Here is a 115,343-nt window from a genome sequence, read left to right as displayed (position 1 = left end):
CATTAAGACCCATATTGGTTGTAGGGTTACTGTTCAGATATACCTTTACAGGATTCCCACGACCTAAACTGGTATTTGATGGATTTGTAGATTGAGAATTTAGACTAGTTACCATTAAATTATGATTATGAGCCGGAATTTCTGAATCGATTAAAGTAACTGTTTCAGTACCTGAAGATTCCCCTAAATCGTGTAATGATAATCCCGGGCCCTGACCAGGATGCATAGGTGTTCTGCCTTGTAAATCTGGTAGGGCAAAATTCGATCTACCGTCACCACCATACGTTGTGCCTAACAACGAAAAAAGAGCTGTGTTTTGAGAAAGAGGCAAAAGTTGCCCATTACAAAATGCCCAGCCTTTGGGAGGAAAGTTAAATGGGAAAATGCGTATTTCAGCTACAAATGGATCCATAATGTTTTATTTTTTTCGTATATAAATTAATGAACGATATAGTAGTTATGTTTGAGATGGAAATATTCCAAATAATGAAATAATAAAATCCACGCACAAATAAGGTTGAAAATTAGTATGCGGCTGACTGCCTCCATCAGGAGTTATTACAGCATTATTTAATGCTATTGTAGGTGTTGCTGCCGAATATATTTTATTTCCTGTAGCAGTGTTGCTCAAATAAGCTTCAGAAGGATTTGCAGTACTCGCCAAATCAGTTGTTGCTAATAAAGAATGTGAATGAGAAGGTATTTGATTTATGGTAAGAGTTACATCTTCGACACCTCCAGTTTCGCCTATACTGTAATTAGTACCATCATAACTGGCAGTACCATTATGAATGGGTACACGACCACGTAAATCTGGTAATGAAAAAGTACTTTCTCCGTCACCACCATAAGTAGTTCCAATTAATTGAAATAATGTTTCATACTCTGAAATAGGGAGTAATTGTCCTTCACAAAACATCCATCCGGCAGGAGCAAAATTTCCTGCAAACATTCTAATTTCACCAACGTAAGGTTGCGCCATGGTTTAACTTTTTAACGTTATAAATTAATTTTGAGAAGGAAAAATTCCTTGTAATGCAATGCAAAAATTCAGAACTAAATACGGTTGCATATTTAAATGAGGCTGACTACCGCCAATATTACTAACAGATGCAGGATTCATAGCAACTAAGTTTTGACCCGAACCATTATAAACCTGGTTTGGAGCAGTTTCCGCCAATACAACTCCTGTCGCTGGAATATTAGTACTCACGGCTTCTGTTGTACCTTTAAGAAAGTGTTTATGTGTGGGCAATTCATTAATAGATACAGTATGCGATTTTTCTCCTGCTTTCTCTCCCAATGTATGACCATTTCCAAAATGAATAGGAGCTCTTCCTCGTAAATCCGGCAGTGCAAAATTTACTCTTCCATCGCCGCCAAAAGTAGTTCCTAACAATGAAAATAAAGCCTGGTTTTGATTGATAGGTAATAATTGTCCATTGCACATTGCCCATCCTTTAGGAGCAAAGTTAAAGGACATTATTCGTGTTTCTGATAAAAAAGGTTCTGCCATGATGAGACTATTTTATTATTTTATTCTTTTGAAATTGACCTGTTAAACTAAAACAGAATTAGTAATTAAGCTATGCTTAGAAAGCAATTCTTTTTTATAAACTATAGTATTTCCTTCCTTTATAATAATCAATATTGAAGTATTTTGAGATAGTGTAGTTTTTAAAAATACACTGCCTTTTTTAGTAGTGAAACCATAAGGTTCTAATTGTTGTACAGGAGCAGGAAATAAATAATGAGATAAATTGACATTATTATTATGCATTTTTAATTCATTCATTGCTAATGTTATAGCTTCTATGTCAAATCCGGATAATGATTTTAAAGATTTCCATTCTCCATTTGAATCTTTCCCAAAGCATAACAAAACATCATCTAGTTTTCCTATATTATCTACATGGAGATGCATTGGAAACATTTTCAGGTTATTATCATCAGAACTATAACAAACATTTCCTGAAGGTTTATATCCGTTTTTTTCCCAGCTTACAATTGATTTATTATAACAATCTAACAATGATTGATCTGACAATAGAGAATCTGAAATAGTTGATTTTGAAAATTTGGATAGAATATTCTCTTCTTCATTATGTGAATACAAAAAATCCGGGAAAGAATTTTGTGCTAAGAGAGAACTACAAAAAAGAGTTGTTGCACCAACAAATCCAATGTTTTTGATAAAATTTCTACGGTTTAAATCAGCCATAATCATTGCTTTTAGTGAAGAATTACATCAAAAGTAGTTAAAATATTAACAAGTTTTAAAAAAAGCATAAATTTTTGTTAAATTGTACAATAATGTTTACAATCTTGCGTTTTCTCTTGCTTTTTTTAAGAAAATTTATATAAAAAGCGAACAATATAAAATCTGATATTTTTTAAACGAGATAAAAAGTAGAATTGTAATTTAAGAACCCTAAAAAATATTTTTATATAAAAAGAAAACCCCAAATTACATTTGTAATTTGGGGTTTATAATAAGGATATAAATACTTATTTAGTTTCTTCCTCTTCTTTTTTAGCAGGGGCAGGTTGATCGTCTTTAGCAGCGTTTTTAAATTCCTTAATTCCGCTTCCTAAACCTTTCATTAATTCTGGAATTTTTTTACCACCAAAAAGTAATATTACTATACCTACTATAACAAGGATTTCTGTAAGACCTAATCTTCCCATGATTGTATATTTAATGCCGAAGCAAATTGATTTTTATTTTCACCGCAAAGGTATATAGAATATACGTACAACAAGACTTTTTGGATTAAAATATTTGTTTACGACTACGTTAAATATTTTATAAAATGATTCAAATACTGTTTTTGCTCATTTTTCTCTGATATCAGCAATACTATTAATTACTATATTTGCTCGTAGAAATAAGCAAATGACTAAGAAAAAGAAAAGAAATTTTAGAAAAAAATTATTCATCAAAAACCGATTGGTAATTTTGAATGAAGATACTTTTGAAGAGATTTTTTCATTTAGGCTTACTTTAATGAATGTATTTGTAACGTTTACTTTAGGGGGAATATTTCTGATTTTAGTGACCACTTTTATTATCGCTTTTACTCCTTTACGCGAGTTTATTCCAGGTTACTCTTCTTCGCAATTGAAAAAAAATGCAACAGAGTTAGCTATAAAATCAGATTCTTTAGAAACAGCACTGAAAAAAAACGAAGCTTATATAAAAGGAATTCAGAAAGTTTTAAAGGGCGAATTAGAATATGCCAAATTCAACAAAGATTCTATTATAGCTGAAGCCAATGCACCTTCTGATATTAATATGAAAGCCTCTGAAGAAGAAATGAAACTTAGGGGAGAAGTAGACAAAATAGAAAAAGAATCAGGTGAAAGTAAAGCAAGTAAAAACAAAAGTGACAAGAAATAATACCACTAACAATGTCAATTAAGTCTTTAGCGGCAAAAATATTTGCCCGAAAAATATACAATCAAACACTTGCCTGGGCGAATAAACCTGTTGAAACTCAATTGGAAGTTTTTAAGAATTTGATTCAGAACGCAAAAGAAACTCAATTTGGTAAAGATCATCATTTTGAAAGTATAAAAACATTCGGAGATTTTCAGAAAAATGTTCCTGTTAGGGATTATGAAGATTTAAAATCCTATATAGAAAAAGTTAAGTTAGGAGAAGAGAATATTCTTTGGAAAGGAAAACCGCTTTATTTTGCGAAAACTTCAGGAACAACTTCCGGAGCAAAATATATTCCGTTAACCAAAGAATCAATGCCAACGCATGTTAATGCAGCGCGTAATGCGATCTTTCATTATATTCATGAAACCGGAAATGCCGACTTTGTAAATGGTAAAATGATTTTTTTACAGGGAAGCCCAATCCTGACGGAAAAACACGGAATAAAATTTGGAAGACTTTCTGGTATTGTAGCACATTTTGTTCCTAAATATCTCCAAAAAAACAGAATGCCATCTTGGGAAACTAATTGTATTGAAGATTGGGATACCAAAGTTAATGCTATTGTTGGTGAAACAATCAACGAAAATATGTCTGTGATTTCAGGAATTCCATCCTGGGTACAAATGTATTTTGAGCGTTTACAGGAAAAAAGCGGCGGAAAAAAGATCAGCGAGATATTCAAAAACTTTAATTTATTCATTTACGGAGGTGTGAATTACGAACCGTATCGCGCCAAGTTTGAACAAATGATTGGTAAAAAAGTAGACAGTATTGAGCTTTTTCCGGCTTCTGAAGGTTTTTTTGCATATCAGGATTCCCAAAAAGAAAAAGGAATGCTTTTGTTGTTGAATTCAGGTATTTTTTACGAGTTCATTAAAACCGATGATTTTTTTAACGAAAATCCAAAAAGACTAACCATTGGAGAAGTAGAAACCGGAGTAAATTATGCTTTGATTGTTTCTACCAATGCCGGACTTTGGAGCTATAATATTGGTGATACAGTCCAGTTTACATCTTTATTCCCACATCGTGTCATTGTTTCGGGGCGTATCAAACATTATATTTCAGCTTTTGGAGAACACGTAATAGCCAATGAAGTCGAAAATGCAATGAAAGAAGCAACAACAGAAACTCATATTGTAATAAATGAATTTACTGTTGCTCCACAAATTACGCCAGTAGACGGATTACCTTATCATGAATGGTTTATTGAGTTTGAAAAAGAACCGGACAACATAGATACTTTTGCAGAAGCAATAGACAATTCGATGCGAAAACAGAATATTTATTATGACGACTTAATTACCGGAAATGTGTTAAGAAAAGTGGTTATAACCAAAGTTTCAAAAAATGGGTTTCAGGAATATATGAAATCACAAGGAAAATTAGGCGGACAAAATAAAATTCCAAGACTTTCAAATAACAGAGATATTGCAGATAATTTGAAATAAAGAAATGAGCTTTACTTATGAAGTATAAATATCATTTAAGGCCGGGATATAAATCTCAAAACCTGTTAATCGAGATATTTAATGGTGCTGAAAATGAAGATTTTTTCTCTGATTTTTTTAATACAATAATAGAAATAAATCCAAAATTTGAAAAAGTAAATGAGCTTTGGATGAATGATGAATATCTGTTTGAAATTACCTCAGACATTGGTTCTTTTTCTATTTCGAAAGACATTTGGGATTTAGTATTTATAATGTCAGAAGATCATCAGGAATGTATTAGTAAAATAAATTTATTATTGCTGAAAAATCAAAAATTCCAAAAAATAGAAGTCAACTTTGAGGATTATAAATGAAATTAAGGTTATTTTTTAAGAAGGCAGAGCGTCTTTGTAAAGTTTTCAAATATTAATTCCTAATTTCGTTTTACAAAAAAACATATAATACATCTTCTTTAACAGAAGATTTTAAAATAAAATAGCATGAAAGAAACCAAACATATATCAAGATCGAGAGCGCAGGAATCATCTGCGGCAATCGAAAAAATGTACATTACAATGCGCCATTTATTCAACCGTGGTTTTTATAAACCAATGGGAGTTTCAGGCGATAGTTTACGTGAATCATTATTAGCATTACGTCCGGAAATTTACGGAAATATAGGCGAAGAAAAAGTAGAACTCAACGGACTTTTGTACGTTATAGAGCGTTTACCAATAGGAATCGAGCAATGCCGATTCATTAATTTAACTTCAGATGAAGGATATTCTAAGTCACATTTTCAGGCTATTGTTCCTCCAAAAAGAAGAAGAAACTGTTATAGAATCGATGAGGAACAAATGAATGTTGAAATCACTCGTGGGCGATCAGACATTTATGATATCCTGACACATTTGACTTTTATTTTTATAGAATCACATAAAATTAAAAACCGCGTTTTATTAGACGATGGGGGCGAAGTTTCTCGTGATTGGATGAAATTGGAGCAAGCCGTAATGCAGACTAAAAAATTGCCTTTGATCGAAAAAGAAAAAGCAATTTCGCATGTTGCCAATATCTTAGGACGAACTTTTGAAGAAGTTCTGGATATTTATGAAGCATTTGGATCTGAAGATGCTCCGGATCGTTTTCTACATGTAATTTATTGGTTAGGAAAACTCGCAATCGAAGAAGTTGTAGACAATAACAAACGTACAATAACTTTTAGCCCTGTTTTAAGAGAGCGTTTAGGACATCATATTCATGGTGAAATTTGGGCAACCAACATCAAGGAAGTTTTAAAGACAAATAATCTTTTAAAACGTCCAATTCACGTTATAAGCGCCAATATGCATAGCGTAATGAATTCTATTTTCGCAACACCATTGTTGAAAACAAAATTCAAAGAAAAATCAGATTTCTACATCTATGAAGAGTTAAGTAAATCCGGTGCTAAAGAAATTAGAAGCCAGGTTGAAGAATTAGCTTTAAAAAACGGAATGATTTCATTGCCGGATACATCAGGAACCAACATCGATGTTCAGATTTTTGATACGGCCAAGATTGACTGGGCAAAAACCGGATTTCCAAAGGCAAAAGTTGAAGAAACAGCACCAGTTATTATCGTAATGGACTATGCTTTTGGTGAGCAGGCTTATGAAACTATTGATGAACTATTGAAACCCTATAAAAAAGAAACGTTACTAAATGTAAAATCAGTTTCGATAATGGGAAAAGCAGGAATTCTGGAAGGCGGAAAAGGAGATATCATGATCCCAACGGCACATATAAACGAAGGAACAGCCGATAATTATTTCTTCGAAAATGAATTAACAGGTGCTATGTTTGAAGGAAACGACATCGCTGTTTTTGAAGGAGCAATGGTTACCGTTTTAGGAACATCATTACAAAACAGAGATTTGTTGAAATTTTTCCACGAATCAACCTGGGGAGTAATTGGTCTGGAGATGGAAGGTTCTTATTACCAAAAAGCGATTCAGTCCGCATCAAAAATTAGAAAAAGTGTGCCACACGATATTAAAGTTCGTTATGCTTATTATGCATCAGATAATCCACTGGAAACAGGAAGTACACTGGCTTCAGGCGGATTAGGAACAACCGGAGTAAAACCAACCTATTTGATTACTATTAAAATTTTAGAACAAATTTTCAACGTAAAATAAAAATATTTGGTGGGCTTAAATGGAGTTCAGCATAGAAAGTAAAATTGATTTTTTAGAAAAATCAGTTCTAATGGTCAGGAGATAGAGATTTTTTAATCAATATATTTGACACATATAAAAAAATAATGAAAAGAATACTTATTACAGGAGCTGCAGGATTTTTAGGATCACATTTATGCGATCGTTTTATCAAAGAAGGATATTATGTTATTGGTATGGATAATTTGATAACAGGTGATCTTAAAAACATTGAGCATTTATTCAAATTAGAGCATTTTGAGTTTTATCATCATGATATCACCAAATTTGTTCATGTTCCTGGTGATTTAGATTATATATTACATTTTGCTTCGCCTGCAAGTCCGATAGATTACTTAAAAATTCCAATTCAGACACTAAAAGTTGGATCTTTGGGAACACATAATTTATTAGGATTAGCAAGAGTTAAAAAAGCCAGAATTTTGATTGCTTCGACATCTGAAGTATATGGAGATCCATTAGTTCATCCGCAAACCGAAGAATATTATGGAAACGTAAACACAATTGGTCCGCGTGGTGTTTATGACGAGGCAAAACGTTTTCAGGAATCCATCACAATGGCATATCATACTTTTCATGGTGTAGAAACCAGAATCGTTCGTATTTTTAATACTTACGGACCAAGAATGCGTTTGAATGACGGACGTGTAATTCCGGCATTTATTGGTCAGGCTTTACGCGGAGAAGATTTAACCATTTTTGGAGACGGAATGCAAACCCGTTCTTTCTGTTATGTTGATGATCAGGTAGAAGGTATTTTCAGACTATTACATTCAGATTATGTATATCCGGTAAATATTGGAAATCCTGACGAAATCACCATTAAAGATTTTGCAGAAGAAATCATTAAATTAACAGGAACGAATCAAAAGGTAGTCTATCATCCTTTACCGGTAAATGATCCTTTACAACGCCAGCCAGACACTACAAAAGCAAAAGAACTCTTGGGGTGGGAGGCAAAAGTAAGCCGTTCTGAAGGAATGAAAATTACCTACGATTATTTCAGATCACTTTCTAAAGAAGAATTATCGAAAGAAGAGCATAAAGATTTTTCTAGTTACATCAAATAAAAAAACGGGCAAATATTCAATTAGATATTTGCCCGTTTTCTTTTTATAGAATTGCTAAAACGCATTATTTTCAATTAGTTCCTTCATTTGCGCATCCAGATTAAAATGAGTTTTTGCATGAAGAAAAATATTTTTTTTCATCTTTTGAATTTCATCTTTTCCTAATTCAGAAATCTGATTTAAGGTGGTATTTAGTTGTTTGAAATTTTCTACCAGAACAACCCAGCCCAAATTATTTTCTTCAACGATATTTTCGCCTTCGCCTCCTCCAAAATAAAAAACAGGAAAACCTAAAGCAGTATATTCGAATATTTTTGAAGGCACAGAACCATAGATTCTCGTTTTAAGCGGAACCAATGCAATATCTAAATTCTTCAAGGTTTCATGCAAAACATTGCGTTCTAGCATTCCGTGAAAGATTATCTTTTTAGTCGGATTTTGGTTGAGGTAATTTACAATTTGAGTTTTCTCAGCGCCATCTCCAAAAATATGCAATTCAACATTTAAATCCTCTAAATTCAATTGCTGAATAAGTTCAAAAACTCCTTGTGCAACGCCTAATAATCCGGCATAAAACAATTTAATTGATTCTGTAGAAGTTTCTTTTTCTTCTAGAAAATCTTCAACAAAATGATTCGGATAGTTACGATACAAGAAGCATTTTTTCTCAGGAAAAATTGAATGAATATGTTTTATGATTTCGTTTGATTGTCCAAAAATATGAGTTGCTTTTTTATAAATAAAACGTTCAATAAAAAGTAGGATTTTATGCGAAATACTATTTTTCTTTAATACTTCGAGCTCAATGGCAGCCGTTGGCCAAAGATCCGATACATTAAGAATAATGGTTTTACGTTTCAGCCAAAGCACAAAAACCGAAATAAAAGAAAGCAATAGTGGTGGCGATTGTACAATAACTTTTTTAGGTGTTTTAGCAAACAATAAATAGAAAAATAAAGTGGTCGAGAATGACAATGTCGAAACAATTCGTTTGAAGATATTCGAACTATTGCTGGGATAAATCCAAAGGCGTTTTAGCGTGATATTTTGAACTTTTTCAGTAACCGAAAACTTTCTCTTGTACTCTGGAAATAATTCTCCTTTTGGATAATTTGGAAGTGGAGAAATCACCGAAACCTCATATCCATTTTGATCTAATTTCAAGGCCAGTTGCTCAATTCTATTGGCAGCAGCGCCTTTTTCAGGCGGGTAATAGTTTGAGATAATTAAAATATTGTTCATTATTTTTTATCCAATAAAATTGAAATAACTCTTACTCAAAAGCAACCATAATTTACAACAGTTTGTTCTGCTTGAGAACCACTTTTAACTTCGAGATTTATATTTGGTTTCGGAATATTTAATTCTTCAAAGAAAGTATCACTTAGGTTTTTATCATAATGCTGACCTGTATTAACCAATCGAAATGAAACATCAAAACCTTCATTTTGTTTGCTTTTTATAGCATTAATAATGGGCGCTATTTTTATAAAATTGGGTCTTGCGCCAGCGATTAAAGTGATTTTCAGTTGAGTGGATTCTTTTTAAAAACATTCTCTTGGCAAAAGTAAAGTTTAAATTGGAATCTGAATCGATTGAAATAATTTCTTCAAAGTTTAAAAGAATTTTAAAGTGTATCAAAACTTATCTTGTAAGAATTGGAAGTCATAATTCGTGATTTCCAACTATATTAATATTCAAACAGAAACTTGAAAAAACTTGAGGTAACAATTTTTGACCTTTGAAAATCAAAGAATTATTTTTTATAACCAATTTTTACTCTTTCACTTTCATTTTCTTTTTTCTCAGTTAACTCATCAAGATATGAGAAAACCAATTCTATATTTTTGTCATGATTTTCTAACTTCTTTTGAATCTGAAGTATATCCACTTTAATTTCTGTTGTATCCAAAAGCATTTGCCTCACTTTCGTAAAAATACGCATGATTTGGATATTGGTTTGAATTGCTTTATCGCTTTTTAAGATACTAGATAGCATTAAAATACCATGTTCAGTGAAAGCAAATGGCAATTTTCTACTTCCTCCCCAACTTGAAGTCGCAAATTGCGACCTCAAGTTTTCAAACTCTTTTTTAGTTAGTTGAAACATAAAATCTATAGGAAAACGCGATAAATTCCGTTTCACTTGTTCATTTAATCTTTTAGTTTCAACATCATAAAGAAATGCCAAATCGCTATCCAACATCACTTTTTGACCGAGAATAAAATATATTTTATTTGAAATAGTTTCTTCAGAAAGTAAAGATTGATCTTGCATAAGGTTTTAATTTAAAAAAAAACAATATAAGATTTTATCTATATTAAATATAAGATTTAAACTGTTTTAATTTTCCTCTATTACTTCTTTCTAAAACTGATTTTCGGATAAAACTAAAGTTTAAATTGGGTTCTAAATACAAAGAAATTGCCTTTTCTATTTTTTGAATCTGAATGCTATCTAATTTAAAATCACTAATATATTCAATTTCAAAAGTATCTAATTGAATTTGTTTGATGATAAATTCTTTTACATTTCCGTCATCTTCAATTATGCTTTTGGTCACATAATAAAAGGTCAATCCAGGTGATTTTTTTCCACTTGGGAGAATTGCAATATCATTTGTTCGTCCAATTAGTTTTTTTAATATTGGTTTTTGTGGTGTACTATTTTCATCTAAAATTCCAATATCACCAATTTCATATCGAATAAATGGATTTGCTTTGTTAAATAAAGAAGTAATCACAATTTTTCCTTCCGTTCCATGTGGAACAGTATTATTGTTTTCATCTAAAATTTCGACAAAGAGCGTTTCTGTATTTACCTGCCATTCACCCTGGGGATTTTCAAAAGCAATTAAATCCAGCTCTGATGCACCATACTCGCTGATAATTGGAATTCCAAATTGCTTTTCTAAAAGTTTTTTATCCGATTCAAAAAGCATTTCCGAAGTAACAAAACAAGCTTTTAAGGTTGGGCAAATTTCATTTAAGACAATATTTTTATGTTCTAAATATTTGGCGAATAAAACGATAGAACTTGTATATCCGTTAATGTAATCGAATTTTTTAGTTTTGAATTTTTTTAAAAATTTCTCCAAAACATCATCTGATAAATCAAACACCGGGAATCGAACCCGGCGACTCAAAAAATCTTTAAAACGCTCTTTGTGATATCCAATAAAATCCATTGGAATACCATAAAAACGAGCCTGATACGAATGGTTAAAGTCAATTTCGAACCATCCAAAACGCATGATATTTGAAGCCCAGGTTAAAGCATGGGAATATTTATCTTTAGCAAAAACAAAAGGAGTTCCGCTGGATCCGGATGTTTTGTTGAGGTAAATGTTTTTTCTGGAATAGCCTTTTGAAATCCTTTCTTCAAGAGGTTTTTGTAAATTTTGTTTGTTTAAAACCGGTAAATCTTCCCATTTTAAATTCGTTTTATTTCCAACCAATTCTTTGTAGAAAGAATTATTTTTGAGATGAAAATCAACAATTTCTTCTTTTTTATTTTGAAGAAAAAGAGAGTATTCTTCTTCAGACAAATTCACAATTTTATCCAATTCAGCTTTCGCTTTCTTTATCGGAAAACCATTTAATTGAAGCGAAAGATCAAAAAGAGAAATCATTTAGGGATAAATTTTCACCAAAAATAATATTATCAAATTACTAACACAGAAGAATCAACAACTTTTTAAGATTTAATTATTTTTTACGTACAAAAGCAATTATTTTTGCACCACAACTAAATACAACTACACATGACAATTTTACTATTGGGATCAGGCGGAAGAGAGCATGCTTTTGCTTGGAAAATGATTCAGAGTCCGCTTTGCGAAAAACTTTTTGTTGCACCAGGAAATGCAGGAACAGCTGCAATTGCTGAAAATGTAGCAATAGCTCCAACAGATTTTGAAGTAATAAAAACATTAGTGCTTAAAGAAAATATAAGTTTAGTAGTCGTAGGACCAGAAGATCCTTTGGTAAAAGGTATTTATGATTATTTTAAAAATGACGAGAGTCTACAGCATATTCCGGTTATTGGACCTTCAAAATTAGGAGCCCAATTAGAAGGAAGTAAAGAATTTGCCAAAGAGTTCCTGATGAAGCATAACATCCCAACAGCTGCTTACGACAGTTTTACTGCCGAAACAGTTGAAAAAGGATGTGCATTTCTTGAAACATTACAGCCACCTTATGTTTTAAAAGCAGATGGTTTAGCTGCCGGAAAAGGAGTTTTGATTATTCAGGATCTGGAAGAAGCAAAAACCGAATTGAGAAACATGCTGGTTCATGAAAAATTTGGAGCTGCGAGTTCAAAAGTAGTTATCGAAGAGTTCCTTGACGGAATCGAATTAAGCTGTTTTGTTTTAACTGATGGTAAAAGCTATAAAATCCTGCCAACAGCAAAAGATTACAAACGTATTGGTGAAGGCGATACAGGATTAAATACAGGCGGAATGGGAGCAGTTTCTCCAGTTCCTTACGTAGATGCTGTTTTGATGGAAAAAATCGAAACACGTATCGTAAAACCAACAATAGAAGGTTTCCAGAAAGACGGAATTGAATATAAAGGATTTGTATTTATTGGTTTGATCAATGTAAAAAATGAACCAATTGTTATCGAATACAATGTGAGAATGGGAGATCCGGAAACTGAAGTTGTGGTTCCAAGACTAAAATCTGATTTGGTTGAATTATTTCTTTCAGTTGCCAATCAAAAATTAGAGGATTTTACTTTAGAGGTTGATCCAAGAAGTGCTACTACAATTATGGTAGTTTCTGGCGGGTATCCCGAAGATTTCGAAAAAGGAAAAAATATTACAGGTTTAGAAAATATTACAGATTCTATTGTTTTTCATGCAGGAACAAAATTAGATGGCGATAATGTCGTTAGTAATGGAGGACGTGTATTAACTGTAACTTCTTATGGAGACGATTTTCAACAGGCCATAAAAAAATCTTACCAAAACATAGATAAACTAAATTTTGATAAGATGTATTTTAGAAAAGATATTGGCTTCGACTTACTTTAAAAAAGAGTGAGCTGTAGTATCTTGATTTTCAGTTCCGGCGTCATCAAAAATGCGTAATTGTTTAATCCAATAAACGATTGCGCATGCGCAGATGATCATAAAAATCCAGTTAATAGTATTCGCACCAAACCAGGTAACTAATTCCAAACGACGTAAAAAATCAAGTGGAGCAAATAAAATGTTAACGAATAAGTATTGTATTCCTTCAAAAAAAGCTGTCATAATTTATAAAATTATATGTTATTTATTGTTTTTAACGCATTGAAGACAAAATTCAATAGAGAATCTTTTTTCAACTTGTTGGTTTTCCTTTTTAAACAAGTATTATATTTACAATCACAAAAGTATAAAATATCCTTATGATAACAAGTGTTTTTAAAAAATCTACGCCATTAAATTATTCCCTGGTCGTAATTTTGATACTGGTTTTCTTTTTTATTTTTCAAATTAAAGATCCATCATGGGTGAGTTCTTATTTTTTGGCGTTCCAAAAAGTAAGTCTATTACTGTTTATTTTGGCCTCTTTTTTCCTGATTAATTTTATTGTAAAAAAGAACGGACTCAGTAAAGACAACGGTTACGCGATATTATTTTACCTATTGTTTATATTGTTTTTCCCCACAATATTTAATAATTCGAATGTAATATATGCCAACTTTTTTATCTTGTTGGCACTTCGAAGATTAATTTCGCTACAATCCTTAAAAGCATCAAAAGAAAAAATATTTGACGCTTCTTTTTGGATTTTGATAGCTTCTTTATTTCAATTTTGGTGTATTCTTTTCCTGATATTGGTTTTTATATCGATTGTTTTTCATGTTTCGAGAGATTACAGAAACTGGGTTTTACCTTTTATAGCACTTGTAGCAGTATCAATACTTTTTTTATTAATATCATTAATCTTCCATATTGATATTATAGATTTTTTCCAGCAACGTGCTGTAATTGATTTTAATATCGATTATTTCAAAAATAATTACGAGAACGGAGCACTTTCAATTTATGTTGCTGTAGCTTTATTTTTTGTGGTTTCAATGTTGAGTACTTTGTCAAATAGACCTCAAATTGTGCATTCTTCATACAAAAAAATCGTAGCCTGCTTTTTTATTGCGGCTTTTGTTTACATTGTTTCGCCAGATAAGAGCAACGATTTATTATTATTTAGTATTGCCCCTTTAACCGTTATGGCTACAGGTCATGTCGAATACATGCAGCAAAAACTGAATAACGAAATTGTTTTCTATGTCTTGATTTTGTGTAGTTTATTTACGTTTTTCTCTCAACTATAATTTACTTCCGTAAGCAAGATCACCTGCATCACCAAGACCCGGAACAATGTAGTTTTTCTCATTTAATTTCTCGTCTCTTGAAGCTACCCATAAATGGCAGTTTTCAGGAAGATTTTTCTCCAGATAAGCAATTCCTTCCGGAGCAGCGATAACGACTACAATATGAATTTCTTTTGGAGTAGCGTTCTGAATTAATTTTTCGTGAACAGCAACGATAGACTGACCGGTTGCCAACATGGGGTCAAGTAATAAAACAGTTTTGTTATTAATGTTTGAAACTGCTTGATATTCAACTCTAATTTCAAACTCATCATCATTATTTGGATGATATCTGCAGGCAGAAACAAAGCTGTTCTCAGCATGGTCAAAGTAATTCAAAAAACCATTATGAAGCGGTAATCCGGCTCTTAAAATAGAACATAAAACCAAGTCACTTTCGATTTCGGTTGTTTTTTTAATGCCAAGTGGAGTTTGAATTTCAACATTTTTGTAAGCCAGGTCTTTACTTAGCTCATAAGCCATAATTTCGCCAATCCGTTCTATATTTCTTCTAAAACGCATACTGTCGTTTTGAACATTTACGTTTCTGATTTGACCTAAAAAATGATTTAATACGCTATTATTCTCTGATATATAATGAATTTTCATAATGAATTTTTAATGTAACCGTTTGTTTATGATGTATAAACGAAAAAATAATTGTTTTTTTCGCACCATAAAAGTATAAAAAGTATCTTTGTGTCTCTAACAAATTAAAGACATGTTTTCAAAATTAGCATATTCGGTTTTCGAACAAAGCATCAAAGATTATCATCAATTTGATAATGTTGACCAACCTATAAACAATCCTTATCCTAAGGATAAATTCGAACATTTGTTATATCTAAAAAACTGGATTGACACTGTTCAATGGCATTTTGAAGATATTATTCGTGATCCGCAAATTGATCCGATAGCGGCTCTTACTTTAAAAAGAAGAATCGATGCATCAAATCAGGAACGTACTGATATGGTAGAATATATCGATAGTTATTTTTTACAAAAATACAGCGATGTAAAAGTAAAAGATGGTGCAAAAATCAATTCAGAAAGTCCGGCCTGGGCTTTTGACAGATTATCAATTCTGGCTTTAAAAATTTATCACATGCAGGAAGAAGCTACTCGTGCAGAAGCTTCACAAGAACACAGGGATAAATGTCAGGAAAAATTAAATGTACTTTTAGAACAAAGAAGTGATTTATCGACTGCAATAGACGATTTACTTACTGATATTGAAAATGGAGATAAATTCATGAAAGTGTACAAACAAATGAAAATGTACAATGATGATGAATTGAATCCTGTTTTATACCAAAACAAAAAATAATTGGCAGAATTGTCCAATAAAATTAAGCATATAGCCGTCATGAGACTATCCGCAATGGGAGATGTCGCCATGACGGTTCCTGTTTTACGCGCTTTTGTAAAACAGTATCCGGAGGTGAAAATCACGGTAATTTCACGTCCGTTTTTCAGGCCATTTTTTGACGGAATTCCCAATCTTAACTTTTTTGTTTTTGATGAAAAAGAACGTCACAAAGGTTTTTCCGGACTTATACGTTTATTCAGAGATGTAAAAAAGCTCAAAATTGATGCTTTTGCGGATCTTCACAACGTTTTAAGGTCTAAAATTGTGGGTTTGCTTTTCGCTTTAAGCGGAAAAAAAAGAGCTACAGTTGACAAAGGAAGAGAAGGTAAAAAAGAATTGACAAGACCCGAAAACAAAGTTTTCAAACAATTGCCTACCATGTTCGAAAGACATGCAAAAGTGTTTGAAGAACTTGGTTTTTCTTTAGATTTATCCAATCCTGAATTTCCTGAAAAGGCAAATTTAAGTTCAGAAATTCTTGGTATTATTGGTAATCAGAACCAAAAATTAATCGGAATTGCACCATTTGCACAATACGATTCTAAAGTTTATCCTCTTGATTTAATGCAGGAAGTAATTGCAAAATTGGCGGAAAATAAAAATCAGACGATTTTACTTTTTGGCGGAGGAAAGAAGGAAATCGAAATTTTAGACTCACTTGCGCAACCATTTGAAAATGTAATTAACATGGCCGGAAAAATTAAATTCCAGCAGGAATTACAATTAATCAGCAATCTTGATGTTATGCTTTCTATGGATTCCGGAAATGCACATATTGCAGCAATGCTGGGCGTAAAAGTAATTACCCTTTGGGGTGCGACACATCCTTACGCAGGATTTTTGCCGTTTAACCAGAAGATGGAAAATAGTTTAACTTCAGACCGAAATCAATATCCAAAATTACCAACATCGGTTTATGGAAACAAAATTGTCGAAGGATATGAAGATGCCATGAGAACAATTTTGCCAGAAGATGTTGTTTATAAGGTAAATACCAATACCTAACAATACCAAAAATGGAGAAAAAGTAAGATCTTTGTCAGAGTTTTAAACTTTGACAAAGATCTTACTTTTAATTTTAAAGCTATTTTTTATAAGCTTAGAAAAAGATATCCTAATACTTTCTTTTTGTTTTTGTCAACAACAACTTCAACAAACTGATTTTCTTTTTCTGTAGCTAGTAAAATGTATTCTCTATCCTCAGCTGAATTTCGGTAAACTTTATGTACCAATTCAGATTCTTTAATTTTTTTAGATAAAATTTTAGCCGCTTTTAATTCGCTTACATATGGCCAAATATTAAAAAAACTATCAGAGATTGATACTTCTTTAATTTCCTTAGCAGTTGAAGAATTATACTCTTCTTTTGAAAGGAGTTTGGGAGCTTTTCTGTTTTTTCCTGCTTTAATTATAAAATAGCCACAGATTAGTGCAGTTATTACAAAAAGTAGTATAAAAGTTAGACGGAGGTAGTGATGCATTTCCATGATATTTAATGTTTTAAACGTGTTAACAATTAAATGCAGCTTTACAAAATGTGTCTTTAAAAGATAAAGATCTATCAGTCTTGAGCATACTACTAATTTAGTAAAATTTAAGGACATTTTTTAAAAAATACTCAAAAAAATAAATAGATTTTCGATATTTTTTTAAATCAAAAATTCTATTAGAAAAATATCATAGAGGAGAAAGATAAGCGCAAAAAAAAATCCAAATTTCAACGTTAAAATTGAAATTTGGAATTTTATATTTTGAGAGTTTAACAATTAAACATCGTCATAATCAACATAAATAGTATCTGATGTAGGATGTGCCTGACATGTTAAAATTAAGCCATCAGCGATTTCTCTGTCTGTTAAAATTGAATTTTTAGTCATTTCTGCACTTCCGGAAGTTACACGAGCCAGACAGCTGCTGCAAATTCCGCCCTGACAAGAATATGGAGCGTCAATTCCTTGTTTTAGAGCTGCATCTAAGATAGTTTGCTTTTGAGACATTTCGAATGAAACTTCGTCATCATCTACTAAAACAGTAATTTTTGTATGTCCTTCTAATGAAGTATTAATTTTATTTTCCTGAGATGAAGACGTAAAAAGCTCAAACTTAATGGCTGATTCTTTTACATTTTTCTCTTTTAAAATAGAAGAAACAGTATTGATCATTTCTTCTGGTCCACACAAGAAAAATTTATCAAACTGTAATTCTTTGTGTTTGTTGTTTAAAACAAAATTTACAGCTGATTTTTCGATTCTGCCAAACAAAGCATTTTCGGCTTTAGCCTGACTAAAAACATAATGCACGAAAAAACGGCCTACATATTTTAGTTGTAAATCATGTAATTCCTGGTAAAAAATAGTTTCTTCAGGAGTTCTGTTTCCATAAACCAGCACAAATGAACTTTTTGGTTCACTTTTCAAAACCGATTTTATAATAGAAAGCACAGGAGTAATTCCGCTTCCGGCAACAAAAGCCGCATAGTTTTTTTGTCTTTCAGCATCCGGTTCAAAAGTAAATTTTCCTTCCGGATGACCTACTTCAAGAACATCACCGGCTTTAAGTTTTGTATTTGCAAATTGAGAAAACAAACCATTTTTGACTGCTTTTACTGCAATTCGTAATTCACCGCTTTCAGGTGCGGAACAAATAGAATAAGCACGACGAATTTCTTGATTATCAAGTGTTAATTTTAAATTTATGTATTGTCCTGCAATAAATTTATAGTCTTGTTTTAGTTCTTCCGGAACATTAAAAAGTACAGAAACTGCATCGGTAGTTTCGCGTTTTACCTCTTTAATTATAAGTTTTAAAAATGAAGGCATGATTGTATATTTTATGCAAAAGTAGCAAACGGAGATTAAATGAGAGGCACGAAAATATTATTTTTAACTTTTTTTGTAACGTTTTCTTACATTTGATCACTTACTACAAAACTCAAAACAAAATAACCATGATTAAAAAGTTTATTTATCTTGAATGGAAGGCCTTTATCAGATCTGCATCATTTGGTACAAATGTGGCAATGAAAATTTTAATTGGTTTTTTGATGGTTTATTTTTCGGTACTTTTTATCGGAATGGGTGTAGGATCATTTTATGTATTAAAGAAAATGAACCTTGAACCATTAACAACTATCAATAAATTTTTAATTTATTATTTTCTAACAGACCTTGTTATTCGTTTATTAATGCAGGCGATACCAGTATTAAATATTAAGCCCTTATTGGTTTTACCTTTCAAAAAACCAACGATTGTTCATTTTTCATTAGGCAAAACTGCTTTGTCATTTTTTAACTGGGTTCATGCTCTTTTCTTTGTTCCTTTTTCTATTGTGCTAGTTCTGGAAGGTTATGATATTACAGGAGTTATTTTCTGGTTTTTGGCAGCTTTTTCTATAGTATATATCAATAATTTTTTAAATATTATTTTAAGCAATATAGACAAATTGTTTGCTCTTTTTATTGTATTAATTCTTGTTTTAGCCGGAGCACAATACTATAAAGTATTTGATATTACAACTTTTACAACCCCATGTTTTCAGGAATTTTATGAAACAAAAGGAATGTTTTTAATTCCTGTTTTAGTATTAATCGGATTGTATCAGTTTACATACAAGTATTTCAAAAGCAATTTGTTTTTAGATGCCGGACTTTCTAAGAAAGAAGATATTGCGACAACAGAAAACCTTTCCTGGTTAAATCAGTTTGGAACATTAGGAACTTTTTTGAAGAATGATATTAAACTGATTAAAAGAAACAAAAGATCAAAAACGACTTTGGTCATGAGCTTTTTCTTTTTGTTTTACGGACTGATCTTTTTTGGAAATTCACATCAGCCGGAAGTGATGTATATTTTTGCCGGAATATTTGTTTCAGGAGGGTTTTTGTTTGTCTTTGGTCAGTTTGTACCAAGTTGGGATAGTTCTTATTATCAATTAATGATGACACAAAATATTCCATATCGCGGATATATTACGTCAAAATGGTGGCTGATTGTTATTGCAACTCTTATTTCGACCATAATTGCTTCATTCTATCTTTTTTATGGATGGGAAATTTATTTAACCATTGTTGTAGGTGCAATTTATAATATTGGAGTTAATTCTCACCTGGTTCTTTTAGGAGGAGCTTTTACAAAAACACCAATAGATTTAAGTTCAGCAGGCGGAGCTTTTGGTGATAAAAAAGCATTTAATGTAAATGCTATGCTCCTAACCTTACCAAAAATATTATTACCATTAGGGCTTTATGCTATTGGTCTTTATTTAGGAAATAAAACGATAGGACTTGCACTTGTTGCCGGAGCCGGAGTTTTAGGATTTATCTTTAAAGATATGGTGTTTTCATTGATCGAAAAAAGATATAAAATCGAGAAATACAGCACAATAAGCGCTTATAAACAGAAAAAATAAAGAGTAAAATGTGTCAATGAAATCATGAACTTCAATTGGCATAATCTAAAAAACAATAATCTAAAAAAACCGACAATTATCATGATACAAGTAAATCAACTTTCAAAAAAATATAACGGAACAACAGTTTTAAACATTAATAATCTTGAAATTCCAAAAGGACAAAGTTTTGGACTAGTGGGGAATAACGGAGCAGGAAAAACGACTTTTTTCAGTTTATTACTAGATTTGATTCAGCCTTCGACAGGAAATATCATAAACCATAATATTCAGATAAATACAAGCGAAAACTGGAAATCTTTTACAGGATCTTTCTTAGATGAAAGTTTTTTGATTGGATATCTGACTCCGGAAGAATATTTTTATTTTATTGGCGATTTACGTCATCAGAACAAAGCAGATATTGATGTCTTGCTGGCACAACATGAAGAGTTTTTTAATGGAGAAATCCTGAACAATAAAAAATACCTGAGAGATTTATCTAAAGGAAATCAGAAGAAAGTGGGGATAATAGCAACACTTATTGGAAATCCGGAAGTAGTTATTTTAGATGAACCTTTTGCTAATTTAGATCCAACAACAGTAAGCAGATTAAAAAAAATAATTAAAGATCTTGCAGAAAATCCAAATGTTACTGTATTGGTTTCCAGTCATGATTTGCAGCATACAGTAGAGGTTTGTGATCGAATTGTAGCGCTTAATAAAGGCGAAGTGGTAAAAGATATTCAAACATCAAAAGAAACCTTACAAGAACTCGAATCGTTTTTTGCAGTATAAATTTCTATATTTCAAAAAGAAGCGTATTTTTACAAGTCATTATACTAAAAATCCTTTTTAGAAGTTAATTGATTTAAACTCTTTTCTATTGAAAAAGAATACTCTTAAATATAGTTTTTTTCTTGTTTTTTTATTCCTTTTGATAGCTTGCTCTACCAAGAATAATACTTTTATAAACAGGAATTCCCATGCTTTAAGTACCAAGTACAATATTTTGTACAATGGCGGAATTGGCCTGGAGAAAGGTTTAAAATCTATTCAGGCCAATAATCAGGATAATTTCTGGAAAATGCTGCCTATAGAAAAAATGCAATTCGATGAAAATTTTTCTCAGGGTGAAAAAGCAAAAAATCCTGATTTTGAAAAAGCAGAAACAAAAGCTACAAAAGCCATTCAAAAGCACTCCATGAATATTGGCGGACGAGAGCGAAATTCACAAATCGATGAAGCTTATTTAATGCTTGGAAAAGCAAGATATTATGATCAGCGTTTTATTCCGGCACTCGAAGCATTCAATTATATTTTATATAAATATCCAAACAGCAGTAATATTTATACCGCAAAAATCTGGCGTGAAAAAACCAATATGCGTTTAGGAAATGATGCAATTGCGTTAAAAAACATTAAGCTGTTATTAAAAAATACAGATTTAAAAAAGCAGACTTTTTCAGATGCCAACGCTTTACTGGCAGAAGCATTCTTAAATATTGAAGAAAAAGACAGTGCTATTACAAAACTTAAAATTGCCGAAAAATTTAGCAGAATAAACGAAGACAAAGCAAGATATCGTTTTATTTTGGGGCAAATGTATCAGGAAGCCGGAAAAAAAGACAGCGCCAATTATTTCTATGATGGTGTAATCGACATGAACCGAAAAGCCGATAGAAAATACATGATGCATGCTTATGCTAAAAAAGCACAGATGTTTGATTACGAAAATGGTAATCAGGAGTTGTTTTTAGAAATGTATAATAAATTAGTTGCTGATCGCGAAAACCGACCTTATTATGACGTTTTGTTTTATGAAATGGGAGTGTTTTTTGACAAAACAAATCAGCAGGAAGATGCGTTTATTTTCTATAATAAATCATTGTCAAGAAAATCCAAAGATCCTTATTTAGTTGCATCAGCCTATAGAAATATAGGAAACATGTATTTTAAAAATACAAATTATACAATGGCGGCCAAATATTATGACAGTACATTGGTAAAATTAGATCCTAAAACAAGAGAATTTGCTTTTATTCAAAAAAACAGAAAAAATTTAGATAACGTAATTAAATACGAAGCAGTAGCAAAACGCAATGACAGTATAATTAAGGTATATGGATTACCGCCCGCTGATAGAAAAAGTTATTTCGAAGATTACATTGCTGAGCTTAAAAAGAAAGATGAAGCAAAACGTCTTTTAGAAGAAAAGCAAAAAGAAAGATTAGCCAATATAGATCGTAATACCAATGCGAATAGCGGACCAACAGCAGTTAATCCCAATGCAATTGGAAAAAGCGATCCGGGTGTAGGAGCATTTAATCCGCCATCAGGAAATGAAACGACCAGTACCTTTTACTTTTATAATCCAACAACAGTTGCATACGGAAAACTTCAGTTTAAAAAAATGTGGGGTAACAGAACTGTAGCTGGTAACTGGAGACTTGCCGGAATAAAATCGGCTAATAATGCTGCAATGATTAATGACAGTATAATTAATAGTAAGGATGCGGCCAATGCATTAAAAGATTCTGTGGTTATTGAAAAATACACAACAGCTTTTTACGAAAAACAACTTCCTACCACACAAACTGCAATGGACAGTATTGGTAAAGAGCGTAATTTTGCGTACTATCAATTAGGACTTATTTATAAAGAGAAATTTAAGGAATACGATCTGGCAAGTAATAAACTGGAACAGCTTTTAAAAAACAAACCCGAAGAAAAGCTGATTTTGCCATCTATGTATAATTTGTATAAAATTTATCAGATAACAAATCCGGCCAGAGCCGAAAGAATAAAGTCTGACATTACAGCTAATTATCCAACTTCGAGATACGCACAAATTTTAAACAATACCAATTCAGAAGATCTCGCCTCTCCGGATAAAGAATATCAAAAATGGTATAAGTTATATCAGGAAGAACAGTTTGATACCGTTTTAGATAATATTGATAATCTGATCAATCAATATTCAGGAGATGAGATTGTTTCTAAATACGAATTACTAAAAGCAAATACTTTAGGGAAAGTAAATGGTTTGGCAGCATATAAAAAAGCATTAGAAACAGTTGCCGATAATTATCCAAACAGTGACGAAGGTAAAAATGCCAGAGAGATTTTAGAAAATCAAATTCCGGGTCTTGAAAAACTTGATTTTACATCAGTTGACAGCAAAAACTGGAAAATTTTATATGTAGTTCCTAATAACGATTCTAAAACGCGTAAAAAAATTGAAGAAGCAATTAGAGTGTTTTTATTAGTTGAAAATTATGAGAGATTAACAACTTCATTTGATAAATACAACAGAACAGAAAGTTTTGTAGTTGTTCATGGTTTAAAATCAGAGGCGTATGCCAGAGATATTTCGGGAGTTTTTAGAGATGACAAAAAATATAAAATATCAGATCCGGCAATTATCATATCAAGTGATAATTACAAATTGATTCAAATTAAAAAGAATCTCGAAACCTACTTAGCCCCAAAAACCCCATAATCATGTTTGATAAAGTCAAAAAAAACGGAACAGAACTTTTAGGAAAAACAAATAGAATAGTCGAAGGAACCTCCATAATAGGAGATATTGTATCTAAAGCCGATTTTAGATTAGATGGCGAATTAATTGGTAACTTTACTTCGCAAGGAAAATTAGTTATAGGAGCATCAGGAGTTGTAAAAGGCGAGATTGTTTGTAACAATGCTGATATTGAAGGAGAATTTCAAGGTAAAATTAAAGTTTTGGAGATTCTTAATATTAAAGCTTCCGCGCAAATTCATGGAGAAGTTGCTGTTGGAAAACTGTCTATTGAACCAGGAGCCGATTTTACAGCTACCTGTACCATGCTAACTCATACTAAAGAAGTTACTCTAAAAGATGGAAAAGGAACCGAATAAAAATCAAAGAAATAAATGGATAGCACTCATTAACATTCCCATTCAAATGGGTGCTATTATTTTCTTATTTTCCTATTTAGGAAGCTGGTTAGACGAAAATCATCCCAGTCCAAAAGTCTATTATAATAAAATCCTTGTGATGGTTGGTGTTGCCATCGCATTGTATAATGTAATTCGTCAGGTTAACGAAATCAACAAAACAAAGTAATTTATCTTTATAAAATAGCTTTGAATAAATGTTGCATCTTTGCATAAAAAATATTCAAATGTTTTTAAAAAATTACAAAACCATTTACCACCTATTTTTACTTGCACTAATATCCTATATAATTCATAAAGGTATTTTTTTGATTTTTGAAATTCAGGATCAGAATTTTCATTATACTATAGAATCGTTGTATTTGATTTTTTTTGCATTTGCAACCGTGCTTTTCATGATATTACTGAGGTTTAAAACAACTCACTTTGATAATATAGGAATGCTTTTTATGGGCGGAACTTTTATTCAAATGGTATTTTTGTACTTTGTTTTGAGACCTATTTTGGTAGATAAGTTTCAGAACATGGCGATTGAAAAAATGAATTTTTTTATAACATTTATTTTGTTTTTGTTATTTGAGACGCTTTTAACTATCCGATTATTAAATGAAAAGCGTTAAAATAGCAATTCTGTAAAACAAGGTTCAAAAATAATTTTTCATATCCTTTTGAATATTAATAAAAAATGTACCTTTGCACCAAATTTTAGAAACGTAAAAAAACAAGATTTTTAACAGATATGGTGATTTCAAACAAACCACTCAGATTTATCCTTGTAGCTTTAGTAGCTTGTCTTCCAATAATAAGCTTTGCTAATTCAGAAAAAGACGCCGCACACAATCAAACTGAAGCAACTCATGAAGCTGCTGCTGCAGAAGGTCATCATGCAGAGCCAACTGACATAAAATCTAAAATTAAGACTTTTATTGGTCACCACGTTTTAGATTCTCATGATTTTACTTTTACTCAGGATGATGAGACAGGAAAGTATTATGGTTTCCCATTGCCAGTTATTATCTGGGATAATGGTTTGCAGATTTTTTCTTCATCAAAATTCAATCACGGTCATGCCGTAGCTGAATCAAATGGAAATTATTATGCAATCAATCATCATGATGGTAAAATTTACAAAACAGATGCCAGCGGAAAAATCGATGAAGACGAAAAAACAGGACATCCTACAAATGTTCGTCCATTAGACTTTTCAATTACAAAAACAGTACTTTCTATTTTTGTTGCTGCTTTATTAATGTTTTGGTTGTTTACAAGTTTAGCTAAATCGTATGCTAAAAATGGAGGAATTGCTTCCGGAGCCGGAAGATTTTTCGAACCTCTTGTAGTTTTCATCCGTGACGAAGTCGCTATTCCAAACATTGGAGAGAAGCATTATAAAAAATATATGAGTTATTTATTGACAATCTTTTTCTTTGTATTGTTTTTAAATATTTTCGGATTAACTCCGCTAGGGATTAATGCTACAGGTAATTTAACAATTACATTCTCTTTAGCAATCCTTACCTTCTTAATTACAAATCTTACTGCTAATAAAAATTACTGGGGTCACATTTTTTGGATGCCTGGTGTTCCAAAACCAATGAGAATTATTTTGGCGCCAATTGAATTGTTAGGAGTTTTCATTAAGCCATTTTCATTAATGATTCGTTTGTACGCAAATATTTTTGCAGGTCACATCGTATTAATGAGTATTATCGGATTAATGTTTATCTTTAAGAGCTGGATTGGAAGCACTCTGTCTTTCGGATTATCATTTGCACTTTCTATACTAGAGATTTTAGTAGCATTTTTACAAGCCTATATTTTTACAATGCTGTCTGCACTTTATTTTGGTTCAGCAGTAGAAGAGCACCACCACGAAGAGGAGGGGCATCACTAAGTCGAAAGTTAAATGTCAAAAGTCTGAAAGCAATAATAATGACTTTAAGACTGTACAACTTTAGACTCATAAAAAAGAATGTTTAATTTTTAATATATACATAATATGAACGGTTTAAATTTCATTGGAGCAGGATTAATCGTAATCGGAGCTGCTTTAGGTATTGGTAGAATTGGTGGTTCAGCAATGGACGCTATTGCTCGTCAACCAGAAGCTTCAGGAAAAATCCAAACAGCTATGCTTATCGCTGCTGCACTTATTGAAGGTATTGGTTTCGCTGCATTATTCGCTGCTTAATTAAAACACAAAAAACAATAGTTGCAACGGTTGGTTGTAACTATTGTTTTAAAAATAAAACATTAAAATAAAATTGCTCTCTGCGGTAATTTAAAAAGATATAATTTAAAATTTATAATTCTATATAATGGAAAAGTTAATAAATCAGTTCGAGTTCGGTTTGTTCTTTTGGCAAGTATTAATATTTGTTGGATTAATTTTCTTGTTGAAAAAATTTGCTTGGAAACCTATTCTTGATGCAGTAAATGATAGAGAGCAAGGAATTAAAGATGCGTTACTTTCTGCAGAAAATGCAAGACAGGAAATGCAAAATTTACAAGCTGATAATCAAAGAATTTTGAACGAGGCTCGTGCAGAACGTGATGCTATGCTAAAAGAAGCTCGTGAGATGAAAGAGAAAATGATTGCTGATTCTAAAAACGAAGCACAGGCACAAGGTCAAAAAATGATCGAGCAGGCTAAAGCGGCTATCGAAAGTGAAAAAAATGCTGCTATGGCTGAATTGAAATCACAAGTTTCAACTTTATCATTAAGCATTGCTGAAAAATTATTGAAAGAAGAATTATCTAACAAAGAAGCTCAAACTAAATTAGTAGAGAAAATGTTAGGTGACGTAAAGCTAAACTAAGATTATGGCAAGTACAAGAGCAGCAATTCGTTATGCAAAAGCAATTCTGGACTTGGCAAACTCTAGAGGTGTTGCCGAAGTTGTCAATAACGATATGAAGTCGATTGCCTCTGCGATTCAGACTAATGAAGAATTGAGTGCCTTTATTCAAAACCCAACTACAAGAGTTGAAGTGAAAGAAAGTGCTCTTTTAGAAGTTTTTACAAATGTAAATGGTATTACTAAAGGTTTATTCCATTTATTATTTGAAAACAAAAGATTTGAAATTCTGGAAGCAATTGCTGTAGAATATAGTAATGTTTTTGATCAGAGCAACGGAATCGAAGTAGCAAAAGTTACAACGGCAGTTTCAATGGATGCAGCTTTAGAAGCTAAAGTTTTAGCTAAAATTGCAACATTATCAGATAAAAAAATTACAATAGAAAATATAGTAGATCCATCAATCATTGGAGGATTTATTTTAAGAATTGGTGACAAGCAATATAATGCTTCAGTTGCAAACAGATTACAAGTATTAAAAAGAGAGTTAAGTAATTAGTTTTATTACACATAAAAGTGTCTAAATTATAAATTAAGATGGCGGAAATCAAACCTGCTGAAATTTCAGCAATATTAAGAAAGCAAGTAGAAGGTTTTGAATCTGGTGCTACGCTAGAGGAAGTAGGAACAGTACTTCAAGTTGGAGACGGTATTGCTCGTATTTACGGGCTATCTAATGTACAATATGGTGAGTTAGTTGAATTTGAAAACGGACTTGAAGCTATTGTATTGAACCTTGAAGAAGACAACGTTGGTGTGGTACTTTTAGGACCATCAACTGGTATCAAAGAAGGATCAACAGCAAAAAGAACACAACGTATTGCTTCTCTTAAAGTAGGTGAGCAAATGGTAGGACGTGTAGTAAACACTCTTGGTTTTCCAATTGATGGAAAAGGACCAATTGGTGGAGACTTATACGAAATGCCATTAGAAAGAAAAGCACCTGGTGTTATCTTCCGTCAGCCAGTTACTGAGCCATTACAAACAGGAGTAAAAGCAGTAGATGCTATGATCCCGGTTGGTCGTGGACAACGTGAGCTTGTTATTGGTGACCGTCAAACAGGTAAATCAACTGTTTGTATCGATACAATCTTAAATCAAAAAGAATTTTACGATGCAGGAAAACCTGTATTCTGTATATATGTTGCAATTGGACAAAAAGCTTCAACTGTAGCAGGAATCGCAAAAATGTTAGAAGAAAAAGGAGCAATGGCTTATACAGTTATCGTTGCTGCTAATGCTTCTGATCCGGCTCCAATGCAAGTTTACGCTCCATTCGCTGGTGCTGCAATTGGAGAGTATTTTAGAGATTCAGGTCGTCCGGCACTTATTGTGTATGATGATTTATCTAAACAAGCTGTTGCTTACCGTGAGGTTTCTCTTTTATTAAGAAGACCACCGGGACGTGAGGCTTACCCTGGAGACGTTTTCTACTTACACTCTCGTTTATTAGAGCGTGCTTGTAAAGTAATTGCTGATGACGGAATTGCTAAAAATATGAACGATTTACCAGATTCTATCAAGTCTATCGTAAAAGGTGGTGGTTCATTAACTGCATTGCCAATTATCGAAACTCAGGCTGGTGACGTTTCTGCATATATCCCAACAAACGTAATTTCGATTACAGATGGTCAGATTTTCCTTGATGGAGATTTGTTCAACTCTGGAGTTCGTCCAGCAATCAACGTAGGTATTTCTGTATCTCGTGTTGGAGGTAATGCTCAGATTAAATCAATGAAAAAAGTTTCGGGAACTTTAAAATTAGACCAGGCTCAATTCCGTGAATTAGAAGCTTTCGCTAAATTTGGTTCTGATTTGGATTCAGTTACTTTAAACGTAATTGAAAAAGGAAAAAGAAACGTTGAAATCTTAAAACAAGGTTTAAATGATCCTTATCCTGTAGAAAATCAGGTAGCTATTATTTACGCTGGTTCTAAAAACTTATTAAGAAACGTTCCTGTAAATAAAGTAAAAGAATTTGAAGCTGATTTCTTAGCTTACTTAAACAGTAAACATAAAGATACGCTTAACGCGTTAAAAGCTGGTAAATTAGATGACAACATTACTGACGTTATCGAAAAAGCAGCAAAAGAAATTTCAGCAAAATATATCTAATTAGATAATTCGTTAATTAGATAATTAGAAAATATCTCAGGAAACTTTCTAATTATCTAATTTTCAAATTGTCACATTTTTTAATCGACAAATGGCAAATTTAAAGGAAATCCGTAATAGAATTACTTCCGTTTCATCGACGATGCAAATTACATCGGCAATGAAAATGGTTTCTGCAGCAAAGCTTAAGAAAGCACAAGATGCAATCACTGCGATGCGCCCTTATGCCGAGAAATTAACGGAATTGTTGCAAAATCTTTCTGCTACACTAGATGGTGAAGTTGGAGGAGATTACACAACACAACGTGAAGTAAAAAAAGTATTGCTTGTAGCTATAACTTCAAACAGAGGTTTATGTGGTGCATTCAATTCTAATATTATTAAAGAGGTTAAAAACCGTTCTGCTTTTTATGCTGGAAAACAAGTTGATGTTTTTCCTATTGGTAAAAAAGGAAACGACGTTTTAAGTAAATCTTATAAAGTTCACGGTCATCATAATGCAATTTTTGATCATTTAACTTTTGAAAATGTTGCAGGGATTGCTGATAATTTGACTGAAAAATTCTTATCAGGAGAATATGACAGAATCGAATTGATCTACAATCAGTTTAAAAATGCAGCGACACAAATCGTTCAGACAGAACAATTTTTGCCGTTAGCTCCACTTAAATCTGATGTACCGGTAACAGCTGGAGATTATATTTTCGAACCTTCAAAAGAAGAAATCGTGTTGACTTTGATTCCTAAATCATTAAAAACACAATTATATAAAGGTATTCGTGATTCATTTGCTTCAGAACATGGGGCACGTATGACAGCAATGCACAAAGCAACTGACAACGCAACTGAATTAAGAAACCAATTAAAATTAACTTACAATAAAGCACGTCAGGCTGCTATTACAAACGAAATCCTTGAAATCGTTGGTGGAGCAGAAGCTTTGAACGGATAGTTTATTTAAGAATAAAGCAAAAGAGCCGACAAGTAATTGTCGGCTCTTTTTTTATAGTAGTTTTAGTTTTTTGAAATTAAACTTATAAAATGGTGATTCTCAATTTACCCAAAAACTGAGAATCAGGACCATTTTATAAAATTATTGCACAGATTTATCACCTCTGTAGTGCTTTGTCTTTTATGGGAACAAACTAGCTTTATTAGTCCCAATGCTCTGTTTTTTTAAGGGTTACATTTCAGCAGAATCAATCCCTGTGCTTTGTCTTTTATGGGAACAAACAAGCTTTATCAGTCCCGGTGCTTTGCTTTTTTAAGGGTTGTATTTTAGCTTTCCTCATTCCCTTTGATACAAAGTTAATAGAGAAGTACTTAGAATTATTTACACAATTTTTGTTCTTTATTATAGATTTCACACCTATAGGGTTTGAGAATTATATAATTGACAACAAAGAAAAATTGAGTATTTTTGAACGCTATATTCTTTACACAATGAAATTGAAAATACAAGAGCTTACGACTACAGAAGAAATGCTGGCACAAATAGAAACAATGAGATTTCTTTATCCAAAACTTTCTGTCGAAAAATATGAAGAATTTCTCTCTCAAATGGTTCCACACAATTATATTCAGATTGGGGTTTTTGAGAATGAAGTTTGTTTAGGTATTACAGGTTGCTGGTCATCTACTAAATTATGGACTGGAAAATATCTGGAGATAGATAATTTTGTTGTAAATCCTGAACATCGCTCTAAAGGAATTGGTAAATTACTAACAGATTATATAGAGCAAAAAGCAATTGATTTAGATTGCAGCAGTATTGTTTTGGATGCTTTTACAGGAAATTTTGCGGCACATCGTTTTTACTACAACCAGGGTTACGGACCAAAAGGTTTTCATTTTGTCAAAATATTAGATGAAAATAAATTGACACAATAAATTAAGTCACGTTTTTTTTTATTGAACCTGTAAAATCAATAATAAACCAAAGAATTGGTTATTTTTGTTCTATAAACTTTATTACACATATATTTTGGGATTATATAAAAATCTATTCAAACAAACCGCTATTTATGGACTAGCAACAGTTCTGCCAAGAATGCTAAGTTTTTTATTAGTTAGATTATATACCGGTATTTTGCCAACTGCAGAATATGGTGAGGTTTCGATTGTTTTGTCCTGGATGGTTTTCTTTAACGTAGTGCTGTCTTATGGTATGGAAACAGCATTTTTTAGATTCTATAGTGCCGAAGATGATAAGAAAAATGTAATCGCAACTTCTACAATTTCGATATTCTGGTCGTCAATTATTTTCTTATTTGCAGCTTTAATTTTTAGAAACACATTAGCAAGCCTTGCCGAAGTTGATGTACAATATATTACCTATACCGTTTGGATTCTGGTTTTAGATGCATTGGTTTTAATACCATTCTCTAAATTAAGAGCCAATCAAAGACCAATGGTGTATGCCGCAATAAAAATTGGAAATGTCGTAATCAATTTATTGCTTAACATATTCTTTTTAATGTATCTGCCAAAACTGGCAGCTTCACATCCTAATTCAGTTTGGGATAATTTATATGTAGAAAATTTTCAAATCGCTTATATCTTCATTGCAAACCTACTGGCGAGTTTAGCAACATTTATAGTGCTTTCGCCAAACTATCTTTCATTAGGAAGAAAATTTGATCCGGTACTTTGGAAAAAAATGATGAAATATGGTTTGCCTATTTTAGTTGCCGGACTGGCATTTGCAGTTAACGAACATTTTGATAAAATTCTATTAGGTTATTTGTTGCCTGAAAATCTTGCAAAATCTGAAGTTGGAGCATATTCAGCCTGTTACAAATTAGGTTTATTTATGGTTTTGTTCGCAACAGCCTTCAGATTAGGAATAGAACCATTCTTTTTCAGCCATGCTAAAAATGAAAATGCGCCTCAAACATATGCTACAATCACCAAGTATTTTGTGATTTTAGGATCTTTAATTTTATTGGGAGTAATAGTGTTTGCAGATGTTTTAAAATATCTTTTGCTTGATAATAAATCGTATTGGGAAGCAATGAAAGTTGTACCATTAATTATTTTGGCAAACTTCTTTTTAGGAATCTACAATAACTTATCGGTTTGGTATAAACTAACAGATAAAACAAAAATTGGAGCATATATCTCAATTGTTGGAGCTATTGTAACACTGCTTTTAAACTATTTTTTAATTCCAACATACAGTTATTACGGTTCAGCCATTGCCACTATTTCTGCTTACGGAAGTATGATGTTGATTTCGTATGTTTTGGGAAATAAATATTATCCAATTCCTTATGATATGAATAAAATTGGAGCCTATCTTGGCATTTCAATTGTATTTTCGGCTATTTCATTTTATGGATTTAGAGAAAATTACTTCGTTGGAGTGCCGTTATTCTTAGCATTCATTTATTTTGTTTATCATAACGAAAAATCTACTATCAAAGGAATGATGAAAAAATAGTGATATTCAAACTATTAGTCCATCTTCTTTATTAATCTTTTACAATTAAAAATGAAAATACAAATTATCAATAAATCACAGCACGCTTTACCAAACTACGAAACAATTGCTTCGGCTGGAATGGATTTACGTGCCAATTTAACAGAATCGATTACTTTAAAACCATTAGAAAGAACCATCGTAAAAACAGGTCTTTTTATTGAATTGCCAATAGGTTATGAAGCACAAGTTAGGCCAAGAAGCGGATTAGCAGCAAAAAAAGGAGTAACGGTTTTAAATTCTCCGGGAACAGTCGATGCTGATTACAGAGGTGAAATAGGGGTAATTTTAGTAAATTTATCAAATGAAGAATTCGTAATCGAAAATGGAGAACGAATTGCACAATTAATTATTGCCAAACACGAAAGAGCCGAATGGATCGAAGTTGAAGAACTTTCAGAAACTTCAAGAGGTGAAGGCGGTTTTGGAAGTACAGGAGTAAAATAGTTCTGTACTTTTCGATTTTAAAATGAAAAAAGTAGCATTCTTTGCAAAACACCTTTGCAAACTTTGCGGTTTAAAAAAAGAAACCAACTCAAGAAGATGTAAAAATCTTCCCAAGAAAATAAATAAAAAATGAAAATAATAGTTCCAATGGCAGGTCGCGGATCAAGACTTCGCCCTCATACTTTAACTGTTCCAAAACCATTAATTCCAGTTGCGGGGAAATCAATTGTACATCGTTTAGTCGAAGATATTGCTAAAATATTAAAAGAACCAATTGAAGAAGTGGCTTTTATTCTTGGAGATGAAGCTTTTTTTGGAGCTGATTTAGTGGCTAGTCTTCAGGATTTAGCAAAAAGTTTAGGAGCAAAAGCGTCAATTTACCGTCAGGATTTACCATTAGGAACAGGTCACGCGATTATGTGTGCAAAAGAATCTTTATCTGGTCCTGCAGTAATTGCTTATGCAGATACATTGATCAGAGCAGATTTTGAATTAGACCCTGCTGCCGATGCTGTAATTTGGGTAAAACAAGTAGAACAGCCGGAAGCATTTGGAGTAGTAAAATTAAATGCCAATAACGAAATTATAGAACTGGTTGAAAAACCAAAAGAATTCGTGAGCGATTTAGCCGTTATCGGAATCTATTATTTTAAAGAAGTTGGAGATCTGAAAAAAGAACTTCAGGGAGTTTTGGATAATAACATCCAGAACGGAGGTGAATATCAGATTAATGACGGAATCAAAGCGATGATGGCTAACGGTAAAGTTTTTAAAACCGGTAGTGTTGATGAATGGATGGATTGCGGAAACAAAGATGTTACGGTTGAAACCAATTCAAGAATGTTAGGATTTTTGCATAATGATGGAGAGCATTTAGTAGATTATGATGTAGTATTAGAAAATTCAACCATTATTCCGCCGTGTTATATTGGTGAAAATGTAGTGTTGAAAAATGCAACAGTAGGACCAAATGTTTCAATAGGAAAAGGATGTCATGTTATTGACAGTTCGATAAAAAACAGTTTAGTGCAAACGTATTCTCAAATAAAAAATGCTAACTTAGACAATGCAATGATTGGAAATCACGTTGTTTATGATGGAAAATTTACCAGCATCAGCATTGGAGATTATTCAGTTTTAGAATAAGGTATAAGCTTAAACAGATTCGTTTTTGGTTACAAATTAAATTTTAGAGATAATGCAAAAAGGAGTTATAATCATTTTATTTTTCGTTTTGTTTGGTAATCCGGTTTCGGTTATGGCTCAGACAGAACCGGAAGATATTGCTATGGCAAAAGATGAATATCAGGACTCTTTTTACGAATCTTTAAAACAAAAAGGAATTGAGAATTATGATAAAGCCATTGCATCATTAGAAAAGTGTATTAAACTAAAGCCTAATGATGCAGTAGCTTATTTTGAATTGGGAAAAAATTATTTGTCTTTAAAAGAATATCAAAATGCACAGAATTCTTTTGAAAAAGCAACTCAGTTAGATCCAAAAAACAAATGGTACTGGTTAGGAATTTATGATGTAAGTTATGAAACCAAAAACTATTCTTTGGCCATTGAAACAATTCAGAAAATAATCGCTTTTGATGAAGAATATAAAGACGATCTGATTTCGTTGTATATGATTACCAATCAATTTGATAAAGCGCTTGTAACGATCAATGAAATGAACGATAAATTCGGAAAATCGGAAGATCGTAACCGTTATAAACAGCAGATTTTATCTCAGGGAAAATATCAAAATGCAGAAATTACGAATTTGATTGATCAGATTAAAAAAAATCCAAAAGAAGAATCGAATTATGTAAACCTGATTTTTCTGTATTCAAAAACAGAAGAAACAGACAAAGCTCTCGATGTAGCAAAACAATTAGCCAAAGAAATTCCAACTTCAGAGTGGGCACAGGTAAGTTTGTTTAAAGTATATCTGGATGCAAACCAGGCAGACAAAGCAATTAAATCGATGAATGTGATTTTGTCAAGTTCTAAAATCGATTCAAAAATAAAACATCGTACCCTTAATGAGTTCTTGATTTATGTGAATAAAAATCCGCAATATGCACCGGATTTAGAAAAAGCAATTGCTTATTTTGATAATGATAAAGAAGTGGATGTAGCAAAAGAAATTGGAAAATTTTATCATAGTAAAAATCAATTTGAGAACGCTATTAAGTATTATGAAAAAGATTTAAAAACAAACTCAGATACAGATCGCGAAACCAATTTACTTTTACTGGAAGCTTATGCTCAGGCCAAACAATTTGAGCCCATGACAAAAAGAGCCATGAATATGATCGAAGTTTACCCTAGTCAGCCACAGTTTTATTACTATGCAGGACTAGGAAACAACCAACTAAAACAATTTAAGAACGCAAAAACCGTTTTAGAAATGGGACTCGATTATGTAGTAGAGGATAAAACGCTTGAAGCAAATTTTAATATTCAGCTGGGAGAGGCTTATAATGGTTTGGGAGATGCTAAGAAAAAAGAGGAATACTTTTTGAAGGCAAATGAATTATTAAAGAAAAAAAAGTAAGTTTAGATGAAAAAATATATAGCAATAGTATTAATATCGGTTTTTGTAATTTCTTGTAAATCAAAAGCAGTAGCGGTACAAAACAGTAACGAAATCAAAGAAATTTCGCCAAAAGAAGAAAAGAAGGTAATAGAGAATCATTACAATAACAAATTAGACTTTTCTACTTTATACATAAAAGCCAGCGCAAGATATGTTGACGAAAAACAAAGTCAGAATGTTACCGCAGAAATTAAGATCGAAAAAGACAAACAAATTTTAGTAAGCGTTCGTTTTTTAGGAATTACCATGGCAAAAGCTTTAATCACACCAACAGCGGTAAGCTATTATGAAAAAATAAACAGCACTTATTACGATGGTGATTTTACAACTTTAAGCAAATGGTTGGGGACGGAATTAGACTATAGTAAAGTTCAGAATTTGCTAGTAGGTGAGGCATTAGACGATTTACGAAAAGGAAAATACACACAGACAATCGTAGAAAATCTTTTCCGCTTAGAAGATGAAAAAGAGACAACGATCAAAAAAACATTCTTTTTAGACCCTGAAAAATATTTGGTTCAAAAAGAAGAGATTTCACAACCAACAGAAAACAGAATGTTAGAAATTGTATATTCTGACAGTAAAGTTTTTAATCAGGGGACACTTCCAACAGGAATTGAAATCAATGCAATTCAGCCTAAAGGAAAAACCAATATTAATTTAAATTACAATACAATTTCATTTAATGAAGAACTTTCTTTCCCTTATAGTGTGCCAAGTGGTTATAAGAAAGTTATAATTAAGTAAATTTGCAAAAATAAAATATAAACATGCCAAAATTTCTCCTAAGCCTAATTTTAATCTGTGCCACTACTTTTGTATGGGCGCAAGATTCGCAACAAGAAAAACTTGAACAGCGTAAAGCACAAATTCAGCAGGAAATTAGAGATAACGAAAAAATGTTGCAGTCTGTAAAGAAAAAAGAAAAATCAGCAGTGAATGTTTTCTTAATTCAGGCAAACAAAATTAAACTAAAGGAGAAGTTAATCAATACAACAGCAAAACAAGAAAAGCTTTTAAGTAATGATATGTATATTAACCAGGTTCAGGTTAATAAACTTAAAAAAGAGTTGGCTGTGTTAAAAGCAGACTACTCAAAAATGATTTTGAAATCATACAAAAGCAGATCTGAGCAAAGTAGAGCTATGTTTATTTTATCTTCAGAAAGTTTTTTACAAGCGTATAAAAGAGCGCAATATCTAAAACAATATACCAATTACAGAAAAAATCAAGGTTTAGAAATTCAGTCTAAAACATCACAGTTGGTTGATTATAATGCAAAATTGGATGGGCAGAGACAGGTAAAGAAAAAAATTATTGCTGAAAATGAAAAAGAAAAGAAAAGCTTAGAAACGGAAAAGCAAGAGCAGCAAAAATTAGTTAACTCAATCAAAAAAGATAAAAACAAAATTATTGCCGATACTAAAGCCAAGCAACAGGAAGCTAAAAGAATTGACAGGCAAATTGATCGTTTAATTCGTGAAGCAATTGCCGAAGCCAATAGAAAAGCAGCATTAGAGCGTGCAAAAGAAAATCCCGGATCTACAGCTTCTACAGCGCCGGTTTCATCTTCAAAAATTGCTTTAACACCAGAAGGGAAAATATTAGCGGCTGATTTTAAAGCAAACAGAGGAAAATTGCCATGGCCGGTAGAAAAAGGATTTGTTTCGCTGGGTTATGGAGATCAGCCACATCCGGTTTATCCATCATTAACCGTTCATAATTCAGGAGTCGAAATTACGACAGAACAAGGAGCTACTGCACGAGCAGTATTTGAAGGAGTAGTATCAACAGTAATGGCTACAACTCCGGTAACAAAAGCAGTTATGATCCAGCATGGAGATTACTTTACCGTTTATCAAAATTTAAGTTCAGTATCTGTTGAAAAAGGTGATAAAGTAAACATCAAGCAAAGTATTGGAAAAGTAAGAACAAGTGGTGATACAGGAAAAACAATCATTAAGTTCCTAATACTTCAAAACACAACAAATATGAATCCGGAAGGATGGTTACAAAATAGATAATAGAAAAACGGGAGCTAATTTAGCTCCCGTTTTTTGTTGAATATAATTAATCATATTGTTCCAGAAAATATTTTACAACATCTGTAGTTGTCACAATACCTTTCAATTCTCCATTATCTACTACTGGCAGAGCGTGAAATTCTTCGGCTACAAATATTTCAGCCAGGTCTCTCACAATCGTATCAGATGATACTGTTTTAGGTTTTGAAGTCATCACCTGAGGGATTGTCAGCATATCCAGAATCGCTTCGTCAGCGCCTTCCTGACCTTCAAACAACGCTCCAAAAGTCAAGCGGTTGATGTCTGATCGGCTTATAATACCAATAACCTCTTTGCCTTTAGTAATAGGAATGTGTCGAATGGTATTCTTTTTTAGCATTTCGACTACCTTTCTTAAATCATCATTTTCGTTAGCCGTTATAACACTTTTGGTCATAATGTGACTGATTGGTTCTCTCTTTTTCATAATAAATGTGCTGTTATATTTCTATCAAATATGTAGAATAATTCTGATAAATAATATGATTTTTATCATGATTCAGAAAAGATACAGAATAAAAAAAAACAGCTCATTTTAGCAAAAAAGAACCAAAATTTGAACAAAAACAAAGGATAAGGCAAAAATCATTCTATTGTTCATTTGAAATTGCATCGATTGAAATTTAAAAATAGTATTTTTGCACTATGGAAACAAATAGACAGAAAAAAATAGGCGGTGTCATTCAGAAAGATCTGGTTGATATTTTGCAAGGTGAAGTGCGAAAAAACGGAATTACAAATTTGGTAATTTCAGTATCCAAAGTTAGTGTTACTACAGACTTATCTGTGGCAACAGTTTATTTAAGCATTTTTCCTCAGGATAAAGCCAAAGAAACTTTAGAAGGAATTAAATCAAATACAACTTTAATTAAGCACGACTTATCACAACGTGTACGCTTGCAGTTGCGTAGAGTACCAAACCTGGTATTTTTTATCGATGACTCTTTAGATTATATCGAAAAAATCGACAATGCATTAGCAGGAAAAGAAAATCCAATTGAAAACCGTGATCTTTTAGAAAAAAGAAGAAAATCATAAATTGAATTTCCCCCTTTACATAGCCAAACGTTATATTTTTAGCAAAAGTAAAAACAATGCTATCAATATTATCAATCGCATTGCCAGCATGGGAATCATTGTTGGTACAATGGCTTTGTTTGTGGTTTTATCCGTTTTTAGCGGATTAAAAGTTTTTAGCCTTTCGTTTACAAACGAAATCGATCCCGATTTAAAACTCACCAGTACATACGGAAAATCATTTTTGATCTCTCCCGAGCAGGAAAATCAAATTAAGAATATTGCTGGTGTAGCTTCTTACACAAAAATTATTGAAGAGCGTGTTTTGTTTTTGTTTAAAGACAAACAACAGGTGACTTACTTAAAAGGTGTCGATAAAAATTATGTTGTTGTTAACGATATCAAGAAAAAACTGTTTAACGGACAATGGTTAAAACCAGATACTTATCAGGTTGTTGTTGGTTACGGAATTGCACAGAACTTCTCTATGGGAATTCTTGATTTTGAAAACGCACTGCAAGTATTTGCTCCTAAACCGGGAAAAGGTGCAATCGAGAATCCGGATGAAGCCTTTAACAAAACAGACGTTTTACCAGTTGGAATTTATTCAATAAGCGAAGATTTAGATTCGAAATATATTTTTGCTGATTTAGGTTTAGTACAGGAATTATTAATGTACAAGCACAATCAGGTTTCAGGAATGGAATTTAAACTGAAAGAAAATGCAGATGAGAATGCTGTAAAAGCAAAGCTTAATACTATTTTCAATAATAAGATTTTATTAAAGAACAGAGCACAGCTTAATGAGTCATTATATAAAATGCTCAATACCGAGAATATTGTGGTTTACCTTATCTTTACTTTGGTCATTATCGTAGCACTTTTTAATTTAGTTGGTGCTTTGATTATGATGATATTGGAAAAGAAGGGAAACTTAAAAACCCTTTTTAATCTTGGAACAGAAATTAATAGCTTAAGAAAAATATTTTTGCTTCAGGGAACTTTACTCAGTGTTTTTGGAGGCTTAATTGGTATTTTTCTGGGTATTATTTTAGTATTGCTACAACAACAGTACTCCCTTATAATGATCACGCCAACTTTGGCATATCCCGTAGTTTTCACTTTAGAAAACGTAATTATAGTTATGGGAACTATCGTTTCACTTGGTTTTGTGGCATCTTTAATTGCCAGTAGCAGAGTAAGTAAAAAGTTATTGGACTAAATATCAGTTCATAAAAAATATACTTATATTTACCGTCTTAAAAAACTACAGCATATGATTGTTTCTGCCTAATCCTAATTTTATTTTTTTAAATAATTAGGATACTTACGTTTATTTTTTTTAGTTCAGGTGTTTGAATCTGAACTCATTTTATCATTTATCCTAATACATCATGACAGAAACAAACATAAAGAAAAGTTTATTTTCTAAAATTTTTACCACTTTAAAACAGGCTTTAAAAGGCGATGAATCTTTTGATTACACCGCTGGAAGTATCAAAAAAGCAGTTATTTTATTAGCCATTCCAATGGTTTTAGAAATGATGATGGAATCTGTTTTTGCCCTTGTCGATTTATATTTTGTAGGACATTTAGAGCATAGCAGTTTTGCCATTCAAACCGTTGGCTTAACAGAATCTGTACTTACAATTATATATTCAGTAGGTATTGGGATGAGTATGGCGGCTACAGCAGTTGTAGCACGACGTATTGGCGAAAAAGACCCTGTTGCTGCCGCAAAAGCAGGAATGCAGGCCATTATTGTAGCATTTGTAATTAATAGTATCATTAGCATTTTGGGAGTTATGTATGCCAGAGACATCCTAATTCTAATGGGTGCATCTGAAGCCGCTGCAGAACATGGCTATATTTTTACTCAAATTATGATTGGCGGAAGTTTATGTATCATGTTTTTGTTTTTAATAAACGGAATATTTCGCGGAGCAGGAAATGCAGCAATTGCCATGAAAAGTTTATGGCTGGCGAATATTTGTAATATCATTTTGTGCCCTGTTTTAATCAATGGTTTTGGACCAGTTCCGGCTTTTGGATTAACAGGCGCCGCAATTGCAACTACTTTAGGAAGAAGTATTGGAGTTCTATATCAATTGTATCATTTATTCTTTGGAAACGGAACTTTAAAAATCAAAATTCCATATTTCATACCGGATTTTCATCAGATAAAAGCATTGGTCAAAATTGCTGCTCCTGGTGTTTTACAATTTGTTATTGCATCCTGCAGCTGGATTTTTCTGGCACAATTAGTAGCTACAACAGGTGGTGATCATGGTTCTGCGGGTTATCAGACAGCATTGAGAATAATGATGTTTTTTATTCTTCCGGCCTGGGGCCTGAGTAATGCTGCTGCAACTTTGGTAGGACAAAATTTAGGAGCCAAACAAATTGACCGTGCCGAAAAATCAGTTTATACCACAGCGAGATACAATGTTATTTTTATGGCTACCATTATGGTTGTCACATTATGTTTTGGACAATATATTATTTCGTTTTTTACGAACGATGAATTAGTAAAAACAATAGCTGTCGAAGCGCTTCAAATTATGAGCATCGGATTTATTTTTTACGGAATAGGAATGGTTTTGATTAATACGTTCAACGGAGCAGGAGATACCTGGACACCAACCGGAATTAACTTTTTTGGTTTTTGGCTGTTCCAGATTCCGCTGGCTTATGTATTGGCGAAGCATTTTAATATGGGACCAAAAGGAGTTTTTATTGCGATTCCAATTGCTGAAACAGCTATAACATTAGCCGGGATTTTCTTTTACAAAAGAGGAAAATGGAAACGTATTCAAGTATAAGTAATACTAAAAAAGACCTTCAAATTTGAAGGTCTTTTTATTTTTAGTTCTTTTATCAAAATTTAAAACTTTGACAAAGATTATATTTTAAACAAATTCATATCCTGCATAAACCTGTTCGATTTCTTTCATAACAGCGAATAAATCTTCTGGATCATCAGTGGTAACCAGTTTTTGTTTGTATTCTTTAAAAGAATGAATGCCTTTGAAGTAATTGGTATAATGACGGCGCATTTCTACAATTCCCAATCGCTCGCCTTTCCATTCCATCGACCATTTCAAATGGTTTCTGGCAGCTTCTACACGATCAATAACCGTTGGAGCAGGTAAGTGTTCACCTGTTTTAAAATAGTGTTTAATTTCATTAAAAATCCACGGATAACCAATGGCAGCACGGCCAATCATAATGCCGTCAATACCGTATTCATTTTTGTATTTTAATGCTTTTTCCGGATTGTCAATATCACCATTTCCAAAAATAGGCATTGTAATTCTTGGGTTGTTTTTTACGCGTGCAATATGCGACCAGTCAGAGTGGCCTTTGTACATTTGTGCACGTGTTCTGGCGTGAATAGTCAAAGCCTGAACCCCAATATCCTGAAGTCTTTCAGCAACTTCATCAATATTGATTGAACTTTCATCCCAGCCCAAACGTGTTTTTACCGTTACCGGTAAATCGGTACTGCGAATAACCGCTTTTGTTAAACGCACCATCAAATCTACATCTTTCAAAACTCCCGCTCCGGCACCTTTACAAACCACTTTTTTTACCGGACATCCAAAATTAATATCCACTAAATCCGGTTTTACCGTAGAAACAATTTTAGACGAAAGTGCCATTGCCTCTTCATCACCACCAAAAATCTGAATCCCTACAGGACGCTCGTAATCAAAAATATCCAGCTTCATTCGACTTTTGATAGCATCACGAATCAATCCTTCCGATGAAATAAATTCAGAATACATCATGTCAGCGCCATGCGTTTTGCATAATCTGCGAAACGGCGGATCGCTCACATCTTCCATCGGTGCGAGTAATAAAGGAAATTCGGGTAATTCTATGTTGCCAATCTTGACCATCTTCAATATTTTGTGCAAAATTACAACATTTAGTTCAATTTGTACCAAATTGAGGTTCAAAGGTTCAGAGTAACAAAGGCGCAAAGGTTTTTTATGTTAGGAAATGGTTTTTATTGTAAGTAAAAATAGATAACAATTACATTAGAGCTATAGGATTTATCCTAAAATTATATATATTTGATTAATAACATATAACACCAAATACCAATTAAACCCTATGAAAAATCTAAGATTATTTATGATTTCATTTGTTGCTTTAACAATATTTTCATGCTCACAAGAAAACATAAAACAAAATGATGAAACTGCAGTTGCTAAAAGCTCCGGAATTACTAAAAAAACAGCAACAGAGGATTGTGGTACTCCTAAAGAATTTGTATTACCAGCTGATAATCTATATAACTGCCATGGACTTTCGTTTATTTTAAGTGAAAAGGTTGCGGAAACAAAACAGAGGATAGAAGATCCTGTTACTACTTTATATGAACTTTATTTTAAAAGTGAGATCTTTAAAGAAGATAACAGCAGTAATGCAACAAAAGTATTGTACTGGAATGATTACGATGATTATTTAGCAAATAATTTTAGAGCTGTTGATCATTCTGCTATGATTATTGGAAATGATATTGTTTATTCAAAAGAAGGTTCGAATCCATTATATAAAAATTGTATTCAACATTGTTACTTAACAGATATAACCGGAAAGGAACATTATTTAAAAAAATATTCTTTAAATCTTGATTTAAATCCATACGAAATTAATCCAGTTAGAAAAGTGCCATTTACAGTTTCTGTTGCTCATGATGCGTCCGCACTATTGGACGTTCAATATGATTGGGTTTCAGAGACAGCAGATTATAATTATGTACAAATAACCAAAACAGGAGGAAGCTGTAGTATTAAATTTAATGGGAATGCGCCTAAAAAGTTGTATACATTTACTTTGAAAGCAAAACATCAAAGAGGTAAAATTAATAATGTTTCATTTGAAAAAGATCTTACAAAAACATTTACAATTGATTTAAAAGGAAACCCTGATCCTACAGCTAGTTTTACAGGATCAAATTATGTAACACAATCTTCAATGGGATCCTGGACTGCTACGGCTTCCGGAGGAACAGCTCCGTATCAATATTACTGGTGGATAAAACGTCAACAGGATCCAGATTCGTTTTACCTTCAAATAGCCACGGGTTCTCCAATATATTTATTTACGAGAACATCAGTAAAATCAACCTACTACACGATGTACTTAAGAGTTGTGGATGCCAATGGTCAGTCATTCTCAACACAGCCACAGGTAATACAATCTACAGGACCATTAGAACTGTTTGATCTTTAAAAATATTAATATACGGAAAAGCCTAGTCAAAACTAGGCTTTTTTTATTTAGTTTATATGACCTTTGTCCCTTTGAAACTTTGCCACTTTGTATCTTTTTACGAAACTCTATAATCAAAAAAGCGTATAGGTTTTCTACTCATCGGATTAAAAACTAACGGATTTAAAGTTTCTTTTGAAGCAAATTCAATCTTTGGTGTTACTCTTAATTTAGCTCTGAAATGATCTTTGATTTCCTGTAAAAATTCAGCGGATTGATTTTTTACAGCGATTTTAATCACGATTTCGTCAGTTCCTAAATCGTTGGTCGAAATTTCAATAATATGATTTTCGATATTATCAAAACCACTTAAAACATCATTCATCGCTGGCGGATAAAGTGTTGTACCTTTGTATTTAATCATTTGTTTTTTGCGACCCACAACAGGACCAACGCGCAGTGTATTTCTGCCACAGGCGCAAGGACTATTATGTAACTGAACAATATCGCCGGTTTTAAAACGCAACAAAGGCATAGCTTCAATTCCTAAAGTCGTAAAAGTTAATTCGCCAACTTCGCCATCTTTTACAGGAATATTATTTTCGTCCAGAACTTCTACAATGATCAATTCAGGATGATGATGACCGCCAACTCCGTGTTCACATTCTGTAAAAGCAGTACTCATTTCTGTAGAAGCATAAGTTGAGAACAACTTAATATTCCATTTTTCAGTAATTTTATTGGATAGGATATTCATCGAAAAATCCTGATTTCGAAGTGATTCTCCAATACAAATTGCTCCTTTTATACTTGAATTGTTGTAATCAATTCCATGTGCTTCGGCATATTCAATTAACTTTAATAAAAACGAAGGAACCGTAATTAAATGAGTGGGTTTGTATTTTAAAATCGAATCCCATTGCAGTTCCGGAATTCCGGCTCCCACACGAATAACACCTACTTTTAGTTTTCGCAATCCCAGAAAATAAGCCAGGCCAGCCATAAATTTCCTGTCAATAGTAGTCATCAATTGTACCACATCACCTTCTGCAATTCCGGCACAGGCAAACGAAATAGCTTCATTATATGCCAGACGATCCAGATCAGAATCGGTTAAACCAAAAGTTACCGGATCGCCCAAAGTACCAGAAGTAGAAGCGTAATCGATGATTTTATTTTGCGGAACACATAAAAAATCATCGTTGTATTCTTGTAAATCTTCTTTGGTTGTTACAGGTAAATATTGTAAATCTTCAAGGGTTTTAATTTTCGAAATATCAATATTTTGTCCTGCAAAAAGTCGTTTGTAAAAAGGAGAATACTGACTGATATAGTGTAAGAGTTCCGTTAATTTCTGCTCTTGAAAATTTTTAATTTGTTCTAAAGAATCTTTTTCTATTAATGGAATCATTGTAACTTTCTTTTGATTTTTTTTAAATATTTTTCAATTGCTGTTTTATCAGGAACTGTTGTAATTTCTTTGGTTAAAGCTTTTTCAAAATTAGCCTGAGAAAGCCTGTATTCTTTTTTTTGATAAAAGTACAACCCTGCTTTGTAATACACAACCCAATAATCAGGGTTTAAAGATTGGTAATTCGAGATGAATTCATCACTAATCGTTTCTTTACTTTTTAGATACAAATCTATTTTATGATCTTCGATTCTAAATTGTTTGTAGTTTTTATAGGTAGTGGTTTCCAGAAAAGGATCTTTGGCAATATTTAAATTTTCCTGCTGGAAGGAACGAATCGATTTAGTTCTCATTTCGTTAAAAACCGAATCCAGATTATAACAAACAAATTCACCTAACTGATACGGATTTGCCGAAACCCAAACGAGTTTCTCTTTTGGTTTAAAGATAACTCCATGATGTGCCATCAATTGGTTCAGCGCTTTTTCGTTGCCATAACCCAGCGCCATATTTTGTAAACCATCTTTATTTCGTAGAATTTCGGAGGCTACTTTAGGATTGATTTTAGGATTTTCAGCAAAAAGTTCCTGCATTCTGTCAAAACGATATTTAGAATGACTATTGGCAATTTGAGATTGATTTCGTTCTTCATTTTTAAAAGCATCACTCTGAAAATGATTAGAACAAATTAACTGATCGCTGTTTGGAACTTCGTAAACATCCATTTTTTTTGGAGAAACTTCAATCAAAATTGCTTTGTTATCAACGGCACTTCCAACCATTATAGATTCAGAAACAAAAACAGCTCTTTTTTTAGCAATCGCAATTGCTTCTTCAATATTCCCGGCATGTTGTAATATTTCGCGGGTGAGAATCGAAATAGGTGTTTTGGCAATCAGCGGAATTTTAGACTTTCCGGCATTAATGGTAACCGTTAAACCTTTTTCATTCATTCCGGAAACTGCTCCAATCATTCCGGGCCAGGTTACCATCATAAACTTGTTGCCGTCTTTTGGATTTATAAACGCCACGATTTTATTTTCCGCGAAAGCGTCGTTTACATAAAAGTCAAAATTACGTCCGAGGATTAAATTTCCATCTTCCGATTTTTCTCCCCAGGCGGCAAAAGAAGAGCAGCCAACTAAAGCCAGATCCTGCAAAGCATGACCAATATCATGAGCTCCGTGCAAATACAAACTACGCTGATATTGTGGTGCAATATTATCAAAATCGTGCGAAGTGTATTGCGAAACACCATAAATCTCCGTTTGATATTCTTCTGGAACATTCAAATATAATTTTCGATTGTACCATTTTAGAAATTGTCTAAGGATTTTTTGCTGAAACTCAGACGGAATAATATCTTTTATTTTAGAGAAAAAAATATGTTCCTGATTTTTTAAAAGAGAATCTGAAAGCGCTCCGGTATTAAGTCCAATTTCTAAAGGATCACCTTCGACATATAATTCCCAAAGACCTTGTTTGTTTTTTAGAAGTGAATTTTTTCCGGATATAAAAACACTATCAGATTGTTTGACCACGATAGGTTTTGTTGCATTAAAACTTGCAATTTCAGGTTGATGACGTATAGATTTTGATGTTCCGCATGATGCCAACATCAATAAAAAACCGATAAAGAAAAAATATGTAATTCGGTTTTTCATAACTTTTTTATTCAGATGCCTGATTAATTTTGGTTACTAAATATTCTTTTCCAACAATCTCAGAACAGGTTACAACCGCACCAATCGTTACGCCCAAAACGCCGTGCATGTTGATGCTTTGCCCGGTGAGATATAAATTATCTAATTTGGTTTTTGAAGGAATAAGGGTTTTCATAGGATTGTTTGAATCCTTAACATAACCATACATATTGCCATTGTCACCGCCAATATAATCACGATAGGAAAGTGGTGTCGAAGTATGTATAGATTGAATGCAATCTCTGATTCCCGGAAATTTTATTTCAATTTCTTTTAGAAACTTTTCTGCCTTTCGAAATTTAAATTCTTCATAACTTTCTCCACGGTCATTTTCTTCGGCAGTTGTATTAAAGGTGTTCATCCATGGAGTGACATCATCATATTTCATGTAAGTGATAAACGTCATGCCTTCTGCCCATTCTTCCTGTTTTTTTGAAGCATTCATCGATGCCATAAAAGCCTTTGGCCAGGAATCTTCATCATAATCATGAGAAGTCCAGACTTCGCTGCTTTTCTTAAAATGATAATGATTATGATTGATGTATTTAAATGTTTCCGGTTTAAAAACGATGTATAAACTAAATGCCGAAATAACGCCTTCAAGACTTTGAACCCGACTATAAAATGCTTTTCTGAAGTGTTCTTCGCCAACCATTTTCAGGGTTGTTTTGGGTTCTATATTTGAAATAAAATAAGTGCCAGAAACCTGAGTTCCGTCTTTCATTTCTACCGAAGTTACTTTTTTGTCTTCGACATTAAAACGGATAACTTCTTTGTATTTGTAAAATTCACCACCGTATTTTTTGAGTTGTTTTAAAAGCTGCTTGGTGATTTGACTTCCGCCATTAATACAACGCCACGAACTCTGAATATAGGAGTTTACAGAAAGGGCATGAACATAAAAAGGCGATTTATCTGCAATTCCGGCATACAAAAAATTAGAACCGGCCAAAACAGCTTTCAGTTTTTCATTTTGTGTACATTCGTCAATAGTTTGTTTGGCATTAAGAGCCAAAATCTCATTATCATATTTTCCTTCCCATTCTAAATTATAAAGTGGAAAAGATTCACAAATTGTTTTTATCCTTTTGCAATATTCTTCAATATGTGCTTTTTCTTCAGGGAAAAAACGGACTAACTGATGGGCAAAATTTTCATAACCCTGAGCATGTGGATATTCGTTTTCATCATCATCAAAAGAGATAATATCAAAACCATTTTCATCTAATTTTTTCAGATTTAGATGATCCATAATGCCTAAATATTTAAAATATTTATACAGGTTTTGTCCCTCGTCCAAACCGCCGATGTAGTGAATCCCGGTATCAAAAATGGTTCTGTCCCGCACAAAAGTTTGCAGATTTCCGCCGTATTGATTGTTTTTTTCGAGCACACAAACGCTATAACCTTCTTTGGCGAGAATGATTGCCGAGACCAATCCGCCCAGTCCGCTGCCAACAATTACTATATCGTATTGCTCTTTCATGCTAATTTTTCTTTAATACGATTATAGAATTTTCATCCAGAACACATTCGAAACCAAAGTTGATCAGAACGCTTTTTAAAGCCGGACAATTAACCAGGATAACCGAAGAAGTAACAGATATAATTTTTTGAAGCTGATCTTTATAATTTTCATCCGAAATTAAAACAGCATCGTATTGATTTTCGAAAGCTGGTTCAGGCTGATCTAAATAGTATATTTTTCTTTTTCTAACAATATAATTGGTCTTTGAAACCGCTAGTTTTTCTTCGTCAAAATTGTATGAAGCTACTTTTCGTTGCGGTTCCTGCAAAGTCAATAACACATCTAACTGACCGTAATCATTGGCTAAATGCAGTATTTTGGCTTTCGCCGAAAGCTGATGGTTTAAATGATAATAGGTTTCCAGATTATTTTTTAAATCTTTTTTGACACTATCCGTAATTTCATTTTCCTTATAATCATAACTGTGCAGAACCATTTTTTTGAAATAATCCGGTCCTTCTAATTCCTGACGAATCTTACGGTATTCTTCCTTGAAAAAGGCACTCATTTGTTTTGTTCTTTCGGCATAATTTTTTCCGAAAGAAAGATTATCAGGCGCAATTCTTTCTAAAATCGAAAGTGTTAGATAACTGTGATGAATAACAAAATCACCTTTAGGAATTGCTTCTGAAGCGCCATGAATTACTACAGGAACAATATCCAGATTAAATTCTTCTGCCAAATAAAAAGCACCTTTATGAAAACGTTTAATCTGATTGCTTTCTGAACGTGTTCCTTCCGGAAAAATCATTAGCGAATAACCTTCTTTTACTTTTTGACGTAAATGTTCAACTCCGCCTTCAATTCCTTCAGAAACAGGATAAAAACCTGCTTTTCTAACCGTACCGCCAAAAATAGGAGAGTTGTAAACCCAGTCGCTCACCAAAAAGATAATTTTTGGACTCAGCATTCCCATAGCCAGAATATCAATAAATGACGAATGATTGGCAATGATAATCGCCGGTTTTTCGAACGTTTCGTTGTATTTATTAATGACTTTTTTATGGATAAACGGATTAGAGTACAATACCGATTTCATGAATTTTGAAATGAAATAACGAAATCTTCTCATTTTTGTTTTTTCATTTATTGGAAGAATCGGCATGATTGTAATGCAGAAAAGTGACATTAAGATTCCGCCAAGTCCGTAATAGGTAAACGAGATGACACCGTGAATAAAAGTACGCAGTACAAAAGGCGGATTTCCTTTTTTGGAACGATTCGAGATAAATATTTTAAACAGAATTGGATAAAAAATAAACGTAATAATAAGTGCTGCAAAAACCCCAATTAAAGAAACAGATGAAATAGATCGCAATGCAGGATGACTTGCAAAAATCATAGCGCCAATTCCCAATATAGTTGTGATAACAGCCAGGATTATCGAAGTTCTGTAAATAGCGATTTCGTTCTTGCCCGAAGTATATTCTTTTTGAAGTGCACTGGTCATGAAAATACTAAAATCGACACCGTGACCAAAAATCAATGTACAGACAATCATACTGAAAATGTTCATCTGAATACCAAAGATTCCCATGATTCCGGCAGTAACAATTCCCGTTAAAGCAATTGGAATACAACTTACAATAACCAATTCGACTCTTCGGAAAAAGAAGAATAAGATTAGAATTACTGCAATGAAAGAATAGTTTACAAGTGAATTAAAATCAGTTTTTAAAGTACTAAAAAACGTTTCGTTCATTTGCTGACGATCAATGGCTATCAGGTTGTCTTTGGCGGAAGCCGATTTTACAAAAGCATCTCTTTGTTCTGGTGTAACTTTTACTAAAGTCGAAATCGTGAAAAAGCCATTTTTTTCGGTTACGAATTCTTTCAATTGCAAAGCCTGAATCCTGAGATAATCGTTTGCAGAAACAGGTTTGAAAGTAGAATTTAAATGATCAAAAAAAGCAGAATAGGTTGTAGGCTTAAATCCTAATTTTGAGCCTTCGGAAATTAATTCTGATTGTAAAAGCTGTTTTTTATGGGTATCCCAAAACGAATTCCATTTGTTGATTTTTTCTTTTTGTGCTTCCTGAGAAAGCATAATGCCACCAACGGAACTAAAGTTTAATATTTTATTGGCTTGTTTTGCTGTTGTTAAATCAGTAAAAAGTTTGCTGTTGTGCTGCAAAACCTCTTCCATACTTTTTCCGTACGAAGCAACATAAATAGTTTTCGAAGTTAAGCTGGTACTTTCTTCCAGATCTTTTTCGGCAGCTTTAATTTCTTTTGGAACAAAATTCAATTGCGACAAATCATTATTAAAACCAACATTGTTATATGTAAAACAGCAAACAATTGTAATGATAACGCAAAAACCAATCAGCAGTTTATTGTTATGAAAAGAGAAATGAGCCAGTTTATCGATAGCATTTTTCTTATGTTCAAAATTATCTTCTTTCGGTTTATATAAATGCGGCACGATCAGGAGCGAGAAAATTCCGGTTGCCATAACAATTACAGCAGCAAAAATTCCCAGGTCATTCAATGCATCAGATTTTACAAAAAGCAAACATAAAAAAGCAACGGCCGTAGTAGAGCTGCTCATGATAACAGGCATTGTAATGTCTTTATACAACGTTTTTATATCGCTATTGTGTTTGTGGTGCGTAAGAATGTGTATGGCGTAATCGATTGTGATTCCCAGAAGAATAGAGCCAATTCCGAGTGAAATAGCGGAAATTTGTTCTTTGACAAAATATAAAAAGGCCACAGCGAAAAAAGCACCAAAAACAGTAGGAAGAAAGATGATTAACGGAATGAGTATTTTTCGATAGAATAATATCAAAATCAACATGAGCGTAATCATAGCGATTGTTGTCGTTAAGATAATATCGCTTTTGATTTGACTGGCATTGGCAACAGCAATCAAGGCCGAACCAAAATAACTAATTGAAGTTTTATTTTTGAATTTTTGATTTAAATGCTCCTGAATCGATTTTAGCTTTTCAACAAAAATGGTATTCTTTTCTGTTTCGCTTGATGAAATATCAGAAGTGATAAAAAGCAATAATTTCTTTTTGTCTTTGGTCATCACAAAACCATTACTAAGCGTAAAGTCGTCACCAATATTTAATTGTTGTAATTTTTTTAAGGCTATAAAAGAAATTCCAAGCGGATCCTGTAAAATAAAATCTTTGGTAATAAACCCGGATGGAGAAATTATCGATTTGTAGTTTCCCTGAACGGTTGCTGCAATACTGTCTTTTTGGAGTTTGTTTTGAATTGCAGCATAATCTTTATCTTCAAGAAAAAGAGGCAGATTATGATAAACAAAATCAATGGTTTCCTGAATGTTTCCTTCGTCGATTTTCCCCTGGATTCCGGTTATATAAGGTTTACAGGATTTAGAAACACTGTCTGAAAAGGCTGTTGCCATTTCTTTCAAATCGTCTTCATTTCCGTTTTTATCCAGTTTGAAAATAACAGTAGTTTTATCGGCAAAATTAAGTTGTTTGAGGACTTTTGCCGTAACATCAGATTTGTCATTTGTTGGGATAAGTTTGGTAATATCCTCTTCAAATTTAAGTTGAGAAGCAAAAAAGCCAAAAGCCAAAAGCATCAAAATGGCCAAAACAACCGATAAAGCTTTTCGTCGGTTTACAAACAAATGAATGGCGTAGAAATAGTGATGCATTATTTTTTTATTTTATTTTTAGTCACAGATTAAAAGGATTAAATTGATTCTAATCTGTGTTGGTTCGCCACGAATTTTACAAATTAACACAAATCAATTCGCGAAATTTGTGGCGAAAAAAAATTGTTTAATTCTTTTAATCTGTGGTAAAACATTTTATAATTACTGTAATTTTTTCTTCTGGCTAAAAGCGGTTAAAAGTAAATAACTTAACAGACCAACTGATAGTGCTAAAACGGATGCTAAAATAAGACTTCCGACGATATATTGTGTAGCATTTTTTTGAATATCATCAAGGGTAACAGAACTATCTAAAATTAGGGGCGCATCATTGGATACAAAAAAGCTTCCCATTTTTAGAGAACCGTAGATAACAAAAGGGATAAAAGGCGGAAAACTCACATTTGAAGCCAGATAAGCAATGACTTTATTGAGCCTGAATAAGGCGGCAAAAGTAAAAAGCAAAACAGTTTGAAATCCCCAAAAAGGTGAGATTCCAATAAAAATACCCAATGCAATTGCAGCTGATTTTTTAAAATTAGAGTCTGAACTTTCTAAAATATCTTCAAGAAAGAATTTTTTAAAGCCTTTTTTTTTTGCTCTTCTAAAAAAATCACGCGGTTTGATATACAACAAAGCGTTGATGACCAAAACGGTATTTAAAATACTGATTCGGGTAAAATCCTTGAAAGGACGAAAATGCGAAACACGTTCTGCGGGATCATACAAAATCTGAATTGGAATATTTTTTACCACAATTCCTTTCCAGGCAGATCGTACAATAACTTCGATTTCAAACTCAAATTTATTGGTATAAAATTGTTTGGGAATCAATCGTAACGGATATGATCTAAAACCGGACTGTGTATCTTCGAGTACAATTCCGGTTTCAAACTTAAACCAGAAATTCGAAAATTTGTTTCCAAAACTACTTTTCTTTGGCACATTTTCCTGTGTCATGTTTCGGCTTCCAATCAATAAAGAATTGGGTTCGTTTTGAATTTCCTGAATAAAATTTGGAATATCAGAAGCAAAATGCTGTCCATCAGAATCGATCGTGATGGCATATTCAAAATTCATTTCGATTGCTTTTCTAAAACCATTTCGGAGCGCTCTTCCTTTTCCTAAATTCTTAGGATGGTGAATTTGAGTAAGCTCCGAATATTGTTTTAAAATTTCGTTGGTTGTATCTGTCGAACCATCGTTTACGATAATGACATTTTGAGTGAAATCTAAAATAGAATCCAACACTTTTTTCAATGTTTTGTGGTTATTGTAAGTGGGAACAATAACGCAAAAAGAAGTTGAATTAAACAAATCCTGCTTTGATAAAATAGGTTTCATGGAATGTTTTTCGTGGGCTTACTTCACAAACTGCCTCTCTTTTTCAGAGAAACTTTTTGATTGTAAGACAAAGTCTTTTAGATATTCTTTCAAAGGCGCAGTTTGCTCTGCATAATGCGTTGTGATGAATTTTTTATCTTCTTTAATATTTTTTTTATAACCTGTAATTCCGGGAACATCTTCCTGAATACTCAAACGAATCATTCTGATTTCGATGTTGTTAGGATCGCTTTTTAGAGTAGCTTCCAGGAGTTTTGCACCTTCTTTAAAACGTGAAATTTTACTTCCAATCAGACTTTCAAATTTAGAATCAACCAAAATCGAAGCCGCTTTGTAAGCCACTAAAATTTTTTCATCGTTGTTTGAAATTCCGGAAAGTTTCTCTGTAAATTCTTTAGCATTTGCTTCAGATTTTGCAACATCAGGATAGATTTTTCGGATAGAGGCCAAATCGGGTGTGTTGGCAAAGTTTATCCATAATAGTAATGATAATAGTAATTTCATAGTTATAGTTTTTTATACACGTTACTTAATTTTAAAGCAACGGTGTCGTTAAAATATGTGGTGTTTTTCACCTTTACCAAATCATCTTCTGTGGTTGTAACGTCAAGCTCCAGACGCAATTCCGGATTTATTTCCGGATTTATTAATGCCATAAATTTTACATTAGTCAGAGTTTGTATCATTAACGAACTTTTTGTGATAGATTCTGTAAGTTCTTTAATAATCTGAATCATGCAAACGCCCGGCATAATTGGGTTTCCTGGGAAATGACCGTTAAAAACCTCATGTTTGGCATTAACTAATATACGAATATTATATTTAGCATCTCCTGTTTTTTCTTCAGAAAGTACTTTGTAAAAGTCTTTTAAAACCATAATTTATTTTTTTCCAAATGTATATGTTGCACCAAATTGAAACACCAGGTTATTGCTGTCGCTGCTTTCATCATAATAATTTGTAAAAGCATTAGTAAATCCTTTTTTTACTCTTGCTTCAAATGCAATACCGTTTTTCAGGCTGTATCCTAATCCTGCAATTATCCCTAAATCAATATCATCCCCTTTATTAAAACTGTGTTCTTTTGTTTTAGGATTTACTTTAATATCGTCAGCAATCAGGATATCAGCAAAAGGACCGGCTAATGCGTAAAAGCTTTCTGTAAAATTAAACTTATTTATAGTAAGTGCTGAAATATATTGTAATGAAGCATCTACTGTTCCGCTATCATAAGTAGTAATATATGAGTTTGTTGCCGGATTATAAGTACTCGTAGTTCCCATATTTGCTGTACCTTTTCCTCCTTGTCTTGAATATGTTAATTCAGGCTGTAATGTATAAACCCTGCCAAGTTTTAGGGCTCCGAAAGCACCGATATAAAAGTCTGTTTTACTATCCAAATCAGTTGCTGTTAGTTTAGATATATTAACTCCGGCCTGAATTCCGGGTCTAAAGGTTACCTGAGACTGAATTTTTGTAAATGCAAAAAAGACAAATGTAACAATTGCTAAATTTTTAATATTCATGTTTTATTTTACGTTAAAAGAATAAGAAACGCCTATTTGAAAATTGATATTCGTATTGTAATCACCAAAAAGGTAATGACCATTAGTATCGTTATGATAGTAATCGCTGTCGAGAACATCTAAGAAACCTTTTTTAAATCGCGCTTCAAAAGCAAAACCAGATGGCATACGATAACCAAGACCTACGTTAAAAGCTAAATCATTATAAGTTTTTCTACGCACTAAATTATCATTTAAAAGAACATCTAAAGAAGGCCCGAACATTACCTGAAATCCTTGTCCGAATGTAAATTTGTTGATAAGAGAAAGAGATAAATAATCCAGCTTTAAATCCAGATGTTCTACTCTTTCAGTATTCGTATTAGGATCTGTAAAATTTCTTGCGACATTATTAGATCCTTGTTTGGTATAAGTTATTTCAGGCTGAAGTGCATATTTTTTCGTTAGATTGATTTCTCCAAAACCACCAAAATAAAAATCAGGCCTGTAATTAGCATGCATTTCTGAAATAGTCGATAAAGATAATCCTCCTCTCAAACCCGGTTTAAAATTTACCTGAGCCTGAAGATTTGCAAGGACGAAAAAAACAAATAGAACAAGGGTTGATTTTTTAGTATGCATTATTTTGTTTTAAAAGTGTAACTAATACCAATTTGAAAAACCTGATTTAAGATAAGATCATTATAGTAATAATCATTATTGTTGTTATTATAGTTAATTCCATCGTATCCATAAATATCAATTACACCTTGTTTATAACGTGCCTCAAAAGTCAAACCATTTGGGAGTGTATATCCTAGTCCGCCAACAATAGCGAAGTCAACTCCAACCGGATCTGTACCAAATTTGTCAAAATTATCATCTGTTTTAAAGTCAACAGATGGTCCGGCTAATACATGAAAACCACTTCCTTTAAAATGAAACTTCCCTACAGCTCCAAGTGTAATATAGTTTATTTCAGCTTTTTTATTTCTGGGATAAGAATTTACATTTTCAAAATCCAGATAAGATAAACGAACATCAGAACCTTGTCTTGAATAATTTAATTCTGGCTGTAGTGTAAAATATTTATTGAATTTTATAGCGACTAAAGCACCAACATAAAAATCAGATTTCGCACTGGTATTTCCTGGCATATTGGTTAAATCAGATATGTTTAAGCCTCCGCGAAATCCCGGACTAACTTTTACTTGTGCTTTTAATGATGTGATTCCAATAAATAAAACAAGGGCAATTACGGTTATTTTTTTCATCTTGGGATTAGTTTAATTTTATGGTTAGTTTAAATTTTATTCTGATTTAAAATAATTTAACTCAATTTTCAACTTAATATTCTGATGGAGGATTTCAATCTTCTCGGCAAAAATATTGTTTTCTGAACTAAATGTCAGTGTAAATTTTTCTTTTGTTTTAGAAGAATGAACGACTTTTTCTAATCTGTTATCTTTTTTGGAGACAAAAAGATAGTTATCTCTTTTTCCGTCTTTAGATTTATAGATATTATAGGTTTCATCTTCAAACTGCTCCTGAATCAGATAATCTTTTTTAAGTAGTAAACGAAAATCCTCTTTTAAGGTATTGATCAGGATTTTTCGGTCTAACTCAGATACAATCGAGTTGACTTTGAAACTGTTATCAGAAATTTCAAAATCCATTAATTTGTTACCAAACTCAGTAGTAAAAACAATGCGATGTATGGTATCGTTTATTTTTTTGGCAATGAAAATTCCACTCAGTTCATTTCCGTAAACCGTTATGTTTGTTTTATAAACATAGTCTGTTTTTGAATCTGAAAAATAGGAAACTTCATAAGACGTTTTGTCTAATTTTTTTGGAGTATAATTTTTTGTGACTGAGCCACAAGAAACCAGAACAATTGCCAGAATGCAATTAATTAGTAAAAACTGAATCGTCGATTTTTGCATTGATCACTTTATTTTTAAGTACAATTCGGGTATAATCTTCAGAGGATTCTAATAATTTTACCTGAACGACTGTTGCTTCGTCTTTATCAAAAGTCAGTTCAATCTGCTTGATGTATTTTTTTAATGTTGCATCTTTTGGGATAAACTTTGCCAGGTTCTGACCTTTTAATTTAAAGTACGAAATTGTAAATTCTTTATCATCAAACATATTTCCGCTTACGCTTCCCACAATTAATTTGTTGATTCGTGCAAAGATTTTACTATTGCCAATATCAACGGCACTTTTTTTACCTTCGTCGTTAATCAGGATTTTCCCGTTTTTAAAAACAATACTGTAGTTGTATGGTTTTTTATATTGCCATTGCAGAAGAGCAGGTTCTTTAAAAATCATTTTTCCTGAAGTTTCAATATCTTTCGACAAAAAGTCTAAATGTTTGTACTGAACAAAATCTGTACTTAACGTTTTGATTTTTTTTGAGACTACATTTACATCTTGCTTAAAAGCTGCAATTTCTGCATCGGTCATTTTTTGTTCCTGAGCAGATAAATTGAAACCAGAGATGATTAAAAATAAAAATAGATATATTTTAGTTTGCATAAGCTTTAAGATTCAAAAGTTCTTCGGTCGAAATTATTTTATAATTATTTTGTTGCAAAAATTGCAAAAACTGTTCCAGTACTAAAACAGAATGTGTTGCAGTGTCATGCAAAAGTACAATTCCGCCGGGAGAAACACGTTTTATAATTCGATTGAAAATTAATTCCTGATTTTTTGTTCCTCCGTCAAGCGATCGAATGTTCCAGCCAATTACGTTATGACCGGTTACTTTTAATGCTCTTCGAATCGATGGAGTTGTAACTCCGTAAGGCGGACGAAAGAAATTTATTTTTTTTGAGGTATATTTTTCGAGAAGTATATCTGTTTTCTGAATTTCCCCGATTATGGTTGCGGCATTATAAAAATCAAAAAATTTCGAATGACTGTAGGAATGATTTCCGACCAAATGTCCTTTGGCAATAATTTGTTTTATAATTTCAGGATGCCTTTCAATGTTTTTGCCAATGCAAAAAAAAGTAGCGCTGGCATTGTATTTTTTTAGAAGTTTCAAAACCTCTAAAGTAAATTCACTTGGTCCGTCATCAAAAGTAAGGGCAATTTTTTTTTCTGTTTCTAACGGATTATTGCAGAAAGCTTTTATATGATAATTGGATGAAATTCTTGAAGAACCAAAAGCATTTATTCCCAGCCAAATTAAAACAATTGCGATAAACCATACCCGGTTAATTGCTGTATAGAGATTCAAAAGAAGCAGTAAAAGCAATAGAAAGATAAAGAATAACGAAATGTTTTTATGCGTTATCATTTTGAAAGTAACGTAAAACTATGATTTTTTCCGTTTAACTGATTGTACAATAAAATGGTTTTGTAAGCTGGTTTTTCAACCGAATTTACTTTTATAATTTCTGGTATTTCCTGAGTTTTTAAAATTTTAGCTGCCATCCAGAAAGCAAAAGCCGAAGCAGTATCATATTCGCCGCTTAAGTGTTTGTAATATAAAACAGGAGTTTCTGCAAAAGTTTTTTCAGTAAGGTTTCTGTAATAATTTTCAAAATCGGCATTTCCATCAAAACCTAAAACCAAAGCATCAATGGCTGAAATATCTAAGTGATTTGACTTTAAAAAAGACGCAATTTCTGCTTCAATTTCGTTTTCTTCCAGTGTATTTACAATTGCAATATCCAGCAGTTCAGCATAAGTGTTGTCTTTTTTTTCATTTTCTAAAACAAAAAAACTGGCACCTTCACCGTAAACGGCTCCGCTGGTTGTAGAGTTTAAAACATCATAAGGCGCGGTATTGTCTGCTTTGATACGTCCGTTTAATTTGAAAAGAGCAGTTGTATAATCGCCATTTTCATCTACTCCGCCCACTAAAACAGATTGTACTTCATCTTCTTCAATTTGCATTTTAGCATCTAAAAGAGCCGATTCAAAAGAAACCGCACCATTTACATACGTAAAATTATAACCTTTGCATTGTTGTAACAAAGCGATTTGTGCGCCAACTGTATTATGGGTTGACTGAATAAATGAAGTTGGAGTTAAAAATTCTTCATTATTATCCAGAATGCTTTTCAGGAATTTTTCAGAATCTTCAATACAGCCTAATCCCGTTCCGGTGATAATAGCATCAACCTTTTCTACGTTTGCATCTTTCATTGCCAGGGCAGAGGCAACGATTCCGTTTTTTACACCTTTTGCCATTCGTCTGCTTGCGGCAGGTGAAATATATTCTTTGTAAACTGGCGGGATAATCGCCAATACGTTTTCATCATGATTGACAATGGCTTCTTCTAAAAAAACAGTATCAAATGTTCTTTGAGTAGAAATACAACCTACACCATTAATATATGCCTTCTTCATTTTAGCTTTTTGAAAATATAAGGGTTGAACAATTTCCGCCAAAACCAAAAGAATTGGATAAAACGTGTTCGATATTTTTGTTTTTTGCAGCTATTTGTGGTTGCAAATCAAATTCTTCCATTGGATTTTCGAAATTCAGATTTGGATAAACAACATTATTCTGGATGGCCAAAACACTGTAAACGGCTTCAATTGCTGCTGCTGCTGCCAAAGTGTGTCCGGTAAAAGGTTTGGTCGAACTAAAATCAGGAACTTTTTCGTCCTGATAAATTCTCAACAATGCTCGTCCTTCAGATAAATCATTGTTTGGAGTCGCAGTTCCGTGTACGTTGATATAATCAATTTCGGAAGGTTTTAAACCCGAAACTTCAAAAGCTTTTTTCATCGCTAAATAAGCACCATCACCATTTTCTGAAGAAGCGGTTTGATGAAAAGCATCGTTTGCATTTCCGTAACCGGAAACGCGGGCCAGAACTTTTTTATTTTGTTTTGCCACGATTTCATCTGATTCTAAAACCAAATATGCCGCAGCTTCACCCAGGTTTAATCCTTTGCGTTCATTGTCAAACGGTTTGTTGAAATCGTCTGATAAAATCATTAACGTTTTAAATCCGTTAATGGTAAATTTTGCCAAACCATCGGCTCCGCCAACAATTACACGATCTAGTTTTCCGCTCTTGATTAATCTTGCACCCAACATAATCGAGTTTGCTGCCGATGAACAAGCGGTACTAATGGTAGTAACGATTCCTTTTAAACCCAATTCCTCGGCAATTTTCTCTGCAACATCGCCACCATCATGACAGGTAATATATTTTACCAATTCAGGATGTTTGAAATAATCATAATAATGTCTTTCGGTCATATCCATTCCGCCTACACTTGTAGCCGAAATAAGTCCTGTTCTGAATTCGTTTATCGATGTAATTCCGGCATTTTCAACAGCTTGTTTTGCTGCCAGAGTACCGATCATTGCTGTTCTCGAAAAGTTATTTTCGTCAGTAAGGTTCAATTCGCGAATCAATTCGTCATTGGTCTTTTTAATTTCACCAACTTTAATAACATCCGCATGAACTGTCGAAATATTTGTGATACGGGAAATACCGATTTTATTTTCGATTAATGAATTATAATTTTCTTCGACTGAATTTCCAATCGAAGAGATAATTCCCATTCCCGTTATTGCAACACCTTTCATTAATAGACTTCTTAGATTGTTAGACTTCTTAGATTTTTAGATTGTTGGATTTTTAGACAATTCTTTTTAGTTCAAAAAAGTTTTAAAAAACTATTTTGAAATTTGATTTTTGAATATTCTTATCTAAGAAATCTAAAAATCTAAGAAGTCTAAGATCTAAAATCTATTTAGTTCTGTTAGCGCTAATGTAAGCGGCCATAGTTTCGATTGATTGGAAAATGGTTTTTCCTTCTTTCGGATCTACTAATTTAATTCCATAATCTTTATCTAAAATCACGATCAATTCAAGTGCATCAATGGAGTCTAAACCTAAACCATCTCCAAACAAAGGATCGTTATCGGCAATATCTTCAACTGCGATATCTTCAAGGTTTAAAGTCGTAATGATTTTGTTTTTTAATTCTTCTTTTAATGCTTCCATGATTATTTATTATATAATGTATTGATATTTTCGTTTGTATAGTTTTGGTTTTCCTTTTTACTAATCGTGCAAAGAAAAGCTTTATAATTGTCATTAAAAAATTCTACCCAGCCACAAAGAACAATGTCTGCTTTATTCGTATTCAGAAGAATATCTGAATAATTCGACATAAATTCCGTGTTAAAGGCATCAAATATAAAGAAAGAATTTTCACTTTTTAGCTGATGACGTATACTTATTTCGCCCAGACAAATATTTGGTAAAGTATATACAAAAACTGCCGGGCTCGGAAAGTAGTTTTCTTTGTCTGAAATCGATTCCTGATATTTTACATCGGTATCTAAACTTGATGATTTATTGGCCAAAACCAAAGCGATATTATTTTCCTGCCCAGAAGAAGTTATCGGGCTCAAAAGTAGTTCTGATCCTAAAAAAGCCAGTTTGCTCAAAGCATCCATTTTGAAAAATTTTGGATATTGGATTTCAAAATTGCGATACGCTTGTTTCGAGAAATCTGCAAAATCGGTTGGTTCGATTTTGAATACCGAAGTTCCGTTCAAAACAATTTCGTTGTTTTGAATGATGATGTAGGATTGTATGTAGGTTTTGTTTTGAGTCATTTTGTTTTTAAGAACATAATTTTTTAATGTCCGCCTTTAAAAATAATTGTGAAAACAGAACAGGAAAATTTGTTTTAGGACCATTCTTGATCATTGTTATATAAATTTCATTCTTCTCTAAAATAAATATCCTACTTGATTGGTATAAATTATTAATAGCAAAGGTGTCAGATTTGTTATAAATTATTAAATCTTTTGAATTTACAGCTTTTCGAAATTCTAATTTTTTGCAATAGTCATTAATGATAGCTCTATTTTTTTCAACGTCATATTTGCTTATAATTTTCGTAAGATACTTTTCAGTTGCTTTTCGATAAGCTGCATAAGCAAAGAAGAGGCTTCCAAAAAATAGCAGATAATATTCAGTTCCAGTTTTAGAATGATCTCGATATGGATCGTAATAAACTAAAAAAGGACAAATAATTCCAAAGACAAAAAATAAATAGAGCATTATTGTATTAAATTTTTCACCCCAGCTTTCAGTATAAACTAATTTACTTTTTTCTATACTTTTTTCAATATCTAAGTTTCTTAAACTTCTCATTTCATCTTTTCAAAAACCACAGCCGTATTACAACCTCCAAATCCAGAAGCCGTTTTCAAAAAATAATCAATATTCTTTTCTTCATTTTTCTCAATCACATTTATACCTTCACTCACACCCATTTCATCAAAACCTTTCGATTCAAAAAGTGTATTTTGATTTACTGATTCAATCGCAATTACCGTTTCTAATAATCCGGAAGCACCTAATGTATGACCGTAAAATCCTTTTAAACTATTTATCGGAACATTTTGTAAACCTAAACGGTTTAGGGCAATCGCTTCCATTTCGTCATTAAATGGGGTTGCGGTTCCGTGGGCTGAAATATAATCGATTTTGTTAACTCCAATCTGAGCTTCTTTCAAAGCATTTTGAATACTTCTAAACAAACCTTCGCCTGTTCTTGACGGACCTGAAATATGATTGGCATCGTTGATCGAACTGTCTCCAATTACTTTTATTTTAGCGTTTTTGGCTTCCGCCGAAACTAAAACTGCAGCAGTTGCTTCGCCTAAACTTACTCCGGTTCTGTTTTTAGAATACGGTTTACAAGGCAGATCACTCATGGCCTGAAAGGAGTTGAAACCAGATAAAATAAATTCTGAAACTTCATCTCCGGCGATAACAAATACATTATCATATAACTCAGACTGAATCATTCTTTTTGCAACCGAAACAGCTAAAATTCCTGAAACACAAGCATTAGAAACAACGATGGGTTGTGTTTTAAATCTGAAAAAGTTGGCAACATTTTGAGCTAAAACATCTAAATGTGCATTATTAAAACTTTCTTCTGAATGCTCTTTTAAAGCCGTAACATTTCCTTTTGTGGTAGAAAGGATAAAAGCCGTTTTTGAATTTAACCCGATTCCTGAATTTTTGATAATAGGCTCTAAAGCCAAAATCATCATTTTCTCTAAGCGGGAATATTTTGTTTCAGTGCTGATTTTTGAGAACGCACTGTTTATTTTTTCGTCATTAATTACTGATCCATAAAAGGGAACGGGCATCAAAGAAATGTCATTATGCAGTTGAATACCCGAATCGCCACGAAGAATAGCACTGACATTCGATTCGACATCAAAACCTAAAGGGGTGATACAATTGGTTTGCGTAATGTATATTTCTTTTAACATTTTATGATTTTATTCCAGCGTGTTTTTTATGACACGCAGATTTTACAGATTTAAGCGGATTAACACCGATTTTTATTTCATAAAAATTAGTATAATTCGTGTTTGTCTTTTATTTCAACAACCCTACTTTTCGTTTCCATTCTTCGTAGAAAGGAGGGTTGGTCAACATTAAATTTCCTTCTTTATCTAAAAATACCTGAACAGTTTCTCCTGTGCAGGCAACTTCGCCTTTATCATCTAAAATTCTAAAACGATAAATCATTTTAGCAGCAGGTGTATCTATAACAGTGGTTTCTATAGTTACAACATCGCCATAACGTAAAGACAATTTATGTTCACATTTAGATTTTACAATTGGGGTTGTGTAGCCGGTTTTGGCAATATCTAAATAAGTAAGTCCGTGTTCACGTCCAAACGCTTCTCTTCCGTCTTCAAAGTAGGTAATATAATTGCCGTGCCAAACGATTCCAAGCGGATCAGTTTCGTTAAACCGAATTCTGATTTCATGTGTTACGGTGAGAGAAGTGGCTTCGTTATACTGTTCTTTTCTTTTTGTCATAAAATAAGGCAATGGATGTTGTAATAATAAAGAACAAAAATAACAAACTTATTCTTGGGATGATTTCGACAAAAGAAACGTTGCGTAATAATACATCGTAAAAAGCTTCTAATCCCCAGTTCATTGGCGATGATTTGGCGATATACTGCATGATGGTTGGCATTGCAAAAACGGGAACCCAAACACCTCCAACAGCTGCGAGAATAAGTACACTTGTAGCACCAAACGGAGCCGATTGTTCTTGTGTACTTGCTACGGTCCCTAATAAAATTCCGAAACCAATCGCAGCAAAACCTGAAAACAAGGCTACAATACTCATTAAAAATAAATGTCCGTTAATGTTTAAAGACGGTAAACCAATATGTGGAAATAAAAATACTGCCACAGCAACCATCATATAAAACTGAATCATACAAATAACAGAATAGGTAATGGTTTTACCAATAATGACAATTAAATTAGAAGACGGATTGGTTAACAATCGAACAAATGTTCCTTGCGATTTTTCTTTTACAATATTAATAGACAACGGAATTACAATAAAAAATATGGCAAAAAGTGTCCAGGCAGGAACGTTATGCTGAACAGAATTTGGACGTACTTCTTTGTTGTTTATTTTCGGGATTATTTCTTTGAACGTAATAAAACTTTTTTGTTCAAATTCGATGTTTCCTTCTCCTAACTGATTTTGAAAAGTGGTATAAATTGATTTGGTTTCGATTTGCGAAATCATCTTATCAATCGAACTCATTACTGCATTTTTAAAACTCATCTGAACCGCAGGGTCAAAGTATAATTTTACTTCTTTTTCTTTGATTACTTTTGGTTTTTCGGCTTGCGCTGTACTATCAGTTTCTATTAAACCCATTTTGCTCACAATGTTTTGTACATTCTGATCAATTTTGGTTTGTAAATCGGCACTTAGATTTTTTGGGATTATAATCGCCAACTGAAATTTTCCTTTGTAAACAGCTTCTTTGGCAACTTCTTCTGTAAGTGGCTGATTGTCGATTTGGGTTACAACACTAAATAAATTGCTTTTTTCGAGATTGTCAAAAACGGTTTTAGAAACCGAACCTTTATCATTATCGACCAATAAAATCTGAATTTTATTATCGCTAACGGTTTTAAAAGTGCTGTCCTGTATTAAAGTTACCGTGATTACAAGAACCAACGGCATAATAAACAAAATGATTAATCCGCCTAAATCCCGTTTAAGCAGAAGAAATTCCTTTACGAATGACATCCAGATTTTATAACTCATCTCTAAAGTCTTTACCGGTTAATGAAATAAAAACGTCTTCAAGATTTTGTGCTTTTTCTGTAGCAGCAATCAAACTTGATGGTGTTCCCTGCGCATAAATTTTGCCTCGGTCTAAAATGGCAATATTGGTGCAGAAATCTTCGGCTTCACCCAGATGATGTGAGGTATAAATAATCGTAGTTCCGTTTTTATTCAGGAGTTTTAAATAATCCATAATGGCATTTTTGGACTGAACATCAACACCTACGGTTGGCTCATCTAAAAATAAAACTTTAGGATTGTGCAGTATTCCGGCAATCAGATTGACTCTTCGTTTCATTCCGCCCGAAAAAGTTTCGATACGCTTGTCTGCAAATTTTAATAAGCCTAAAAGATCTAAAGTTTCGATTACTTTATCTTTTAAATACGAACCTTTCAAGCCATACATACTTCCAAAATAATGTAGATTTTCTCTGGCTGTAAGTGTAGGGTATAAAGCATATTCCTGAGGAACAACGCCTATAATTTTTTTGATTTTTGAGGAATGACTGGTATAGTTCAGGTCATCAATTGTAAAATGCCCTGAGGTTGGTTTTACCAATCCGCAAAGCATGGAAATTAAAGTGGTTTTTCCGGCACCATTTGGACCCAGTAAACCAAAAACCTGACCTTGATTAATCTCCAGCGAAACGTTGTTCAAAGAATACATGTCTGCATTTTTGTACTTTTTCGAAAGGGATTCTATTTTTATAATGGGTTTCAAAATATATTAGCTTATCGCTTTTTTTAGTTTTTTGAAAAAGATTTCTTCTCTGTTAGCAATACTCAAAAGTTCATCGGCAATGACATTGTAAGCATCTTCTTTGGCGCTTCGGTTTTTATAGATTCGGGAAGCTTCAACTGCAAAATCACGCCATGAATCTCCAATCTGAGTCATTTCTTTCGAAAGCGTTTTTAGCTCTTCATTATTTAAAATAACCGAAGCTTCTTGTAAAAATGCAGCATAAATAAAACGAAAACCACCGCCTCCGGTTCCAATCTCTTCCTGCATACGTACCATTTGTGCCAAATAATGATTGGCTTTTTTAGTACCATGTTTTATAGGCCATTTTCGGATTTGCTTAGAAACAAATTTAATTCCGCGAACACCTACGATTGGCACTGGCGCTAACATATCACGGCAGGTATTTTTGATTCCTTTAATGATCGCACTTTTTAAATCAACGTCATTAGGGATCTGAATTGGATAATACATTTGTCCTCTTGGAGCAAAAGCCCCTTTAGCAAAACGTACTTTATCTAATTCGGCGTGTGTTAAAGTAGTAACGGTTTCCATAACAGGATCGCTCACTAAATAATCGGTTTCGGTTTTTCCGTAAACGACCAGATTGTGCGCATTAAAATGAAAGCGATATTCATCCGGAAAATAACTCAAATGATATACTCCAACTTGTAATCCGGTTGGAATATTATTTTTTAAATTTTCGTCTAAAGCTTTGTTTGCATTGGTTGTAGAAGAAAATTTTTGTCTTTTTATTTTTAGATTCAGGCGGTTAGCAAGTTTATTAAAAATTTGCCCCGGCAAAGTTCTGTAACTAATCGCAGGTGCGTAATTGACTTTTAGAAAAGGTAAATACACAAAGAAAAGCCCGGAACCAATACCAAAAACCATAGGTTCGCTAATATTGAGTCCGCTATTTTTTAGCAAATTCGAGGCTACTCCGTTTTCGCAATGTGCGGCCTGATGATGTGTAAAATTAGTTTGCATTACGCTGTTTTAATATTTTTTAATTCGGCTATTGAAATTTCAAAAGCGTCGGCATATTTTTTTAAGGTCGAATCACTTAATTTGGCAAAAACGGTTGGTTTAAAATGTCTTTTTACGCGCCATTTCCACATTCCAACATAACTGGATAAAATAGTAAGATCCATTTTGCTTACTTCCATATAATAACAAATCGGACTTACTTCTCCTATTTCAACCTGCATTTTTGCGTGAGCAATTCGTTCGTTTATTTCGTCTATAGAATTAGAGAGTGCGATGGCTTTGGGTTCCCAGCCTGTACTTAAAGTGGTAGTGTAATCTCCGTTTTCATCGGTTGCATACAGAAGCTCTTTAACGTTGTTTTTTGTTAAGTTGCTTTTATCCTGTGGTACATTTTCTTTTTCCATATTATTAATTTATTAGAAACATACAGATTAAAACTATACATAAACTAATGATTAAAAATCCAAGATTCGCGAAAGCCTGGTTTCGGTGTTTCTTTACAAATAAATAAATCGTTTCGATCAGTAATCCCAAATAAAACATCTGAGTTATCAAAAACAGTACAATAAACAATCCTAAACCGCTATCGACATGTTTGTGTCCGCTTGCATCACAATACTTATGAGGGTCATTGGTAAAACACCAAAATAAAAAAAACATTCCCAGTAAAAGAACCAGAATTCCGATTCGGATTACAAGATGTGAAATGATTTTTTTTGTATTACTCAACCGAAACTGTTTTTTGAATGAACAAATTAATTTCGCATTCTAAAAGTAGCTGGTCTCCCAGTACACTTTCACAATTCATTGTACATAAGGTATAATCGTCGCCGGTAAATTTTGAAACCAAAGTTGCTTTGGTAATAATAGTATCGCCTACTTTTGGAAGCGAATGTATTTTCAGATTTTTTAAGGCGCTGATAAAACCAAGTACATTAACATTTTCATTTTCTGTTCCGTCTTCTTCAAAAAAATACTTTTTGCCTACAATAGACGAACAGGTTTGGGCTGTGTTTTCGATTAAGCCCGCTTCGATAAAAATATTGTTGTCGACAAAAATATTGTCTTCCTGTATTAAGAATATCGTTTCTACAAAATTGGCATCTATTTCCAAAATTAAATCTACCATGAGCATTGGCGCTCGGTGCGGCAGATAGTTTTGTATGTCAACTCCGGTTTTCATTCTTATTATTATTTATTTAGCTAAAACGGTTTTCATTTGTCCGTTAGCAATTTCTTCGTTATTCAAATGAGTTACAATATCTACCAAAGTGATTCCGGCAAATTCCTGCAAAATCGTGATAGTCGATTGAATCGTATCGTTGATTTTAGGTAACTTCTTAATTTCAATTTCTTTTATCGAACCTATATAACCTGTTGGAGCTGTTTCGTTTTTCAGGAAAAACTGATATCCTGTGTGCAAAGCGACTGATTGTGCCATATGTTCGATCAGACCTGCTTCTAAAAAAGTATCATTATCGAAAAAGATGTTATCGCTTTTAATTTTTAAACCGGAAACTAATGTGGTTTCAGAAAACGAATACATTTTATCTACCATCACAAAAGGAAACTTTTGAGGTAATAAATTCTCGACATCTTGTTTTTCTAAAAGCAAAAGCGTTTCCATTAGCAAACAGTTAAATAAGCATAAGCAAATGAGAATCGGCCACTTTCAGGAACGGATAAAAGAATATGATCTCCTTTTTTTAGATTTCCTGAATTCATCAATTCTTCGAGAGCTAAATAAATAGAGGCAGAACCTACATTTCCTACTCTTGAAAGGTTCATAAACCATTTTTCGTCAGCCATTCCGATTCCTTTTTCGCTTAATCCTTTTTTTAGTCCTTCAACAAAAAAGTTTGAAGAAACGTGAGGGATAAAATAATCGACATGATCTGAAGTAATTTTATTTTTCTCCATGGCTTCTTTCATACTTTCAGCTCCTTTAGAAAGTATAAATTCATCCAGTAATTTTACGTCTTGTTTGATGGCAAAAACAGATTCGTTTAACCATTGTTCCGGTGCGTAATCACTCCAGCCTTTGATTTCGCCATTTTCTAATTTATCACCGCCGGCATACATACAGGTTTCTAATTCGTAAGCATACGAAAAAGCTTCCATCCACTCGATTTTTAGAGAAACAGGGCCTTTTGGTTCATTTTCTAATAAAAAAGCTCCGGCACCATCTGATAACATCCAGCGTAAGAAATCTTTTTTGAATGCAATAATTGGTTGTTCTTCAAGGCTTTTTAGATTTGCTGCTTCATGATTATACATTTGTGCATTAAGCCAGGTCGAAACTTTTTCTGATCCTGTACAAATGGCATTTTTTGAATTTCCTGATTTTACTGAAAGGAAACCAAATTTTAGCGAATTCATTCCGGCACAGCAAACTCCGGTTGATGAATTTAATTCTACAGATTTATTTTTTAATAAACCGTGCACCATAGCAGCGTGCGACGGCAGGAAAATATCAGGCGTTGAGGTTCCGCATGAAAGTACTTCTAAATCCTGTGCGGTAAAATTCTCGTCAAACAATTGCTCGACAGCATTTCGGGTTAACTCGGCATTGCTATGCGTGCTTTTTCCGGCTTTATCTACGGCGTAATAACGACTTGTAATTTTATTGTTGCGCAAAATAATGCGTCTTGCTTTAGAAGCAGCATCATTGATGAGGCCCAGGTAGGCTTCCATTTCTTCGTTAGAAACAGCTTTATTTGGCAAATACTTTGCGGCTTTGGTAATATACACTTCAAACATAATCTAATTTCGTCTTCTAAACTCCTTGATAATATTGAGTTTCTTTTTTTATGGTTTTTAACTTAAAAGGGTAGGTAATAAGGTGCAATATATACACTATTGGTGAGATTAACCATATTGCAAGGAATAAATAAACATTAAATACTTTAAGTAACTGTTTTCGGTTTTTTTGATGTGTATAAATCAAGTTTGACCATTTGTTAAAAATCTTATTCGCAGTTTTGTCTACAGTAACTAAATACGGACTGATTTTAACTGCACCAATAGCCAGTAATTTTGGTTGTAATTCCTGTAATTTGTTCTCATTTAGTCCTGAAACAATAACTTCTCCAAATTTTTCTGATTCCTGAATGTCTTTGTCAGAAACTCCCGGTAACGGAAAAATGCCCAGATATTTTTTCTTTACTCCTGAAAACATCCATTCTACAATTGTAATTACGCTGATTAAATTTCCAACGCGATCTACCAGAGCTACATTTCCTACCAATTGTGCATTGGCTTCTTTTAGCAAGGTTTTGATTTTTTCCTGTGCCATAATCCACATGTTTCGGGAACCACTTATGGTAACAACTGGTGTGTTGTTAAGTAGTTTTTTGGCATCATCACTTTTTAAAAATGAGTTGACTGGAATTGATGGCGATAAATACCAAACCTGATAATGGAATAAAATCAAATCAAATTTTGTATTTAAAATTTCTTCTGAAACAGGCTTTAATCCTGTTGGAATTTGAAGAAAAGATTCGGGAAAAGCATCAAAGAAAGAAGCTTTATCCCAAGGAAAAGGAAAAGGTTTTTCTAATTGTATTTCGTGAAAAGCTACATTTATCTCATCTGAATTCAGGAAGGGTTTTGCAATATTTCGTGCAATTTCTTCCAATTGTCCAGATTGGGAATAATATATAACAAGAACATTTTTCATTTTGGTTTGTGACTTTGGTGGTTGCGCAAAAATAAGTAAATTTATTTAAACGAATTTTCTTGTTTAAAGATTCATAATAAAAGAATGAACGAATTGGTTTTTTGTCAGTAAAAGCATGAATTTCAACAAGAATTATACATTTTATTCGATAAATTAAATAAAAAGACAACCAAGAAGACCTTTTTTGTAATATAATTTGTATAATTCAGAACAACGTTTTCGTCACGAAGCGAATGTTATGCTTTAAAATGGTTCCAAAAATCAAAATAATTAAACCATTGCAACGGATATTTTTGCAAAATACTTTCAACACTTTGCACATATTCTTTTAACAATGCTTTTTCGTCGCGGTGTTTTACAGTTGCTTCGCGGGCATATAAATGATAATGCAGGTTAGGCTCTTTCATAACATAAACAAAAACCACCGGAACTTTTAGTCGTGAAGCAATTAAAAAAGGACCTGCCGGAAAATGGGCTTCCTTGCCTAAAAGGTTTTCAGACAATGATTTGGTGCCTTCAAAATAACGATCACCGGTAAAACAAACCAATTCATTATTGGCCAGTGCAGCATTGATCTCAAAGATATGAGAAAGGTCGTCTTTTATAATGATAAACTTAACGGTTGGCTTTTGGGTAACACTTTCCAGATAATTTTTAATGGCAGAATGCTCCAGATCTGTAGTGACTAAATTGATTTGAAAATCAAGGTCAATCTCTCCAAAGAAATGTTCGGCAATTTCAAAATTCCCAACGTGTGCACTAATCAAAACACCTCCTTTTTTCTCAGCCAGAAGTTTTTTCAATGTGTCGATTCCGTCAAATTCATAGGTGAATTTATTTCGCATTCCTGCCGAAATGGAAATTTTATCAATAATGGTTTGTCCAAAAGTATAATAACTTTTGAATACCATTTTTTTTGATTTGAAATACGAATACTGAAGTCTTTCTTTGAAATAATAGAAAATGACTCTATTACTTTTCTTAAGAAATAAAAAGTAGTAAGAAGCAACAAAATAAAGTAAGACATAAGCAGATTTGACACCCGCTTTTTGTATTAAAAAAACGAATATTCTATAGCCTAAAACTGTTCCTTTTGATTTGCCATCCCATTGACTCATTAAACAGCTTTAGCTTTTAGTTTGGCTTCGATTAGATCGTAAAAACTTTGAAAGTCAGCGATTCCAACAAAATCAGCTTCAACTAGTTTTACACCAAAATTAGATTCGATTGAAACTACTAAATCTACGTAATCTAAACTATCTAACCCAAGTGTGTCTTTTAAATTAGCATTTGGCTCAATGTCGTCATTGTCAACTTCAAATTCATCAACTAAAAAACCATTAATTCGTGCTATAATTTCTTCTTTATTCATCGTTCAATTTAAACTTTTTAACCACCAACGCGGAGTTGGTTCCTCCGAACCCGAAGGAATTGGACAAAAATATGTCAAATTTTTTGTTTAAAGTAGTTTTGACCAAATTTAATTTAGAAGCATCTTCATCGGGATTGTCTAAATTGATGTTTGGTGCAATAAAATCGTGCTGCATCATTAAGATCGAATAGATTACCTCGCTTGCTCCGGCCATCCAACATTCGTGTCCGGTCATTGATTTTGTGGAACTTACGTACGGATTTTTCTCACTAAAAACTTCAAAAATTGCTTTTGCTTCATTACCATCACCAACCGGAGTTGAGGTAGCATGGGCATTTATATATTCAATATCTGTTGCTTTTATTTGTGCATCATCAAGCGCTCGTTGCATGGCTATAGACGGGCCTTCGACATTAGGAGTTGAGATGTGTCCGCCGTTTGAAGAGAATCCGTAACCAATAACTTCGGCAATAATATTGGCTCCTCTTGCAATGGCAGATTCGTAGCTTTCGAGAATTAAAGTAGCACCTCCGCCACTCGGAATTAATCCGTCGCGGCCAGCATCAAATGGACGGGAAGCTTTTTCCGGTTCATTTTCTCTGGATGAAAACACACCTAAACCATCAAAACTGCTCATGGCATATTTGTTGATTTCCTGTGCACCTCCGGTAATAATAATATCCTGAAAACCGCTTTTGATTAGAAAATAAGCCAGTCCAATAGAATGTGAACCACTGGCACAGGCTGCGCTTACCGTAAGGTTGATTCCGCGGAGTTTAAAAATCGTCGAAAGATTCATTGTTACCGTTGAATTCATCGATTTAAAAATAGCTCCGGAACCTATTAAAGCAGTATCTTTTTTTTCCCGAACAATATCTGTTGCATCAATAATAGCTTTAGAAACACTATCGTTTCCGTACATGATCCCTACTTCGCGATTCTCAAAAAAAGCATCATCGATATTGGCATTTTTCAAAGCCTCTAAGGTTGCCATATAAGCATATTCGGTTTCTTCACCAATGCTCATACGCTGTCTGCGGGTTAGTAAATTTTTTAAATCGGCTTTTGGAACCATTCCGGTTAAGGCAGATTGAAAACCAAATTCTTTTCTTTCAGCATCAAACTGAATACCAGATTTTCCGTTGTATAAAGAATCCTTTACTTCATCTAAAGATGTTCCGATACAAGAATAAATTCCCATTCCAGTAATTACAACTCTCTTATTCATCGTCTTTCAAAGTAATTTTTTAAGAATATATTCCTCCGTTTATGTTGATAATTTCTCCTGTAATATAGCTTGCTTTTTTAGAAACTAAAAAGCTTACTAAGTCTGCTACTTCTTCGGCTTCGCCAAAACGATTTACCGGAATTAGTTTTAGTAATTCTTTTTCGTCTAACTGGCTTGTCATATCCGTTCTGATAAAACCCGGAGCAACAGCATTTACAGTAATGTTTCGTTTGGCAACTTCCTGCGCCAACGCTTTTGTGGCAGCAACAATTGCGCCTTTTGCAGCCGAGTAATTGGTTTGTCCCGCTGTTCCTTTTACTCCTGAAACGGAAACCATATTTACAATTCGGCCATATTTGTTACGAAGCATTTTTTGGATAAAAAACTGCGTCACATTAAAAAAACCGTTCAGACTTGTGTTTACAACTCCGTTCCAGTCTTCGGGAGTCATCCACATAAAAAGACCATCTTTTGTAATTCCGGCGTTGTTTACAATGGCTTCAACTATTGCTTCAGGATTTTCTTCCTGCCATTTTGTTAAAGTATTTTGTACTTCGTCGAATTTAGAAACATCAAAACCTAAAATTTCTCCTGTTGCTCCTAATTTTTGTATTTCCTGAAGTGTTTCTTCAGCAGCGGTTTTGTTTGAATGATAATTAATCAGAATATGATAATCAGATTCAACAGCTAGTTTTTTACAAATAGCACTTCCAATTCCTCTTGAACCGCCCGTTACTAATACACATTTCATTGATGTAAGTTTTATTTTTTATTTGGTTATAAATGGTATCGCCTTTTACTTGTTGGTTTTGTTGACACAATCTTTTTATTGGCGATCATCTATTTGGGATTTATTTTTTATCTAAAATAAATGTTATTTCTTTTTTTTCGCTGCTGGCTTTGCTTGTTTTGTTTCTTGTTTTGGAGTTTCAGCTGGAGCAGCAACGGGTTGAGGTTTTTCTGATTTTGAAAATAGTTCAGCATTTTCAAACCATTGGTTTGCTAATACTGTTCCGTCCGGTTTAAGAAATCCCCATTTCCCTTCATTTTTAACTCTGGCAACACCATCAATAAAACCTTTGTCTTGTTGTACAAACATAGCAATAATGGCATTTGTAGTAATACCATATTGTGTTGGAATGATCAATTTTCCTGATTCATTGATAAATCCCCAATTGCTTTCTTTTACCGGAGCTAAACCATTGGTACTAAAAACTTCTGCATCATTATAAGTTGGTTCAATTACAAATTCTCCTTTCAGATTGATAAATCCCCATTTTTTTCCAACTAAAACAGGTGCCAGGTTTTTTGAGAAAGCTTTTCCTTTATCATAAATAGGAAGAATTGCCCAATTTCCTTTTAAATCGATGTATCCAATTTTTCCGTTCTTTTTAGCAAAAGTTAAATCTTGTGTTTCAAAGTCCCAGATTTTTTCAGCTCCGTCAACCGGAATAAATTGTCCGGCACTAACGATTCCAAAAGTTTTATCTTTTCTCGCCCAGGTTGTGTTTTTAAAATAGTTTCCAATTTCAGCATAAGCAGGTTCTACAACTTCTTTTCCTGCGGTATTTATGATTCCCCAGTTTTTGTTGCTTTCTACTCTTGCAAAACCATTTTCAAAAGGTTTGATCTGATCGTATTTTGGTTCTAAAACAACAGTCATTTTGTTGTTAATCAATCCTACTTTATTTCCTTGTCTTATAAAAGCAACACCATTATTAAAATCAAATAATTTTTCTGTAGCAGGTGCTTTTAAGATTTCTCCTTTTGTATCAATATAAACCCATTCTTTATCTTTTTGCACAATTGCAATTCCGTTGTTAAAATCTTTGGCATTATTAAAGGTTGCAGGAATTACCCATGTTCCTTTGGTATCAATAAAACCCCATTTTCCGTTGTCTTCTACAGCAGCCAGTCCTTCAGAGAAGCTTTTTGCAGATTTATACTGAGGTTCGATTTTAAAAGATCCGTCTTTAGAAAGATATCCAATTTTTGAATTCTTCTTAACTAATGCCAATTCCTGACTATTAACAAATTGAATGCAGCATAGCAGCAAAAAAATAAATGTTTTTTTCATGATTTTAAGATTCAATATTAATAATGTAAAACAAGGTTTAATTGTTGATCAAATGATCTTTTACTTTCTGAACAAAAGGATACATTACCTGATCTTCCTTAAATTCAGGAATTATATTTCTAACATCATTGTACCATTTTTTGGTAACAGATGAAATTTTATCTTTTTGTCCTAAATAATCAATTGCCTGAACGATTGTAATCATTTCGATAGCTAATACTTCAAAGGCATTTTCGATTACTTTTGAAGTAATAACCGCAGCATTTGTTCCCATACTTACAATATCCTGATTGTCATTGTTATTTGGGATACTGTGAACATACATTGGATTTGATAACATTTGACTTTCGGCAGTGGTAGATGTTGCAGTAAACTGAACTCCCTGCATTCCGAAATTAAAGCCTAATGTTCCTAAATTTACAAATGGAGGAAGGATTTCGTTGATTTTTGAATTCAATAAGTAGTTTAACTGACGTTCTGCCAACATCGTTAATTTGGTAATAACAATTTTTAGTTTATCCATTTCAAGAGAGATATAATCTCCGTGAAAATTTCCTCCGTGATAAACGTGTTTGTTTTTTACATCTATAATAGGATTGTCATTTGCAGAGTTAAATTCGTCTTCCAGAATAGAAGCTACATTGTTGATGGTTTCTAAAACCGGTCCAAGAATTTGAGGTACACATCTTAAAGAGTAATATTCCTGAACTTTTTCTTTAAAAATCTCTTCAGTGTTTTCTCCTGAATATAAATGGTCTTCTCTTTTACGGATCAAGGTACTGTCTGAAAGATTTTGACGCATTTTTGCAGCCACTTCCTGTTGCCCTTTATGACGTTTGGTTTGGTTTAATTCTTCAGAAAAATGATCATCATATGCCTGAACCAATTCGTTAATGGCACAAGAACTTTTTAATGACCAGTCTAATAATTTTTTGGCATGGTACACATTTACAACTCCAATTCCGGTCATTACAGATGTACCGTTTATTAAAGCCAGACCTTCTCTGATTTCTACCTGAATTGGTTTTAAACCTTCGATTTCGAAAACTTCCTGGGTTGGTCTTCTGTCTCCTTTATAGAAAACTTCGCCTTCACCAATTAAAACTAAAGCCAAATGTGATAGCTGTACTAAGTCGCCGCTTGCCCCAACACCACCGTGTTCAAAAATTAAAGGAGTAATGTCCTTATTAATAAGTTCACTCATCAGGTTAATTACTGACGGATGAACGCCTGAATTACCTAATGAAAGTGTATTTAATCGAGCCAGAATTGCTGCTTTTGCACAAACCGGGCTTAAAGGTTTTCCTGTTCCTGAAGAGTGGCTTCGAATTAAATTATATTGAAGCTGAATTTGGTCAGACTCTTTAATTCTATATTGCGCCATTGGGCCAAAGCCGGTATTTACGCCATAAATAACCTTGTTTCCAGAGAATTCCTTAAGGAAATTAAAACTTTCGTTTACTCGGTTTAGAACAACATCACTTATTGTAACTTTTTGATTTCCAAAGATTATGTCTTCGAATTCTGCTAAACTTAAATATTCATTAATTGTATTCATTAAATCGGTTTTGATTGTGCTAATTTAATTTTATTTATCAAAATAAATGTAGTTATTTTGATGATGGCAAATGTAAGTTAAATAAATCATAACATTTCTAATATGACACAGGAGTTTGTAGATGTTTTAATCATAGGCGCAGGACCTTCGGGATGTGTCTCGGCATCCTATCTTCACAATAATAACGTTAAAATAAAAGTTGTAGAAAAAACAAAATTTCCCAGACTTGTGGTGGGCGAAAGCTTAATACCACGTGTTATGGACCATTTTGCCGAAGCAGAACTTTTTGAAAGTCTTGATGCAATGAATTTCGAAAAGAAACTTGGAGCAAGATTTATAAGAGGAGAAGAGATTTGTGTATTTGATTTCAGCAAAAAATTTGGTGAAGGATGGGACTGGACCTGGCAGGTACCAAGAGCTGATTTTGATAACACCATGGCGCAGGAGGTGATTAGAAAAGGAATTGACCTGGAATTTGAAACAGAGGTCATCGAAGTTTCTTTTGAAGGAAAAAATTCAAAAACGATTGTAAAAGACAAAGACGGAAATTTAAAAGAAATTCACGCGAAGTTTATTATTGATTCAAGTGGTTACGGACGTGTTTTACCACGACTTTTAGATCTTGATACACCATCAAAATTAGATCCTCACTCTTCGATTTTTACACACGTAAAAGATATTAACAGAGAAGAGGGAGAAGAAGGAACTCAAATTTCATTTGATATTCTGGAAACCGAAGTTTGGTTATGGGTAATTCCGTTTTCGAATGGCAATACAAGTTTGGGAGTTGTAGGTCCAACAGACTTTATTAATTCGCTTTCAGAAAATAAAGATAATGCCGAAGCTTTACGAAACGCTATTCAGCTATCAGATTACTATATCAAAAGATTTAAAGGAACAGAATTTTTGTTTGAGCCTGTAAAACTGGAGAATTATTCGAGAGCGGTAAAAAGAATGTATGGTGATGGTTTTGCCCTGACCGGAAACAGCTCTGAGTTTTTGGACCCTGTTTTTTCATCTGGAGTTGCTTTTGCTACAGAATCAGGAATGTTGGCAGCAAAATTATACCTTAAAGAATCTAAAGGGATTGAGGTAGATTGGGAAGTTGAATTTACTCAATATATGAAACGTGGTATTTCGGTCTTTACAACTTATGTACAGGAATGGTATACCGGAAACCTTCAAACGTTGTTTTTTCACCAGCCGGAAAATCCGGAAGTAAAAGAAAAAATATGTTCTGTTTTGGCAGGTTATGTCTGGAACGAAGAAAATTCGTTTGTAAAGAAACACGATCATGTGATTAAAAATATGGCCTACGTACTGAATATGCAAAAAGAACAAAGCCCTGAATAATCAGGGCTTTTTTTATGATTTTATTTAAATGCTTTTTTCAATAAAAGCTTAGATAATGATTTTGCTGTTTTAGCGTATCCTTCACCAATTCTGGTTTCATTGCTAAAATTGCTTCCCCATTGATCTCCGGGAGCATCTTCGCTGGTAATTTCTAATAAGACATTTGATTTGTTAGCTGTTTCAACAAATTTTAAATTTGTCGTAACTTTTGCAGGCTGCTTCATAATTCCCGCATCCCAGCCCGGATAAATCCACACGGTTTGTACAATTAATGTATAAGGTGTATTTAAACCTTCCTGAAAATTAACATCTTTACCTGCTTTAGACAATACAATGTTTCCTATTTCTAAAAATTTAGGAGTCCAGATTTGTTCTTTTGCAACAACCCATCTTTTTTCCCAAAGATTTCCGTTTCCTTTTGCTTTCTGATCTAAATCGGCTTTGTGTTCCTGAATGTATTGTGCTTCTGATTTTTTTTCTTTCATCATAGTAAAGCTACTATAATCAAATACTGTGTTGATTTCTTTTTGATCTTTTAAGAAATCGAAGTTGCCTTTTACGACATTCATGTCCTGAGCAAAAGCAGTTGCTGAAATAAGGAATACTGTAAAAATTAGTTTTTTCATTTTTTTAATATTGGTTGATTTAGTTAAATGATTAGTGTTCAAATGTATGTAAAATTGAGAAGAAAAAATACAGATTGTAAACAGGTTTTTTAATTTTATAAGATAAATCTAAAATCGTATTAATAAAAAGAGGATGCCAAATAGCATCCTCTTTTTTTCTTCAAAAAATAATATAGTAAAAAATTATACTACCAGAATTTAACATACAAAGCCACAATAATCAATAATGTAATTACGATTAAAACAGTAGTTTGTGGTTTTACGGTAAACATACCAGGATCAGATTCAAAAGCTTTTGGATTTATTTTTGGTCCGGCAAAACTCATTGCAATCATTACCAATGTGGTAAACAGGAATGATAATCCCATACAGATATGAAATGGAATTTCGTAAGCTCCTTTTCCGTTAGGATAAGCAGTGTATAATAATGTTTCGTTTCCAAATAACATTGGAGCGTATTCATTGAATAATACAGACAATACAAAACCTAAAATTACACCCACAATGGCAGCAGCTCCTGTGGTTCTTTTCCAGAACATACCCAGTACGAACATGGCGAAAACTCCAGGGCTAATGAATCCGGTATATTTTTGGATATAAGTAAATCCACCAACACCACCAATTCCTAAGATGTCATTCCATGTAAATAAAACAGCCAGAAGCATTGCAGCAAAAACGGCAAATCGGCCAATGTTTACCTGTTGTTTTTCTCCGGCTTCTTTCTGGATGTATTTTTTATGAATGTCTAACGTATAAATGGTAGAAATACTGTTTACTTTTCCGGCTAACGAAGCTACAATAGCAGCCGTTAAAGCAGCTACCGAAAGACCTTTTAAACCAGTTGGCAGGAAAGTCAATACAGCAGAGTAAGCTCCGTCTTTTCCACCTACCAATTGAGGCAAATGCCCGTCTTTATATAAAACGTAAGCTGCAATTCCAGGAAGCATTACAATTAATGGCATTAATAATTTTAGCATACCGGCAAATAAAATTCCGGTACGGGCAGTTTGTAAATCAGCACCAAGAGCCCTTTGTGTAATGTACTGGTTACAGCCCCAGTAGTTTAAGTTGATAATCCAGATCCCGGCAAGGTAAGACATCAGACCAGGAAAAGTTAAATACTTATCAATGTCAAGCTGAGATGAAGTAGCAGTTGGTTTTGGAATAATCATTTTGAAATGCTCAGGAGCTTCTTTCATTAAAACTTTAAATCCGGCGATGGCATTTTCACCAACTCCAAAATATTGTCCAACAGTAGTAAGTGCAATATAGGAAGTTACTAAACCTCCAATAATTAAAACAGCTACCTGAATAACGTCTGTATAAGCCACAACTTTCATACCTCCCAAAGAAATAAATAAAGCAAAAACAGCCAGACCAATCATGATAACATGAAGATATTCTCCTCCGGCTAAACCATTGATCGCAACAGCCCCCAGATATAAAATAGAAGTTAAATTCACAAAAACATATAAAAACAACCAGAAAACGGCCATAATCAACGCAGTCGATTCATTATAACGTGTTTTTAAAAATTGAGGCATCGTATAAATCTTATTTTTAAGATATACAGGAATAAACCAAACGGCTACGATAATCAAAGCAATAGCAGCAATCCATTCGTAAGCAGCAACGGCAATTCCTAAAAAGAAACCTTCACCACTCATACCGATAAATTGTTCGGCAGAAATGTTTGAGGCAATCAGAGAAGCTCCAATAGCCCACCAGGTTAAATTTCCTTCAGCCAAAAAATAAGCTTTAGCATCTTGTTCGTCTTGTTTTCGTTTACGATAAACAGTGTAACCGTAGACAGAGACTACGATGAAATAAATAATAAAAACCGCATAATCTGCGAAAGCGAGGTTTTGGTTCATTGTTAGTAGTATTTTAAAAATTAGTATAGGTGATTGTTTGTTTAATTTGGTTTAAAAAATGTTTTCATTATTAATGTTGCTATAAAATAGGATATGTGTTTTTATTCTGTTATTTTTTTGTGAAAATAAGAGCTAAAGCCAAAAGTAAAATAAATAATTAGAAATACGCTACTAACAAATGTGTTTTTTACATTTATGAAAATAATTATTGTTAAATTTAGAAATGTCTTTAAAGAAATCCGGGATTATTTTATACTTAGTTTATAATGAACATCTGATTGCTCTCTTAAAATTTCGGCACTTTTTTCCGGAGTAATATCTCTTTGAGATTCTCCTAACATTTCATATCCTACCATGAATTTTTTAACTGTGGCAGATCGCAATAAAGGCGGGTAAAAATGCATGTGAAAATGCCATTCCGGATGATCTAAACCATCTGTTGGTGCCTGGTGAATTCCTGATGAATATGGGAAAGAAGTACTGAATAAATTATCGTACTTAATCGTTAATTGCTTTAAAATTTTAGCAAAAGCGCGGTTTTCTTCAGCCGTAAAATCAGTGATTTTATTAACAGCTCTTTTACTTATAATCATGGTTTCGTAAGGCCATATTGCCCAAAATGGAACCAGTGCTACAAAATGATCGTTTTCGATAACAATTCGGGTTCCTACTTTTAACTCGGCTTGCAGATAATCTTCTAAGAGCGTTTTATGATTTTTATCAAAATAATATCTTAGACTATTTTGTGTTTTTTGGACCTGGGTTGGTAATGATGACTGAGCCCAGATTTGTCCATGCGGATGTGGATTACTGCAGCCCATGATACTGCCTTTGTTTTCAAAAATCTGAACATGTTTAATGTACTTAATATTTCCTAAATCAGTATATTCTTTTTGCCAGGTTTTAATAATGTTTTCAATATCATTAACATCCATTTCAGGAAGGGTAAGATCGTGTCTTGGAGAAAAGCAAACTACTCTTGAAATTCCCTGTTCAGGTTCTGCTTTAAAAAAAGTAAACTTTATATCCTCTTCAAAAATAATTTCATCCTGCTTGAGTGCGGCAAAATCATTTTCAAATACAAAACTGCCTTCGTAAGCAGGATTTGTTACTCCGTTTGCGCGGGCATTTCCCGGACATAAATAACAGGTTGGGTCATGTTTAGGTAAAATTTCATTAGAAACTTTTTCTTTTTGTCCTTGCCACGGGCGTTTTGCACGATGAGGTGATACTAAAACCCATTCATTAAGCAAGGGATTAAAACGTCTGTGTGGATCTTCGTTAATGTCAAAATTTTTCATGGTTATTCTTTGTAGTATTAAAGTAGTGTTGTACCGTTTGCGATTTTTACGTCGTAAAATTTTAATTGAATCCCAAATGTATTTAAATAAAGATTCGAAAACTTACTTTTTACCTCATTTTCATAACCTTTTTTGATTAAATTTATGGTACAACCTCCAAAACCTCCACCCATTAAACGTGAGCCTATTATAAAATCGTCTGTTTTGGCAGTATCTACAAGCATATCAAGCTCTTCACAGCTTACTTCATACTCCTGCGATAAGCCATAATGTGTCTCGAAAAGTAATTGTCCTAAAAGTTTTATATTTCCGTTATCCAAGGCCTCACATGCCTTTATCACACGCTTTATCTCCTTTACTACAAAATGCACTCTTTTAAAAACAACAGGTGTAAACTGGTCCTGAATTTTCAAAAGTTGTTCTTCGCTACAATCCCTAAAACTGGCTACATCAGGAAAATTATTTTTGATGATAATTAGCCCTTCTTCACACTCCATTCGTCGGGTATTGTACTCAGATGTAAAAAGGGAATGTTTTACATTACTATCAAACAAAACCAACGAATAATCTTTAAAATCAGCATTGTGATATTCAAAATCCAGTGTATTACAATCTAATTGTATTACTTTATTTTCAAGGCCATGTACGCTCGAAAACTGGTCCATGATGCCACAATTTATACCTACCCAATGTTCTGCTTTTTGTCCTAATAAAGCAATATCCTTTTTTTCAATTTTTAAATTAAAAAGTTCCTTGATTCCAAAGATCATCCCGCATTCTAAAGCTGCCGAAGAAGACAACCCGGAACCAACAGGAATATTACTGCTAAAAACACAATTAAAACCTTCAAACACAAATCCGTTATCCTGCAATTGTTTCATGACACCACGAATATAATTCGTCCAGACCACATCGCTTAATTTAATCTCCTGAGTTAAATCAGCTTCAAACTCTTCGTTTAAATCGATAGCAATTATTCGGGATTTTTTAGTATTGTTTTTTTCGAAAGCAAAACAAATTATTTTGTCAATAGCTGCCGGCAAAACATAACCGTCATTGTAGTCAATATGTTCACCAATAATATTTATTCTTCCTGGTGAAAGCACCACTTTTTGAGGAACAGATCCAAAAGATTTCTCAAAAAAAGCAGTAGTATTTTGTATTAAAACGTCATTCATTTTTTATAGTTGAAAAGGTAATAGCATAAAGCTTTATATTGTTTGGTAACTTAGTTTAGAAGTTCAAATTTGTAAACAGTTTTTTGATAATATTCTTCGTCTTTTTTTAAAATAGAATTCGGAAAATGTTCATGATTTGGGGCATCCGGAAAATTTTGAGTTTCAAAACAAATTCCGCTTGACGAATGATAATCTGTATCTTCTTTTCCTTTTAGTACACCAAAACAATTTCCGCCTACATATATATGTACACTGGGCTGATTGGTGTAAACACTCATTTGTAAATTGTTTTTGGAACTGAATAATTTCGCCACTGCATTTATTGAAGGCTCAATTACAAATGAATTATCAATTGATGACGGACATTTTTTAGGTACTCTAAAATCAAAATCATGATTAGAAAGTGCTGTAAATTTTCCTGTTGGAATATTGGCAGTGTTGGTTTCTAAAATCTTTTCAGCATCAACAAACAAAGTTTGATCTAAAACAGTCGAATCATGACCATCCAAATTAAAATAACTGTGATGTGTCAGGTTGATTGCTGTATCTTCGGTTGTGGTAGCTTTATATTCTAATTTTAATTCGTTTTGTTCAGTCAGAGTATAGGTTAAATTAACCTGTAATGTTCCTGGAAAATTTTCATCCAGATCTTCACTTAGTAAGCTAAATGTAATCGACGAATTATCGCCTGCTGTAATATTGGAAACATTCCAGATTTTTTTTCCAAAACCTGTATTTCCGCCATGCAATGTGTTTTCATTATTGTTGGTATTAAGCTGAATTTTTTTGTTATTTAAAATAAAAGAACCTTTATTAATGCGTCCGGCATAACGGCCAACAGTTGTTCCAAAATAAGGAGCACTTGGTAATTCGTAAGATTCCAGATAGGATTCTAAAGTATCAAAACCTAAAACCACATCAACAATATTATCATTTGAAACCGGAATTTGTAATGATGTAACAGTAGCTCCATAATTAATAATCTGGATTTTCATTCCGTTTTTATTGGATAAATCAAAAGATAAAATTTCTTCATTTTTATCTGTTTTACCAAATAATTTAGCTGTAGATAACTCCTGAAAATGCGATATGTGTTTAATATCCATGCTATTTTTGCAAAAAATGAAATCCAAAAATAGAAACATTCTTTAATCTTGCATACCAGTGCCTACCAGTTTTTTGTATATTGCACCAAAAATCTATTTTTATGAATATTATTTCAATTCAGAATAATATCGGTTTACCAAAATATAAGCAGATAATTCTTTCAATAGAAAAAGCAATTGAAGAAGAAAAACTGGTAAAAGGTGACCGGCTTCCATCCGTAAATAAAGTTTGTCTTGCCTTTTCATTATCGCGGGATACAGTTTTATTGGGCTATGATGAACTCAAAAAAAGGGGTATTATTTATGCTATTCCCGGCAAAGGATACTATGTTAAAAGCGTTGAAATCACTATAAAACAAAAGATTTTTTTATTGTTCGATGAACTAAATAGTTTTAAAGAAGATATCTATAATTCGTTCTTGCAGCACATAGGAAAAAATGTTCAGGTCGATATTTTCTTTCATCATTTTAATGCACAGGTTTTTCAGAAACTGATAAATGACAGTAACGGAAATTATACCAAATACATCATTATGCCTACAAACCTAAACAATGTGGCGAGTTTTATAAAAAACCTACCAGTAGGTGAAGTTATCATACTGGATCAAACTAATCCGGACCTGAAAATATATCCGGCAATTTATCAAAACCATCAGAAAGATATTGTAGAAGGGCTGATTAAAGGAAAAGCAAGATTAAGCAAATACAAAAAACTCATTTTGATTTTCCCCGGATTTAGAGAACCATTAGGGATGAAAATTGGTTTTGAAGATTTTTGTACAGAACATCATTTTGAGTATGAAATCATCACAGAATTTACAAACAGAGAAATCACATTAGGAGATTTATATATTATTCCAAATGACCGTGATTTAGTTCTTGTAATCGAAGATGCCCGAAATAAAAACCTGAAACTAGGAGTTGATTTTGGAATTATATCCTATAATGAAACACCATTGAAAAAAATTGTTGCCAGCGGAATCACAACCATCTCAACCCATTTTGAGATGATGGGAAAAATTCTGGCGGATATGGTTGTTAAAGGAAGCAAAGAGCAAATAGAAAATAAATCATCCTTGATTATTAGAAACTCTCTGTAAACCCAGAAAAAAAGCTTTTTCCACATTATTACTCGACTGACAATTATAATTATTTTTAGCAATCAACATGTATCGCAATTGTGGCAGGGCAAAGGTGAAAGTAAGATAATAAGTTGTTTATTTTTTAATAGTAGTTTTATAAAAGAAAAAACCCTGAAGTTCTAAACTTCAGGGTTTTGTTTTTATAGGTTTAAAGCAAAATTATTTAGGAGTTTCTCTTCGTATTTTTCTTTATTAAAAGTATACAAATAAGATCCTTTTCGGGACGATTGCATGTCTTTTTCATCCAGTTTATTCAGGATTTCGAGAGAATTTATTTTACTAATGAAATTTCTTTTATCTAATTCCTTACTTAAAATAGCTTCGTATAATTCTAAAAGCTGGCGCATGGTGAATTTTTCCGGAAGCAATTCAAACCCAATTGGTTTTATCGAAGTCTTGTATCGAAGTCTCTTAATAGCATTATTAACCATATCATTATGGTCAAAAATTAAGCTTGGTGCCTCGTTGATAGGAAACCATTCGGCATGATAATTTTTAATTAATTCGGCATTGTGGTTTTCGATATTAATCAAAGCAAAATACGAAACAGAAATGGTTCTTTCGACCGGATCACGATTAATTTCGCTGTACGCATACAACTGCTCCATATAGATATCATTCAGACCAGTATAGGTATTTAAAATCCTGGTAGCAGCATCATCTAAAACTTCATCGTGTTTTAAAAAACCTCCAATCAAAGACCATTTTCCCTTTTCAGGTTCAAAATCTCTTTTAATTAAAAGTATCTTCAGACCTTCACTGTCAAATCCAAAAATAATACAATCTACCGCTAGTAAAACTTTATCGGCAGAGCTATAACTGTTTAGCATATTCAATATTTTATTGGTAAAGATATAAACTTCCTAAATTGTTTCATAACTCATTAATGTAAAATTTACACTTATATAAATTTGTTTATAGAATTATGAAATTTTAATAATTGATTTTGAAAGCTAAAAGAGGTTCAGAAAATTTCTCTTTTCCAGCCTTTAGTATCGAAATCAGTATCAAAGGTAAAAACATTTTTAATAGTGAATTCGTATCGTGATTATTATTTTTCTTTCAGAAAGGTATTTGATAGAAAAAACAGTATAAAATCCTTATTTTATAAGGTGTTATTGCGAAATCTGTTTTTTGCAACCCTTTGTTTTGGGATTTTAATTTGTTTTTGAGGCTTTTTTTTATTTAAATTTACAAATGTCAAATAAACACTTATGTGAATTTGTATGGCAAAAAACTATTAAAAAAGAAACAAAAACCTCTAACCAATCTATTTTTCTAAATGTCAAAAACCACAATAGACTATGAAAAAAACACTACTTCTGTTGTTTGTTACAATATGTATTCAGACAATTTCTGCCCAAAAAGAACCCGTAATTATTACAATAAAAAACGATCCGACAGCACCAACGATTAATAAAAACATTTACGGTCATTTTGCTGAACATTTAGGGCGTTGTATTTATGGAGGCTTTTTTGTTGGAGATACATCGAAAATTCCAAACACAAACGGAGTCAGGAATGATATTATCAAAGCCTTAAAAGATTTAAAAATTCCCAATTTAAGATGGCCGGGCGGATGCTTTGCCGATACATATCACTGGAAAGACGGAATTGGACCAAAAGAACAAAGACCAACTATTGTAAACCAATGGTGGGGTGGCGTAACCGAAGATAATAGTTTTGGAACTCACGATTTTTTAAATCTTTGCGAAGTGCTGGGCGCTGAACCTTATTTATCCGGAAATGTGGGTAGCGGAACTGTTCAGGAATTTTCAGATTGGATTCAGTATGCCAATTTTGGAGGCAAAAGTCCAATGAGTGATTTGCGTAAAAAAAATGGAAGAACAGAACCGTGGAAAGTTAAATTCTGGGGAATTGGAAATGAAGCCTGGGGCTGTGGCGGAAATATGACCGCAGAATACTACGCAAATGAATACCGCAAATTTGCCACCTTTATGTCAGACTGGAATAATACAGGCGGTATTACCCGAATTGCTTCCGGAGCCAATAGCAACGATTATAACTGGACCGAAGTTTTAATGAAAAATATTCCACTTAATATGCTTGGTGGTGTTGGTGTGCATCATTACTCTGTAATTGACTGGAATAAAAAAGGTGATGCTGTTAATTTTTCTGAAGAGCAATATTTTAAAACCATGAAAGAAGCTTTAAAAATGGAAGAATTAGTAACCAAGCATGCTGCAGTAATGGATAAATACGATCCTGAGAAAAAGGTTGCAATGGTAGTTGATGAATGGGGCGGCTGGTATGACGTAGAAAAAGATACAAATCCCGGATTTTTATATCAGCAAAATACGATTAGAGATGCTGTTTTAGCCGGAGCAACTCTTAACATTTTTAACAATCATGCTGACAGAGTTCGAATGGCAAATTTAGCGCAGTGTGTAAATGTACTCCAGGCTGTAATCCTGACCGATAAAGCCAAAATGATTTTAACGCCAACCTATCATGTTATGCAGATGTACAATGTTCATCAGGATGCGAAACAACTTCCTATAAGTTTCGATTCGCCATTATACACATTTAAAGACCAAACGCTTCGGGCAGTTTCGGCTTCGGCTTCAAAAGATAAAAATGGTGCTATACATATTTCATTGGTAAATGTGGATGCAAAAAATAAACATAAAATCGAAATTGATACAAAGGATTTGGGTGTAAAAAATTTCACGGCCCAAATTATTACTTCTTCGAAATTACAGGATTATAATTCTTTCGAGAGTCCAAATAAAATCAGTCCGGTAACTTTTAAAGATTTTGATACTAAAAAAGGGAAATTAGAGATCAATCTTCCGCCTTTTTCAGTTTTGGTTTTAGAAGGAAAATAAGCCAAAAAAGAGAAAAAATCAGATCAAACAGAACCAGAAAAGCAGGTTGCATTTTACAGTTTTAGAGATAAAGATGAAATAATCATAATCAAATAAATGTTATTTAAACATTTATTTTTTATTTACTTCTTAAAATGCTGTTTTAGTGCAATATCTGCAAAAGATTACTGACGTCTTTTTATTAAGTGTTTTTATTACACTTATAAAATATTTATAAGTATATTTGTCACCATTAAAATAAATTTCGAATGAAAAATTATGTCATAGGATTAGATTACGGAACAGATTCTGTTCGTGCGGTTCTTATAGATACTGAAAATGGACAGGAATTGGCATCCAATGTTTCTCATTACAAAAGATGGAAAAACAAGCAATATTGTGATGCGGCTGCCAATCAATTTCGTCAGCATCCTTTAGACCATATTGAAGGGTTGGAAATCACGATTCAAACCGTTATAAAAGAAAGTAAAGTCGATCCAAAATTGGTTCGCGGAATTTGTATTGACACAACTGGATCTTCTCCGGTTCCTGTAACCAAAGATGGAATTCCGTTGGCATTGACAAAAGGTTTTGAAGAAAACCCAAATGCGATGATGGTGTTATGGAAAGATCATACGGCTATAAATGAAGCAAACGAAATCAACGAACTGGCAGTAAGCTGGGGTGGAGAAGACGTTACAAAATATGTAGGTGGAATTTATTCATCTGAATGGTTTTGGGCAAAAATCCTGCACATTGCAAGAGAAGATGAAGCAGTTCGAAACGCAGCACACACCTGGATGGAGCACTGCGATTTAATGACGTATTTATTAATTGAAGATAAAGATTTAAAAACATTTAAAAGAAGTCGTTGCGCAGCAGGACACAAAGCCATGTGGCACACAGACTGGAACGGATTGCCGCCAGTTGAATTCTTAGAAAAATTACATCCGTATTTAGCACAACTTCGTGGCAATTTATACGATGAAACCTATACATCTGATTTATCGGCAGGAAATTTAAGTAAAGAATGGGCAGATCGTTTAGGGCTTTCGACAGAAACTGTTGTGGCTGTTGGAACTTTCGATGCGCATTCTGGTGCAGTTGGAGCTAAAATTGGAGAGAATACTTTAGTTCGCGTTATGGGAACTTCAACCTGTGATATTCTGGTTGGTTCTTATGATGAAGTGGGAACGAAAACCGTTCGCGGTATTTGCGGACAAGTTGACGGTTCTGTAATTCCGGGTTTTATTGGTCTTGAAGCTGGACAATCTGCTTTTGGAGATTTATTGGCCTGGTACAAAGAATTATTGCTTTGGCCAACTGAGCATTTATTAGAAACTTCTTCTGTTTTAAATGAAACTCAAAAAGAAAAATTAAGAGAAGAATTCAGTGATAAATTAATTGTTGAATTGACAAAAGAAGCAGAGAAGATTCCGGTTTCAGAAAGTCTTCCAATAGCATTAGACTGGATTAACGGACGTAGAACTCCAGATGCCAATCAGGAATTAAAAAGTGCGATTTCAAATTTATCTTTAGGAACAAAAGCGCCTCATATCTTTAAAGCTTTAGTAAACGCAATTTGTTTTGGAGCAAAGAAAATCGTAGACCGTTTTGAAGAAGAAGGAGTAAAAATTGACAGTGTAATCGGAATTGGTGGTGTTGCCCGTAAATCTCCTTTTATCATGCAGACGTTGGCGAATGTTTTAAACAAGCCAATTAAAATTGCAGCTTCAGATCAGACTCCGGCTTTAGGTGCGGCAATTTACGCAGCCGTTGCAGCTGGAATTTATCCAAATGTAATCGAAGCAAGCCAAAAAATCGGAAGTGATTTTGACGGAGAATATTTCCCTCAGACAGACAAAGTAGAAGCCTATCATAAACTGCTTTTAGGGTACGAAAAATTAAGTGCTTTTGCAGATCCAAACCTTAAAATATCGCAACATGAGTTCTCTTTATAAAGATTTAAAACAAGAATGTTACGAAGCCAACATGCAGTTAAATGCATTGAATTTGGTGGTATACACTTTTGGAAATGTAAGTGCCGTGGACAGAAAAAATGGTGTTTTTGCCATTAAACCAAGCGGTGTTCCTTACGAAGATTTAAAACCGGAAGACATTGTAATTGTCGATTTTGATAATAATGTTATTGAAGGAACTATGCGTCCGTCATCAGACACTAAAACGCATGCTTATCTGTATAAACACTGGCCAAATATTGGTGGTGTTGCACATACACACGCGACATACTCGGTTGCCTGGGCACAGTCACAGCTTGATATTCCAATTTTCGGAACAACACATGCAGATCATTTAACGGCAGATATTCCGTGTGCACCGCCAATGGCAGATTCTCTTATAGAAGGAAATTACGAACACAATACCGGAATTCAGATTCTGGATTGTTTCAAAGAAAAAAATCTTTCTTATGAAGAAGTAGAAATGATTCTGATAGGAAATCACGGTCCGTTTGCCTGGGGAAAAAACGCTGCAAAAGCGGTTTACAACAGTAAGGTTTTAGAAGTTGTGGCAGAAATGGCGTACCTGACTTTACAAATAAACCCAAGCGCACCAAAATTAAAAGATTCATTAATAAAGAAACATTACAACCGCAAACACGGAAAAGATTCGTATTACGGACAGTAAGAGTTTGTTTCAGGTTTTCTTTGTTTCAGGTTTCAAGTTATTGGAACGTGAAACTTTGAACGTGAAACAAACAAAATAAAAATAATAAAATAACAATTCAAGCTTTTTCAGATTCCAACAACTTGAAACCTGAAACTTGAAACAAAATAAACAAAACAATGATTGATATATCTCAAAAAGAAGTATGGTTTGTAGTAGGAAGCCAGGAATTATATGGTGAAGAAACACTAAGAAAAGTGGCGGAACATTCACAGATTATTGCAAAAGGATTAGATGCTTCGTCTAGTATTCCGGTAAAAGTGGTTTATAAAGATGTAGTGAAATCTCCTTCGCAAATCTTAGATGTTTGTCTGGCTGCAAACTCAGCTAAAAACTGTATTGGAATTATTGCCTGGATGCATACTTTTTCGCCGGCAAAAATGTGGATTGGCGGTTTGAGTATTTTGAAAAAACCATTATGTCATTTACATACACAATACAATGCTGAAATTCCATGGGGATCTATCGACATGGATTTCATGAACTTAAATCAATCGGCTCACGGAGATCGTGAATTTGGTTTCATTATGTCAAGAATGCGTAAAAAACGTAAAGTTGTAGTTGGACATTGGGAAGACGAAAGAGTTCAGAAAAAATTAGGCATCTGGTCAAGAGTTGTTCTTGGATGGGACGAACTTCAAAACCTGAAAGTAGCTCGTATTGGAGACAATATGCGTGAAGTTGCGGTTACAGAAGGCGATAAAGTGGAAGCTCAAATTCGTTTTGGCGTTTCGGTAAACGGATTCGATTCTTCAGACGTTACAAAACACATCGAAAAAGTAACCGATAAACAATTAGCTGATTTATTAGCGGTTTATGAGTCTTCTTATACTTTAACTGATTCTTTAAAAGAAGGCGGAGCGCAAAGAAGTTCTTTAGCGGAAGCGGCAAAAATTGAATTAGGTTTAAGAGCGTTCCTTGAAGAAGGAGGTTTCGGCGCTTTTACAGATACGTTTGAAAATCTTGGTGTTTGGAAACAATTACCAGGAATTGCAACACAAAGATTAATGGCAGATGGTTATGGTTTTGGTGGAGAAGGAGACTGGAAAACGGCTGCAATGGTAAGAGCTTTAAAAGTAATGAACATTGGTTTGGAAGGTGGAACTTCTTTCATGGAAGATTACACATACCATTTCACACCTCAAAAATCATATGTTTTAGGATCGCATATGTTGGAAATCTGTCCATCAATTGCGGATGGAAAACCTTCTTGCGAAGTGCATCCGTTAGGAATTGGAGGAAAAGAAGATCCGGCTCGTTTGGTATTTAACTCTCCTGCAGGAGATGCAATCAATGTTTCTTTGGTGGATATGGGAACACGTTTCCGTTTAATTGTAAACGAAGTTGAAGCGGTTAAGCCAATGGCAGAATTACCAAAACTTCCAGTTGCGAGAGTTTTATGGGATTGTAAACCAAATTTAGAAGTTGCAGCAACAGCATGGATTCTTGCTGGCGGAGCGCATCATACCGTTTACAGCCAATCATTAACAACGGAATACATGGAGGATTTCGCTGATATCGCCGGAATTGAATTATTGGTTATTGATGAAAAAACTACAGTAAGAGAGTTTAAAGATAAGATCAATGCGAATGAAGCTTATTTTCATTTGTTTCAGCATGGACTTTAATTAAAGGTACAAAGGTTCAAAGAGGCAAAGGTTCAGAGGTTTTAATTTTGTCGCTTTTAATTTTTTCATATCTTACATTTCACTTTTTACAATTAAAAATATTATTTATGAATGTATTAAAACGTTGTGTTTTTGGAATCAGCCTGTTAAGTCTGGCTTTAATTTCAGTTGAATGCAAAAGCGATAAAAAAATGGATACTACAGTTTCAGATCAAAAAGCAGCCGTAACGATCGAAAAATCGTCATATGGAACAACTTCAAAAGGAGAAAAAGTCGATAGCTATAAATTGAAAAACCAAAATGGGATGGAAGTCGACATCATCACTTTTGGCGGAAGAATTACAGATTTAAAAGTGCCAAATAAACAAGGTGTTTCTGAAAATGTAGTAATTGGATTTAATTCACTGGCACAATACGAAAAAGAAAATCCTTTTTTTGGAGCCCTAATTGGAAGATACGGAAACCGAATTGCAAAAGGGAAATTTACTTTAGAGGGAAAAGAATATCAATTAGCCATAAATAATGCGCCAAATGCTTTACACGGCGGACCACAAGGATATTTTAATGTGGTTTGGAAAGCAGATGAGGTTAAATCTGGCGAAACAGCTTCTTTAAAATTGTCTTATTTAAGTAAAGATTTGGAAGAGGGATATCCCGGAAATCTAAAGGTTTTTGTAACCTATACCTTGACTAATGATAATCAGTTAGAAGTTTTGTATGAAGCAACGACTGATAAAACAACCGTTGTAAACTTGACACAGCATTCGTATTTCAATTTATCAGGAGATTTTTCTAAAACAATCTTAGATCATGAATTGACTTTAAATGCAGATAAAATTGTTCCGGTTGATGCGACTTTAATTCCAACAGGAAAATTAGAAGATGTAGTTAATACTCCTTTCGATTTTAGAAAACCTAAGTTAATTGGAAAAGACATTGAAGCTAAAAACGAACAAATAGAAAGAGGAAAAGGATACGACCATTGCTGGGTGTTGAACAATCCTGAAAAAGGAAAAACAATCATCGCAAAAGTATACCATGTACCAAGTGGAAGAGTTTTGGAAGTAACAACTGACGAACCTGGAATTCAGTTCTATTCCGGAAATTTCCTTGACGGAACTTTACCAATGCCAAACGGAGGAACTTTTGCCCACAGAACGGGATTATGTCTGGAAACAGAACATTATCCGGATTCTCCAAATCAGAAAAACTTCCCAACAACGGTTTTAAAGCCGGGAGAAAATTATAAAACTAAAACTACTTTTAAATTTTCTGTACAAAAATAGTTTTAGAATTTGTTTACTAATTCTCTGAAAAACCTCGAAAAGAATACTTTCGAGGTTTTTTTATTTGTAAATAATAAAAAGCATTAAGATTTATAAAGACTTTGTTAATTTGTTAAATTATTTCTTACGTTTGTGGTATAACTATAACAAGAAACCTCCTTTATGAAAAAATCATTTAAAGTATTACTTCTATTATTAACATCTACATTATTTGGCATTGCACATGCTCAGGTTCAGATGAATTTTAAATTCGACACTCCTTATGGTAAAAATACTGCTGTTGGGAAATTTGCCGAACTCAATGGTGCTAAAATCTACTATGAAGAATATGGAAAAGGAGAACCTTTGTTATTGATTCATGGAAACGGAGGAAGTATTGAATCAATGGGAAATCAGATTGATTATTTTAAAAGTAAGTACAGAGTTATTGCTGTTGATAGTAGAGGACAAGGCAAATCGGAGTTGAAAACGGATTCTCTAACCTATGTTCAAATCACAAAAGATATGGAAGGATTGGTTAATCACTTAAAATTAGATTCGATAAGTGTTATTGGATGGAGTGACGGAGGAATTGTTGGTTTGCAAATGGGGATTTCAGGGAAATCAAAAATAAAGAAAATTGTAGCGATGGGTGCTAATTTACGACCTGATTCTACGGCTATTTATTCATGGGCGGCAAAAGATCTTCAGAATATGAGAAAATTTGTCGTCTCAAAAATTAAAGAAAAAGATACTAGCGAGAATTGGAGTCTAATGAAACAAATTTCTGGACTTTTAGTATATCAGCCTAGTATTGCTGCTAAAGATTTGTCAAAAATTAAAGCAAAAGTGCTTGTAATAGCTGGAGATAGAGATGTAATCAGAAATGAGCATACGGTTGAAATTTTCGAAAATATACCTAAAGCACAGTTGTGCATTATGCCGGGAGAGACTCATTTTGCACCGGCTTCAAGTCCGCAAGTATTTAATGCATTAGCAAATAAGTTTTTATCAGAACCGTTTAAAAGACCAGATTCAGATTGGACTAAATGGGGTAAATAAAAGCAGATTCAAAAGTTTACCAGTTTAGTAATTTTCTAAAAACTTCGAAAGTGATGTGCTTTCGAGGTTTTTTTATTTCATTGATTCTGTCTTACATTTGAGGAATATATAGAAGATTTAAAAAGCGTGATTGTGAAAAAAATAATTATTTACATTTCAACTTTAGTTTTATTTATTCAAAGTTGTCAGAATAAAGACAAAAGTCAATTAAAAAATAATCCTATTGTTAAAGCCGATTCTTCAAAAGCAAAAGAAGTTGATCCTAATATCAGTAATAAAGAGCAAATAGAATTAGTTAAAAACTTCATGAAATGGTATATTAACAATAGTAACGTATTAAATAACTTCGATACTATTGGCGGCGGACCAATGGACGCGCAGGAAAATGAAGAGGCAAAAAATTATTATGTAGATTTTAGCAAAGTAGAAAAATATATTGAAGAATTGAAAAAGAGTGGTTTTTTAGCTGATGTCTTTCTTAAAAATGAAAAACAAATATTCATAGAAGGAGATAAATATTTTAAGAAAAATCCTGAGAATGACAGTCCTCCGTTTGGATTTGATTATGATCGTTTCTTTTTCACTCAAGAATCTCTTGAAGATGTTTTGCCAAATATTGAAAAAAGCAAATATCTTGTTAATCAAAAAAATGATTCTATTTCAGAAGTTAGATTTTATCTGCCTATGACCGGAGTAAATTATAAGTATACTTTAAAAAAAATAAACGCCAGATGGGTTATTGAAAAAATAGACTCAGAGCAAAGACCATAATAAATAGTTTTTTGAAATAGAAATAATTCATTAACGAAAAAAAAATAGAATATGGCATTTAAACATCTATTCAAGGCAGAACTAAACTGGACTTCAAAAAAAAATCCAGAAGAAACAACTTCAAAACTTTACAGCAAAAGTCATCAAATTAAAATTGAAGGAAAACCAGTTTTAGATGTTTCGGCAGCTAAAGCTTTTAGAGGTAATCCGGAATTATATAATCCTGAAGATTTATTGTTGAGCAGTTTAGTTTCCTGTCATATGATGTCGTATTTATATGTCTGCTCCCAAAGCGGAATAGAAGTTCTGGAATATTCAGACAATGCCGAAGCAACACTAGAAGTAAATCCGGACGGAAGCGGACGTTTTGTTGAGGTTAAATTATATCCTAAAGTGAAAATCTCAAATCCGGATCAAATCGAGTTGGCTTTAGAGTTGCATTTTAAAGCAAATCAATTGTGTTTTATTGCCAATTCCTGCAATTTTCCAGTTTTGCATGAGGCTGGTTGTGAGGTTTAACTAAGGTGAAAAATTATCTAATTAAATTGTATTTGTGAATAATCTTCTGTTTTTAATATTGGTCAAAAGGTGTGTCGTAAACCTTAGGTATCCACTTAAATGCACTATGATCGCAACTTACATGTCCTAATCCGGGCCAGGGCAAATGATAAGCAAATATAAGTACTTTGCTCTTTTCGAGTATTTCAAGCATGTTTTTGCGTGTAGTTATTGCCAGGTCAAAATCAGTATCAAATAAAAAACCCCATTCAGGATGTGTGAATAAAAGTACATCTGAATGGATAAGATCTGCTATGTGTAAAATTTTTTCATCATGCGAGAATATATCCAAAAGTGTATGTCCAGGAGTGTGTCCTGGTGCAGAAATTAGGCGAATGCATTCAAATAGTACTGCATCTTGTTTCGTTAATTTTAGTTTAGGTTTAATAATGTTTAAAAGATCGTTTATTTTGCTAACCATTTTTGAAATTAAAGCAGGGTTGTTTTGTAAAAAACTTTTAGAAAAATCAGGCTTACTGGAAGTCCAGAAATCATATTCTGTTTCTGCTAAGTAAATAGTCGCATTTGGAAATGCAAGATCTTTTTTCTGATTTACTAATCCTGCGATATGATCTAAGTGGCAATGTGTGATTATAATATCAGTAATGTCTGTACTTTTAAAACCAGCAAAGATTAGTGATTGTTGTAAATAACCAGCTGTTGATTCTTCGCTCCCTAATCCGCTATCAATTAAAATTAATTGATTTTGTTTTTTTATAAGCATGATATTAATACTTAGGTTGACCTGCTCCGTTTGTCTGAAATTTTGCTGAAGCAATTCTTTGATGATTTCAGGTTTAGTAGTCGGTCCAAATATTGGATGTGCTGGTTTCATGATTTGATAACCATCGCTCATGATGGTTATCTCTAATTCTCCTAAGTTAAAACGATTAAAGTTTGTGCTGTTGTTGTATTTGTTCTTTGTCATTTTTAAGTAGTGCTGTTTTAGTTATGGTCTAAATTCAATATTTTATTATGGGGCTGTTTTTTTAATTTGTGTCAAAATTATCTCGATTTATTATATTTGCATAATTCAAAATTTAAATGCAACGCATTAATAAAATTAAAGTATGATAAGAGATTTACTTGATTTAGAATTATTGCGAACCTTTGTATTGGCTGCAGATTTGAAAAGTTTTACAAAAACAGCAGATCGGGTTTTTCGTACCCAATCAGCAATAACTTTACAAATGCAACGATTGGAAGAAATAACAGGTCATAAACTTTTTATAAAACAAGGAAGAACCTGGGAATTAACAAATAGTGGCGATTTACTTCTTGGATATGCACGAGAATTATTAGAAATAAATAATAAGGCTCTACAGGCATTAGCTCAGGTGTCTGTAACAGGGCAAGTAAGGTTGGGTATGCGAATTGATTTTTCAGAAAAAATTCTTGCCCTTGCATTAGAGCGTTTTAATCTTCTTCATTCGCTGATTCAATTAGAAATAATCATTGATAGAGAAGAAGTGCTAATGCAAAAATTAGATTCTGGAAAATTAGATTTAGTTGTAACTTTTGGGAAACACGTTCCGGAGAATGCTATTTCTGTTGGAAAAGTACCATTGAGATGGATTGGTAATAGAGACGAATCAATTGCGCTAAGAGAACCATTGCCATTATTGTTGTTTGAAGCTCCTTGTGTCTTTAGGGAAATTGCAATTGAAACACTTCAAAAAATGAATTTAAGTTGGCATCCTGTTCTTACTGCTAGTAGTTTAGCGGGTATATGGGCAGCCACTCAAGTGGGATTGGGTATAACTATACGTACAGAAATAGGGTTGCCGTCTGATTGTATTGTTTTGTTTCCGTCTTCAAATTTACCCGTTTTACCTGAAATATCTATATTTATACTAAAGCAATCTAAAAGTTCATCTGTTGTTATAGAGAGTTTTATAACGATATTATGCAATGTTTTACAAGAACAACTGAATGAAATATCTAATAAAAAATAATCATTGTTGATTTAAAATACACAATAAACCAAAAAAACCTCTTCAGTTATGAAGAGGTTTTTGTACCCTTTACAGTTGAATTGTCGAACTTGTTTATTGAGGATTTGAAGAAATTATCGTTTGCATATCAGAAACTAAATAAACAATTAAGGGATATTATGCCTTTTTAAATTGTATTATAATCAATTTTATTAAAGCGAATTGTTTCATTTTTAAGATTTGACCAATCAAAATCATAAAGTTCAGAGTCACTCCAATCATCAGGCCAGTCAACAATTAAGAAATTACCAATACCGAAGCCTCCTCCGAAATAAGAATCTGTATTTACTCCAAGACTTTGGTTGCCTGGATTAAAATCTTCAGTTCTAAATTGAGAAGAGAGTAGTACACATAAACCCGCATAAGCATCAATTAAATTACTGAAATTAGCAATTTCAAAATTATGAACCCTATCATGTTTAGACTTGTTGTAAGCTTGATACCATGGTAAAGGTCTGTTTTGTTTCCATTCGTAAAAAGGTTTTCTAATATTTGTGGTTCCCTTCCAAAAAGGAAGTTTAATTGAATAATCATCTAAATGATGAGTTTTATTTACAATAGCAAAATCATTTATGTTCCAACTATTTTCTTGACGGATTACATTATATCTATCCACTGGATTAAAGATGTTTTCTCGCAATATTGCTTTGAAATTTGCTTCAACTTCAATACAAATTCTGATTAACAATTCGTGTATTCTGAAAGAATATGTTGAATTGTTAATGTCTGAAGGTTCAACAAATTCAAATAATTTGATTATATCTTCTTGAATAATTGAAAAAGCCCTTGTGTAATATTCTGGATTGTCAGAATAAGAATGGTCTACAATATAAGCCCAGCTACTATATCCCGAGTTAGGGCTTTGCTTTAAAGGGCGATAATTTCTGTGGAAAGGCTTATTTAAACTCATTTTTTAGATTTTTAAATTTTATTCTTTATAATTGACTTTAATTCGTCCACAGAATAATACTTTCCAATATTATTTTTTCTATGAAGCATCCTATGACAATTAGAACAAACAATTGCTAGGTCTTCGACCTTCGTAATTCTAATTCCTCCAGTTGCTATTGGATTTTTATGATGACATTCTATAAATCCTTCTCCTAAATTTGGGTATTCATCTGCGAAATTGAATGAGCATACTTCACAATACAATTTATTAAGTAGACTAGCTTGATTTTTGGCTTTTATTATAATATCTGCATTTCTTTCTTTGTATTTATGAAGTTTGAGTTTTGTTTTCTCACTACCTTCTTCCACTCCATTCTCGTAGAAATCAATTTGTTCAAATTCTATATTTGACAAATTTTCTAATAAGTGAGTGTCAATTTCAAATAAGTTACTGATGAATTCCTGTTTTTGTAAAATAGTTAAGTCTCTATTCTTATTTTCAATAGTATCTATTTTACAAATTTGACCTCGATTACATTTATATAAACTCCATTCATTATTGATTGGGTTTGAATTTCTTGGTTTTCCAACAACTCCCACTAATCTTACATAAGGATGTAATGTATTATCTATTTTATCAATATGATTGTCTAGTGGAGTAATTAAATGTGTCATATACCATCCAGCGGGATATTCCAAAGTTTGTAACATTGATTGAAAGAGCACAATTATTTCTCCAGGTTTAGCTTTTAAGTAATTTGTTGGATACCATTTGGGGTTTTTGGAGAAATTTAATAAGAATGTGTCTCCCAGATTATAGTTTGTATATGCCCAAGCTTTACCATTATCTCTTGTTACACTTTTAATCCATTTTACATTTAAGGGGTTTAGCATTTTATTAAAATTAGAAGGTAAATGTACTAATGAGTATTCAATTCGGTTTAATTGTTTGCAATTCTTATGCCCGTTTAATTTTCTGGATTTTCTGTTATGTTAGTTTTTTTGTGTTGATGCTCCGAATTACTTTTTTGAACAGAATTTCCAAGTTCTTTAAGTTTGTCATTATATAGACAATCTTCGTATTTTGAAATCCAATTTGTTAAAAGCCTACAATGGATTTCTAATATTTTATTTGAATCGCAATTACAATTTTCGGTGCCTTCATATATTGCATAAATCACGCCACGAGGAGGACAACTATCACAAATATTTGGAATTGGAGAAATTACAATTGAATAATCTTTATCATTTAATCTTAGCTGTTTACAAATGTATTTACTAAATAAAATGGATTCACTTATTGCGGATATCAAATGGAATTTGAATTCTTTTTCTTTAGAATTAAAATCATACTCAAAATCTCCAAAATATTTGCTGAAGTTTAAATCATCTTTAAAATTAAAATTCTGAACGGACTCACTAGGGTTGTTTTCTGTAAATGTTAGAATATCATTAAGATAAACACCATTGGTAAAATTTAATTTATCAACTTCAAGAAAATAATTAGTCCTATTTATAAAGTCATTTAATATATTTGAAAGACTTTCTTTAAGGTCTTCTCTACAAATTGCGTCGTCAATTGCATCATAAGACACAGGACATGTATTAGTGTTTAGTGACATTATTGAATGGTCAATAAATTCAAAAACTTTTTTTTGTCTATTATGGTGTTTTGTTAAAACTTCTAAATCTTCTTTTGCTGTTAAATGTTCTAAAATTGATATTGGAAAATTCTTTTGATTAATTAGAAATTTATATTCCAGATAAATATAAATTGTGAGCAGGAATAAAAACAATAAAAGTATCATAAAGGTAGCTTTAGAAATTTCAAAGTCAGTAATTAAAGCACCTAATAAAGCACCTCCGAAAAGGAGAACTATTGATTTAAATAAGCTTTGCATTACTAAATCTTTCTTGTCAAAATTGAAATACAATTCTAATTTATTATATAATTCAGTCATAAATATTGATTTTTAAAATTGGAATAATGTTATAATTATTTAATCTGACAAATGATGTTAATAATGTAAGGCATATATTTTTCATTGTATTAAATCTATTTTTTAGTTTCTTCGTACCAACAAGTTAAACAGACCCATATTTCTTCATCTCCTAAATCTTCGTCTTCAAGTAAGTATTTTACATTGCCTTTACAATCTTCTTTAATACAATCTTCTCTTATGACTCCAAAATCTGTTTGACAAATTATACAAGACATATCTGTTGATGTTGGTTCGTTTGGATTAAGAAAAGCCCATTTACTATCAGGTCTTAGTGTTCCTTCAGTAGTAATTTCTTCAGCTTTTTCCGTGCAAAATGGACAAAGATATTCTCTAGCGGTAATATTTACAGAAAAGTGATTTTTTAACTCTCCTTTTCCTAAGAAAGCTCTTAAATATTCCATTCTCATGTATTGATTGATGTCTTGCCATTCAACATGAGAATCATCATGGTCAAATCCAGGATGTTCATAAAACTTATTCAATACTGAATCCCAAAAGCTATCTTTTCCTAGTAGATAAGTAAATGAATTTAAAATTAATTTTAATACATATTCTGGCGCTAGATTTTCTGTGCCTAATCCATGAACAATCTTATTACGCTTAATTCTTATATCTTCATAGTGGGTTGGAAAATCATCATGTATTTCTTTTAAATTAACACAAGCATAGAATGTTTTTAATAAGTCATCTCCACCAATTGTATTGAAATCAGAAAAAGACTCATCTCCGCTATTTGGTAAAGTTTTCCAATCACTCCTTTTTCTATCAATTAAAAGGAGTGGAGATTTTTTGCAAATTTCAGATTTAAGTAATCCTTCAATTGCTTGATGAATTAGTACAAGAGAGGTTCTTAAAACAATCTGATTATAATTCCAAATTTTATTGCGAGGAGTTTCGGGAGTTAATGCATTATCTACATTGCAAATATTATCATAGGCTTGAAGTAAACATTCGATGCCTACATTTTGATATTCACTTGAATTAGGTATATCTTTTATCACTTGATAACATGTTTTTTAATTGCTTACAATATAAACATATTCTTGATAAAATTTTATTAATTTTAGAACCTAATTAATTTCAAAGAATGATAAAAACTGAATTCGGAACATTTGATGGAGACAAATGGGAATATATTTGTCAAATTTGTTTTAAGCAGAATTTTAGAGAAGAAGTTTATATCGAAGTTAAAGCAACGCCTGGCGATTATGGGATAGAAGGCTTTACTCGTACTGGTAAAGTTTTTCAGTGTTATTGCCCTGATGAAACATATTCAAGCTCTGATTTATATGAAAAACATAGGGATAAAGTAACTAAAGATTTGAAAAAGCTTAAAACCTATGAGAAACAGTTAAAGGCTTTTTTAGGAGACACTAAAATCAACAAATGGTATTTTGTTACTCCTCTTCATAGCAAGAATGATATAGTTGCGCATTGTACATCAAAGAGAGATGAAGTTAAATCTTGGCAGTTGTCTATTATTGATAATGAAAATTTTGAAATTATTTTTGAAGATATTAATTTTCTTCATCCACACCTTACACTAGCTTTAGATTCTACTAATCAAAAAATTAATTTATCTCCGAATGATGAAATTACTGATGGAGAAAAGTTAAAATGGAAAGGTAGTGAAATATCATTAGTTGAAAATGCTCAGAGAAAACATTTATCAAGGTTTGACAGCAGTGCTAATAATGTTGAAGAAAGAGTAGATATATTAACTGAAAAAACAATTGCATCTTTTTTAGGCGGAAATATATTATTGAGGACGTGGGAAAACCAATATCCTACAGAATATGAAAAATTTTTAGCAATTGTTAGTCTAGTTGAAAACGAAGTAGTGGAAAAATGTATGTTTCCTGTGGAAGATAAAAATAAACTATATTTTAGCTTTAGAGATTTAGTCACTGATAAACTTAATATTGCATTTCCAAAATTAGAGCAGGAAATGATTATTAATCTGACAAATCAAGTAATGGCAGACTGGATTCTGAGATGTCCAATAAATTTTGAATAATTATGAGTGATTTTGAAATTAAAAGTTTGAAATTTTCTAAAAAGCCAATTTCTATTCCCGCAGATTATAGACCAATGTATAAAATTGCTCAAATTGTAATGATTTTAAGCATTACTTGTACTGGAAACAAGTCAAGTTTATTGAAATTACATCTGTTGAGTTGGGCTTTAAAAAATGATGAAAATAAAGATGAAGTTTTAGAACTGATTAAGAATAATTATGTTGCAGAAATGACAGTATGGGGTATAGAACCTGCGCTTAATAGAGCTTTATTGTTTTGCGTAGCTGAAGATATTTGTAAAATTGAAGGAGGTAAATATTTGTTAACAGAAAAAGGTAAAGGTTTTTTTAAACTTATAAAAAAAAATGATGTTTTTAATGAAGAATTAGAGTTTTTGAATTTCGTAGGGAAAAGAAAAATAACGGATAATAGAATAGAATCTATTTCAAATAAATGGTCATTATTCAATGTTGAAAATTAATAAAATAAAGTTTGAAATAAATACAATATCAGGATTGTATGGCTCACAATATGAGTTTACTGAAGGATTAAATATTATTAGAGCCAATAATACAAGTGGTAAAAGTAGCCTCTTTCAGGCAATAACATATTGTTTGGGTTTTGAAGAGATTATTGGAGGAAAGAATGAAAAGACCATGCAATCAGTTTTTAGAGACCAAGTAGAATTTCCCGAAGGTTCTTTTCATCAAGTAATCCAGTCCTTTGTTTATCTTGAAATTGAAAATGAGAAACAAGATATTATCACTATAAAGCGGAGTGTAGCTAGCAATTCAGGTAGGAAACCACAACTTGTAGATGTTTATTTTGGTAAATATATTGATGAAAGTGAAAGTAATATTGTTGATTTTAAACCGATGTACATTCATGACAAGGGTGGTGCAACGGATGAAATTTATGGGTTTCATTTATTTTTGGAAAACTTTTTAAATTGGTATCTTCCTAATGTTTTAACTAATTCTGGAGATTCAAGAAAGCTTTATATACAGCAGATAGCTTCATCTTTTATGATTGAGCAAAAATCAGGCTGGTCTGATTTTTTTGCAACAATGCCATATTACAGTTTAACAAATAAAGAAGCTAGAGCAATAGAGTTTTTATTAAAATTAGATGTAACAGAAAACAAAAAGAGAAAACAAAGAATTGCTTTTACAAAAAGATTAATTGAAGAGAAATGGATATCACTAAATAATCAATTCGTTAGGTATGCTGAAAAAGGTGGAGGAAAAATAATTGGTATTGAACAAAAACCAATTATTATAAACGATTATAGTAAGATTAATGTTTTGCTAACTAAAGATGAAGTCGATTATTCAATCTCTGATTATATTGATTTACAAATCGAAGAATTAAAAGCCACAGAGAATAAATCTATATATTCTGTGGGTCAAAATATTTCCAGTGATGAATCTCAATTAGAGAAATTAAATCTTTTTATAAATAAACTGTCCTTAAATTTTGAATTATTGTCAACAGAATTAAATTTTGATGTAGATAAACTTCGTAGTTATAGAAATCAGTTAGATTTACTTAAAGATGATTTGCGAAAAAACAAGGGAGCTTTAAAAGTTAAAAACCTAGGCTCAGATTTTAATTTAAAAGTTGCGAATAATAACTGTCCAACTTGTAATCAAGACTTAAAGGATTCGTTATTACCTTTGGAAGTAGAACAAATTCCAATGCGCTTGGATGAAAATATTGATTTTATCGACGCTCAAATAAAAATGATTTCGGTTTATATTGATGGTCAGAAGAGAACAATCAAAGAAAAAGAAAAAAAGTTGGATGCTTATAGGGCAAAATTATCAGAAGCCAGAGCCAATGTAAGACAAATTAAAAAAGAATTAATTTCTGATGAAAGACTTCCATCCATTATTGAAATTGAAAATCGTCTTAACCTAAAAAAAAGAATAGAGTTTTATAGTAAATATCTGGAAGATTTCAATCTTTTACTAGAAGATTTAAAAAAACTTTCTAAAGAATGGGAAAAAATTATCTCAGACGAAAATGGATTGCCTAGAAATTATTTCTCAAGTTTGGACAATGAAAAATTAAACTTCTTAGAACAGAATTTTAAAATTTTACTTAAGGAATTTAGCTATACAAGCCAACAAAGTGAGGTAATTCATTTGTCTAGGGAAAACTATTTACCTGTTATACGTAAACCATTTGGTGACGAAACAAAAGATTATGATATAAGATTCGATTCGTCTGGGAGTGACTTTATTAGATGTATTTGGGCTTACACATTTAGTTTGTTAAATACTTCTATAAAATTCAGTGGTAACCATCCAAGATTGATTATGATGGATGAGCCGAAGCAACAGGATGCCGCAATTGAAAGTTTTCATAATTTTTTAAAAAAGATATCTCAATACAAAGATGCTCAAATATTAATTTTTGCTTCTTTTGAGAATTCTGATGAAGCATTTACCACAGCAACAAAAGATGTTGATTTTAACTTAATAAAAATTGATGGGAAATTAATTCAACCTATCTCAAAATAATATAGTTATCATCGAGGTATATTAATTTCGGCATCTTCAAAAGAAAAATGCAGTATTTCATTATAAGTTATAGAGTTTTTTTCAATTAAATCAATTGCTTTAAAATTAAATACAGTTTTGTTTTTGTCATAAATGACTGAGGGGAATAAGTTTAAATTGGGGGTTTTTAATTTTGCTTTTTGATAATCAAACGTATTTGATAAGGGAAGAAATATTTGAACGACAACATTCCCAAAACCAATTATACAAGTCATTTCGGGTAAAAAGTGATTTTTATAATAGATTCTTTTTGCAGAATATAATTCAGCAAAAGGTTTTCGGAATTTCCCCGCTTTTATCACAGTGATAAATGCAGTGATAAATGCATCTGTTTCACTTGACTTGTCTAGAATCCAATCGAACACATTTTTATAGTCTTTGATTTTTTCACTAGGTAAAAGTGACAACGCAATTTTAACAAGAGATTTATAAACTAGAAAAGGTTTATGAGGGGGCTTTCTAAATGTTATTGTGAAAGTCTTGTTCTCTTTACTAATTTGATAATCATCGAGATTCTGTAAGATAACATTTCGCTTGTTGTCATTGACTGTTATAATAGTTCTTGTATGTTCATTTCCATCTTCCGTTCTTGATTGAAAGGTTGGAACTTTTTTTTTCCCTTTTACCCCCATTATTGTTAAATAAGGTCTGAAAAATATAGATAAATGGGATTCAAATCTACTAAATTTATTATTACATTTATCACATTCGTCATAACTTATAATTTTATTTTCGCCCATAAGTTCAGGAATAAGATGAGCTTCAGTATTAAAAGTTGTATGTTGTTCATCTAAATTGCAAAATCTACAGCTCTTTGGATTATTAGAAATTGCTATAAATGTTTTTGTAGATTCTATTAGTTCATATTTTTGCCAAAAATCTAATACATTTTTATTCATAATAAAAGAAGTAGTTAATTTTAAAAAAAATGTTTTCTTAATTCGTCTAAGATAGTATATTCTATTTTTTTTTGCACAATAGATTTATAATCCGATTACTCCACTTTAATGTACGTTTACTAATTGAATCTTATCAAATAAATAAAATATTTTACATTTATCAAATGATTAAAACTATAATTGTAGACGATGAATACAACGCAAGAGAGTTCTTAGAAAAACTTTTAACACGTTATTTTCCAAATAAATTTCTAATTCTTGATAAGTGCGAAAGTGTTGATGAAGCTATTGTATCTATAGAAAAATATAATCCAGAATTAGTTTTTCTAGATGTTCAAATGCCTAACAAAAATGGTTTTCAACTTTTAAAAGAATTAAATAAAGTAAAATTTGAAGTAATTTTTACCACTGCTCATTCTGAGTTTGCAATTGAAGCTATAAAATGTAGTGCTTTAGATTATCTATTAAAGCCAATCAATTATATCGATTTGTTGGAAACTGTTAAAAAGTATGATGAAAAGCAACATAAAGCATCCCAAGAAGAAAAACTAAAGTTACTTCTGGAGAATATTGACACAGGAGGCTCTGAATTTAATAGAATAGCATTGCCGACGGAAAATGGATTTGAGTTGCTTAAAACGAACGCAATACTTTATTGTGAGGCAGATAGTAATTATTGTAAAATTGTCTGCTTAGATGGCAGAAATATAACTTTATCTAAAACTTTGAAATATATTGAAGAACTTCTTCCAAGTTCCATTTTTCAAAGAATTCATAAATCATATTTAGTAAATCTGAATTATGTTATTCGATTTAATAAAACCAATGAACTCCTTGTGGAACTTAGCAATGGGGAAAGTCTTCCTGTATCTGTTAGAAAAAAAGAAGAATTTATAAATGCTATCATTCAGAAAAAATAACCTTTTATTTATACTGTTTTGTTTTGTTGAAATAGCTTTTTCACAACAATTTCCATCGGAGAATTTCTCTACAATTGATGGATTGCCAAATAATAGTGTTTATTCCATATTTAAAGATAGTAGGGAAATTCTATGGGTTGGAACAGCAAATGGATTATCAGCAATTCAAAATGGTGGAGTGAAGAATTACTATGTTTCTGATGGATTGGCTCATAATAGTTGTTGGTCGATTGTTGAAGATAGAAATCATAATATGTGGTTTGGTAGTCATGGAGGAGGCTTGACTTTTTATAATGGCAAAAAATTTGAAGTCATTAGTAAAAAGAAAGGATTAATTCATGACAAAATTAGACGATTATTTATTCATAAAGATTTCCTTTATGTAGGAACAGAATTTGGAATTTCTGTGCTTGATATCAATTCTAAAAAAATCATTTTCAGTAAGAAAATTGTTGGTTGCAGGAATTTATTTCAAGTCATGGATTTTGTTGAAATAAACTCTAAAATCTATTTTGGAACTTTTAATGATGGTTTTTGGCGAGTTGATTTGTCTACAGAAAGTATAAAATTGATAAATCATAAACAACCAGATATATTTTCAATTCATAAGAAAAATGATAGTCTTTTTATTTGTCATAGTGATGCAATTGGTAAATCCATAAGCAAAATTAAAATTACCGATTATTTAAAAAATGAAGAATCCAACATTCGTTTTGGGAGTAGTGTTTTTTGGAATTTTGTCACTGATAAAAAAGGAGTGACTTATGTAGCAGGTAATGGAATTAATTTTGCTACGGGGGGAATTTATAAGGAAGTAAATAATAAACTTGTTAATCTTAATAGAGAGTTTGGTATCGAAAGTTCTGAAGTTTGGAGTTTGTTTTATGATTCTTCAACTGACAACTTATATGTAGGGACTATAAATAAAGGACTATTTAAAATTGATTTGAAACAACAGATTAAATATTATCCTTCATCATTTTATAATAAATCAAAACTAGATATAGTATGTCTTAAGAAGATGGGGAATAATGAGCTTATTCTACATAAGGATGGGCTACTATTTCTTAGCGGAAAAGAAATTACTACTGAAATTACAAATCAGATGTTTTATAATTTTGCCAGTAAATGGTATAAAGAAAATTCAACATTTAGATATTTTGAACACAATGTGTCTTCTGATGCAAAGGCGCTAAAAGGTATTGAGTTAAGAAGCATTCAGGTATTGAATTCAGTTATTTGGGTCAATTCAACGATTGGATTGTTTGGAATTAATTCTAAAGGACAAATAACGCTTTATTCTCCGTATTCTGTAAGTGCTTATACTTTTTTGAATCAAAATGCAATAATTTATCAAGTTGCTTATGGCAAGTTTTATAAATCAGAAAATTTTAGAAATAATAAAGGTTTTAAAATATATGAGTTGTCAGACGAAAATACCCCAAGGGATGCTTTCGGCATTTATTCTTTATATGGTAAATATTATATTGCTTCTTCATCAGGTGGGTTGTATATCTTTCAAAATGATAAATCCGTTTCTTGTGATTTAAATAAAATATGGAATGAAAAAGAACTTGTTCAGGCTAAAGTTAATGATAAAAGTGAACTTGTAATTGCAAACTCTTTCGGAGATGTTTTTGTTATTGATGTTTCAAAAGGATTTAAAGTAATTAAAAAAATTAATCGAAAAGAGTTAATTGGTAATTCGATTTCATTTTTGGAATGCTACAAAGACATTTTGTTTATAGGTACAGAAAAGGGTTTAAATATTTATAAAAACGGCAGTACTAGATTAATTGATGAGGAACAAGGCTTAAGAGCTAAAGTTTTTACTTCCTCAAATATTGAAGGAACTATTTTAAAAATTGGAACTCAAAATGGTTATTATGAATATGACTTTAAAGATTATGTCTCAGCCAAAAACAATTCTATAAAAATAAAAGTTACAGGAATTGAAGTCAACTTTGAAAAGATAAATCAAAATCGTTTTAAATGGTTAAATTATAATTCGGATAAAATTGAATTACCATATAATAGGAACACGATTTCAATTGCATTTGAACCTCAATTTGCACTATATCGTAATAAGCTAGAATACAGATATAAGCTATTTGGATTAACTAATTCTAATTGGAGTAAATGGACAAAAGATAAAAATATTAATCTTACTTATCTGCCAGATGGTAATTATAAAATTAGATTACTAACCAAAGATTTGTACTCTGGTCAAATACATTCAAATGATATTTTAAATATTGTAATAACTCCGCCTTTTTGGAAAGCTTGGTGGTTTGTAATAAGCTGTTTTATTTTTGTTTTTGTATGTGGATACCTCATTTATATTAATCGGATTCGTATCATAAAAAAGGAGGAACGAGCAAAGGCAGAGGTTCAAAAACGTTTAGCGGAAACAAAAATGGAGGCATTGCAAAGCCAAATGAACCCTCATTTTATCTTTAACGCAATGAACTCTATCCAGAATTATATTATCGATAATAACACAGATGATGCCTTAATGTATATGGGAGAATTTTCGAAGATAATTCGTCAAACATTGAATAATTCATCAATTCAAAAAATTGCATTATCTGATGAAATTGAATATCTAAAATCTTATGTCGCCCTAGAAAATATGAGATTTAGAAATCACATTCAGTTTGAGCTTATCGTTGCTGAAGAATTAGATTTATTTGAAATTGAAATTCCTCCAATGTTAATTCAACCATTTATTGAAAATGTATTTGTCCATGCATTTGACTCTCATTCAGCAAATCCAAAATTAACTCTTTCGTTTACTAAGCAAAATAACTTTTTGTTATGTAAAATTATAGACAACGGAAAAGGAATGCAATTAATGAATTTAAATAAACTTCACACATCAAAAGGGATTGACTTAGCGAAAGAACGTATTGCCCTATTCGATGCTCATAATTCTAATCCTATAATAATTACTTCCAATTTAAAAGAAGGAACTACAGTGGAATTACGTTTTCAAATTCTATAATTTTTTACGATTAATCATAAAATCTGTACGAGAACTAGTTGTTCAAATTTTAATATTTCTATAGAGTTAGTTTTGGATTATATTAATCTTAAAAACAATACAATGAATAATTTAAAATTACTTATGAAGATTTTTTTCTGTACTTTTCTTATGACAATATCTTATAGTTGCAGTAGTGATATTGATGAATTAAATGAAGCGATTAATGCTGATGGCGTTAATAAAGATTCAAAAGTTTCATTGAAAATTAATGATATATCTTATCAGGAATATTTTGATTCAAAAGCCCCAACATATCAAAATACACACACCTTTAAATGGAGTAAAAATCAATATAGTGATGGATATTCTTTAAGAGGTTACATTGTTTATATCGCTTCAGCTACGGAAATTTCTTTAGAAGGCCCAGGATATATAACTTTTGATATTGGAAGTGATGTGAAACAAGGTCAAGTTTATGATGTTAAATCATCTAATTTTGATTTTAAGATAAGTTTCGGAGGGCTTTCGAATAGTTCTTATAGCTTACAAAACACTACAATTGGGCAATTAAAAATCACATATTTTGATGGTATTACAATGAGTGGCGAATTCACTTTTACGAATGTTGGGCGTTGGAAAAGTGATAATAAAAAAGAAGATGCTAAAATATCGGGCACATTTACAAAAATTGAGGAAGACAAATCTTAAGTATTCTTAAAAACGGACTACGAAAACTATTCAGAAATGAATAGTTTTTTATTTTTCTCCAACGTTCAATTTTAAAATCTGTACGATAACTAATTCGGAAAACATTCAAACTTCAGCAGATTTATATTCGCTAAAAATTATTATTAAAAACGTATAAATCAATTAAAAATAAGCAATGGATAAAAAAGAATTATTCCAATCAATGATTAATTCATTAACTGAATTTCAAATTATAGGCAAATTTGATAGTGGAGATATAATTATAAACTTCTTACCAATTGCTTCAGCAAAATTGTGCGATTTTGAGTATGCGATTTTCCATGACAAAAAATGGTATAAGGTAGTTGCCTCGAAAAAAGATTCAAAGATTAAAATATTTGAGCAAAATGATAATGTATGGGAAACGGTTTTATCCGTTTTAAAAGATGATTCTGTAGAAAATGAACCTGTGGATTTAATTGACCTTGCAAAACATTTTGTTACTGAAGCTAATGAACTAAATTTAGAAGGAGAACTGATAGGTAAAACTCTTTGGATAGCGGAGACACTATTTGGGAAGTTGCTTGGCTTTATTGACAATAATGAGGAATTTATTTCAATGGCTATAGAAATTGATTCTGAATTATATTTTAATCCGAATGAGACGCAACATAGTGATTTTGCATTTTTTTGTAAAATTACTAAGAGATATTATGATGCTTTTGTCAGAGTTGAAAAAAGTAAGTATTTAGGATTAACATCAAATGGACAAAAAATTAAATTTTAATATTATGAAAAGAATAGAATTAGAGCACTTGATAATATATATGCGTGTTCAATATGAAGATAACGCAGAAATAAATTCAGATACAATTCTGGATGAGTTTAACGCTACTGCAAGAGATATATTTACTGTTGATGATGATATGTTTAATGAAAACATTGATGATGTTAGAGAATTCATTATGAGTGATATTAGTATATATACTTTAATAGATTAGTTTTCTTGACAGACACTACACAAAAAAGCCACTCCATAATTGAAGTGGCTTTTTTGTGTTATTTAAAATCACTTATTTATTCAGTTGAAGGTGGAGTTAATTCAAAATTAAATATTTCACTTGGAGCAACATCTAACGCTCTGGCAATTTTGAAGATAGTACTTACAGTAGGATTTATTCTTACAGTTTCTATTCTAGCAATTTGTGAAAGAGTTATTTCAGAACGATAAGCCAGCTCTTCTTGTGATAGCCCTTTTTCAGCGCGTATCTCTTTTAATCGTTTAGCTAACAATTCCAAACCTTCTTGGTCGAAGATTAATTTTCTCGATTTTGTCTCATTCTTTTCCACTTGTCAAAAAGAACATATAAAAAACAAAATCATTATAGCACTTGTGCTATAATTTGTATATTTGTGATAATTTTTAAAAATCACATTAATTAAATTTTAACCAAAAACAAATGAGAAAAATATTAAATGCCGTTTTAAATTTTAAAAACTGCCATCGGCTTCTATTGATGGCAATAGTTTCCTTATTCGCAATCAGTTGTAATGATTTGCCAGCTGACCTACAGGCAAGAAAAACTGCTTGTATTAAAGAGAATGAACGATTGATAGCAAGAGAAGATACCATAAAGATGGATTGGGAATATGAAAAAATAATTGTGGACTATACTAAATTGAACGAGGATATCAAAAGCTATACGTCTGACTGCAATAAAAGAGGAATATCAAAAAATAATGATGAACTCATAAATGGAATCAAATACAGAATAGCCACCTTCCAGAAGAAGTTAAAAGAAAAAGAGGAAAAACCAACTTATGGCTATAGTTCGTCGTCAACTAGTTCTTCAAGTAAAAAATGTTCATGGTGTGGAAAATCGTTCAGTGGAACACATTACACACATCTTGGAAAAATATCAGAATGTTACAGTACGGATTCTTCGACTTCGATAGGAATATACTGCTCAATGAAATGTTGCAGTGAAGCCAGAAGAAGTACTTGTCCAACCTGTAGATAGTTCAAAAAAAAAAGCAACTCAAATTACGAGTTGCTTTTTTTAGTCTTAACTTAAATTTTCATGATTTTTTGGAATTGTATTTGTAAAATTTTAATCATTTATTATAGGGATTTTTGAATCTCTAATAGAATCTTTAACAATTTTCTCCTTCATTCTTTTGTTGCCAATGCATGCAGAATCATCCAATAAATCTTCAAATTTAAAAATTCTTATTTCGCTTGGTCTTAATTTACCGTTCCTGTCTTTAACAAGCTTATGACACTTCACAAAAATATATTTATCATTTGAATATAGTATTTCAAAAGTTGCAGAATTTTCAATTTTTTCAGCTTTACAAATCAAGTTGTCTATATTTTTTAATTCAGCAGGAAGTAGAAAGACATCATGAAATTTCACCATGAATTCAAATAACATTGTTACTTGGATAAATACTAAGATTACACCAAAAATAGGAGCTACTTTTCTGAAGTGGTGAAGTAATTCAACATCTTTACAGAAGTATATTGAAAGATTTATAAAGGCAAAAGCGAAAAGTGTAATTAATATATTTACGGGAAAGTATAGAAATAAGCTTGGTATTTTTTCGATATTCGCTATGAAATAATCATTGGAATATTTGGCAATAATCAGACAGCCAAAAACTAGGATTAGAAATAATATTGATAAAAAAATCTTTCCTCTTTTTACAGTAAAGACATTTTTTTCTGTATCATCAGTATTAGTATCATCATCGAGTTTTTTCCAAAAATAGAATAGGATAAAAACTGAAATCGAAAATATTGTTAAAAATAATAGTACAAGTAATCCGTCAGGTATAATTTGACTTACAGAAAAAAAGCGAATAAATGAAAATGAAATTCTTGAAAGTTCAATTAACTGCCACATACCGCCTAATAAAGCGGGTAAAATTACTATCAAGTTAAGATTGTTTTTTAAAAATTTAAGAGGCGATTTTTTAAAATTCCAATATATTTCTACAAGTTCATTCATTTGGTTTATATATTATATTTCTTTCCAAAGTAACATAATATATTGAACAATTGATTTGTTATTTATTTTAATGATTGTTTTTTAATTGCATAGAAAAAGTTGTAATTATTTCATTTGTCTACACTGCATTACTTTTTTTACTTTGGTTATCGTTGCTGAAGATGCTCCTGTAATTTTAGAAATTTCACGAATAGTTAAACCTTTTAGAAGTTTTTTGACAATAGTCTGGTGTCGTTGTAAAAGCTTTTCGTCAGTTTGGATACTTCCCAATTTTCTACCTGTGAATTTACCCAAAGCTTTGCCAATTGCTACACCCTCGGCAGTTCTAGTTTTAATACGGTTGCGCTCCATCTCGCCAATACTCCCCATCACTGAAATCACAAGTTTTGCCATTGGGTTTTCCTGTCCATTATCAAGAATGGTTGAGAATCCTTCTTTTAAAGATTTAAGATTAATATTGTTTTGAGTAAATAATTCAATAGTATTTAGAATATCTAATAAATTTCTCCCAAGTCTATCGACTGAATCCACTACGACAGTGCAGTAATTATTTTGACTTGTAATTTCATCAAACATTTTTATTGCCTCAGGACGTTGCATAAATGGAATATTTCCTTGAATTTTTTCAATGAAGACAAATTTTGGGTCATAGCCAATGTGATTTTTGAAATTCTCGATTTGGCGACTTGAATTTTGTTGGGTAGTAGAGATTCTAGAATAGAAGTAAAACATAACTTAGAATTTTAATTGATTTTCGCTTTAAAATTAGACTCTGAATTATTTTAAAACATTTGACTTATTTGATGATGCTTTAGCGAGGTTTAGCTGTTTTAGATTATGGTTATAGTCTAAAACTAAAACATGATTGAAATTTATTTTCCTTCAATCCAATCGATAACAGGAACCAACATATCACAATATGCTCCTTCAAAGGTTTTAACTACTTCACGATTTTTGTTGATGAATATTATTGTGTAATCGTCAACCCAACGAAGACAAATTTTTACCCATCCTTTGTGCTTTAATCCATTTACTTGAAAAGATAATCCACCTTCAAATTCTTTGCTT

General features: G+C 32.4%; 116 protein-coding genes and 1 pseudogene (2 of these 117 only partly in view). 51 read left to right on the top strand and 66 right to left on the bottom strand.

What is annotated here, in order from left to right; genetic code table 11:
• The 5 genes from A4F88_RS06385 to A4F88_RS06365 form a co-directional block, all read right to left on the bottom strand.
• On the bottom strand, nt 1-412 hold the 5' portion of the coding sequence (locus tag A4F88_RS06385) for a phage tail protein (RefSeq protein WP_209442819.1). The gene continues 104 nt to the left of window position 1, outside the view; the window shows 412 of its 516 coding nt (coding positions 1-412); the start codon lies at nt 410-412; its stop codon lies off the left edge, out of view.
• Between the two features lie 45 nt (nt 413-457).
• On the bottom strand, nt 458-982 hold the full coding sequence (locus tag A4F88_RS06380; protein WP_068841724.1) for a phage tail protein: 525 nt from the start codon (nt 980-982) through the stop codon (nt 458-460).
• Nucleotides 983-1,006: 24 nt separating this feature from the next.
• Complete coding sequence (locus A4F88_RS06375; protein ID WP_068841722.1) at nt 1,007-1,516, bottom strand: phage tail protein; 510 nt, start codon at nt 1,514-1,516, stop codon at nt 1,007-1,009.
• A 42-nt stretch (nt 1,517-1,558) separates the two neighbouring features.
• Nucleotides 1,559-2,221, bottom strand: coding sequence for a hypothetical protein (locus A4F88_RS06370; protein ID WP_068841720.1), 663 nt, complete (start codon nt 2,219-2,221; stop codon nt 1,559-1,561).
• A gap of 287 nt (nt 2,222-2,508) precedes the next feature.
• A complete protein-coding gene (locus A4F88_RS06365) occupies nt 2,509-2,688 on the bottom strand; it encodes a Sec-independent protein translocase subunit TatA/TatB (RefSeq protein WP_068841718.1) in 180 nt (59 codons plus the stop codon).
• 208 nt (nt 2,689-2,896) lie between these two features.
• Between A4F88_RS06365 and A4F88_RS06360 the strand changes: the two genes are divergently transcribed.
• The 5 genes from A4F88_RS06360 to A4F88_RS06340 all read left to right on the top strand — a co-directional run bounded on the left by A4F88_RS06360 (nt 2,897) and on the right by A4F88_RS06340 (nt 8,167).
• Nucleotides 2,897-3,400, top strand: coding sequence for a peptidase (locus A4F88_RS06360; protein ID WP_068841716.1), 504 nt, complete (start codon nt 2,897-2,899; stop codon nt 3,398-3,400).
• An 11-nt stretch (nt 3,401-3,411) separates the two neighbouring features.
• On the top strand, nt 3,412-4,896 hold the full coding sequence (locus A4F88_RS06355; RefSeq protein ID WP_068841715.1) for a GH3 auxin-responsive promoter family protein: 1,485 nt from the start codon (nt 3,412-3,414) through the stop codon (nt 4,894-4,896).
• Nucleotides 4,897-4,913: 17 nt separating this feature from the next.
• Nucleotides 4,914-5,252 carry a hypothetical protein gene (locus A4F88_RS06350; RefSeq protein ID WP_068841714.1) on the top strand — a complete coding sequence of 113 codons (339 nt, stop codon included), beginning with the start codon at nt 4,914-4,916 and terminating at the stop codon, nt 5,250-5,252.
• A gap of 126 nt (nt 5,253-5,378) precedes the next feature.
• A complete protein-coding gene (locus A4F88_RS06345) occupies nt 5,379-7,058 on the top strand; it encodes a DUF6909 family protein (protein ID WP_068841713.1) in 1,680 nt (559 codons plus the stop codon).
• A 125-nt stretch (nt 7,059-7,183) separates the two neighbouring features.
• On the top strand, nt 7,184-8,167 hold the full coding sequence (locus tag A4F88_RS06340) for a UDP-glucuronic acid decarboxylase family protein (RefSeq protein ID WP_068841712.1): 984 nt from the start codon (nt 7,184-7,186) through the stop codon (nt 8,165-8,167).
• 54 nt (nt 8,168-8,221) lie between these two features.
• Here A4F88_RS06340 and A4F88_RS06335 read toward each other — a convergent pair whose 3' ends face one another.
• The 4 genes and pseudogenes from A4F88_RS06335 to A4F88_RS06325 form a co-directional block, all read right to left on the bottom strand.
• Complete coding sequence (locus A4F88_RS06335) at nt 8,222-9,409, bottom strand: glycosyltransferase family 4 protein (RefSeq protein WP_068841711.1); 1,188 nt, start codon at nt 9,407-9,409, stop codon at nt 8,222-8,224.
• A gap of 59 nt (nt 9,410-9,468) precedes the next feature.
• A pseudogene (locus A4F88_RS25135) lies at nt 9,469-9,696 on the bottom strand (UDP-N-acetylglucosamine 2-epimerase); the annotation flags it as partial.
• Nucleotides 9,697-9,923: 227 nt separating this feature from the next.
• Nucleotides 9,924-10,445: an ORF6N domain-containing protein gene (locus A4F88_RS06330; RefSeq protein ID WP_068841710.1), complete on the bottom strand. Its 522-nt coding sequence runs from the start codon at nt 10,443-10,445 to the stop codon at nt 9,924-9,926.
• A 43-nt stretch (nt 10,446-10,488) separates the two neighbouring features.
• Nucleotides 10,489-11,799 carry a phenylacetate--CoA ligase family protein gene (locus tag A4F88_RS06325; RefSeq protein ID WP_068841709.1) on the bottom strand — a complete coding sequence of 437 codons (1,311 nt, stop codon included), beginning with the start codon at nt 11,797-11,799 and terminating at the stop codon, nt 10,489-10,491.
• A 132-nt stretch (nt 11,800-11,931) separates the two neighbouring features.
• Between A4F88_RS06325 and purD the strand changes: the two genes are divergently transcribed.
• Nucleotides 11,932-13,206 carry a phosphoribosylamine--glycine ligase gene (gene purD, locus A4F88_RS06320; RefSeq protein WP_068841708.1) on the top strand — a complete coding sequence of 425 codons (1,275 nt, stop codon included), beginning with the start codon at nt 11,932-11,934 and terminating at the stop codon, nt 13,204-13,206.
• On the opposite strand, the gene A4F88_RS25725 is transcribed toward purD, so the two are convergent.
• The gene (locus tag A4F88_RS25725) at nt 13,198-13,428 is read right to left on the bottom strand and encodes a DUF6341 family protein (protein ID WP_042564884.1); all 231 of its coding nucleotides are present in this window, start codon (nt 13,426-13,428) and stop codon (nt 13,198-13,200) included. The genes purD and A4F88_RS25725 overlap by 9 nt on opposite strands.
• Before the next feature lie 137 nt (nt 13,429-13,565).
• Between A4F88_RS25725 and A4F88_RS06310 the strand changes: the two genes are divergently transcribed.
• Nucleotides 13,566-14,495, top strand: a complete 930-nt coding sequence (locus A4F88_RS06310) for a DUF6427 family protein (RefSeq protein WP_068841707.1) — start codon at nt 13,566-13,568, stop codon at nt 14,493-14,495.
• On the opposite strand, the gene upp is transcribed toward A4F88_RS06310, so the two are convergent.
• Nucleotides 14,490-15,143 (bottom strand): uracil phosphoribosyltransferase, encoded by a 654-nt coding sequence (gene upp, locus A4F88_RS06305; protein WP_068841706.1) that lies wholly within the window; start codon nt 15,141-15,143, stop codon nt 14,490-14,492. The genes A4F88_RS06310 and upp overlap by 6 nt on opposite strands.
• A gap of 112 nt (nt 15,144-15,255) precedes the next feature.
• On the opposite strand from upp, the gene A4F88_RS06300 reads away from it, so the two are divergent.
• Nucleotides 15,256-15,861: a DUF4254 domain-containing protein gene (locus tag A4F88_RS06300; protein ID WP_068841705.1), complete on the top strand. Its 606-nt coding sequence runs from the start codon at nt 15,256-15,258 to the stop codon at nt 15,859-15,861.
• A 39-nt stretch (nt 15,862-15,900) separates the two neighbouring features.
• Nucleotides 15,901-16,908, top strand: coding sequence for a glycosyltransferase family 9 protein (locus tag A4F88_RS06295; RefSeq protein WP_068841704.1), 1,008 nt, complete (start codon nt 15,901-15,903; stop codon nt 16,906-16,908).
• An 86-nt stretch (nt 16,909-16,994) separates the two neighbouring features.
• On the opposite strand, the gene A4F88_RS06290 is transcribed toward A4F88_RS06295, so the two are convergent.
• A complete protein-coding gene (locus A4F88_RS06290) occupies nt 16,995-17,390 on the bottom strand; it encodes a hypothetical protein (protein ID WP_068842309.1) in 396 nt (131 codons plus the stop codon).
• A 279-nt stretch (nt 17,391-17,669) separates the two neighbouring features.
• The gene (locus A4F88_RS06285) at nt 17,670-18,722 is read right to left on the bottom strand and encodes a ferredoxin--NADP reductase (protein WP_068841703.1); all 1,053 of its coding nucleotides are present in this window, start codon (nt 18,720-18,722) and stop codon (nt 17,670-17,672) included.
• A 128-nt stretch (nt 18,723-18,850) separates the two neighbouring features.
• Here A4F88_RS06285 and A4F88_RS06280 point away from each other — a divergent pair, with 128 nt between their 5' ends.
• The 18 genes from A4F88_RS06280 to A4F88_RS06190 all read left to right on the top strand — a co-directional run bounded on the left by A4F88_RS06280 (nt 18,851) and on the right by A4F88_RS06190 (nt 37,744).
• The gene (locus A4F88_RS06280) at nt 18,851-20,311 is read left to right on the top strand and encodes a DUF5687 family protein (RefSeq protein WP_068841702.1); all 1,461 of its coding nucleotides are present in this window, start codon (nt 18,851-18,853) and stop codon (nt 20,309-20,311) included.
• An 81-nt stretch (nt 20,312-20,392) separates the two neighbouring features.
• On the top strand, nt 20,393-21,088 hold the full coding sequence (locus A4F88_RS06275) for an ABC transporter ATP-binding protein (RefSeq protein ID WP_068841701.1): 696 nt from the start codon (nt 20,393-20,395) through the stop codon (nt 21,086-21,088).
• An 88-nt stretch (nt 21,089-21,176) separates the two neighbouring features.
• A complete protein-coding gene (gene porW, locus A4F88_RS06270) occupies nt 21,177-23,792 on the top strand; it encodes a type IX secretion system periplasmic lipoprotein PorW/SprE (RefSeq protein ID WP_068841700.1) in 2,616 nt (871 codons plus the stop codon).
• A 2-nt stretch (nt 23,793-23,794) separates the two neighbouring features.
• Nucleotides 23,795-24,190, top strand: a complete 396-nt coding sequence (locus A4F88_RS06265) for a bactofilin family protein (RefSeq protein ID WP_068841699.1) — start codon at nt 23,795-23,797, stop codon at nt 24,188-24,190.
• Nucleotides 24,171-24,398 carry an AtpZ/AtpI family protein gene (locus A4F88_RS06260; RefSeq protein ID WP_068841698.1) on the top strand — a complete coding sequence of 76 codons (228 nt, stop codon included), beginning with the start codon at nt 24,171-24,173 and terminating at the stop codon, nt 24,396-24,398. The genes A4F88_RS06265 and A4F88_RS06260 overlap by 20 nt, the downstream gene beginning before the upstream one ends.
• Before the next feature lie 570 nt (nt 24,399-24,968).
• The gene (gene atpB, locus A4F88_RS06250; protein WP_068841696.1) at nt 24,969-26,123 is read left to right on the top strand and encodes a F0F1 ATP synthase subunit A; all 1,155 of its coding nucleotides are present in this window, start codon (nt 24,969-24,971) and stop codon (nt 26,121-26,123) included.
• A 105-nt stretch (nt 26,124-26,228) separates the two neighbouring features.
• The gene (atpE, locus tag A4F88_RS06245) at nt 26,229-26,420 is read left to right on the top strand and encodes an ATP synthase F0 subunit C (RefSeq protein WP_053472986.1); all 192 of its coding nucleotides are present in this window, start codon (nt 26,229-26,231) and stop codon (nt 26,418-26,420) included.
• 127 nt (nt 26,421-26,547) lie between these two features.
• The gene (locus A4F88_RS06240) at nt 26,548-27,048 is read left to right on the top strand and encodes a F0F1 ATP synthase subunit B (protein ID WP_068841695.1); all 501 of its coding nucleotides are present in this window, start codon (nt 26,548-26,550) and stop codon (nt 27,046-27,048) included.
• 4 nt (nt 27,049-27,052) lie between these two features.
• Nucleotides 27,053-27,586 carry an ATP synthase F1 subunit delta gene (gene atpH, locus A4F88_RS06235; protein WP_068841694.1) on the top strand — a complete coding sequence of 178 codons (534 nt, stop codon included), beginning with the start codon at nt 27,053-27,055 and terminating at the stop codon, nt 27,584-27,586.
• A 38-nt stretch (nt 27,587-27,624) separates the two neighbouring features.
• A complete protein-coding gene (gene atpA / locus A4F88_RS06230) occupies nt 27,625-29,202 on the top strand; it encodes a F0F1 ATP synthase subunit alpha (RefSeq protein ID WP_068841693.1) in 1,578 nt (525 codons plus the stop codon).
• Between the two features lie 91 nt (nt 29,203-29,293).
• Nucleotides 29,294-30,154 (top strand): ATP synthase F1 subunit gamma, encoded by an 861-nt coding sequence (gene atpG, locus A4F88_RS06225; protein WP_068841692.1) that lies wholly within the window; start codon nt 29,294-29,296, stop codon nt 30,152-30,154.
• 491 nt (nt 30,155-30,645) lie between these two features.
• The gene (locus A4F88_RS06220) at nt 30,646-31,092 is read left to right on the top strand and encodes a GNAT family N-acetyltransferase (protein ID WP_068841691.1); all 447 of its coding nucleotides are present in this window, start codon (nt 30,646-30,648) and stop codon (nt 31,090-31,092) included.
• Nucleotides 31,093-31,186: 94 nt separating this feature from the next.
• Nucleotides 31,187-32,644 carry a lipopolysaccharide biosynthesis protein gene (locus tag A4F88_RS06215; protein ID WP_068841690.1) on the top strand — a complete coding sequence of 486 codons (1,458 nt, stop codon included), beginning with the start codon at nt 31,187-31,189 and terminating at the stop codon, nt 32,642-32,644.
• A 51-nt stretch (nt 32,645-32,695) separates the two neighbouring features.
• On the top strand, nt 32,696-33,130 hold the full coding sequence (gene dut, locus A4F88_RS06210) for a dUTP diphosphatase (protein WP_068841689.1): 435 nt from the start codon (nt 32,696-32,698) through the stop codon (nt 33,128-33,130).
• Nucleotides 33,131-33,259: 129 nt separating this feature from the next.
• Nucleotides 33,260-34,276, top strand: a complete 1,017-nt coding sequence (locus A4F88_RS06205; RefSeq protein WP_068841688.1) for a sugar phosphate nucleotidyltransferase — start codon at nt 33,260-33,262, stop codon at nt 34,274-34,276.
• Nucleotides 34,277-34,328: 52 nt separating this feature from the next.
• On the top strand, nt 34,329-35,678 hold the full coding sequence (locus tag A4F88_RS06200) for a tetratricopeptide repeat protein (protein WP_068841687.1): 1,350 nt from the start codon (nt 34,329-34,331) through the stop codon (nt 35,676-35,678).
• Between the two features lie 6 nt (nt 35,679-35,684).
• Nucleotides 35,685-36,467 (top strand): lipoprotein insertase outer membrane protein LolB1, encoded by a 783-nt coding sequence (lolB1, locus tag A4F88_RS06195; protein WP_068841686.1) that lies wholly within the window; start codon nt 35,685-35,687, stop codon nt 36,465-36,467.
• A gap of 23 nt (nt 36,468-36,490) precedes the next feature.
• Entirely contained in the window at nt 36,491-37,744 is a 1,254-nt protein-coding gene (locus A4F88_RS06190; protein ID WP_068841685.1) for a murein hydrolase activator EnvC family protein, read from the top strand.
• Nucleotides 37,745-37,790: 46 nt separating this feature from the next.
• On the opposite strand, the gene A4F88_RS06185 is transcribed toward A4F88_RS06190, so the two are convergent.
• Nucleotides 37,791-38,210 (bottom strand): CBS domain-containing protein, encoded by a 420-nt coding sequence (locus tag A4F88_RS06185; RefSeq protein ID WP_068841684.1) that lies wholly within the window; start codon nt 38,208-38,210, stop codon nt 37,791-37,793.
• Between the two features lie 218 nt (nt 38,211-38,428).
• On the opposite strand from A4F88_RS06185, the gene rbfA reads away from it, so the two are divergent.
• From rbfA to A4F88_RS06170, 3 genes are all read left to right on the top strand, one after another.
• Complete coding sequence (rbfA, locus tag A4F88_RS06180) at nt 38,429-38,821, top strand: 30S ribosome-binding factor RbfA (RefSeq protein WP_068841683.1); 393 nt, start codon at nt 38,429-38,431, stop codon at nt 38,819-38,821.
• Between the two features lies 1 nt (nt 38,822).
• Nucleotides 38,823-40,022 (top strand): ABC transporter permease, encoded by a 1,200-nt coding sequence (locus tag A4F88_RS06175; RefSeq protein WP_068841682.1) that lies wholly within the window; start codon nt 38,823-38,825, stop codon nt 40,020-40,022.
• A gap of 172 nt (nt 40,023-40,194) precedes the next feature.
• Complete coding sequence (locus A4F88_RS06170) at nt 40,195-41,622, top strand: MATE family efflux transporter (protein ID WP_068841681.1); 1,428 nt, start codon at nt 40,195-40,197, stop codon at nt 41,620-41,622.
• 87 nt (nt 41,623-41,709) lie between these two features.
• Here A4F88_RS06170 and dusB read toward each other — a convergent pair whose 3' ends face one another.
• Nucleotides 41,710-42,702: a tRNA dihydrouridine synthase DusB gene (gene dusB, locus A4F88_RS06165; protein ID WP_068841680.1), complete on the bottom strand. Its 993-nt coding sequence runs from the start codon at nt 42,700-42,702 to the stop codon at nt 41,710-41,712.
• Between the two features lie 217 nt (nt 42,703-42,919).
• Between dusB and A4F88_RS06160 the strand changes: the two genes are divergently transcribed.
• Nucleotides 42,920-44,044 (top strand): SprB repeat-containing protein, encoded by a 1,125-nt coding sequence (locus tag A4F88_RS06160; protein ID WP_068841679.1) that lies wholly within the window; start codon nt 42,920-42,922, stop codon nt 44,042-44,044.
• A gap of 97 nt (nt 44,045-44,141) precedes the next feature.
• Here the strand turns inward: A4F88_RS06160 and flxY are convergent, their stop codons facing one another.
• From flxY to flxA, 35 genes are all read right to left on the bottom strand, one after another.
• The gene (gene flxY / locus A4F88_RS06155) at nt 44,142-45,434 is read right to left on the bottom strand and encodes a flexirubin biosynthesis putative acyl-CoA ligase FlxY (RefSeq protein WP_068841678.1); all 1,293 of its coding nucleotides are present in this window, start codon (nt 45,432-45,434) and stop codon (nt 44,142-44,144) included.
• Nucleotides 45,431-47,098 (bottom strand): C45 family autoproteolytic acyltransferase/hydrolase, encoded by a 1,668-nt coding sequence (locus A4F88_RS06150; RefSeq protein ID WP_068841677.1) that lies wholly within the window; start codon nt 47,096-47,098, stop codon nt 45,431-45,433. The genes flxY and A4F88_RS06150 overlap by 4 nt, the downstream gene beginning before the upstream one ends.
• 7 nt (nt 47,099-47,105) lie before the next feature.
• The gene (locus tag A4F88_RS06145; RefSeq protein WP_068841676.1) at nt 47,106-48,623 is read right to left on the bottom strand and encodes a phytoene desaturase family protein; all 1,518 of its coding nucleotides are present in this window, start codon (nt 48,621-48,623) and stop codon (nt 47,106-47,108) included.
• Nucleotide 48,624: 1 nt separating this feature from the next.
• Nucleotides 48,625-52,305 carry a 1-acyl-sn-glycerol-3-phosphate acyltransferase gene (locus A4F88_RS06140; protein ID WP_068841675.1) on the bottom strand — a complete coding sequence of 1,227 codons (3,681 nt, stop codon included), beginning with the start codon at nt 52,303-52,305 and terminating at the stop codon, nt 48,625-48,627.
• 162 nt (nt 52,306-52,467) lie between these two features.
• A complete protein-coding gene (locus A4F88_RS06135; RefSeq protein ID WP_068841674.1) occupies nt 52,468-53,649 on the bottom strand; it encodes a DUF2062 domain-containing protein in 1,182 nt (393 codons plus the stop codon).
• A gap of 18 nt (nt 53,650-53,667) precedes the next feature.
• The gene (locus A4F88_RS06130; RefSeq protein WP_068841673.1) at nt 53,668-54,153 is read right to left on the bottom strand and encodes a hypothetical protein; all 486 of its coding nucleotides are present in this window, start codon (nt 54,151-54,153) and stop codon (nt 53,668-53,670) included.
• Nucleotides 54,154-54,155: 2 nt separating this feature from the next.
• A complete protein-coding gene (locus A4F88_RS06125; protein WP_068841672.1) occupies nt 54,156-54,527 on the bottom strand; it encodes an ApeI family dehydratase in 372 nt (123 codons plus the stop codon).
• A 3-nt stretch (nt 54,528-54,530) separates the two neighbouring features.
• Nucleotides 54,531-55,175: an outer membrane beta-barrel protein gene (locus A4F88_RS06120; RefSeq protein WP_068841671.1), complete on the bottom strand. Its 645-nt coding sequence runs from the start codon at nt 55,173-55,175 to the stop codon at nt 54,531-54,533.
• A 3-nt stretch (nt 55,176-55,178) separates the two neighbouring features.
• The gene (locus tag A4F88_RS06115; RefSeq protein WP_068841670.1) at nt 55,179-55,796 is read right to left on the bottom strand and encodes an outer membrane beta-barrel protein; all 618 of its coding nucleotides are present in this window, start codon (nt 55,794-55,796) and stop codon (nt 55,179-55,181) included.
• Nucleotides 55,796-56,428: a porin family protein gene (locus A4F88_RS06110; protein WP_068841669.1), complete on the bottom strand. Its 633-nt coding sequence runs from the start codon at nt 56,426-56,428 to the stop codon at nt 55,796-55,798. The genes A4F88_RS06115 and A4F88_RS06110 overlap by 1 nt, the downstream gene beginning before the upstream one ends.
• Before the next feature lie 36 nt (nt 56,429-56,464).
• On the bottom strand, nt 56,465-57,100 hold the full coding sequence (gene lolB2, locus A4F88_RS06105; RefSeq protein ID WP_068841668.1) for a flexirubin biosynthesis protein LolB2: 636 nt from the start codon (nt 57,098-57,100) through the stop codon (nt 56,465-56,467).
• On the bottom strand, nt 57,066-57,698 hold the full coding sequence (gene lolA2, locus A4F88_RS06100; RefSeq protein ID WP_068841667.1) for a flexirubin biosynthesis/transport protein LolA2: 633 nt from the start codon (nt 57,696-57,698) through the stop codon (nt 57,066-57,068). Before lolA2 ends, lolB2 begins: the two co-directional genes overlap by 35 nt.
• Nucleotides 57,688-58,464 carry a polysaccharide deacetylase family protein gene (locus A4F88_RS06095; RefSeq protein ID WP_068841666.1) on the bottom strand — a complete coding sequence of 259 codons (777 nt, stop codon included), beginning with the start codon at nt 58,462-58,464 and terminating at the stop codon, nt 57,688-57,690. The genes lolA2 and A4F88_RS06095 overlap by 11 nt, the downstream gene beginning before the upstream one ends.
• Nucleotides 58,461-59,522: a beta-ketoacyl synthase N-terminal-like domain-containing protein gene (locus A4F88_RS06090; protein WP_068841665.1), complete on the bottom strand. Its 1,062-nt coding sequence runs from the start codon at nt 59,520-59,522 to the stop codon at nt 58,461-58,463. The genes A4F88_RS06095 and A4F88_RS06090 overlap by 4 nt, the downstream gene beginning before the upstream one ends.
• Before the next feature lies 1 nt (nt 59,523).
• Complete coding sequence (locus A4F88_RS06085) at nt 59,524-60,720, bottom strand: beta-ketoacyl-[acyl-carrier-protein] synthase family protein (RefSeq protein WP_068841664.1); 1,197 nt, start codon at nt 60,718-60,720, stop codon at nt 59,524-59,526.
• Nucleotides 60,721-60,883: 163 nt separating this feature from the next.
• Complete coding sequence (locus A4F88_RS06080) at nt 60,884-61,141, bottom strand: phosphopantetheine-binding protein (protein ID WP_068841663.1); 258 nt, start codon at nt 61,139-61,141, stop codon at nt 60,884-60,886.
• Nucleotides 61,142-61,143: 2 nt separating this feature from the next.
• The gene (locus A4F88_RS06075) at nt 61,144-61,761 is read right to left on the bottom strand and encodes a beta-ketoacyl-[acyl-carrier-protein] synthase family protein (RefSeq protein WP_068841662.1); all 618 of its coding nucleotides are present in this window, start codon (nt 61,759-61,761) and stop codon (nt 61,144-61,146) included.
• Nucleotides 61,762-61,768: 7 nt separating this feature from the next.
• Complete coding sequence (locus tag A4F88_RS06070) at nt 61,769-62,305, bottom strand: hypothetical protein (protein WP_068841661.1); 537 nt, start codon at nt 62,303-62,305, stop codon at nt 61,769-61,771.
• A complete protein-coding gene (locus A4F88_RS06065; protein ID WP_068841660.1) occupies nt 62,302-63,441 on the bottom strand; it encodes a beta-ketoacyl-[acyl-carrier-protein] synthase family protein in 1,140 nt (379 codons plus the stop codon). Before A4F88_RS06065 ends, A4F88_RS06070 begins: the two co-directional genes overlap by 4 nt.
• Before the next feature lie 109 nt (nt 63,442-63,550).
• A complete protein-coding gene (locus A4F88_RS06060) occupies nt 63,551-64,000 on the bottom strand; it encodes an acyl-CoA thioesterase (RefSeq protein ID WP_068841659.1) in 450 nt (149 codons plus the stop codon).
• Nucleotides 63,975-65,264 (bottom strand): ABC transporter permease, encoded by a 1,290-nt coding sequence (locus A4F88_RS06055; protein WP_068841658.1) that lies wholly within the window; start codon nt 65,262-65,264, stop codon nt 63,975-63,977. Before A4F88_RS06055 ends, A4F88_RS06060 begins: the two co-directional genes overlap by 26 nt.
• Nucleotides 65,254-65,952, bottom strand: a complete 699-nt coding sequence (locus tag A4F88_RS06050) for an ABC transporter ATP-binding protein (RefSeq protein ID WP_068842308.1) — start codon at nt 65,950-65,952, stop codon at nt 65,254-65,256. The genes A4F88_RS06055 and A4F88_RS06050 overlap by 11 nt, the downstream gene beginning before the upstream one ends.
• A 60-nt stretch (nt 65,953-66,012) precedes the next feature.
• The gene (gene darH, locus A4F88_RS06045) at nt 66,013-67,011 is read right to left on the bottom strand and encodes a BtrH-related acyltransferase DarH (RefSeq protein WP_068841657.1); all 999 of its coding nucleotides are present in this window, start codon (nt 67,009-67,011) and stop codon (nt 66,013-66,015) included.
• Nucleotides 67,011-67,415: a flexirubin biosynthesis protein DarG gene (gene DarG / locus A4F88_RS06040; protein ID WP_068841656.1), complete on the bottom strand. Its 405-nt coding sequence runs from the start codon at nt 67,413-67,415 to the stop codon at nt 67,011-67,013. The genes darH and DarG overlap by 1 nt, the downstream gene beginning before the upstream one ends.
• Before the next feature lie 4 nt (nt 67,416-67,419).
• A complete protein-coding gene (locus A4F88_RS06035) occupies nt 67,420-67,740 on the bottom strand; it encodes a hypothetical protein (RefSeq protein WP_068841655.1) in 321 nt (106 codons plus the stop codon).
• Nucleotides 67,733-68,194 carry a hotdog family protein gene (locus A4F88_RS06030; protein ID WP_068841654.1) on the bottom strand — a complete coding sequence of 154 codons (462 nt, stop codon included), beginning with the start codon at nt 68,192-68,194 and terminating at the stop codon, nt 67,733-67,735. The genes A4F88_RS06035 and A4F88_RS06030 overlap by 8 nt, the downstream gene beginning before the upstream one ends.
• Nucleotides 68,195-68,206: 12 nt before the next feature.
• Nucleotides 68,207-68,638 (bottom strand): hotdog family protein, encoded by a 432-nt coding sequence (locus A4F88_RS06025; protein WP_068841653.1) that lies wholly within the window; start codon nt 68,636-68,638, stop codon nt 68,207-68,209.
• The gene (gene darB / locus A4F88_RS06020) at nt 68,638-69,771 is read right to left on the bottom strand and encodes a dialkylresorcinol biosynthesis protein DarB (protein ID WP_068841652.1); all 1,134 of its coding nucleotides are present in this window, start codon (nt 69,769-69,771) and stop codon (nt 68,638-68,640) included. The genes A4F88_RS06025 and darB overlap by 1 nt, the downstream gene beginning before the upstream one ends.
• Before the next feature lie 16 nt (nt 69,772-69,787).
• Complete coding sequence (locus A4F88_RS06015) at nt 69,788-70,690, bottom strand: NADPH-dependent FMN reductase family protein (protein WP_068841651.1); 903 nt, start codon at nt 70,688-70,690, stop codon at nt 69,788-69,790.
• Between the two features lie 236 nt (nt 70,691-70,926).
• Nucleotides 70,927-71,808: a lysophospholipid acyltransferase family protein gene (locus A4F88_RS06010; protein WP_068841650.1), complete on the bottom strand. Its 882-nt coding sequence runs from the start codon at nt 71,806-71,808 to the stop codon at nt 70,927-70,929.
• Nucleotides 71,808-72,062 carry an acyl carrier protein gene (locus A4F88_RS06005; RefSeq protein ID WP_068841649.1) on the bottom strand — a complete coding sequence of 85 codons (255 nt, stop codon included), beginning with the start codon at nt 72,060-72,062 and terminating at the stop codon, nt 71,808-71,810. Before A4F88_RS06005 ends, A4F88_RS06010 begins: the two co-directional genes overlap by 1 nt.
• Nucleotides 72,055-73,290, bottom strand: coding sequence for a beta-ketoacyl-[acyl-carrier-protein] synthase family protein (locus A4F88_RS06000; RefSeq protein WP_068841648.1), 1,236 nt, complete (start codon nt 73,288-73,290; stop codon nt 72,055-72,057). The genes A4F88_RS06005 and A4F88_RS06000 overlap by 8 nt, the downstream gene beginning before the upstream one ends.
• 19 nt (nt 73,291-73,309) lie before the next feature.
• The gene (gene flxB, locus A4F88_RS05995; protein ID WP_068841647.1) at nt 73,310-74,041 is read right to left on the bottom strand and encodes a flexirubin biosynthesis SDR family reductase FlxB; all 732 of its coding nucleotides are present in this window, start codon (nt 74,039-74,041) and stop codon (nt 73,310-73,312) included.
• Nucleotides 74,042-74,164: 123 nt separating this feature from the next.
• A complete protein-coding gene (locus A4F88_RS05990; RefSeq protein ID WP_068841646.1) occupies nt 74,165-75,367 on the bottom strand; it encodes a WG repeat-containing protein in 1,203 nt (400 codons plus the stop codon).
• Between the two features lie 37 nt (nt 75,368-75,404).
• Nucleotides 75,405-76,925 (bottom strand): flexirubin biosynthesis tyrosine ammonia-lyase FlxA, encoded by a 1,521-nt coding sequence (flxA, locus tag A4F88_RS05985; protein WP_068841645.1) that lies wholly within the window; start codon nt 76,923-76,925, stop codon nt 75,405-75,407.
• A gap of 102 nt (nt 76,926-77,027) precedes the next feature.
• On the opposite strand from flxA, the gene A4F88_RS05980 reads away from it, so the two are divergent.
• Complete coding sequence (locus tag A4F88_RS05980; RefSeq protein WP_068841644.1) at nt 77,028-78,278, top strand: NAD(P)/FAD-dependent oxidoreductase; 1,251 nt, start codon at nt 77,028-77,030, stop codon at nt 78,276-78,278.
• Nucleotides 78,279-78,298: 20 nt separating this feature from the next.
• On the opposite strand, the gene A4F88_RS05975 is transcribed toward A4F88_RS05980, so the two are convergent.
• From A4F88_RS05975 to A4F88_RS05955, 5 genes are all read right to left on the bottom strand, one after another.
• On the bottom strand, nt 78,299-78,904 hold the full coding sequence (locus tag A4F88_RS05975) for a hypothetical protein (RefSeq protein ID WP_068842307.1): 606 nt from the start codon (nt 78,902-78,904) through the stop codon (nt 78,299-78,301).
• 188 nt (nt 78,905-79,092) lie between these two features.
• Nucleotides 79,093-80,778, bottom strand: coding sequence for a sodium/sugar symporter (locus tag A4F88_RS05970; protein WP_068841643.1), 1,686 nt, complete (start codon nt 80,776-80,778; stop codon nt 79,093-79,095).
• A gap of 245 nt (nt 80,779-81,023) precedes the next feature.
• Nucleotides 81,024-82,079, bottom strand: coding sequence for a UDP-glucose--hexose-1-phosphate uridylyltransferase (locus A4F88_RS05965; protein ID WP_068841642.1), 1,056 nt, complete (start codon nt 82,077-82,079; stop codon nt 81,024-81,026).
• Between the two features lie 17 nt (nt 82,080-82,096).
• Nucleotides 82,097-83,257, bottom strand: a complete 1,161-nt coding sequence (galK, locus tag A4F88_RS05960) for a galactokinase (protein WP_068841641.1) — start codon at nt 83,255-83,257, stop codon at nt 82,097-82,099.
• A gap of 50 nt (nt 83,258-83,307) precedes the next feature.
• The gene (locus A4F88_RS05955; protein WP_068841640.1) at nt 83,308-84,363 is read right to left on the bottom strand and encodes an aldose epimerase family protein; all 1,056 of its coding nucleotides are present in this window, start codon (nt 84,361-84,363) and stop codon (nt 83,308-83,310) included.
• 101 nt (nt 84,364-84,464) lie between these two features.
• Here A4F88_RS05955 and A4F88_RS05950 point away from each other — a divergent pair, with 101 nt between their 5' ends.
• Entirely contained in the window at nt 84,465-85,463 is a 999-nt protein-coding gene (locus tag A4F88_RS05950) for a GntR family transcriptional regulator (protein WP_068841639.1), read from the top strand.
• Between the two features lie 182 nt (nt 85,464-85,645).
• Here the strand turns inward: A4F88_RS05950 and A4F88_RS05945 are convergent, their stop codons facing one another.
• Nucleotides 85,646-86,335 (bottom strand): NUDIX hydrolase, encoded by a 690-nt coding sequence (locus A4F88_RS05945; protein WP_068841638.1) that lies wholly within the window; start codon nt 86,333-86,335, stop codon nt 85,646-85,648.
• 474 nt (nt 86,336-86,809) lie between these two features.
• On the opposite strand from A4F88_RS05945, the gene A4F88_RS05940 reads away from it, so the two are divergent.
• The 8 genes from A4F88_RS05940 to A4F88_RS05905 all read left to right on the top strand — a co-directional run bounded on the left by A4F88_RS05940 (nt 86,810) and on the right by A4F88_RS05905 (nt 96,263).
• Complete coding sequence (locus A4F88_RS05940) at nt 86,810-88,354, top strand: alpha-N-arabinofuranosidase (RefSeq protein WP_068841637.1); 1,545 nt, start codon at nt 86,810-86,812, stop codon at nt 88,352-88,354.
• A 248-nt stretch (nt 88,355-88,602) separates the two neighbouring features.
• Entirely contained in the window at nt 88,603-90,294 is a 1,692-nt protein-coding gene (locus A4F88_RS05935; RefSeq protein ID WP_068841636.1) for a ribulokinase, read from the top strand.
• A complete protein-coding gene (locus A4F88_RS05930) occupies nt 90,278-90,979 on the top strand; it encodes an L-ribulose-5-phosphate 4-epimerase (protein WP_068841635.1) in 702 nt (233 codons plus the stop codon). Before A4F88_RS05935 ends, A4F88_RS05930 begins: the two co-directional genes overlap by 17 nt.
• A gap of 158 nt (nt 90,980-91,137) precedes the next feature.
• The gene (gene araA / locus A4F88_RS05925; RefSeq protein WP_068841634.1) at nt 91,138-92,646 is read left to right on the top strand and encodes an L-arabinose isomerase; all 1,509 of its coding nucleotides are present in this window, start codon (nt 91,138-91,140) and stop codon (nt 92,644-92,646) included.
• 107 nt (nt 92,647-92,753) lie between these two features.
• Nucleotides 92,754-93,932, top strand: a complete 1,179-nt coding sequence (locus tag A4F88_RS05920) for an aldose epimerase family protein (RefSeq protein ID WP_068841633.1) — start codon at nt 92,754-92,756, stop codon at nt 93,930-93,932.
• A gap of 162 nt (nt 93,933-94,094) precedes the next feature.
• Nucleotides 94,095-94,973 carry an alpha/beta fold hydrolase gene (locus tag A4F88_RS05915; protein WP_068841632.1) on the top strand — a complete coding sequence of 293 codons (879 nt, stop codon included), beginning with the start codon at nt 94,095-94,097 and terminating at the stop codon, nt 94,971-94,973.
• A 132-nt stretch (nt 94,974-95,105) separates the two neighbouring features.
• A complete protein-coding gene (locus A4F88_RS05910; protein WP_068841631.1) occupies nt 95,106-95,744 on the top strand; it encodes a hypothetical protein in 639 nt (212 codons plus the stop codon).
• Nucleotides 95,745-95,795: 51 nt separating this feature from the next.
• Nucleotides 95,796-96,263 (top strand): OsmC family protein, encoded by a 468-nt coding sequence (locus tag A4F88_RS05905; RefSeq protein WP_068841630.1) that lies wholly within the window; start codon nt 95,796-95,798, stop codon nt 96,261-96,263.
• A gap of 52 nt (nt 96,264-96,315) precedes the next feature.
• Here A4F88_RS05905 and A4F88_RS05900 read toward each other — a convergent pair whose 3' ends face one another.
• Entirely contained in the window at nt 96,316-97,230 is a 915-nt protein-coding gene (locus A4F88_RS05900; protein ID WP_068841629.1) for an MBL fold metallo-hydrolase, read from the bottom strand.
• 142 nt (nt 97,231-97,372) lie between these two features.
• On the opposite strand from A4F88_RS05900, the gene A4F88_RS05895 reads away from it, so the two are divergent.
• On the top strand, nt 97,373-98,257 hold the full coding sequence (locus A4F88_RS05895) for a LysR substrate-binding domain-containing protein (RefSeq protein ID WP_068841628.1): 885 nt from the start codon (nt 97,373-97,375) through the stop codon (nt 98,255-98,257).
• A 166-nt stretch (nt 98,258-98,423) separates the two neighbouring features.
• Here the strand turns inward: A4F88_RS05895 and A4F88_RS05890 are convergent, their stop codons facing one another.
• The 4 genes from A4F88_RS05890 to A4F88_RS05875 form a co-directional block, all read right to left on the bottom strand.
• The gene (locus tag A4F88_RS05890) at nt 98,424-99,206 is read right to left on the bottom strand and encodes a hypothetical protein (RefSeq protein ID WP_008465943.1); all 783 of its coding nucleotides are present in this window, start codon (nt 99,204-99,206) and stop codon (nt 98,424-98,426) included.
• An 11-nt stretch (nt 99,207-99,217) separates the two neighbouring features.
• Nucleotides 99,218-100,081, bottom strand: coding sequence for an HNH endonuclease (locus A4F88_RS05885; protein WP_068841627.1), 864 nt, complete (start codon nt 100,079-100,081; stop codon nt 99,218-99,220).
• A 74-nt stretch (nt 100,082-100,155) separates the two neighbouring features.
• A complete protein-coding gene (locus A4F88_RS05880; RefSeq protein WP_068841626.1) occupies nt 100,156-101,148 on the bottom strand; it encodes a hypothetical protein in 993 nt (330 codons plus the stop codon).
• Nucleotides 101,149-101,243: 95 nt separating this feature from the next.
• Nucleotides 101,244-102,191: a hypothetical protein gene (locus tag A4F88_RS05875; protein WP_068841625.1), complete on the bottom strand. Its 948-nt coding sequence runs from the start codon at nt 102,189-102,191 to the stop codon at nt 101,244-101,246.
• Nucleotides 102,192-102,277: 86 nt separating this feature from the next.
• On the opposite strand from A4F88_RS05875, the gene A4F88_RS05870 reads away from it, so the two are divergent.
• Genes A4F88_RS05870 through A4F88_RS05860 form a run of 3 tightly spaced genes read left to right on the top strand, consistent with a single transcriptional unit; the run spans nt 102,278 to nt 105,733 of the window.
• Nucleotides 102,278-103,207 carry a hypothetical protein gene (locus tag A4F88_RS05870; protein WP_068841624.1) on the top strand — a complete coding sequence of 310 codons (930 nt, stop codon included), beginning with the start codon at nt 102,278-102,280 and terminating at the stop codon, nt 103,205-103,207.
• Between the two features lie 2 nt (nt 103,208-103,209).
• Nucleotides 103,210-103,689 carry a hypothetical protein gene (locus A4F88_RS05865; RefSeq protein WP_068841623.1) on the top strand — a complete coding sequence of 160 codons (480 nt, stop codon included), beginning with the start codon at nt 103,210-103,212 and terminating at the stop codon, nt 103,687-103,689.
• Complete coding sequence (locus A4F88_RS05860; RefSeq protein WP_068841622.1) at nt 103,676-105,733, top strand: AAA family ATPase; 2,058 nt, start codon at nt 103,676-103,678, stop codon at nt 105,731-105,733. Before A4F88_RS05865 ends, A4F88_RS05860 begins: the two co-directional genes overlap by 14 nt.
• Before the next feature lie 8 nt (nt 105,734-105,741).
• Here the strand turns inward: A4F88_RS05860 and A4F88_RS05855 are convergent, their stop codons facing one another.
• The gene (locus tag A4F88_RS05855) at nt 105,742-106,671 is read right to left on the bottom strand and encodes an HNH endonuclease (RefSeq protein WP_068841621.1); all 930 of its coding nucleotides are present in this window, start codon (nt 106,669-106,671) and stop codon (nt 105,742-105,744) included.
• A 164-nt stretch (nt 106,672-106,835) separates the two neighbouring features.
• Here A4F88_RS05855 and A4F88_RS05850 point away from each other — a divergent pair, with 164 nt between their 5' ends.
• From A4F88_RS05850 to A4F88_RS05830, 5 genes are all read left to right on the top strand, one after another.
• On the top strand, nt 106,836-107,591 hold the full coding sequence (locus A4F88_RS05850) for a LytR/AlgR family response regulator transcription factor (RefSeq protein ID WP_068841620.1): 756 nt from the start codon (nt 106,836-106,838) through the stop codon (nt 107,589-107,591).
• Nucleotides 107,569-110,595, top strand: coding sequence for a sensor histidine kinase (locus A4F88_RS05845; RefSeq protein ID WP_068841619.1), 3,027 nt, complete (start codon nt 107,569-107,571; stop codon nt 110,593-110,595). Before A4F88_RS05850 ends, A4F88_RS05845 begins: the two co-directional genes overlap by 23 nt.
• 102 nt (nt 110,596-110,697) lie before the next feature.
• On the top strand, nt 110,698-111,285 hold the full coding sequence (locus A4F88_RS05840; protein WP_068841618.1) for a hypothetical protein: 588 nt from the start codon (nt 110,698-110,700) through the stop codon (nt 111,283-111,285).
• A 175-nt stretch (nt 111,286-111,460) separates the two neighbouring features.
• Entirely contained in the window at nt 111,461-112,051 is a 591-nt protein-coding gene (locus A4F88_RS05835; protein WP_068841617.1) for a hypothetical protein, read from the top strand.
• Nucleotides 112,052-112,055: 4 nt separating this feature from the next.
• Complete coding sequence (locus A4F88_RS05830; RefSeq protein ID WP_143155006.1) at nt 112,056-112,265, top strand: hypothetical protein; 210 nt, start codon at nt 112,056-112,058, stop codon at nt 112,263-112,265.
• Nucleotides 112,266-112,341: 76 nt separating this feature from the next.
• Here the strand turns inward: A4F88_RS05830 and A4F88_RS05825 are convergent, their stop codons facing one another.
• Nucleotides 112,342-112,614, bottom strand: a complete 273-nt coding sequence (locus tag A4F88_RS05825) for a helix-turn-helix transcriptional regulator (RefSeq protein ID WP_082815711.1) — start codon at nt 112,612-112,614, stop codon at nt 112,342-112,344.
• Nucleotides 112,615-112,724: 110 nt separating this feature from the next.
• Here A4F88_RS05825 and A4F88_RS05820 point away from each other — a divergent pair, with 110 nt between their 5' ends.
• A complete protein-coding gene (locus A4F88_RS05820; RefSeq protein ID WP_156062654.1) occupies nt 112,725-113,285 on the top strand; it encodes a hypothetical protein in 561 nt (186 codons plus the stop codon).
• A 90-nt stretch (nt 113,286-113,375) separates the two neighbouring features.
• Here the strand turns inward: A4F88_RS05820 and A4F88_RS05815 are convergent, their stop codons facing one another.
• The 3 genes from A4F88_RS05815 to A4F88_RS05805 form a co-directional block, all read right to left on the bottom strand.
• Entirely contained in the window at nt 113,376-114,275 is a 900-nt protein-coding gene (locus tag A4F88_RS05815; protein ID WP_068841614.1) for a hypothetical protein, read from the bottom strand.
• A gap of 105 nt (nt 114,276-114,380) precedes the next feature.
• Nucleotides 114,381-115,007, bottom strand: a complete 627-nt coding sequence (locus A4F88_RS05810) for a recombinase family protein (RefSeq protein WP_068841613.1) — start codon at nt 115,005-115,007, stop codon at nt 114,381-114,383.
• A gap of 140 nt (nt 115,008-115,147) precedes the next feature.
• Nucleotides 115,148-115,343, bottom strand: partial view of a hypothetical protein gene (locus A4F88_RS05805; RefSeq protein WP_068841612.1) — the 3' portion only. 116 nt of this gene lie beyond the right edge of the window; 196 of the gene's 312 nt are visible here — the last part of the coding sequence; the start codon falls outside the window, past its right edge — the gene reads right to left on this strand; its stop codon occupies nt 115,148-115,150.

Source organism: Flavobacterium chilense, assembly GCF_001602525.1.
Taxonomy (GTDB): domain Bacteria; phylum Bacteroidota; class Bacteroidia; order Flavobacteriales; family Flavobacteriaceae; genus Flavobacterium; species Flavobacterium chilense.
The sequence above is the reverse complement of the archived record's forward strand: the minus strand, read 5'-3'. Positions and strand labels throughout refer to the sequence as shown.

Coding starts and splice junctions, on each gene's coding strand:
- A4F88_RS06090 (WP_068841665.1), bottom strand. CDS start 59,522: ATGAAGAAGGCATATATTAATGGTGTAGGTTGTATTTCTACTCAAAGA.
- A4F88_RS06085 (WP_068841664.1), bottom strand. CDS start 60,720: ATGAAAGGTGTTGCAATAACGGGAATGGGAATTATCTCTTCGATTGGA.
- lolA2 (WP_068841667.1), bottom strand. CDS start 57,698: ATGCAAACTAAAATATATCTATTTTTATTTTTAATCATCTCTGGTTTC.
- A4F88_RS06030 (WP_068841654.1), bottom strand. CDS start 68,194: ATGAAAACCGGAGTTGACATACAAAACTATCTGCCGCACCGAGCGCCA.
- A4F88_RS06275 (WP_068841701.1), top strand. CDS start 20,393: ATGATACAAGTAAATCAACTTTCAAAAAAATATAACGGAACAACAGTT.
- A4F88_RS06110 (WP_068841669.1), bottom strand. CDS start 56,428: ATGAAAAAAATAACCGTAATTGCCCTTGTTTTATTTATTGGAATCACA.
- A4F88_RS06130 (WP_068841673.1), bottom strand. CDS start 54,153: ATGAAATTACTATTATCATTACTATTATGGATAAACTTTGCCAACACA.
- A4F88_RS05890 (WP_008465943.1), bottom strand. CDS start 99,206: ATGAGTTTAAATAAGCCTTTCCACAGAAATTATCGCCCTTTAAAGCAA.
- A4F88_RS06290 (WP_068842309.1), bottom strand. CDS start 17,390: ATGGAAATGCATCACTACCTCCGTCTAACTTTTATACTACTTTTTGTA.
- darH (WP_068841657.1), bottom strand. CDS start 67,011: ATGCAAACTAATTTTACACATCATCAGGCCGCACATTGCGAAAACGGA.
- A4F88_RS06370 (WP_068841720.1), bottom strand. CDS start 2,221: ATGGCTGATTTAAACCGTAGAAATTTTATCAAAAACATTGGATTTGTT.
- A4F88_RS06355 (WP_068841715.1), top strand. CDS start 3,412: ATGTCAATTAAGTCTTTAGCGGCAAAAATATTTGCCCGAAAAATATAC.
- A4F88_RS06125 (WP_068841672.1), bottom strand. CDS start 54,527: ATGGTTTTAAAAGACTTTTACAAAGTACTTTCTGAAGAAAAAACAGGA.
- A4F88_RS06115 (WP_068841670.1), bottom strand. CDS start 55,796: ATGCATACTAAAAAATCAACCCTTGTTCTATTTGTTTTTTTCGTCCTT.
- A4F88_RS06335 (WP_068841711.1), bottom strand. CDS start 9,409: ATGAACAATATTTTAATTATCTCAAACTATTACCCGCCTGAAAAAGGC.
- A4F88_RS06170 (WP_068841681.1), top strand. CDS start 40,195: ATGACAGAAACAAACATAAAGAAAAGTTTATTTTCTAAAATTTTTACC.
- A4F88_RS06140 (WP_068841675.1), bottom strand. CDS start 52,305: ATGCATCACTATTTCTACGCCATTCATTTGTTTGTAAACCGACGAAAA.
- DarG (WP_068841656.1), bottom strand. CDS start 67,415: ATGGAAAAAGAAAATGTACCACAGGATAAAAGCAACTTAACAAAAAAC.
- araA (WP_068841634.1), top strand. CDS start 91,138: ATGATTGATATATCTCAAAAAGAAGTATGGTTTGTAGTAGGAAGCCAG.
- A4F88_RS06190 (WP_068841685.1), top strand. CDS start 36,491: ATGCCAAAATTTCTCCTAAGCCTAATTTTAATCTGTGCCACTACTTTT.
- A4F88_RS06135 (WP_068841674.1), bottom strand. CDS start 53,649: ATGAAACCTATTTTATCAAAGCAGGATTTGTTTAATTCAACTTCTTTT.
- upp (WP_068841706.1), bottom strand. CDS start 15,143: ATGAAAATTCATTATATATCAGAGAATAATAGCGTATTAAATCATTTT.
- purD (WP_068841708.1), top strand. CDS start 11,932: ATGACAATTTTACTATTGGGATCAGGCGGAAGAGAGCATGCTTTTGCT.
- A4F88_RS06185 (WP_068841684.1), bottom strand. CDS start 38,210: ATGAAAAAGAGAGAACCAATCAGTCACATTATGACCAAAAGTGTTATA.
- A4F88_RS06095 (WP_068841666.1), bottom strand. CDS start 58,464: ATGATAACGCATAAAAACATTTCGTTATTCTTTATCTTTCTATTGCTT.
- A4F88_RS06365 (WP_068841718.1), bottom strand. CDS start 2,688: ATGGGAAGATTAGGTCTTACAGAAATCCTTGTTATAGTAGGTATAGTA.
- A4F88_RS06005 (WP_068841649.1), bottom strand. CDS start 72,062: ATGAATAAAGAAGAAATTATAGCACGAATTAATGGTTTTTTAGTTGAT.
- flxB (WP_068841647.1), bottom strand. CDS start 74,041: ATGAAATGTGTATTAGTAACGGGCGGTTCAAGAGGAATTGGAAGTGCT.
- A4F88_RS06120 (WP_068841671.1), bottom strand. CDS start 55,175: ATGAATATTAAAAATTTAGCAATTGTTACATTTGTCTTTTTTGCATTT.
- A4F88_RS06205 (WP_068841688.1), top strand. CDS start 33,260: ATGAAAATAATAGTTCCAATGGCAGGTCGCGGATCAAGACTTCGCCCT.
- A4F88_RS06080 (WP_068841663.1), bottom strand. CDS start 61,141: ATGGAAGCATTAAAAGAAGAATTAAAAAACAAAATCATTACGACTTTA.
- lolB1 (WP_068841686.1), top strand. CDS start 35,685: ATGAAAAAATATATAGCAATAGTATTAATATCGGTTTTTGTAATTTCT.
- A4F88_RS05855 (WP_068841621.1), bottom strand. CDS start 106,671: ATGAATAAAAATGTATTAGATTTTTGGCAAAAATATGAACTAATAGAA.
- A4F88_RS05835 (WP_068841617.1), top strand. CDS start 111,461: ATGGATAAAAAAGAATTATTCCAATCAATGATTAATTCATTAACTGAA.
- A4F88_RS05895 (WP_068841628.1), top strand. CDS start 97,373: ATGATAAGAGATTTACTTGATTTAGAATTATTGCGAACCTTTGTATTG.
- A4F88_RS06015 (WP_068841651.1), bottom strand. CDS start 70,690: ATGAAAAATGTTCTTGTTATATATTATTCCCAATCTGGACAATTGGAA.
- A4F88_RS06160 (WP_068841679.1), top strand. CDS start 42,920: ATGAAAAATCTAAGATTATTTATGATTTCATTTGTTGCTTTAACAATA.
- A4F88_RS05845 (WP_068841619.1), top strand. CDS start 107,569: ATGCTATCATTCAGAAAAAATAACCTTTTATTTATACTGTTTTGTTTT.
- A4F88_RS06075 (WP_068841662.1), bottom strand. CDS start 61,761: ATGACTCAAAACAAAACCTACATACAATCCTACATCATCATTCAAAAC.
- A4F88_RS06055 (WP_068841658.1), bottom strand. CDS start 65,264: ATGAGTTATAAAATCTGGATGTCATTCGTAAAGGAATTTCTTCTGCTT.
- A4F88_RS05830 (WP_143155006.1), top strand. CDS start 112,056: ATGAAAAGAATAGAATTAGAGCACTTGATAATATATATGCGTGTTCAA.
- lolB2 (WP_068841668.1), bottom strand. CDS start 57,100: ATGCAAAAATCGACGATTCAGTTTTTACTAATTAATTGCATTCTGGCA.
- rbfA (WP_068841683.1), top strand. CDS start 38,429: ATGGAAACAAATAGACAGAAAAAAATAGGCGGTGTCATTCAGAAAGAT.
- A4F88_RS05945 (WP_068841638.1), bottom strand. CDS start 86,335: ATGCTAAACAGTTATAGCTCTGCCGATAAAGTTTTACTAGCGGTAGAT.
- A4F88_RS05935 (WP_068841636.1), top strand. CDS start 88,603: ATGAAAAATTATGTCATAGGATTAGATTACGGAACAGATTCTGTTCGT.
- dut (WP_068841689.1), top strand. CDS start 32,696: ATGAAAATACAAATTATCAATAAATCACAGCACGCTTTACCAAACTAC.
- flxA (WP_068841645.1), bottom strand. CDS start 76,925: ATGAATACAATTAATGAATATTTAAGTTTAGCAGAATTCGAAGACATA.
- A4F88_RS06310 (WP_068841707.1), top strand. CDS start 13,566: ATGATAACAAGTGTTTTTAAAAAATCTACGCCATTAAATTATTCCCTG.
- A4F88_RS05865 (WP_068841623.1), top strand. CDS start 103,210: ATGAGTGATTTTGAAATTAAAAGTTTGAAATTTTCTAAAAAGCCAATT.
- dusB (WP_068841680.1), bottom strand. CDS start 42,702: ATGGTCAAGATTGGCAACATAGAATTACCCGAATTTCCTTTATTACTC.
- atpG (WP_068841692.1), top strand. CDS start 29,294: ATGGCAAATTTAAAGGAAATCCGTAATAGAATTACTTCCGTTTCATCG.
- A4F88_RS06145 (WP_068841676.1), bottom strand. CDS start 48,623: ATGAAAGAGCAATACGATATAGTAATTGTTGGCAGCGGACTGGGCGGA.
- A4F88_RS06000 (WP_068841648.1), bottom strand. CDS start 73,290: ATGAATAAGAGAGTTGTAATTACTGGAATGGGAATTTATTCTTGTATC.
- A4F88_RS05870 (WP_068841624.1), top strand. CDS start 102,278: ATGATAAAAACTGAATTCGGAACATTTGATGGAGACAAATGGGAATAT.
- A4F88_RS05810 (WP_068841613.1), bottom strand. CDS start 115,007: ATGTTTTACTTCTATTCTAGAATCTCTACTACCCAACAAAATTCAAGT.
- A4F88_RS06065 (WP_068841660.1), bottom strand. CDS start 63,441: ATGTTAAAAGAAATATACATTACGCAAACCAATTGTATCACCCCTTTA.
- A4F88_RS06295 (WP_068841704.1), top strand. CDS start 15,901: ATGAGACTATCCGCAATGGGAGATGTCGCCATGACGGTTCCTGTTTTA.
- A4F88_RS06300 (WP_068841705.1), top strand. CDS start 15,256: ATGTTTTCAAAATTAGCATATTCGGTTTTCGAACAAAGCATCAAAGAT.
- A4F88_RS05880 (WP_068841626.1), bottom strand. CDS start 101,148: ATGACTGAATTATATAATAAATTAGAATTGTATTTCAATTTTGACAAG.
- A4F88_RS05980 (WP_068841644.1), top strand. CDS start 77,028: ATGACACAGGAGTTTGTAGATGTTTTAATCATAGGCGCAGGACCTTCG.
- A4F88_RS05840 (WP_068841618.1), top strand. CDS start 110,698: ATGAATAATTTAAAATTACTTATGAAGATTTTTTTCTGTACTTTTCTT.
- flxY (WP_068841678.1), bottom strand. CDS start 45,434: ATGATTCCATTAATAGAAAAAGATTCTTTAGAACAAATTAAAAATTTT.
- A4F88_RS05970 (WP_068841643.1), bottom strand. CDS start 80,778: ATGAACCAAAACCTCGCTTTCGCAGATTATGCGGTTTTTATTATTTAT.
- A4F88_RS06325 (WP_068841709.1), bottom strand. CDS start 11,799: ATGATTTCTCTTTTTGATCTTTCGCTTCAATTAAATGGTTTTCCGATA.
- A4F88_RS05940 (WP_068841637.1), top strand. CDS start 86,810: ATGAAAAAAACACTACTTCTGTTGTTTGTTACAATATGTATTCAGACA.
- A4F88_RS06240 (WP_068841695.1), top strand. CDS start 26,548: ATGGAAAAGTTAATAAATCAGTTCGAGTTCGGTTTGTTCTTTTGGCAA.
- A4F88_RS06070 (WP_068841661.1), bottom strand. CDS start 62,305: ATGAGAAGTTTAAGAAACTTAGATATTGAAAAAAGTATAGAAAAAAGT.
- A4F88_RS06050 (WP_068842308.1), bottom strand. CDS start 65,952: ATGTATTCTTTGAACAACGTTTCGCTGGAGATTAATCAAGGTCAGGTT.
- A4F88_RS06200 (WP_068841687.1), top strand. CDS start 34,329: ATGCAAAAAGGAGTTATAATCATTTTATTTTTCGTTTTGTTTGGTAAT.
- A4F88_RS06340 (WP_068841712.1), top strand. CDS start 7,184: ATGAAAAGAATACTTATTACAGGAGCTGCAGGATTTTTAGGATCACAT.
- A4F88_RS06375 (WP_068841722.1), bottom strand. CDS start 1,516: ATGGCAGAACCTTTTTTATCAGAAACACGAATAATGTCCTTTAACTTT.
- A4F88_RS05955 (WP_068841640.1), bottom strand. CDS start 84,363: ATGGATATTAAACACATATCGCATTTTCAGGAGTTATCTACAGCTAAA.
- A4F88_RS06285 (WP_068841703.1), bottom strand. CDS start 18,722: ATGCCTTCATTTTTAAAACTTATAATTAAAGAGGTAAAACGCGAAACT.
- galK (WP_068841641.1), bottom strand. CDS start 83,257: ATGAATGACGTTTTAATACAAAATACTACTGCTTTTTTTGAGAAATCT.
- A4F88_RS05900 (WP_068841629.1), bottom strand. CDS start 97,230: ATGACAAAGAACAAATACAACAACAGCACAAACTTTAATCGTTTTAAC.
- A4F88_RS06220 (WP_068841691.1), top strand. CDS start 30,646: ATGAAATTGAAAATACAAGAGCTTACGACTACAGAAGAAATGCTGGCA.
- A4F88_RS06150 (WP_068841677.1), bottom strand. CDS start 47,098: ATGAAAAACCGAATTACATATTTTTTCTTTATCGGTTTTTTATTGATG.
- darB (WP_068841652.1), bottom strand. CDS start 69,771: ATGTTTGAAGTGTATATTACCAAAGCCGCAAAGTATTTGCCAAATAAA.
- atpB (WP_068841696.1), top strand. CDS start 24,969: ATGGTGATTTCAAACAAACCACTCAGATTTATCCTTGTAGCTTTAGTA.
- A4F88_RS05860 (WP_068841622.1), top strand. CDS start 103,676: ATGTTGAAAATTAATAAAATAAAGTTTGAAATAAATACAATATCAGGA.
- A4F88_RS06025 (WP_068841653.1), bottom strand. CDS start 68,638: ATGGAAACGCTTTTGCTTTTAGAAAAACAAGATGTCGAGAATTTATTA.
- A4F88_RS05975 (WP_068842307.1), bottom strand. CDS start 78,904: ATGAAAAAACTAATTTTTACAGTATTCCTTATTTCAGCAACTGCTTTT.
- A4F88_RS25725 (WP_042564884.1), bottom strand. CDS start 13,428: ATGACAGCTTTTTTTGAAGGAATACAATACTTATTCGTTAACATTTTA.
- atpH (WP_068841694.1), top strand. CDS start 27,053: ATGGCAAGTACAAGAGCAGCAATTCGTTATGCAAAAGCAATTCTGGAC.
- A4F88_RS06345 (WP_068841713.1), top strand. CDS start 5,379: ATGAAAGAAACCAAACATATATCAAGATCGAGAGCGCAGGAATCATCT.
- atpE (WP_053472986.1), top strand. CDS start 26,229: ATGAACGGTTTAAATTTCATTGGAGCAGGATTAATCGTAATCGGAGCT.
- A4F88_RS05920 (WP_068841633.1), top strand. CDS start 92,754: ATGAATGTATTAAAACGTTGTGTTTTTGGAATCAGCCTGTTAAGTCTG.
- A4F88_RS06380 (WP_068841724.1), bottom strand. CDS start 982: ATGGCGCAACCTTACGTTGGTGAAATTAGAATGTTTGCAGGAAATTTT.
- A4F88_RS06260 (WP_068841698.1), top strand. CDS start 24,171: ATGGAAAAGGAACCGAATAAAAATCAAAGAAATAAATGGATAGCACTC.
- A4F88_RS05850 (WP_068841620.1), top strand. CDS start 106,836: ATGATTAAAACTATAATTGTAGACGATGAATACAACGCAAGAGAGTTC.
- A4F88_RS06280 (WP_068841702.1), top strand. CDS start 18,851: ATGATTAAAAAGTTTATTTATCTTGAATGGAAGGCCTTTATCAGATCT.
- A4F88_RS06060 (WP_068841659.1), bottom strand. CDS start 64,000: ATGACAAAAAGAAAAGAACAGTATAACGAAGCCACTTCTCTCACCGTA.
- A4F88_RS06350 (WP_068841714.1), top strand. CDS start 4,914: ATGAAGTATAAATATCATTTAAGGCCGGGATATAAATCTCAAAACCTG.
- A4F88_RS05820 (WP_156062654.1), top strand. CDS start 112,725: ATGAGAAAAATATTAAATGCCGTTTTAAATTTTAAAAACTGCCATCGG.
- A4F88_RS06330 (WP_068841710.1), bottom strand. CDS start 10,445: ATGCAAGATCAATCTTTACTTTCTGAAGAAACTATTTCAAATAAAATA.
- A4F88_RS05905 (WP_068841630.1), top strand. CDS start 95,796: ATGGCATTTAAACATCTATTCAAGGCAGAACTAAACTGGACTTCAAAA.
- A4F88_RS06010 (WP_068841650.1), bottom strand. CDS start 71,808: ATGAGTCAATGGGATGGCAAATCAAAAGGAACAGTTTTAGGCTATAGA.
- A4F88_RS05885 (WP_068841627.1), bottom strand. CDS start 100,081: ATGCTAAACCCCTTAAATGTAAAATGGATTAAAAGTGTAACAAGAGAT.
- A4F88_RS05950 (WP_068841639.1), top strand. CDS start 84,465: ATGAATATTATTTCAATTCAGAATAATATCGGTTTACCAAAATATAAG.
- atpA (WP_068841693.1), top strand. CDS start 27,625: ATGGCGGAAATCAAACCTGCTGAAATTTCAGCAATATTAAGAAAGCAA.
- A4F88_RS05930 (WP_068841635.1), top strand. CDS start 90,278: ATGAGTTCTCTTTATAAAGATTTAAAACAAGAATGTTACGAAGCCAAC.
- A4F88_RS05965 (WP_068841642.1), bottom strand. CDS start 82,079: ATGAAAAATTTTGACATTAACGAAGATCCACACAGACGTTTTAATCCC.
- A4F88_RS05990 (WP_068841646.1), bottom strand. CDS start 75,367: ATGAAAAAAACATTTATTTTTTTGCTGCTATGCTGCATTCAATTTGTT.
- A4F88_RS05815 (WP_068841614.1), bottom strand. CDS start 114,275: ATGAATGAACTTGTAGAAATATATTGGAATTTTAAAAAATCGCCTCTT.
- A4F88_RS06360 (WP_068841716.1), top strand. CDS start 2,897: ATGACTAAGAAAAAGAAAAGAAATTTTAGAAAAAAATTATTCATCAAA.
- A4F88_RS05915 (WP_068841632.1), top strand. CDS start 94,095: ATGAAAAAATCATTTAAAGTATTACTTCTATTATTAACATCTACATTA.
- A4F88_RS06265 (WP_068841699.1), top strand. CDS start 23,795: ATGTTTGATAAAGTCAAAAAAAACGGAACAGAACTTTTAGGAAAAACA.